Origin of the sequence: Streptomyces sp. SD31 (genome assembly GCF_052068475.1) — a bacterium.
In the GTDB taxonomy this organism is placed as follows: Bacteria; Actinomycetota; Actinomycetes; order Streptomycetales; family Streptomycetaceae; genus Streptomyces.
The window spans coordinates 172349-282291 of the sequence record NZ_JBQHCX010000015.1 but is presented as its reverse complement, the minus strand read 5'-3'; the positions used below and the strand labels follow the sequence as shown (position 1 = coordinate 282291).

The 109943-nt window shown below is 69.8% G+C and carries 85 protein-coding genes, 1 tRNA gene and 1 rRNA gene (1 of these 87 cut by a window edge); 52 read left to right on the top strand and 35 right to left on the bottom strand.

The window, feature by feature from the left end; all coding sequences use genetic code 11:
- Positions 1-144 precede the first annotated feature (144 nt).
- The 3 genes from rrf (at position 145) to ACTMVF_RS30210 (ending at position 1189) form a co-directional block, all read left to right on the top strand.
- A 5S ribosomal RNA gene (rrf, locus tag ACTMVF_RS30220) occupies positions 145-261 on the top strand.
- A gap of 113 nt (positions 262-374) precedes the next feature.
- Positions 375-1037 (top strand): DegT/DnrJ/EryC1/StrS family aminotransferase, encoded by a 663-nt coding sequence (locus ACTMVF_RS30215; protein ID WP_441274271.1) that lies wholly within the window; start codon positions 375-377, stop codon positions 1035-1037.
- 76 nt (positions 1038-1113) lie between these two features.
- A tRNA-Thr gene (locus tag ACTMVF_RS30210) sits at positions 1114-1189 on the top strand.
- Positions 1190-1246: 57 nt separating this feature from the next.
- Here the strand turns inward: ACTMVF_RS30210 and ACTMVF_RS30205 are convergent.
- Positions 1247-3997, bottom strand: a complete 2751-nt coding sequence (locus tag ACTMVF_RS30205) for a SpoIIE family protein phosphatase (RefSeq protein WP_441274256.1) — start codon at positions 3995-3997, stop codon at positions 1247-1249.
- Positions 3998-4374: 377 nt separating this feature from the next.
- Here ACTMVF_RS30205 and ACTMVF_RS30200 point away from each other — a divergent pair, with 377 nt between their 5' ends.
- From ACTMVF_RS30200 to ACTMVF_RS30160, 9 genes are all read left to right on the top strand, one after another.
- Positions 4375-9849, top strand: coding sequence for a HAMP domain-containing protein (locus tag ACTMVF_RS30200; RefSeq protein ID WP_441274255.1), 5475 nt, complete (start codon positions 4375-4377; stop codon positions 9847-9849).
- Positions 9850-10093: 244 nt separating this feature from the next.
- Entirely contained in the window at positions 10094-10774 is a 681-nt protein-coding gene (locus ACTMVF_RS30195) for a response regulator (RefSeq protein ID WP_062700248.1), read from the top strand.
- Positions 10775-10935: 161 nt separating this feature from the next.
- A complete protein-coding gene (locus ACTMVF_RS30190) occupies positions 10936-13677 on the top strand; it encodes a DNA translocase FtsK (protein ID WP_441274254.1) in 2742 nt (913 codons plus the stop codon).
- A gap of 281 nt (positions 13678-13958) precedes the next feature.
- Positions 13959-14786: a helix-turn-helix domain-containing protein gene (locus ACTMVF_RS30185; protein ID WP_441274253.1), complete on the top strand. Its 828-nt coding sequence runs from the start codon at positions 13959-13961 to the stop codon at positions 14784-14786.
- A 94-nt stretch (positions 14787-14880) separates the two neighbouring features.
- Entirely contained in the window at positions 14881-16362 is a 1482-nt protein-coding gene (gene rimO / locus ACTMVF_RS30180) for a 30S ribosomal protein S12 methylthiotransferase RimO (RefSeq protein ID WP_441274252.1), read from the top strand.
- Positions 16359-17141 (top strand): CDP-diacylglycerol--glycerol-3-phosphate 3-phosphatidyltransferase, encoded by a 783-nt coding sequence (gene pgsA / locus ACTMVF_RS30175; protein ID WP_441274251.1) that lies wholly within the window; start codon positions 16359-16361, stop codon positions 17139-17141. Before rimO ends, pgsA begins: the two co-directional genes overlap by 4 nt.
- Positions 17138-17683 carry a CinA family protein gene (locus ACTMVF_RS30170; protein ID WP_441274250.1) on the top strand — a complete coding sequence of 182 codons (546 nt, stop codon included), beginning with the start codon at positions 17138-17140 and terminating at the stop codon, positions 17681-17683. The genes pgsA and ACTMVF_RS30170 overlap by 4 nt, the downstream gene beginning before the upstream one ends.
- 109 nt (positions 17684-17792) lie before the next feature.
- Positions 17793-18173 carry a helix-turn-helix domain-containing protein gene (locus ACTMVF_RS30165; RefSeq protein ID WP_441274249.1) on the top strand — a complete coding sequence of 127 codons (381 nt, stop codon included), beginning with the start codon at positions 17793-17795 and terminating at the stop codon, positions 18171-18173.
- Between the two features lie 278 nt (positions 18174-18451).
- Positions 18452-18730 carry a hypothetical protein gene (locus ACTMVF_RS30160; protein ID WP_441274248.1) on the top strand — a complete coding sequence of 93 codons (279 nt, stop codon included), beginning with the start codon at positions 18452-18454 and terminating at the stop codon, positions 18728-18730.
- Here the strand turns inward: ACTMVF_RS30160 and ACTMVF_RS30155 are convergent.
- The 4 genes from ACTMVF_RS30155 to ACTMVF_RS30140 form a co-directional block, all read right to left on the bottom strand.
- Complete coding sequence (locus tag ACTMVF_RS30155) at positions 18678-19442, bottom strand: SDR family NAD(P)-dependent oxidoreductase (RefSeq protein ID WP_441274247.1); 765 nt, start codon at positions 19440-19442, stop codon at positions 18678-18680. The two genes, ACTMVF_RS30160 and ACTMVF_RS30155, sit on opposite strands and share 53 nt — an antisense overlap.
- Positions 19443-19474: 32 nt before the next feature.
- Entirely contained in the window at positions 19475-20371 is an 897-nt protein-coding gene (locus tag ACTMVF_RS30150) for an Fpg/Nei family DNA glycosylase (protein ID WP_441274246.1), read from the bottom strand.
- Positions 20372-20468: 97 nt separating this feature from the next.
- Positions 20469-25394, bottom strand: a complete 4926-nt coding sequence (locus ACTMVF_RS30145) for an ATP-dependent helicase (protein WP_441274245.1) — start codon at positions 25392-25394, stop codon at positions 20469-20471.
- Positions 25395-25934: 540 nt separating this feature from the next.
- Positions 25935-26879, bottom strand: a complete 945-nt coding sequence (locus ACTMVF_RS30140) for a hypothetical protein (protein WP_441274244.1) — start codon at positions 26877-26879, stop codon at positions 25935-25937.
- 80 nt (positions 26880-26959) lie between these two features.
- On the opposite strand from ACTMVF_RS30140, the gene ACTMVF_RS30135 reads away from it, so the two are divergent.
- From ACTMVF_RS30135 to recX, 4 genes are all read left to right on the top strand, one after another.
- Complete coding sequence (locus ACTMVF_RS30135; protein WP_441274243.1) at positions 26960-27154, top strand: DUF3046 domain-containing protein; 195 nt, start codon at positions 26960-26962, stop codon at positions 27152-27154.
- 60 nt (positions 27155-27214) lie between these two features.
- Positions 27215-28489, top strand: a complete 1275-nt coding sequence (locus ACTMVF_RS30130) for an AI-2E family transporter (RefSeq protein ID WP_441274242.1) — start codon at positions 27215-27217, stop codon at positions 28487-28489.
- Positions 28490-28922: 433 nt separating this feature from the next.
- Positions 28923-30050, top strand: a complete 1128-nt coding sequence (recA, locus tag ACTMVF_RS30125) for a recombinase RecA (protein WP_441274241.1) — start codon at positions 28923-28925, stop codon at positions 30048-30050.
- 153 nt (positions 30051-30203) lie between these two features.
- On the top strand, positions 30204-31091 hold the full coding sequence (gene recX, locus ACTMVF_RS30120; RefSeq protein WP_441274270.1) for a recombination regulator RecX: 888 nt from the start codon (positions 30204-30206) through the stop codon (positions 31089-31091).
- 253 nt (positions 31092-31344) lie between these two features.
- Here the strand turns inward: recX and ACTMVF_RS30115 are convergent, their stop codons facing one another.
- The 8 genes from ACTMVF_RS30115 to ACTMVF_RS30080 form a co-directional block, all read right to left on the bottom strand.
- On the bottom strand, positions 31345-31833 hold the full coding sequence (locus ACTMVF_RS30115) for a rhodanese-like domain-containing protein (protein WP_441274269.1): 489 nt from the start codon (positions 31831-31833) through the stop codon (positions 31345-31347).
- Positions 31834-31970: 137 nt separating this feature from the next.
- Complete coding sequence (locus ACTMVF_RS30110; protein WP_441274240.1) at positions 31971-32537, bottom strand: cysteine dioxygenase; 567 nt, start codon at positions 32535-32537, stop codon at positions 31971-31973.
- Positions 32538-32631: 94 nt separating this feature from the next.
- Positions 32632-32718, bottom strand: a complete 87-nt coding sequence (locus ACTMVF_RS30105; protein ID WP_313960178.1) for a putative leader peptide — start codon at positions 32716-32718, stop codon at positions 32632-32634.
- Between the two features lie 170 nt (positions 32719-32888).
- The gene (locus tag ACTMVF_RS30100; protein ID WP_441274239.1) at positions 32889-34568 is read right to left on the bottom strand and encodes an FAD-dependent monooxygenase; all 1680 of its coding nucleotides are present in this window, start codon (positions 34566-34568) and stop codon (positions 32889-32891) included.
- A 177-nt stretch (positions 34569-34745) separates the two neighbouring features.
- The gene (locus ACTMVF_RS30095) at positions 34746-35678 is read right to left on the bottom strand and encodes an amino acid ABC transporter permease (protein WP_441274238.1); all 933 of its coding nucleotides are present in this window, start codon (positions 35676-35678) and stop codon (positions 34746-34748) included.
- Positions 35675-36349, bottom strand: coding sequence for an amino acid ABC transporter permease (locus ACTMVF_RS30090; RefSeq protein ID WP_441274237.1), 675 nt, complete (start codon positions 36347-36349; stop codon positions 35675-35677). Before ACTMVF_RS30090 ends, ACTMVF_RS30095 begins: the two co-directional genes overlap by 4 nt.
- A 96-nt stretch (positions 36350-36445) precedes the next feature.
- On the bottom strand, positions 36446-37291 hold the full coding sequence (locus ACTMVF_RS30085) for a glutamate ABC transporter substrate-binding protein (protein ID WP_441274236.1): 846 nt from the start codon (positions 37289-37291) through the stop codon (positions 36446-36448).
- A 132-nt stretch (positions 37292-37423) separates the two neighbouring features.
- Positions 37424-38200, bottom strand: a complete 777-nt coding sequence (locus ACTMVF_RS30080; RefSeq protein WP_441274235.1) for an amino acid ABC transporter ATP-binding protein — start codon at positions 38198-38200, stop codon at positions 37424-37426.
- Between the two features lie 288 nt (positions 38201-38488).
- Between ACTMVF_RS30080 and ACTMVF_RS30075 the strand changes: the two genes are divergently transcribed.
- Positions 38489-39175, top strand: coding sequence for a response regulator transcription factor (locus ACTMVF_RS30075; RefSeq protein ID WP_441274234.1), 687 nt, complete (start codon positions 38489-38491; stop codon positions 39173-39175).
- 9 nt (positions 39176-39184) lie between these two features.
- A complete protein-coding gene (locus ACTMVF_RS30070; protein ID WP_441274233.1) occupies positions 39185-40576 on the top strand; it encodes a sensor histidine kinase in 1392 nt (463 codons plus the stop codon).
- Positions 40577-40764: 188 nt separating this feature from the next.
- Here the strand turns inward: ACTMVF_RS30070 and ACTMVF_RS30065 are convergent, their stop codons facing one another.
- On the bottom strand, positions 40765-41760 hold the full coding sequence (locus ACTMVF_RS30065; protein ID WP_441274232.1) for a TAXI family TRAP transporter solute-binding subunit: 996 nt from the start codon (positions 41758-41760) through the stop codon (positions 40765-40767).
- Between the two features lie 155 nt (positions 41761-41915).
- Here ACTMVF_RS30065 and ACTMVF_RS30060 point away from each other — a divergent pair, with 155 nt between their 5' ends.
- Entirely contained in the window at positions 41916-42320 is a 405-nt protein-coding gene (locus ACTMVF_RS30060; protein WP_441274231.1) for a MazG nucleotide pyrophosphohydrolase domain-containing protein, read from the top strand.
- A gap of 53 nt (positions 42321-42373) precedes the next feature.
- Here ACTMVF_RS30060 and ACTMVF_RS30055 read toward each other — a convergent pair whose 3' ends face one another.
- From ACTMVF_RS30055 to ACTMVF_RS30045, 3 genes are all read right to left on the bottom strand, one after another.
- Positions 42374-43321, bottom strand: a complete 948-nt coding sequence (locus ACTMVF_RS30055; protein ID WP_441274230.1) for an NADP-dependent oxidoreductase — start codon at positions 43319-43321, stop codon at positions 42374-42376.
- A gap of 62 nt (positions 43322-43383) precedes the next feature.
- The gene (locus ACTMVF_RS30050; protein ID WP_441274229.1) at positions 43384-43680 is read right to left on the bottom strand and encodes a DUF2218 domain-containing protein; all 297 of its coding nucleotides are present in this window, start codon (positions 43678-43680) and stop codon (positions 43384-43386) included.
- Between the two features lie 45 nt (positions 43681-43725).
- Positions 43726-44397, bottom strand: a complete 672-nt coding sequence (locus tag ACTMVF_RS30045; RefSeq protein WP_441274228.1) for a GTP cyclohydrolase II — start codon at positions 44395-44397, stop codon at positions 43726-43728.
- Between the two features lie 183 nt (positions 44398-44580).
- On the opposite strand from ACTMVF_RS30045, the gene ACTMVF_RS30040 reads away from it, so the two are divergent.
- The 4 genes from ACTMVF_RS30040 (at position 44581) to ACTMVF_RS30025 (ending at position 47705) form a co-directional block, all read left to right on the top strand.
- On the top strand, positions 44581-45057 hold the full coding sequence (locus tag ACTMVF_RS30040; RefSeq protein WP_441274227.1) for a MarR family winged helix-turn-helix transcriptional regulator: 477 nt from the start codon (positions 44581-44583) through the stop codon (positions 45055-45057).
- 68 nt (positions 45058-45125) lie between these two features.
- Entirely contained in the window at positions 45126-46640 is a 1515-nt protein-coding gene (miaB, locus tag ACTMVF_RS30035; protein ID WP_441274226.1) for a tRNA (N6-isopentenyl adenosine(37)-C2)-methylthiotransferase MiaB, read from the top strand.
- Between the two features lie 23 nt (positions 46641-46663).
- Positions 46664-46924: a hypothetical protein gene (locus tag ACTMVF_RS30030; RefSeq protein WP_441274225.1), complete on the top strand. Its 261-nt coding sequence runs from the start codon at positions 46664-46666 to the stop codon at positions 46922-46924.
- 52 nt (positions 46925-46976) lie between these two features.
- Complete coding sequence (locus ACTMVF_RS30025; RefSeq protein ID WP_441274224.1) at positions 46977-47705, top strand: class III extradiol dioxygenase subunit B-like domain-containing protein; 729 nt, start codon at positions 46977-46979, stop codon at positions 47703-47705.
- A 69-nt stretch (positions 47706-47774) separates the two neighbouring features.
- On the opposite strand, the gene ACTMVF_RS30020 is transcribed toward ACTMVF_RS30025, so the two are convergent.
- Positions 47775-48044 (bottom strand): antitoxin, encoded by a 270-nt coding sequence (locus ACTMVF_RS30020; RefSeq protein WP_441274223.1) that lies wholly within the window; start codon positions 48042-48044, stop codon positions 47775-47777.
- A 24-nt stretch (positions 48045-48068) separates the two neighbouring features.
- Positions 48069-48350 carry a hypothetical protein gene (locus ACTMVF_RS30015; RefSeq protein WP_441274222.1) on the bottom strand — a complete coding sequence of 94 codons (282 nt, stop codon included), beginning with the start codon at positions 48348-48350 and terminating at the stop codon, positions 48069-48071.
- Between the two features lie 182 nt (positions 48351-48532).
- Here ACTMVF_RS30015 and miaA point away from each other — a divergent pair, with 182 nt between their 5' ends.
- From miaA to hflX, 6 genes are all read left to right on the top strand, one after another.
- Entirely contained in the window at positions 48533-49471 is a 939-nt protein-coding gene (gene miaA / locus ACTMVF_RS30010; protein ID WP_441274221.1) for a tRNA (adenosine(37)-N6)-dimethylallyltransferase MiaA, read from the top strand.
- A gap of 108 nt (positions 49472-49579) precedes the next feature.
- The gene (locus ACTMVF_RS30005; RefSeq protein ID WP_441274268.1) at positions 49580-50083 is read left to right on the top strand and encodes a hypothetical protein; all 504 of its coding nucleotides are present in this window, start codon (positions 49580-49582) and stop codon (positions 50081-50083) included.
- A gap of 111 nt (positions 50084-50194) precedes the next feature.
- Positions 50195-51064, top strand: coding sequence for a diaminopimelate epimerase (gene dapF / locus ACTMVF_RS30000; protein WP_441274220.1), 870 nt, complete (start codon positions 50195-50197; stop codon positions 51062-51064).
- Between the two features lie 300 nt (positions 51065-51364).
- On the top strand, positions 51365-53557 hold the full coding sequence (locus ACTMVF_RS29995; RefSeq protein ID WP_441274219.1) for a RelA/SpoT family protein: 2193 nt from the start codon (positions 51365-51367) through the stop codon (positions 53555-53557).
- Between the two features lie 146 nt (positions 53558-53703).
- On the top strand, positions 53704-55389 hold the full coding sequence (locus tag ACTMVF_RS29990; RefSeq protein WP_441274218.1) for a M1 family aminopeptidase: 1686 nt from the start codon (positions 53704-53706) through the stop codon (positions 55387-55389).
- 137 nt (positions 55390-55526) lie between these two features.
- Positions 55527-57020: a GTPase HflX gene (gene hflX / locus ACTMVF_RS29985; protein ID WP_441274217.1), complete on the top strand. Its 1494-nt coding sequence runs from the start codon at positions 55527-55529 to the stop codon at positions 57018-57020.
- Between the two features lie 128 nt (positions 57021-57148).
- Here hflX and ACTMVF_RS29980 read toward each other — a convergent pair whose 3' ends face one another.
- On the bottom strand, positions 57149-58357 hold the full coding sequence (locus ACTMVF_RS29980) for a trypsin-like serine peptidase (protein WP_441274216.1): 1209 nt from the start codon (positions 58355-58357) through the stop codon (positions 57149-57151).
- Positions 58358-58590: 233 nt separating this feature from the next.
- On the bottom strand, positions 58591-59811 hold the full coding sequence (locus tag ACTMVF_RS29975) for a trypsin-like serine peptidase (protein ID WP_441274215.1): 1221 nt from the start codon (positions 59809-59811) through the stop codon (positions 58591-58593).
- A 373-nt stretch (positions 59812-60184) separates the two neighbouring features.
- On the opposite strand from ACTMVF_RS29975, the gene ACTMVF_RS29970 reads away from it, so the two are divergent.
- Entirely contained in the window at positions 60185-60673 is a 489-nt protein-coding gene (locus tag ACTMVF_RS29970; RefSeq protein ID WP_441274267.1) for a flavin reductase family protein, read from the top strand.
- A gap of 140 nt (positions 60674-60813) precedes the next feature.
- Here the strand turns inward: ACTMVF_RS29970 and ACTMVF_RS29965 are convergent, their stop codons facing one another.
- The 3 genes from ACTMVF_RS29965 to ACTMVF_RS29955 form a co-directional block, all read right to left on the bottom strand.
- Entirely contained in the window at positions 60814-61500 is a 687-nt protein-coding gene (locus ACTMVF_RS29965; protein WP_441274214.1) for a response regulator transcription factor, read from the bottom strand.
- A 789-nt stretch (positions 61501-62289) separates the two neighbouring features.
- Positions 62290-63231 carry an ornithine carbamoyltransferase gene (locus ACTMVF_RS29960; protein ID WP_441274213.1) on the bottom strand — a complete coding sequence of 314 codons (942 nt, stop codon included), beginning with the start codon at positions 63229-63231 and terminating at the stop codon, positions 62290-62292.
- A 29-nt stretch (positions 63232-63260) separates the two neighbouring features.
- Positions 63261-63434, bottom strand: a complete 174-nt coding sequence (locus tag ACTMVF_RS29955) for a hypothetical protein (RefSeq protein WP_441274212.1) — start codon at positions 63432-63434, stop codon at positions 63261-63263.
- Between the two features lie 920 nt (positions 63435-64354).
- Between ACTMVF_RS29955 and ACTMVF_RS29950 the strand changes: the two genes are divergently transcribed.
- From ACTMVF_RS29950 to ACTMVF_RS29935, 4 genes are all read left to right on the top strand, one after another.
- Positions 64355-66094, top strand: a complete 1740-nt coding sequence (locus tag ACTMVF_RS29950) for a diaminobutyrate--2-oxoglutarate transaminase family protein (RefSeq protein ID WP_441274211.1) — start codon at positions 64355-64357, stop codon at positions 66092-66094.
- A 599-nt stretch (positions 66095-66693) separates the two neighbouring features.
- Positions 66694-68955 (top strand): IucA/IucC family protein, encoded by a 2262-nt coding sequence (locus tag ACTMVF_RS29945; RefSeq protein WP_441274210.1) that lies wholly within the window; start codon positions 66694-66696, stop codon positions 68953-68955.
- A 161-nt stretch (positions 68956-69116) separates the two neighbouring features.
- Complete coding sequence (locus tag ACTMVF_RS29940; protein ID WP_441274266.1) at positions 69117-69941, top strand: GNAT family N-acetyltransferase; 825 nt, start codon at positions 69117-69119, stop codon at positions 69939-69941.
- Positions 69942-70544: 603 nt separating this feature from the next.
- Positions 70545-72536 carry an ATP-dependent DNA helicase gene (locus tag ACTMVF_RS29935; protein WP_441274209.1) on the top strand — a complete coding sequence of 664 codons (1992 nt, stop codon included), beginning with the start codon at positions 70545-70547 and terminating at the stop codon, positions 72534-72536.
- A gap of 209 nt (positions 72537-72745) precedes the next feature.
- On the opposite strand, the gene lexA is transcribed toward ACTMVF_RS29935, so the two are convergent.
- Positions 72746-73522, bottom strand: a complete 777-nt coding sequence (gene lexA, locus ACTMVF_RS29930; protein WP_128430851.1) for a transcriptional repressor LexA — start codon at positions 73520-73522, stop codon at positions 72746-72748.
- Between the two features lie 562 nt (positions 73523-74084).
- On the opposite strand from lexA, the gene nrdR reads away from it, so the two are divergent.
- Both nrdR and ACTMVF_RS29920 read left to right on the top strand, forming a co-directional pair.
- On the top strand, positions 74085-74654 hold the full coding sequence (nrdR, locus tag ACTMVF_RS29925; protein WP_441274208.1) for a transcriptional regulator NrdR: 570 nt from the start codon (positions 74085-74087) through the stop codon (positions 74652-74654).
- A gap of 162 nt (positions 74655-74816) precedes the next feature.
- Positions 74817-77711, top strand: a complete 2895-nt coding sequence (locus tag ACTMVF_RS29920) for a vitamin B12-dependent ribonucleotide reductase (RefSeq protein WP_441274207.1) — start codon at positions 74817-74819, stop codon at positions 77709-77711.
- A gap of 132 nt (positions 77712-77843) precedes the next feature.
- Here ACTMVF_RS29920 and ACTMVF_RS29915 read toward each other — a convergent pair whose 3' ends face one another.
- A complete protein-coding gene (locus tag ACTMVF_RS29915) occupies positions 77844-78377 on the bottom strand; it encodes a TerD family protein (RefSeq protein ID WP_441274206.1) in 534 nt (177 codons plus the stop codon).
- A gap of 156 nt (positions 78378-78533) precedes the next feature.
- Between ACTMVF_RS29915 and ACTMVF_RS29910 the strand changes: the two genes are divergently transcribed.
- The 3 genes from ACTMVF_RS29910 (at position 78534) to ACTMVF_RS29900 (ending at position 80836) form a co-directional block, all read left to right on the top strand.
- The gene (locus ACTMVF_RS29910) at positions 78534-79139 is read left to right on the top strand and encodes a YdbC family protein (RefSeq protein ID WP_441274205.1); all 606 of its coding nucleotides are present in this window, start codon (positions 78534-78536) and stop codon (positions 79137-79139) included.
- A gap of 119 nt (positions 79140-79258) precedes the next feature.
- On the top strand, positions 79259-79918 hold the full coding sequence (locus ACTMVF_RS29905) for a histidine phosphatase family protein (protein WP_441274204.1): 660 nt from the start codon (positions 79259-79261) through the stop codon (positions 79916-79918).
- A gap of 12 nt (positions 79919-79930) precedes the next feature.
- The gene (locus ACTMVF_RS29900) at positions 79931-80836 is read left to right on the top strand and encodes an ADP-ribosylglycohydrolase family protein (protein WP_441274203.1); all 906 of its coding nucleotides are present in this window, start codon (positions 79931-79933) and stop codon (positions 80834-80836) included.
- A gap of 366 nt (positions 80837-81202) precedes the next feature.
- On the opposite strand, the gene ACTMVF_RS29895 is transcribed toward ACTMVF_RS29900, so the two are convergent.
- Complete coding sequence (locus ACTMVF_RS29895; protein ID WP_441274202.1) at positions 81203-82750, bottom strand: MFS transporter; 1548 nt, start codon at positions 82748-82750, stop codon at positions 81203-81205.
- Positions 82751-82935: 185 nt separating this feature from the next.
- Between ACTMVF_RS29895 and ACTMVF_RS29890 the strand changes: the two genes are divergently transcribed.
- From ACTMVF_RS29890 to ACTMVF_RS29880, 3 genes are all read left to right on the top strand, one after another.
- Entirely contained in the window at positions 82936-83559 is a 624-nt protein-coding gene (locus tag ACTMVF_RS29890) for a TetR/AcrR family transcriptional regulator (protein ID WP_441274201.1), read from the top strand.
- Positions 83560-83641: 82 nt separating this feature from the next.
- Positions 83642-84343, top strand: a complete 702-nt coding sequence (locus ACTMVF_RS29885; protein ID WP_441274200.1) for a ribonuclease HII — start codon at positions 83642-83644, stop codon at positions 84341-84343.
- A gap of 68 nt (positions 84344-84411) precedes the next feature.
- Entirely contained in the window at positions 84412-85053 is a 642-nt protein-coding gene (locus ACTMVF_RS29880) for a hypothetical protein (protein ID WP_441274199.1), read from the top strand.
- Positions 85054-85471: 418 nt separating this feature from the next.
- Here ACTMVF_RS29880 and ACTMVF_RS29875 read toward each other — a convergent pair whose 3' ends face one another.
- Together ACTMVF_RS29875 and ACTMVF_RS29870 are read right to left on the bottom strand one after the other, a co-directional pair.
- Positions 85472-86107, bottom strand: coding sequence for a hypothetical protein (locus ACTMVF_RS29875; protein ID WP_441274198.1), 636 nt, complete (start codon positions 86105-86107; stop codon positions 85472-85474).
- 427 nt (positions 86108-86534) lie between these two features.
- Positions 86535-88700 carry a RecQ family ATP-dependent DNA helicase gene (locus tag ACTMVF_RS29870; protein WP_441274197.1) on the bottom strand — a complete coding sequence of 722 codons (2166 nt, stop codon included), beginning with the start codon at positions 88698-88700 and terminating at the stop codon, positions 86535-86537.
- Between the two features lie 330 nt (positions 88701-89030).
- Between ACTMVF_RS29870 and ACTMVF_RS29865 the strand changes: the two genes are divergently transcribed.
- The 5 genes from ACTMVF_RS29865 (at position 89031) to ACTMVF_RS29845 (ending at position 97944) form a co-directional block, all read left to right on the top strand.
- Positions 89031-90827 carry a DUF4192 family protein gene (locus ACTMVF_RS29865; protein WP_441274196.1) on the top strand — a complete coding sequence of 599 codons (1797 nt, stop codon included), beginning with the start codon at positions 89031-89033 and terminating at the stop codon, positions 90825-90827.
- Positions 90828-91900: 1073 nt separating this feature from the next.
- On the top strand, positions 91901-93820 hold the full coding sequence (locus ACTMVF_RS29860) for a glycogen debranching N-terminal domain-containing protein (RefSeq protein WP_441274195.1): 1920 nt from the start codon (positions 91901-91903) through the stop codon (positions 93818-93820).
- Positions 93821-93951: 131 nt separating this feature from the next.
- The gene (locus tag ACTMVF_RS29855; protein WP_403343722.1) at positions 93952-94710 is read left to right on the top strand and encodes an NUDIX hydrolase; all 759 of its coding nucleotides are present in this window, start codon (positions 93952-93954) and stop codon (positions 94708-94710) included.
- A gap of 167 nt (positions 94711-94877) precedes the next feature.
- Positions 94878-96893, top strand: a complete 2016-nt coding sequence (locus tag ACTMVF_RS29850) for an ATP-binding cassette domain-containing protein (RefSeq protein ID WP_441274194.1) — start codon at positions 94878-94880, stop codon at positions 96891-96893.
- A 163-nt stretch (positions 96894-97056) separates the two neighbouring features.
- Positions 97057-97944, top strand: a complete 888-nt coding sequence (locus ACTMVF_RS29845; protein ID WP_441274193.1) for a FadR/GntR family transcriptional regulator — start codon at positions 97057-97059, stop codon at positions 97942-97944.
- A gap of 264 nt (positions 97945-98208) precedes the next feature.
- On the opposite strand, the gene ACTMVF_RS29840 is transcribed toward ACTMVF_RS29845, so the two are convergent.
- Entirely contained in the window at positions 98209-98430 is a 222-nt protein-coding gene (locus tag ACTMVF_RS29840; protein ID WP_441274274.1) for a hypothetical protein, read from the bottom strand.
- Here ACTMVF_RS29840 and ACTMVF_RS29835 point away from each other — a divergent pair.
- Both ACTMVF_RS29835 and ACTMVF_RS29830 read left to right on the top strand, forming a co-directional pair.
- Entirely contained in the window at positions 98372-99901 is a 1530-nt protein-coding gene (locus ACTMVF_RS29835; RefSeq protein ID WP_441274192.1) for an RNA polymerase sigma factor, read from the top strand. The genes ACTMVF_RS29840 and ACTMVF_RS29835 overlap by 59 nt on opposite strands.
- Before the next feature lie 132 nt (positions 99902-100033).
- Positions 100034-100894: a serine protease gene (locus ACTMVF_RS29830; RefSeq protein WP_441274191.1), complete on the top strand. Its 861-nt coding sequence runs from the start codon at positions 100034-100036 to the stop codon at positions 100892-100894.
- 129 nt (positions 100895-101023) lie between these two features.
- Here ACTMVF_RS29830 and ACTMVF_RS29825 read toward each other — a convergent pair whose 3' ends face one another.
- Positions 101024-101254, bottom strand: coding sequence for a DUF7455 domain-containing protein (locus ACTMVF_RS29825; protein WP_301996277.1), 231 nt, complete (start codon positions 101252-101254; stop codon positions 101024-101026).
- 446 nt (positions 101255-101700) lie between these two features.
- On the opposite strand from ACTMVF_RS29825, the gene ACTMVF_RS29820 reads away from it, so the two are divergent.
- The 3 genes from ACTMVF_RS29820 (at position 101701) to ACTMVF_RS29810 (ending at position 106121) form a co-directional block, all read left to right on the top strand.
- Positions 101701-103824 carry a DNA gyrase/topoisomerase IV subunit B gene (locus ACTMVF_RS29820; RefSeq protein ID WP_441274190.1) on the top strand — a complete coding sequence of 708 codons (2124 nt, stop codon included), beginning with the start codon at positions 101701-101703 and terminating at the stop codon, positions 103822-103824.
- A 246-nt stretch (positions 103825-104070) separates the two neighbouring features.
- Complete coding sequence (locus ACTMVF_RS29815; protein WP_441274189.1) at positions 104071-104532, top strand: DUF485 domain-containing protein; 462 nt, start codon at positions 104071-104073, stop codon at positions 104530-104532.
- Positions 104529-106121 carry a solute symporter family protein gene (locus ACTMVF_RS29810; protein WP_441274188.1) on the top strand — a complete coding sequence of 531 codons (1593 nt, stop codon included), beginning with the start codon at positions 104529-104531 and terminating at the stop codon, positions 106119-106121. Before ACTMVF_RS29815 ends, ACTMVF_RS29810 begins: the two co-directional genes overlap by 4 nt.
- 154 nt (positions 106122-106275) lie before the next feature.
- Here the strand turns inward: ACTMVF_RS29810 and ACTMVF_RS29805 are convergent, their stop codons facing one another.
- The 4 genes from ACTMVF_RS29805 to ACTMVF_RS29790 all read right to left on the bottom strand — a co-directional run.
- Positions 106276-106956 carry a response regulator gene (locus tag ACTMVF_RS29805; protein WP_441274187.1) on the bottom strand — a complete coding sequence of 227 codons (681 nt, stop codon included), beginning with the start codon at positions 106954-106956 and terminating at the stop codon, positions 106276-106278.
- On the bottom strand, positions 106953-108629 hold the full coding sequence (locus ACTMVF_RS29800) for an ATP-binding protein (RefSeq protein WP_441274186.1): 1677 nt from the start codon (positions 108627-108629) through the stop codon (positions 106953-106955). Before ACTMVF_RS29800 ends, ACTMVF_RS29805 begins: the two co-directional genes overlap by 4 nt.
- A gap of 251 nt (positions 108630-108880) precedes the next feature.
- Entirely contained in the window at positions 108881-109825 is a 945-nt protein-coding gene (locus ACTMVF_RS29795) for a sucrase ferredoxin (protein WP_441274185.1), read from the bottom strand.
- A 78-nt stretch (positions 109826-109903) separates the two neighbouring features.
- Positions 109904-109943 carry the 3' portion of a citrate synthase gene (locus ACTMVF_RS29790; RefSeq protein ID WP_441274184.1) on the bottom strand. Its footprint extends 1220 nt past the window's final position, so the window shows 40 of its 1260 coding nt (coding positions 1221-1260); the start codon falls outside the window, past its right edge — the gene reads right to left on this strand; its stop codon occupies positions 109904-109906.

The following is a 109943-nucleotide window of genomic DNA, read 5'->3' as shown; positions in this document are numbered from 1 at the left end:
GAAGCACCGCAAGGTGTGGAGGTGACCGGTACTAATAGGCCGAGGGCTTGTCCTCAGTTGCTCGCGTCCACTGTGTTGGTTCTGAAACCACGAACAGCCCCATGTCCGGTCACGGCATGGTGCGGCTGGACAGTTTCATAGTGTTTCGGTGGTTATAGCGTGAGGGAAACGCCCGGTTACATTCCGAACCCGGAAGCTAAGCCTTACAGCGCCGATGGTACTGCAGGGGGGACCCTGTGGGAGAGTAGGACGCCGCCGAACTCCTTTTAACGGGTTGGACCCGGAACTTCGGTTCCGGGTCCAACCCTTTTTTGTTGTGCGTCACCTGAAGTTCACGTACCGCAACCACCATCCCCCATATGGGTACTGCTGCAATGCTCAGGGCCGCCGGCATAGGAGTCGGCGACGAGGTTGTCGTACCGGCCTTCGGGAACGTCGAAGTCGCCGAGGCTGTGGTCCTGGCCGGGGCGCTGCCGGTGTTCGCCGACATAGATCCGGTGACGTACTGCCTGGACGCCATGGCTGTCGACGTGGTCGTCACCCCGCGGACGGCGGCTGTCGTCGCCGTTCATCGCTTCGGTCGGTCGGCCGATATCGCGCGGTTGCACGAGCTCGGGCAGCGGCATGGGCTGTTGGTGTTGGAGCAGGGTGAGTCCGAGGCTCCGTACGACGAGATCGCTCAGCGCAGGCAGCGGGCCTCGTATCTGGATGCGAAGTTGAAGGGTGTGCAGACGCCCGATGGTGGCGACGGGCACACCTACCAACAATATGTCGTGCGGGTGCCTGGGAACGGGCGTCCGGATCGCGATGCCTTCGCTCGAGCCGTGCGAGCCAGGGGAGTTGAGTGCCGGGTGCCGGTGAAGACCCCCGTGCATCGGCTGCCCGAGTTCCGCAGGTGTGTGTCTCTGCCGGAGACCGAGCGAGCCGCTGATGAAACGTTGGCTCTGCCTGTCGACGCCTCACTGACGAAGCGGGACATGCACCGGATCGTGTCGGCCTGCAATGCGCTCGGAGGACTCCTCCAGCCCGCCTTCTGACGAGTTTGGGAGCACGGGTGTGTTCGGGGTATGATCTATTCCGTTGCCGCGAGGGAAACTTCGCAAAAGGTGACAGGCCCCTATAGCTCAGTCGGCAGAGCGTCTCCATGGTAAGGAGAAGGTCAACGGTTCGATTCCGTTTGGGGGCTCCAGACAGAAGGCCCCGCCCACTGGGCGGGGCCTTTCTCATGCCCTCCGAGTGCCCTGGCTCAGTCCTTGTGGATGCCCGGCACGCGCATTGCCAGGATGGCCATGTCGTCGGACGGGGCGTCGGATGCGAAGCGTTCGACCGCGCGCATGATGCGGGCCGCCACCGCGCCCGCCGTCAGGCCGGTGCAGGTGGTGAGGACGTCGGTGAGGCCGTCGTCGCCCAGCATGCGGCTGCCTTCGCGGCGTTCGGTGACGCCGTCCGTGACGCATAGGAGGACGTCGCCCGGATCGAGGGTGACCGTCTGCTCGTAGAGCTCCAGGTCCTCCATGACGCCGAGGAGTGGCTGGGGTTCGGCAGCCGGCTCGACGGTGCCGTCCTGGCGCAGGCGGAGGGGAAGCGGGTGGCCTGCGCAGACCACCTTCAGTTCCGCGCTGCCGTCCTCCTGCGGCCTCAACTCGCCGTAGAGGAGGGTCAGGAAGCGGCTGCGGGCGCCCTCGTCGAGGATCGCGGAGTTCAGGCGCTCCAGGACCGCGGGGCCGCTGAGGCCCTCGCGTGCGAGGAGCCGGAGTGCGTGCCGGGCCAGGCCCGTCACCGCGGCGGCGTTCGGGCCCGTACCGCAGACGTCGCCGATGGCGAAGCCGTAGGCGCCGTCGCTGATCGGGAAGAGGTCGTAGAAGTCGCCGCCGACCTCGTTGCCCTCGCCGGCCGCGCGGTAGATGACCTCGACCTCGACGCCGTCGATCTCGGGGAGCTCGGGTGGCAGGAGGCTGCGCTGGAGGGACTGGCTGATGGCCGTGCGCTCGGAGTAGAGGCGGGCGTTGTCGAGGGCCAGGGCGGCTCGGCGGCTCAAGTCCTCGGCCAGTTCCAGGATTTCCTGGCGGAAGTGTTCGTCGGTCGGTTTGCCGAGGGTCAGCATGCCGATGACTCGGTTGCGGGCCACCAACGGGAGGACCACCGTCTCGCCGCCCACCGCGGACGCGGTGGCCAGGGTGGGGCCGATGCCCGCGCTGATGCGGCCGACCGGCTCTCCCAGGCCCAGGCTGCGCATGGAGGTGCGCAGGGCTGCCTGGTGGGCCGACTGGGCGGGAGCCGACCAGACGCGGGCGCCGGGGGTGGGGACCGGGTCCGGTGGGGCGATCTTCGACAGCAACGACTTAATGCCGTCGATGAGCTCCTCGTCCTCGTGCAGGACGTACGACAGGTACGGCTCCGAGGCCTGGTCGGCGATCGTGTAGACCGCGCACCAGGTGGCCAGGGTCGGGACCGTCATCTGGGCCATCAGGGCCAGGGTCTGGTCGCGGTCCAGGGTGCCGGCCAGGAGGTCGGAGGCCTCGACGAGGAAGCTGAGTGAGCCTCGGCGCAGGCGTTCCAGTTCGCCCAGGCGGGCCGACTCCACGGCCAACGCGATGCGGTCGGCGGCGAACTGCAGGCGCAGCGCCTCTTCGTTGGAGTATCTGGCAGGGGCCTCGGCGGCGACGCCGAGCGAGCCGGTGAGGCGGCCCTCGACCTTCAGGGGCACCGTGACGACCGAGCGCATGCCGGTGCCGTTCAGCAGTGGTACGGCGCCGGGGACCATGGTGAGGTCCTCGTGGACCGCCGGCATGCGGGCGGAGCCGTAGCGGCCGGGACCCGCTTCGACGGGCACGCGCGCGAAGCGCTGGCGTGCGGAGGGCAGGCCGGTCGAGGCGCGGACCTCCAGCTCCGTCTCGTCGTCGGTCGCCAGGAGCAGGAACGCGGAGTCGCCGTCGAGCATGTCGCGGGCGCGTTCCACCGTGCGCTGGAGGAGCCCGTCGAGGTCGTCCGGGGCCGGGGAACCGATGAACACCTCGAAGGGGTCGGTGCTCTGGCCCTCGGAGGTGGTGGACGTGTCGGAGGCCGGCACGCGCAACGGGGTCTGCAGGACGGCGCGTTCGTGGTCCCGGACCAGGAGGCAGACCGTGGAGGGTTCGCCGTCCGTGTCCCGGACGCGGAGGTGGGAGGCGTACACCGGTGTGACGCGGCCGTTGGCGCCCCTTATGCCGTAGCTGCCTTCCCAGCGGGAGAGTTGGAGCGCCTCCGCGATGCCGGTGCTGGTGCCCGGCGTGTGCGGCCAGGCCGCGAGGTCGGTCAACGGCTTGCCGGTGACCTGCTCGGCCGCATAGCCGAAGAGATCCTCCGCGTCCTCGTTCCAGGACGAGATGGCGCCCGTACGGTCGATCTGGACCACCGCGACGCGGACGCGGCCGTCGGCGAGGGGCAGGAGGTCGGAGGGGAGCGACGGGCCGGCCGCGCGGGTGCCCACCGGGCGTTCGGGGAGGTCGAGTTGGAACCAGACCTGCTTGTGCGTGGGCGTGTACTCGACGCCCCAGCAGGCGGCCAGGGCTGCGCACAGCTGGAGGCCGCGGCCGCCCTCGCGGTCGGGGCTGCCCATGTTGACGGGCGAGCCCTGGAGGGGGATCTCGCGCTCCGGGTACCGGTCGGCCACTTCGATCCGTACGCCATCGTCACTGCGCAGACACAGCACGTCCGCGGACGTGCCCGCGTGGACGACGGCGTTCGTCACCAGCTCGCTGGTGAGGACCACGGCGTCGTCGACGATGTCTGCGAAGCCCCAGCCCTGGAGTGTGTCGCGGACGAAGGAGCGGGCGCTCGCGACTGATCGCCCGACGGGATCGAAGGTTGCTGCCGCGCGCGCGGTGATCACAGAACTCCTCGTCCGGTTGTCGACGTGCAGGGCTCCGCGGCCGACCGGGTCGCGCCGCTGGTGCGGCATGTGCGCGCCCGTCGGCCGGTCCGGGGATGGTCCCCCCGGGATCAGTCCGGTGGTCATGTCCGGCTGCCCCTCCGATGCCCGCTCGTGATCCTCCTGCCACCGCCCAGGCCGGACGGACCGGCGCGGCTGGACAGCCGCATGCAAGGTTACTTACCTTCGACGGCCATGCGGATGCCGGTCTGCAGTGTTTCCGTCCGGACGGTGTGCGGACGATGTGCGAAGCTGCCGAACTGTTATGGCCGGGTTCAGGCAGGGTGAAACACTGGGCAAGCTTCTTGTGAAGGTCCGGGCAGGCTGAGTGTCATTCGCGTTCTGCGGGCAGCAGCACGTGGTGTGGCCTGGTATATCCGGCAGGAATGCCCAGCAGTAACGGGTACGCCGAGCGGTAGAACCCGAACACAGCAGTAACGGTCGACCCCTGCGGGAGGGACACAGTGGAGTCTGGCGCAGCGACGCGGGGCACTAAGACGCGCGCGAAAGGCGGACAGTCCCTGAAGAACGAGCGCAAGCCGCGCAACGGGACCACCGCGGTGGATACGGCTGCCCTGAACCGGCTGCTGGCGGCCCTGGTGTCGATGCGCGACGGGAACTTCCGGAAGCGGCTCACGGTGTCCGGGGACGGCGTGATGTCCGAGATTGCCGCGGTTTTCAATGAGGTGGCCGACCGCAATCTCCACTTGACGGGTGAGTTGGCGCGGGTGCGGCGCATGGTGGGCCGTGAGGGCAAGCTCACGGAACGGCTGGAGACGGGTGCCTGTGAGGGCTCGTGGGCGGCCGCCGTCGACAACTCCAACGCCCTGGTCGACGACCTCGTACGGCCCGTCTCCGAGGTCGGCCGGGTGCTGTCCGCGGTGGCCGAGGGCGATCTGTCGCCGCGCATGGAGCTGCGAACGCAGGCGCCGGACGGGGCCGGGCATCCGTTGCGGGGTGAGTTCCTCAAGGTCGGGCGGACTGTAAACAACCTTGTCGATCAGTTGTCGACGTTCACCGACGAGGTCACGCGGGTGGCCAGTGAAGTGGGCACCGAGGGCAAGCTCGGCGGGCAGGCACGCGTGCGTGGCATGTCGGGTTCGTGGAAGGACCTCACGGACTCCGTCAACACGATGGCGTACCGGCTGACTGCCCAGGTGAGGGATATCGCGCTGGTGACCACGGCGGTCGCCAAGGGCGATCTGTCCCGGAAGGTCACGGTTCATGTGGCCGGCGAGATGCTGGAGCTCAAGAACACCGTCAACACGATGGTGGACCAGCTGTCGTCCTTCTCCTCCGAGGTGACGCGAGTCGCGCGCGAGGTGGGCACCGAGGGTGAGCTCGGCGGGCAGGCGCAGGTGCCGGGTGTGGCCGGTGTGTGGAAGGACCTCACCGATTCGGTGAACCTCATGGCCGGCAACCTGACGGCGCAGGTGCGAGGGATCGCACAGGTGACCACCGCGGTCGCCAGCGGTGACCTGTCGCAGAAGGTGACCGTGTCGGCACGTGGCGAGGTCGCGCAGCTCGCGGACACGATCAACCAGATGACCGAGACGCTGCGGATCTTCGCGGACGAGGTCACTCGTGTGGCCAACGAGGTGGGTGCGGCCGGCCAGCTGGGCGGTCAGGCGAATGTGCCGGGCGCGGCCGGTACCTGGAAGGACCTGACGGACTCCGTCAACACGGTGTTCCGTAATCTCACCATTCAGGTGAGGGACATCGCCGCTGTGACCACGGCCGTGGCCAATGGTGATCTCTCCCAGAAGGTCACGGTGAACGTGGCCGGCGAGATGCTCGAGCTGAAGAACACCGTCAACGGCATGGTCGATCAGCTGTCGTCCTTCGGTTCCGAAGTCACCCGTGTCGCGCGTGAGGTGGGTGTCGAGGGTGAGCTCGGTGGGCAGGCGCAGGTGCCGGGGGCCGCGGGGACGTGGAAGGACCTGACGGACTCCGTCAACACCGCGTTCCGGAATCTCACCGGACAGGTGAGGAACATCGCCCAGGTCACGACTGCGGTGGCCAACGGTGATCTGTCGCAGAAGGTCACCGTCGACGTCTCCGGCGAGATGCTCCAGCTGAAGAACACCGTGAACACGATGGTGGACCAGCTGTCGAGCTTCGCCGACCAGGTGACGCGCATGGCCCGGGACGTGGGTACGGAGGGCCGGCTGGGCGGTCAGGCGGTCGTACCGGGGGTGGCCGGTACGTGGAAGGAGCTCACCGACTCCGTCAATGGAATGGCAGGAAACCTTACCGCCCAGGTGCGGAATATCGCGCAGGTCACCACTGCGGTGGCGCGCGGTGACCTGTCCCAGAAGATCGACGTCGACGCGCGCGGCGAGATCCTGGAGCTGAAGAACACCATCAACACGATGGTCGACCAGCTCTCCGGCTTCGCCGACCAGGTGACCCGGGTCGCGCGCGAGGTGGGTACCGAGGGCCGGCTGGGCGGTCAGGCGCAGGTGCCCGGCGTCGCCGGTGTGTGGCGGGACCTGACCGACTCCGTGAACGGAATGGCAGGAAACCTGACTGCCCAGGTGCGCAACATCGCCCAGGTCGCCACGGCGGTCGCCCGGGGTGACCTGTCGCAGAAGATCACCGTGGACGCGCGCGGCGAGATCCTGGAGCTCAAGAACACGCTGAACACGATGGTGGACCAGCTGTCGTCGTTCGCGGAGGAGGTCACCAGGGTCGCCCGTGAGGTGGGTACGGAGGGCCAGCTCGGCGGTCAGGCCGAGGTGCAGGGCGTCTCCGGAACCTGGAAGGACCTCACCCAGTCCGTGAACTTCATGGCGAACAACCTGACCATCCAGGTGCGTCAGATCGCCGAGGTCACGACCGCGGTCGCCAAGGGTGACCTGTCGAAGAAGATCACCGTTGATGCCAAGGGCGAGATCCTCGAGCTCGTCACGACCGTCAACACGATGGTCGACCAGCTCTCCAGCTTCGCCGAGCAGGTGACCCGGGTGGCCCGCGAGGTGGGTACCGAGGGCATCCTGGGCGGCCAGGCGCACGTGCCCGGTGTCACGGGCATCTGGAAGGACCTCAGCGGCAACGTCAACCTGATGGCCAAGAACCTGACCATGCAGGTGCGGAACATCTCCCAGGTCGCGGCGGCCGTCGCCAACGGTGACCTGACGAGGACGGTGACGATCGAGGCGCGCGGTGAGGTCGCGCAGCTCGCCGACACGTTCAACACGATGGTGAAGACGCTGAGTTCGTTCGCCGACCAGGTCACCAAGGTGGCCCGCGAGGTGGGCACGGACGGCATCCTCGGTGGTCAGGCGCATGTGCCGGGTGTGGCGGGCACGTGGAAGGACCTCACCGAGTCCGTGAACCAGATGGCGTCCAACCTGACCGGTCAGGTGCGCAACATCGCCCTGGTCACCACCGCCATCGCCAAGGGCGACCTGTCCAAGAAGATCGACATCGACGCTCGCGGCGAGATCCTCGAGCTCAAGACGACGATCAACACCATGGTCGACCAGCTGTCGTCCTTCGCCGAGGAGGTCACCCGAGTCGCCCGCGAGGTGGGCACGGAAGGACAGCTCGGCGGCCAGGCACGCGTGCGTGACGTCGACGGCACCTGGCGCGACCTCACCGAGTCCGTGAACGAAATGGCAGGAAACCTTACTCGGCAGGTGCGAGCCATCGCGCGCGTGGCGACCGCGGTGACCCGAGGCGATCTGAACCTGAAGATCGACGTCGACGCGTCCGGCGAGATCCAGGAGCTCCAGGACTACATCAACAAGATGATCGCCAACCTGCGTGACACCACGATCGCCAACAAGGAGCAGGACTGGCTCAAGGGCAACCTCGCCCGGATCTCCGCGCTGATGCAGGGCCGCCGCGACCTGGAGGACGTGGCCTCGCTGATCATGAGCGAGCTGACGCCGGTGGTGACCGCGCAGCACGGCGCGTTCTTCGTCGCGATGCCACTCCTCGACGGCAAGGACATGAGCGCCGAGGCCGAGGACCAGTACGAGCTGCGGATGCTCGGTTCGTACGGCTACTCGATGGGCTCCATGCCGACGTCCTTCCGGCCGGGTGAGGCGCTCATCGGGACGGCCGCCGAGGAGAAGCGCACGATCCTGGTCGAGAACGCGCCCAGCGGCTACCTGAAGATCTCCTCCGGGCTCGGCGAGGCCCCGCCCGCGCAGGTGATCGTCCTTCCGGTGCTGTTCGAGGGCAAGGTGCTCGGCGTGATCGAGCTGGCGTCCTTCACGCCGTTCACGCAGATCCAGAAGGACTTCCTCAACCAGATCGCCGAGATGATCGCGACCAGCGTCAACACCATCTCCGTCAACACCAAGACCGAGGTGCTGCTGAAGCAGTCGCAGGAGCTGACCGAGCAACTCCGGGAGCGGTCGGAAGAGTTGGAGAACCGGCAGAAGGCGCTCCAGGCGTCCAACGCCGAACTGGAGGAGAAGGCCGAGCTGCTGGCCCAGCAGAACCGTGACATCGAAGTGAAGAACACCGAGATCGAGGAGGCGCGGCAGGTCCTGGAGGAGCGCGCCGAGCAGCTCGCGGTCTCCATGCGCTACAAGAGCGAGTTCCTCGCCAACATGTCGCACGAGCTGCGCACGCCGCTCAACTCGCTGCTGATCCTGGCCAAGCTGCTCGCCGACAACGCCGAGGGCAACCTCTCGCCGAAGCAGGTCGAGTTCGCCGAGACCATCCACGGCGCCGGCTCCGACCTGCTCCAGCTGATCAACGACATCCTCGACCTGTCGAAGGTCGAGGCGGGCAAGATGGACGTCTCCCCGACGCGTATCGCGCTCGTCCAGCTCGTCGACTACGTGGAGGCCACCTTCCGGCCGCTGACCGCGGAGAAGGGCCTGGACCTGTCCGTACGGGTCTCGCCGGAGCTGCCCGCCACACTGCACACCGACGAGCAGCGGCTCCTGCAGGTGCTGCGCAATCTGCTGTCCAACGCGGTGAAGTTCACCGACTCCGGATCGGTCGAGCTGGTCATCCGGCCGGCCAGCGCGGACGTACCGATGAAGATCCGGGAGCAGTTGCTGGAGGCCGGTTCGCTGACCGAAGCGGACGCGCCGCTGATCGCGTTCTCCGTGACCGACACCGGTATCGGGATCGCGGCCAGCAAGATGCGGGTGATCTTCGAGGCGTTCAAGCAGGCGGACGGCACGACCAGCCGCAAGTACGGCGGTACGGGGCTGGGGCTGTCCATCTCGCGGGAGATCGCGCAGCTGCTCGGCGGGGAGATCCACGCGCAGAGCGAGCCGGGACGTGGTTCGACGTTCACGCTGTATTTGCCGCTGCACCCGAGCGAACTGCCGCCGCACGGCTACCAGCAGCAGCTGCCGGCCCTCGACGCCGGCGACCTGGTGGCATCGGCGGCCGAGCTGGCGGAGCTGTCCGACGTGGAGATCGAGACGCCGGCCGAGGTGAGGTCGTACCGGGAGACGCAGAACGGCGCCGCCGCGCTCTTCAGGCGTCGCCGCCGGGCCGCGACCGAGCTGGAACAGCGCCCGGCGCAGCAGGAGCAGTGGTCGGCAGCCGAGCAGGACGCGGCGCCGCAGTCGCGCCGGGGCATCCGGTTCGGCGGCGAGAAGGTGCTGATCGTCGATGACGACATCCGCAACGTCTTCGCGTTGACCAGCGTCCTCGAGCAGCACGGCCTGTCCGTGCTGTACGCCGAGAACGGCCGTGAGGGCATTGAGGTCCTGGAGCAGCACGACGACGTGGCGGTCGTCCTGATGGACATCATGATGCCTGAGATGGACGGGTACGCGACGACCACGGCGATCCGCAGGATGCCGCAGTTCGCCGGGCTCCCGATCATCGCGCTGACCGCCAAGGCGATGAAGGGCGACCGGGAGAAAGCGATCGAGTCGGGCGCTTCCGACTACGTGACGAAGCCGGTCGATCCCGATCATCTGCTGGCGGTGATGGATCAGTGGATGAGGGAACAGTGACAGGAACGAACAGTGTTCACACGGAGTTGCTGACTCAGTGTGCTCGAAGCCGTGTAGAAGTGCGGGATTGGGGGAACCTTCTGGTCTCCCGCTGCGTTTCTGCTACGTGCACAGTGACATCGCGGTGACAGGGTGTGGCGACAGGCGGGGTGCGGCTACCATGACCGGCACGAGGGCGGGCGGCGTAAGGGAGTCGTCCCCTGGGGCGGAGCCCGGTGCACTGCCGGGGCGAGGAGGGCGGGCCATGGTGCAGAAGGCCAAGATCCTCCTGGTCGATGACCGGCCGGAGAATCTGCTTGCGCTGGAGGCGATCCTCTCTGCGCTCGATCAGACCCTGGTGCGGGCATCGTCCGGGGAGGAAGCGCTCAAAGCACTGCTGACGGACGACTTCGCGGTCATTCTGCTGGACGTCCAGATGCCGGGAATGGACGGTTTCGAAACCGCGGCGCACATCAAGCGGCGGGAACGGACCCGGGACATCCCGATCATCTTCCTCACCGCGATCAACCACGGCCCGCATCACACCTTCCGCGGCTACGCGGCGGGCGCGGTGGACTACATCTCCAAGCCGTTCGACCCGTGGGTGCTGCGGGCGAAGGTCTCGGTGTTCGTCGAGCTGTACATGAAGAACTGCCAGCTGCGTGAGCAGGCGGCACTGCTGCGGCTCCAGTTGGAGGGCGGCGGCAAGGCCGCAGGCGGGGACGCGAAGGAGCCGGCGGGCCTGCTCGCCGAGCTGTCGGCGCGGCTCGCCGCGGTCGAGGAGCAGGCCGAGGCGTTGTCCAAGCAACTTGACGACGAGTCGGCGGACGCGGCGGCGGTGGCCACCGCGGCGCATCTCGAACGCAAACTCACGGGACTGCGGCGGGCACTCGACGCGCTGGAGCCCGGTACCGGGAGCGCGTCCTCGGTGCCCTCGCAGAACTGACGTCGGGGTGGCGTGCGTTGGCGGGCGAGCGGCGCCGAGTCGCCCTGGGCCTTACCGGTCGGTGAACCGGCGTCAGTTCACCGCCTCCACAAGCGCGACACGAACGGGTGAAGCAGTGGGCACACGTGTCCACTGTCTCCTCCACCGGTAACCTCACACCCATGGCCTCACGTCCCTCCGCAGCCAAGAAGCCGCCCGCGAAGAAGGCGGCCGCTTCCGCGAAGGCTCCGGCGAAGAAGGCCGCTGCCAAGAAAGCCCCCGCGAAGAAGGCGCCGGCCAAGAAGGCCGCGGCGAAGAAAGCCGTGCCCGCGCCCAAGCCGGCACCGAACCCCACCGGGGGCATCTACCGGCTCGTGCGCGCCGTCTGGCTCGGGCTGGCGCACGCGGTCGGCGCGGTGTTCCGGGGCATAGGGCAGGGTGCGAAGAACCTTGACCCCGCCCATCGCAAGGACGGCATCGCGCTGCTGCTCCTCGGGCTCGGCCTGATCGTCGCGGCCGGTACCTGGTCCAATCTGCGCGGCCCCGTCGGCGACCTCGTCGAGATCATCGTGACCGGCGCGTTCGGCCGGCTCGACCTGCTCGTGCCGATCCTGCTCGCGGTCATCGCCGTACGGTTCATCCGGCACCCCGAGAAGCCCGAGGCCAACGGCCGTATCGTCATCGGCCTGTCCGCGCTCGTCATCGGCGTGCTCGGCCAGGTCCATATCGCCGTCGGCTCGCCCGCCCGCAGCGACGGCATGCAGGCCATAAGGGACGCGGGCGGGCTCATCGGCTGGGGCGCGGCGACCCCGCTGACGTACACCATGGGCGAGGTCCTCGCCGTACCGCTGCTCGTGCTGCTCACGATCTTCGGGCTGCTGGTCGTCACGGCCACCCCGGTGAACGCCATCCCGCAGCGGCTGCGGCTGTTGGGCGTCAAGCTGGGGATCCTGCCCGACCCCGACGAGGACGACGAGTACCCCGAGGACGAGCAGCGCTACGACGACCAGTGGCGCGAGGCGCTGCCCGCGGCGCGCGGCCGCAGGCGTACTCCGGCCCCCGAGGCGTACGACCCCGACGGCGCCGAACAGGAGGCCCTCTCGCGGCGTCGCGGCCGTCCGAGGCGCTCCGCGGTGCCGCAGCCCGAGATGGACCGTCCCATGGACGCTGTGGACGTCGCGGCGGCAGCCGCTGCCGCGCTCGACGGCGCCGTCATGCACGGGATGCCGCCCTCGCCGATCGTCGCCGACCTCACCCAGGGCGTGAGCGTGGGCGACCGCGCGGAGACCACCCCGGTGCCGACGCCCGTCCCCGCTGCGCGGCCCAAGCAGGAGAAGCTCCCGAAGACCGAGGTTCCGGATCTCACCAAGTCCGAGGTCCCGGACCTCACCAAGGCGGCACCCGACGAGACGCGGGACCTGCCGCCGCGTGCCGAACAGCTCCAGCTGTCCGGCGACATCACCTACTCGCTCCCGTCGCTCGACCTCCTCGAGCGCGGCGGTCCCGGCAAGACGCGCAGTGCCGCCAACGACGCCATCGTCGAGTCGCTGACCACCGTCTTCACCGAGTTCAAGGTCGACGCCCGCGTCACCGGTTTCACGCGCGGGCCGACGGTCACGCGCTACGAGGTCGAGCTCGGGCCCGCCGTGAAGGTCGAGCGGATCACCGCGCTGACGAAGAACATCGCGTACGCGGTCGCCAGCCCGGACGTGCGGATCATCAGCCCGATCCCCGGCAAGTCCGCGGTCGGCATCGAGATCCCCAACACCGACCGCGAGATGGTCAATCTCGGTGACGTGCTGCGCCTCGCGGCCGCCGCCGAGGACGACCACCCGATGCTGGTCGCGCTCGGCAAGGACGTCGAGGGCGGCTACGTGATGGCCAACCTCGCGAAGATGCCGCATGTGCTGGTTGCCGGTGCGACCGGTTCCGGTAAGTCGTCGTGCATTAACTGCTTGATCACTTCGGTCATGGTGCGGGCGACCCCGGAGGACGTCCGCATGGTGCTGGTCGACCCCAAGCGCGTCGAGCTCACCGCGTACGAGGGCATCCCGCACCTGATCACGCCGATCATCACCAACCCGAAGCGGGCCGCCGAGGCGCTCCAGTGGGTCGTACGGGAGATGGACCTTCGCTACGACGACCTGGCGGCGTACGGCTACCGGCACATCGACGACTTCAACGAGGCCGTCCGCAACGGCAAGGTGAAGGCGCCGGAGGGCAGCGAGCGCGAGCTCCAGCCGTACCCGTACCTGCTGGTGATCGTCGACGAGCTCGCCGACCTGATGATGGTCGCCCCGCGCGACGTCGAGGACGCGATCGTGCGCATCACGCAGCTCGCGCGCGCGGCCGGCATCCACCTGGTGCTCGCCACGCAGCGGCCGTCGGTCGATGTCGTCACCGGTCTCATCAAGGCGAACGTCCCCTCACGGCTGGCGTTCGCCACCTCGTCGCTCGCGGACTCGCGCGTCATCCTCGACCAGCCCGGTGCCGAGAAGCTGATCGGCAAGGGCGACGGACTGTTCCTGCCGATGGGCGCCAACAAGCCCACACGTATGCAGGGCGCGTTCGTGACCGAAGAGGAGGTCGCGGCGGTCGTCCAGCACTGCAAGGACCAGATGGCGCCCGTCTTCCGGGACGACGTCACCGTGGGCACCAAGCAGAAGAAGGAGATCGACGAGGAGATCGGCGACGACCTCGATCTGTTGTGCCAGGCGGCCGAACTGGTGGTCTCCACGCAGTTCGGGTCGACGTCCATGCTGCAGCGCAAGCTGCGTGTCGGGTTCGCCAAGGCGGGGCGGCTGATGGACCTCATGGAGTCGCGGAACATCGTCGGACCGAGCGAGGGCTCCAAGGCTCGTGACGTTCTTGTGAAACCTGACGAGCTGGACGGCGTGCTCGCGGTGATCCGCGGGGAGGCTTAAAGGGAGTCCGGGGCGGAAACGGGACACAGCGGTCGCCTTGCGAACGGGTGGGTGATGGGTCGATGTTCGATTGTGACTCACCCGTAAGGGATCATTGAGCAACCGTTCCCCTTCGGCGTACGTCAAGTTGAGGGAAGCGCGACAATCTCGTACCTCGTCATCGGCGTGTCCGGCCATTCCGATGGCGTACAAAGTCCTACCGCCCGGTTGCCCCACCCTTTCGTACCCCCCATAGACTGAACCTCCAGCACAGGTGGCTTAAACGCTCGAAAGGCGCCCCCGTGTCCATCGGCAACTCCCCTGAAGACGAGCGTCCGTTCGAAGACGTGTCCGACGAAGCCCGCCCCTCGATCGGCCATGCCCTCCGGCAGGCACGCATCGACGCAGGGCTGACCGTCGACGACGTCAGTAGCGCCACCCGGGTCCGCATCGCCATCGTGCATGCCATCGAGGCGGACAACTTCGCTGCCTGCGGCGGCGACGTGTACGCCCGAGGCCACATCAGGACCCTGGCCAAGGCCGTTCACCTCGATCCGGCCCCGCTTCTCGCCCAGTACGACGCCTCGCACGGCGGGCGACCGGCGCCGACGCCGGCGGCCCCCCTGTTCGAGGCGGAGCGCATTCGCCCCGAGCGGCGCGGGCCCAACTGGACCGCCGCCATGGTCGCCGCGATCGTCGCCGTGATCGGGTTCGTCGGGTTCACGGCGTTCAAGGGCGGTGACGGCGGCAGGTCGTCGGTCGCCGAAGGCGGCTCGACCCCGACGGCCGACAAGATCACGCCCACTCCGAAGACCGACAAGCCCAAGGACCCGAAGCCGTCGGACAGCGCCATCGCCGCCGTCCCGCAGGACAAGGTGACCGTCCAGGTCAGCGCCCCCGACGGAAAGAGCTGGATCTCGGCCAAGGACCACAACGGCAAGCTGCTCTTCGACGGCCTCCTCAAGCAGGGCGACTCCAAGATCTTCCAGGACAGCGAGAAGATCAACCTGGTCCTCGGTGACGCGGGCGCGATCGACCTCTACGTCAACGGCAAGAAGATCGAGGACGACTGGCAGCCGGGCGCCGTGGAGCGCCTTGCCTACACGAAGGGCGACCCGCAGGCCGGATAAGTCAGGCCGAAGGGTTGAGCTGTGGACGGGGTTGGCCAAGATCGGCCAACCCCGTCGACGTGGGGTGTCAGTGAGACAAAGTAGTCTTGAGCCCATGCCTGAACGCCGTACCGTCGCACTCGTCACTCTTGGCTGCGCCCGTAACGAGGTGGACTCGGAGGAGCTCGCAGGCCGCTTGGAGGCGGACGGCTGGGACCTCGTGGAGGACGCCGGGGACGCGGATGTCGCCGTCGTCAACACGTGCGGCTTCGTCGACGCCGCCAAGAAGGACTCCGTGGATGCCCTCCTGGAGGCCAACGATCTCAAGGGCCATGGGAGAACCCAGGCCGTCGTGGCGGTGGGCTGCATGGCCGAGCGGTACGGCAAGGAACTCGCCGAGGCCCTCCCCGAGGCCGACGGCGTGCTCGGCTTCGACGACTACGCGAACATCTCGGACCGCCTGCAGACCATCCTGAACGGCGGCATCCACGCCTCCCACACCCCGCGCGACCGGCGCAAGCTGCTGCCGATCAGCCCGGCCGAGCGGCAGGAGTCCGCTGCAGACGTCGCGCTCCCGGGGCACGCGCCCGTCGACCTTCCGGAAGGGCTCGCTCCGGCCTCCGGCCCCCGTGCGCCCCTGCGCCGCCGCCTCGACGGTGCTCCGGTCGCCTCGGTGAAGCTCGCCTCCGGATGCGATCGGCGTTGCTCCTTCTGCGCCATCCCGTCCTTCCGCGGCTCCTTCATCTCGCGCCGCCCGAGCGATGTCCTGAACGAGACGCGCTGGCTCGCCGAGCAGGGCGTCAAGGAGATCATGCTGGTCTCCGAGAACAACACGTCCTACGGCAAGGACCTGGGCGACATCCGCCTGCTGGAGTCCCTCCTGCCGGAGCTGGCGGAGGTCGACGGCATCGAGCGTGTCCGCGTCAGCTACCTCCAGCCGGCCGAGATGCGGCCCGGCCTCATCGAGGTGCTGACCTCGACGCCGAAGATCGCCCCGTACTTCGACCTGTCCTTCCAGCACTCCGCGCCCGACGTGCTGCGCGCGATGCGCCGCTTCGGGGACACCGACCGGTTCCTGGAGCTGCTCGACACGATCCGCAGCAAGGCCCCCCAGGCCGGCGTGCGGTCCAACTTCATCGTCGGCTTCCCCGGCGAGACCGAGGCCGACCTGGCCGAGCTGGAGCGGTTCCTGAACGGCGCCCGCCTGGACGCCATCGGAGTCTTCGGCTACTCCGACGAGGAGGGCACGGAGGCGGCGACGTACGAGAACAAGCTCGACGAGGACGTCGTCGCCGAGCGGCTGGCCCGGGTCTCCCGGCTGGCCGAGGAGCTCGTCTCGCAGCGGGCCGAGGAGCGCGTCGGGGAGACGGTGCACGTGCTCGTCGAGTCGGTGGGCTCCGAGGACTCCGCGGAGGGCGCGTACGGCCGTGGAGCGCACCAGGCGCCGGAGACGGACGGCCAGGTGCTGCTCACGAGCGGCGAAGGGCTGAGCATCGGTCGTATGGTCGAGGCGAAGGTGGTCGGTACGGAAGGTGTCGACCTGGTGGCCGAGCCGCTGCAGGGCACGCTCGCGTGTAGTGAGGAGGCGGGCAGATGACCGGAGTTCCGGCGTCGGCCGCGGGTGGCTCCTCGCAGGCGGGCGCGGCGGGCAAGGCCAGTGCGGTGGGTTCGTCCAAGGCCGCCGGTTCGAACAGGGCCGCCGGCTCGAAGACCGGCGGCGCCGAAGCCGGTGTCCCGGGCGGTGCGAAGCCCGCACGCGGCGGGAAGATCGCGGCCGCGGCCGTCAACCAGGCCAGCGTCTGGAACATCGCCAACCTCCTGACCATGCTCCGGCTGGTCCTCGTGCCCGCGTTCGTCGCACTGATGCTGGCCGACGGCGGATACGACCCGGCGTGGCGCTCGCTCGCCTGGGCGGCCTTCGCCATCGCCATGATCACCGACCTGTTCGACGGTCATCTGGCCCGGGCGTACGACCTCGTCACCGACTTCGGGAAGATCGCCGATCCCATCGCCGACAAGGCGATCATGGGTGCGGCGCTGATCTGTCTGTCCGCACTGGGCGATCTGCCGTGGTGGGTGACGGGCGTCATCCTCGGCCGGGAACTCGGGATCACGCTGCTGCGTTTCATCGTTATCCGGTACGGCGTCATCCCCGCGAGCCGCGGCGGCAAGCTCAAGACCCTCACGCAGGGCGTGGCCGTCGGGATGTACATCCTGGCGCTGACGGGGTGGCTGGCCACCCTGCGGTGGTGGGTGATGGCTGCGGCGGTCGTTCTGACCGTGGTGACCGGGCTCGACTATGTGAGACAAGCCATTGTGCTGCGCAGGCGGGGAATCGCCGAGCGCAAGGCTGCGTTGGAGGAGACGGAAGCGTGAGTTCCCCGGCCGCCGACGTCGTGCGACTACTCACAGTGAAGGGTGAGACGCTCGCTGTCGCCGAGTCGCTGACCGGCGGACTGGTTGCGGCGGAGATCACAGCTGTCCCTGGAGCCTCCCAGGCATTCCGGGGGTCGGTGACCACCTACGCCACCGAGCTGAAGCATCGGCTGCTCGACGTCGACGTCACCTTGCTGGAGCAACACGGGGCGGTGAATCCGCAGGTCGCGGCCGAGATGGCGGCGGGCGTACGGAAGGCGCTGGGGTCCGACTGGGGCATCGCGACGACCGGCGTCGCGGGGCCCGAGGCGCAGGACGGACAGCCCGTAGGGACGGTTTTCGTGGCCGTGGACGGACCCGTCCGCCCTGCTTCCGGTTCCGCCGGTGGCGGAAAAGTGGAGGCCCTGCGGTTGAACGGCGACCGCGCGGAAATTCGTATGGAGAGTGTACGGAGCGTACTCGCACTGCTCCTGAAGGAGCTTGCGAGCGAACACACTGGGAATGAGCGGGCACAGGATACGGAACGGAACGGGGGGTTTTGATGTTTGCAGCCCTTAGTGAACACGACATCGCTCCCCGCACGGCCGCGGCGCAAGGCGGTACGGTGGGGCGTGAAGGATGCGGCTACGCGGTCCGAGGAGGGAGCCACCGATGATTCTGCTCCGTCGCCTGCTGGGTGACGTGCTGCGTCGGCAGCGCCAGCGCCAGGGCCGTACTCTGCGCGAAGTCTCCTCGTCCGCCCGAGTCTCACTCGGCTATCTCTCCGAGGTGGAGCGGGGGCAGAAGGAGGCTTCCTCCGAGCTGCTCGCCGCGATCTGCGACGCGCTGGACGTACGGATGTCCGAGCTCATGCGGGAAGTGAGCGACGAACTCGCCCTCGCCGAGCTGGCCCAGTCTGCAGCGGCCACCCCCAGCGAGCCTGTACCCACATCGGTGCGACCGATGCTGGGTTCCGTGTCGGTGACCGGTGTGCCACCGGAACGGGTGACCATCAAGGCGCCTGCCGAGGCAGTGAACGTGGTCGCCGCGTGACGGTGACGCCGGTGCGCGTGGGCTGACCACGCGTTGAGGAGTTGTGTGAGGCCCCGGCCAGGGCTTCTCCAGGGAGACCTGGGGGTGTGCGGTCGGGGTTTCGTGCTGTGCGGGCCCTTCCGGGTCCGTTTGCCGGTATGTGACCCGACGGTCATGGTGGAGGGTGTGACGGCGCCCGACGCGCTGTGACGACGTTGGCCCGCGCTGCATCCGTGTGCCGTTGGTGCGCCCTCCCGGCGGGTGAACGGGCGGCCTAGCCTCGGGCTGGAGGTGGGTGGATGGCACGGCCGATAGCGCGCTGGGGGGTGGCCCTCGGGTTCGGGGCGCTGTGGTGGTGGGCCGTGCTGCGGCTCGCGCTGGCGCCGGACGCAGGGGTGCTGGAGGGGGCCGTCGCCGCCGGAGGGTGGGGACTGAGCCTGTTGCCGGTGCATTGCGTGCCGAAGGCGCGGGCCGCGGGCGCCGTCGACCCGCGGCGGTGGGCGGAAGCCTGGCGAGCGGGGCGAGCTACCACGGCATCGCCACACCGCCGTTCGGACGCAGGATCTGCCCCGTCGTGAAAGCCGAGGCGTCGGACGCCAGGTACAGCACGGCGTGGGCTATGTCCTCCGGTTCGCCGACCCGGCCCAGCGGCGAGAGCCGGGCCATGAACGCCTCGGTCCGGGTCTGCGCCGCGGTGTCGTGGTGGTCGGTCATGGGGGTGCGGATCCAGCCCGGGGCGACCGCGTTGACGCGGATGCCGTGGGGGCCCATCTCCGTAGCCAGCGTCTTCGTCAGTTGCACGACCGCTGCCTTGGCCGCGCCGTAACAGAGCAGGCCGGGGCCACCGGTGTCGACGGCGCCGGAGGCCATGGTGATGATGCTGCCCTTCGTACGCTGCGCGATCATCGTGTGGGACGCCTCCTGGCAGGCGTACAGCACTCCCTTGAAATTGACGTTCAGTACCCGGTCGACGTCCTCGTCACGGGTCTCCAGGACCGGGCTGCTGTGCATGATCCCGGCCACCGCGGCCATCACGTCGAGCCGCTCGCAGGCGGCGACGGCTCGGCGGAGCTGTTCGCGGTCGGTGACGTCGAGGTGGTGAGTGCGTGCGGTGCCGCCGCTCGCCTTGATCAGGGTCGCCGTGTCGTGCAGGCCCTGTGCGTCGAGGTCGGCGCAGTGCACTGCGGCGCCGGCCTCGGCGAGCAGCAGGGCCGAGGCGCGGCCGATGCCGCTGGCGGCGCCGGTGACGAATGCGGTGCGTCCGGTGAGGTCGTACGCCTTCACGGCCATGAAGGGACGGTACGAGGGTTTCTGACGGAGCGTCAATTGGTGGGGCGAGTCTGAGTTCTGCGTGACGAGGTCGCACTGGGTGTCGTGCTCGGGGCAGGGCCCGCCTGACAGTTCGGGCACCAGTAGGTGGGGCGCTCGCGGGAGCCGTCGCCCTGGTCGGCCACGCGGATCGGGGTGTTGCAGCGCAGGCAGGGTCGGTTGGCGCGGCCGTACACGAAGAGGTCCTGGCCGCGGCGGCCCGTCGTGCTGCGGATCGGGCGGTCGCGGTTGGCTTCCAGGAGCTTCTTGGCGAGTACGGGGAGTTGGGCGGTGTGTGCGGCGGGGAGCGCGCCTACCGGGAGCCAGGGGGTGACGTTGATCAGGAAGCAGAGCTCGCTCTTGTAGACATTGCCGATGCCGGCGAGGTTGCGCTGGTCGAGCAGGGCCTCGCCGAGGGGACGGGCGGGGTCCGTGAGGAGGTTGGCGAGGGCGCGGTCGGGGTCCCAGTCCGGGCCCAGCAGGTCGGGGCCGAGGTGGCCGACGGCACGGTGCTCTTCGGCGGTGCGCAGGAGGTCCAGGACGGGGAGGCGGTAGCCGACGGCTGTGCGGGCCGGCTGGGCGTCGGTTGCGGGGGCGGTGCCGCCGGTGGCGAGTGCGGGGGCGGCGGAGAGGATCACGCGGATCTGGTGGGCGGGGCCGCCGGTCCAGCGCTGCTGGTCGGCGTAGACCTTCCAGGACCCTTCCATGCCCAGGTGCGAGTGCACGGTGATGCCGCCCTCGATGCGGGCGAGGAGATGTTTGCCGCGTGGGGTGACGTCCAGGACGGTGCGGCCCGTGAGGTCGACCGTGGCGTACTTCGGCACCCGGAAGTCGGTGCGGGTCAGCGTCTTGCCTGCGAGGGCCGTGTGCAGCCGTGTCGCGGTCTGCCAGACCGTGTCTCCTTCGGGCATGGGTCCAGGGTGGCATGGGGCGGGGAGACGCGGTGGGGGGCGTGGTGCGGGTCGTGTCGGGGCGGGTGGGGCTGAGGGTTCGGTCGGCGGGATGGGGTCAGGCGCGTAGGCGCAGGCCTCGGGGCGTTGCGATGAAGCCTGCTCCTTCCAAGAGGGTGCCTATGGGGGAGGTCAGGGCCGAGGTGCCGTTCACGCGCTCCACCGTGACTGTGCCGAGGGACCCCGCGCGGGCGGCTGTGGCGAGGGCCTCCGCTGCCGTGTGCAGGCGGGTGTCGTCGGTGGGTTCGGTGTCGGGGGCCGAGGGCCAGGCCAGCAGCGTCTTGCCGCCGCGCTCCATGTAGAGGGTCAGCTCGCCGTCGACGAGCACTACGAGGGAGCCTGCCTTGCGGCCTGGCTTGTGGCCGGCGCCGGTCGGGGGCTCCGGCCAGGGGAGGGCGGCGCCGTACGCGTTCGCCGGGTCGGCGGCGGCGAGGACGACGGCTCGGGTGTCGGCCGTGGGGCGGGTACGGCGGGAGGCGAAGCCGGGGCCGGAGCCGGGGCTGTACGGGGGGCCGCCGTTGTGCCAGGTGGGGCCTTGGGAGGTGCGTGGGCCGCGCTGGGGGGCCAGGTCGCGGGGGGAGGCGTAGTCGCCGGGGCCCAGGTGGGCGTCCAGGAAGTCGTGGTCCAGGTCCGGGATGTCGTAGGTGGGGGTGCCGTCGGGAGCGCCGTACGTGTCAGATGCGCCGAAGCCGTCGGGGGCGCCGCTGGTGGTGTCCGGGCCGGGCAGGCTGTCGCCTCGGTCGCGGGCGTTGGCCACCGCGCGGAGGCGGTCGACCGCGCCGTCCATCGCGAACTGGGCGGCGCCGAGCCCCTCGACCACGTAGCCACGGCGCGCCTGGCCGCTGTCCTCGAAAGCGGACAGGATGCGGTACGTCGCCGAGAAGCCGCCCTCAACGCCCTCCGCGGTGACCGCTCCCCGGGTCACCACGCCGTGCCGGTCGAGGAGGGTGCGGGCCAGGGCGTGGGCGCGGACGGTGGGGTCGGGCTCGTGCGCCGGGAGCAGGGACCAACGGCCGGCGACGGTCGGCGGGCCGGTGCGGGATGCGGGGCGCGCGGCGGCCGTGAGGGAGCCGTAGCGGCCGCGCGGGACCGTGCGCTTGGCGCGGTGGGCGGTGGAGCCCGCGGTGCGGCCGGAGCCCAGCAGGGAGCGCATGGGTGCGAGCGTGTCGTTCGTCAGGCGGCCCGACCAGGCCAGGTCCCAGAGGGCGTCGGCGAGTTGGGGATCGGTGACCTCGGGGTGGGTGGTGGCGCGGATCTGGTCGGCGATCTGGCGGAAGAACAGGCCGTAGCCGCCGGACAGCGCGTCGAGGACGGACTGGTGCAGTGCCGTCAGCTCCAGGGGATGGGGCTGCGGCAGGAGCAGGGGGGCCGCGTCCGCCATGTAGAGGGAGACCCAGCCGTCCTTGCCGGGGAGCGAGCCGGCTCCGGCCCAGACGACCTCGCCGGCCGCGGTGAGTTCGTCGAGCATCGCGGGGGTGTAGCTCGCGACACGGGACGGCAGGACGAGCTTCTCCAGGGCGGATGCGGGCACGGATGCGCCCTGCAACTGCTCGATGGCGCGGACCAGTCCGTCGATGCCGCGCAGCCCGTGGCCCTTGCCGATGTGCTGCCACTGGGGCAGGAACTGCGCGAGCGCCGCCGGTGGCACCGGTTCCAGTTCATGACGCAGGGCGGCGAGGGACCGGCGGCGCAGGCGGCGCAGGACTGCCGCGTCGCACCACTCCTGGCCGATGCCGGCCGGATGGAACTCGCCTTGTACGATCCGCCCGCTGGCCGCCAGCCGCTGGAGGGCGCCCTCTGTGATGGCCACGCCCAGGCCGAAGCGGGCCGCCGCCGTGGCCGAGGTGAACGGGCCGTGAGTGCGGGCATGGCGCGCGAGGAGGTCGCCCAGCGGGTCCTTGACCGGCTCGGTGAAGGCCTCGGGGACGCCGACCGGCAGGGCCGTGCCGAGGGCGTCGCGCAGGCGGCCCGCGTCCTCGATCGCCGCCCAGTGGTCGGTGCCGGCGATGCGGACCTTGATGGCGCGGCGGGCGGCGGCCAACTCCTGGGCCCAGTGCGGTTCGGCGCCCCGCTCGGCCAGCTCGGCGTCGGTGAGCGGGCCGAGGAGACGGAGGACGTCGGCGACGCCTTCGACGTCCTTGACGCGGCGGTCCTCGGTGAGCCACTGGAGTTCTTGTTCCAGCTCGGTCAGCACCTCGGCGTCGAGGAGTTCGCGCAGCTCCGCCTGGCCGAGCAGCTCGGCCAACAGGCGCGAGTCCAGCGACAGGGCGGCGGCGCGGCGCTCGGCGAGGGGGGAATCTCCCTCGTACAGGAACTGGGCGACGTACCCGAAGAGGAGGGAGCGGGCGAAGGGGGACGGCTCGGGGGTGGTGACCTCGACGAGGCGCACCTTGCGGGACTCGAGGTCGCCCATGAGCTCGGTCAGTCCCGGGACGTCGAAGACGTCCTGCAGGCATTCGCGGACCGCCTCCAGGACGATCGGGAAGGAGCCGAACTCGCTGGCCACCTGGAGCAGTTGGGCGGCGCGCTGGCGTTGCTGCCACAGCGGAGTGCGCTTGCCCGGGTTGCGGCGCGGCAGCAGCAGCGCGCGGGCGGCGCACTCGCGGAAGCGGGACGCGAACAGGGCCGAACTGCCGACCTGGTCGGTGACGATCTGGTCGACGTCGCCCTTGTCGAACACTACGTCCGCCGCGCCGACGGGCGCCTGGTCGGCGTCGTACTCCGTGCCGGCCTTCATCGGTTCCTGGTCCAGGAGGTCCAGACCCATGAGGTCGGCGTCGGGCAGGCGCAGCACGATGCCGTCGTCGGCGTGCATGACCTGCGCGTCCATGCCGTACCGCTCGGAGAGCTTCGCGCCGAGGGCGAGTGCCCAGGGGGCGTGGACCTGGGCGCCGAAGGGGGAGTGCACGACGACCCGCCAGTCGCCGAGTTCGTCGCGGAAGCGCTCCACGACGATCGTGCGGTCGTCCGGGACGTGGCCACAGGCCTCGCGCTGCTCGTCCAGGTAGGAGAGGACGTTGTCGGCCGCCCATGCGTCCAGGCCGGCGGTGAGGAGACGGAGGCGGGCGTCCTCCTTGGGCAGTGAGCCGACCTCGCGCAGGAACGCGCCCACCGCGCGGCCCAGTTCGAGCGGGCGGCCCAGCTGGTCGCCCTTCCAGAAGGGGAGGCGGCCCGGTACGCCCGGCGCGGGGGAGACCAGGACGCGGTCGCGGGTGATGTCCTCGATGCGCCAGGAGCTGGTGCCGAGCGTGAAGACGTCGCCCACTCGGGACTCGTACACCATCTCCTCGTCGAGCTCGCCGACCCTGCCGCCGCCCTTCTTGGGGTCGGCTCCGGCGAGGAAGACCCCGAAGAGGCCGCGGTCGGGGATCGTGCCCCCGGAGGTGACGGCCAGTCGCTGCGCGCCGGGGCGGCCGGTGATCGTGCCGGCGACGCGGTCCCAGACCACGCGCGGGCGAAGCTCCGCGAAGGCGTCGGACGGGTAGCGGCCGGCGAGCATGTCCAGGACCGCGGTGAAGGCGGATTCGGGGAGGGACGCGAAGGGGGCGGCGCGGCGGACGGCTGCGAGGAGATCGTCGAACTGCCAGGTGTCCATCGACGTCATGGCGACGAGCTGCTGGGCGAGGACGTCCAGGGGGTTGGCCGGGACCTTGAGGGACTCGATGGACCCGGTGCGCATCCGTTCGGTGACCACGGCTGCCTGGACGAGGTCGCCGCGGTACTTCGGGAAGACCACGCCGGTGGAGACCGCGCCGACCTGGTGGCCCGCGCGGCCCACGCGTTGTAGGCCGGAGGCGACGGAGGGGGGTGATTCGACCTGGACGACGAGGTCGACGGCGCCCATGTCGATGCCCAGTTCGAGGCTGGAGGTCGCTACGACCGCGGGGAGGCGGCCGGCCTTGAGGTCCTCTTCGACGAGGGCACGCTGTTCCTTGGAGACCGAGCCGTGGTGGGCGCGGGCGATGACGGGCGGTGCGCCCTGGGCGGCGCCCGAGCCGCCCATGAGCTCGGCCGGAGCGTGGTGCTCGTCCAGCGTTTCGCCGGTGGCCCGCTCGTAGGCGATCTCATTGAGGCGGTTGCAGAGGCGTTCCGCGAGGCGGCGGGAGTTGGCGAAGACGATCGTGGAACGGTGGGCCTGGACGAGGTCGGTGATGCGTTCTTCGACGTGGGGCCAGATCGAGGGGCGTTCTGCGCCTGCGCCGTCGGCGCCGTCGGCGACCGGGGAGCCGCCGAGTTCGGCGAGGTCTTCGACGGGGACCACGACCGAGAGGTCGAACTCCTTGCCCGACTTCGGCTGGACGATCTCCACCTTGCGGCGGGGGGAGAGGTAACGGGCCACCTCGTCGACCGGGCGGACGGTCGCAGAGAGGCCGATACGGCGGGCCGGCCTTGCGAGGAGCTCGTCCAGGCGCTCCAAGGACAGTGCGAGGTGGGCGCCGCGCTTGGTGCCCGCCACCGCGTGGACCTCGTCGAGGATCACCGTCTCGATGCCGGTCAGGGCGTCGCGTGTCGCTGACGTCAGCATCAGGAAGAGGGATTCCGGGGTGGTGATCAGGATGTCCGGGGGGCGGGTCGACAGGGATCGGCGCTCTGCGGCAGGGGTGTCACCCGAGCGGATGCCGACCTTTACTTCGGGCTCGGGCAGGCCCAGGCGTACGGATTCCTGGCGGATGCCTGTCAGGGGGCTGCGGAGGTTGCGCTCCACGTCGACGGCCAGGGCCTTGAGGGGGGAGACGTAGAGGACTCGGCAGCGCTTCTTGGGGTCGGCGGGTGGGGGTGTGGAGGCCAGCTGGTCCAGGGCGGCGAGGAACGCGGCGAGAGTCTTGCCGGAGCCGGTGGGGGCGACCACCAGCACGTCCGAGCCCTCGCGGATGGCCTGCCACGCGCCTGCCTGGGCTGCGGTGGGCGCGGAGAAGGCGCCCGTGAACCAGCCGCGGGTCGCGGGGGAGAAGCCGGTGAGGGCTCGGTGTGCGTTGCTGACCATGCGTCCATCCTGCACCCGGGGACTGACAATGGGGCTGAGCTGGGGAAATGCCTTTGGGCTGGGGGTGGGTGGGGGTGCGCCTCGATGCCTGCGGCGGCCTGTGCTGGTGGGGTGGGGGTTCGCGTAGCGCCTGCGGGTGGGTTGTGGGTCGGGGCCGTGCCGGGGGGTGTCCGTCCTCGGTCCGGTGGTGGGCCTTGGGCGAGAGGTGCCGTTTCTTGACACCGGACTCTGCGGGCGGACACCCCCCGGCACGTCCCCTTGCCGCCGTACGCGACTGCGGGCCCGTGGGGTGCGTGCTCAGCCGGCACGTTCCTTTTGGCCGTACGCAACGGGTGGCCAGCCGTTCGTCGTCGCGACGATGGAGACATACGGAAGACCTCGCTGCTCGCCCGGCGGCGTGCCTGGTGGACGCCCTCGCGGTGCCGGTCGCGCTGTGGGCGGAAGGGCGTCGCGGGGAGACGTATGGGAGGGGGAGCGGGGAGTATCTGGGCCGCCACCGGAGTCACCGCTCTGGGTTGTGGTGCTCGTCCTGCGCGTGGGTCAGCCGATGCGGCGGCCGTATGCCCTCAGCGTGTGCAGTGCTTCGATCGTCACCATGGGGCGTGCCTCCAGAGCGGTGCCCGGCGCCCATCGGCCCCAGTTGATCGGCCAGCCTCCGTCCTTTTGCTGTTCGCCGGCGAGGTGGTCGAGGGAGCGGCTCATCTCGTCGTCCGTGAACCACGCGCGCGCGAGGGAGCGCGGTGTCCGCGCGTAATCGTGCGGGAAGTGGTGCTCGTCGGGGGCGTAGCCGGGGGAGACCGGGTACGCGTCGAGGTTGTCCGGGTCCAGGGCCGCGAGGCGCTGTTCGCGCACCAGGCGGCCCAGTCGGTCGGCGGCTGCCTCCGCGCGTGTGCGGTCCGGAGCGGAGTCCAGGAAGGCCACGGCGGCCTCGATCTCGTACGGATGTGACTTCTCGAGGGATTCGACCGCCTGCCAGCAGAAGTCCGTGGCTCGGAACAGCCAGGCGTGCCACACCTCGTTGTGGTGCAGCAGACCGACCACCGGCCCGGTGGCCAGGAGTGAGCTGGGCGGGTCGTCCACGATTGGGATGAAGGGAGCCGCGGGGTAGCCGCGCTGGCTGGGGTGGATCGCCGGGAGGGCGCCGTCCGCGGTGGAGACCGACGTGAGGTAGCGGCATACGCGGTCCACGCGCTGCCCGCCACAGCGTTCGATGGCGTCCAGGACGCGCAGTGCGTGGCCGGTGTGCAGTGGCTGGCTGACCGGGCCGCGCAGATCGGGCTCCAGGGCGTGGCCGTACCCGCCGTCCTCGTTGCGGTAGGCGTCCAGCGCGGTCTCCACCGCGTCGGCGGCGCCGTTCAGGAAGTGATACGCGAAGAGGCGCTGTTCGAGCACGCGCGCGGTGAGCCAGACGAACTGCTCGGCGCGGAAGATGGGGGAGTGCGCAGGGGGCGTCGGGGGGAGTGGGGAAGCTCCTGTTTCGGCCATGCGTCAGACCGTAGGGCGGAAAGCGGTCTCGGCAAGCGGTCCCGGCGCAGGCCCACTCTCAGGGGCGGGATACTGGACGCATGCGGTTGACGGTCTTCTGGGAGCGGATGGCGGATCACTTCGGTCCGGGATACGCCGACACCTTCGCGCGCGACCATGTGATGGCGGATCTCGGCGGGCGGACGGTGCACGAGGCGCTGGACGCCGGCTGGGAGGCCAAGGACGTGTGGCGTGTGGTGTGCGCCGTCATGAATGTTCCGGGGGAGAAGCGCTGACCGGTCACGAAGATCACCGGACGGCAGCCGGTTGTCGGTGGTGTGGGCGACACTTGCTCCGTGGCACGCACTGACGAGACCGGGCAGCTCGCCCGGCATGGATCCCCGTTCGGCACGACGCCGCCCACCCAGCCTCCGGGCGAGGGCGCTGCCGGGTCGAGCAGCCGTATGCCGTCCTGGCTGCCGCGGGCCATGATGCTCGCGCTGGCGCTCGTCGGCGCGTTCCAGTTGGGCAGCTGGGCCTTTCACCAGCTCACCGGGCTGCTGATCAACATCCTCATCGCGTTCTTCCTGGCCCTGGCCATCGAGCCGGCGGTGAGCTGGATGGCCTCGCGCGGCATGCGTCGGGGACTGGCCACCGGCATCGTCTTCCTCGCCGTGATCACCGTGTCCGCCGGGTTCGTGACGCTGCTGGGGTCGATGCTCGCGGGCCAGATCATCAAGATCGTCGAGGACTTCCCGGCCTACCTCGACTCCGTCATCAACTGGATCAACACGCACTTCAACACCGAGCTGCGCCGCGTGGACGTCCAGGAGGGCCTGCTGCGCTCCGACTGGCTGCGCAACTACGTGCAGAACAGCGCCACCGGCGTCCTGGACGTGTCCGCCCAGGTCCTAGGTGGTCTCTTCCAGCTGCTGACGATCACGTTGTTCTCGTTCTACTTCGCCGCGGACGGCCCGCGACTGCGCCGCGCACTGTGCTCCGTACTGCCGCCGGCCAAGCAGGCCGAGGTGCTGCGCGCGTGGGAGATCGCCGTCATCAAGACCGGCGGCTACCTGTACTCGCGCGGACTGATGGCGCTGATCTCCGGCATAGCCCACTACATCCTGCTGGAGAGCCTGGACGTGCCGTACGCGCCCGCGCTCGCCGTGTGGGTCGGCCTGGTGTCGCAGTTCATCCCCACGATCGGCACGTATCTCGCGGGCGCTCTGCCCATGCTGATCGCCTTCACGGTCGATCCCTGGTACGCGCTGTGGGTGCTGATCTTCGTCGTGGTCTATCAGCAGTTCGAGAACTACGTGCTGCAGCCCAAGCTGACCGCGAAGACCGTTGACATCCACCCCGCGGTCGCCTTCGGATCGGTCATCGCGGGCACCGCCCTCCTCGGCGCGGTGGGCGCACTGGTCGCGATCCCGGCGATCGCCACGCTGCAGGCGTTCCTCGGGGCCTACGTGAAGCGGTATGCCGTCACGGACGACCCGCGCGTCCACGGGCACCGGGGACGGGGCACAGGCGGCAGGCTGTTCACACGCGCGCGTGACCTGTGGGCACGACGGCCGGAGAAGCAACCCCCGGCAGAGAAGGGGAGCTCCGGGGAGAGCTCCTCCGCCTGAGCCCGGCTGCGGGTGACGGAATCCGGGGTTCAGGGTGGATCCGGTGATGGATCCGGTGGTGGGTCGCCCTGTCTCAGCTCGGCGGTCGCAGCGCTTCTGCTCGTTCTGTTGCTGGGGCTCGGCACGAGTGTGCCCGCGGGCTGTCGGCGCTCCGAGCGCCGACGTCTCGTGCGTGAGCGCCGCGCTCGACCATCACCTTTGAGGACACGGGACACGTAGTCTCGAGGGTGTCGCGTGGTGTGCTTGACACAAAAATCGAACATCCATTCTCATGGAGGCGCCGGCGGGGCGCTCGGCGGGCAGTTCGCCACGGTTTCGATGGAGATGTGCCCGAGTTATCCACAGGCCGGACGGGCGTCGGGGCGCATTGTCAGTGGCAGGCGTTAGCGTCTTTGACGTGAAGCGATCGACTCAAGCAAACCGGGTGGAACCCATGGCAGGAACCGACCGCGAGAAGGCGCTCGACGCCGCGCTCGCACAGATTGAACGGCAATTCGGCAAGGGCGCGGTCATGCGCATGGGCGAGCGGCCGAACGAGCCCATCGAGGTCATCCCCACCGGGTCGACCGCACTCGACGTCGCCCTTGGCGTCGGCGGCCTGCCGCGAGGCCGTGTGGTGGAGGTGTACGGCCCCGAGTCCTCCGGTAAGACGACCCTGACCCTGCACGCGGTGGCGAACGCCCAGAAGGCCGGCGGCCAAGTCGCCTTCGTGGACGCGGAGCACGCCCTCGACCCCGAGTACGCGAAGAAGCTCGGCGTCGACATCGACAACCTGATCCTGTCTCAGCCGGACAACGGTGAGCAGGCGCTGGAGATCGTGGACATGCTGGTCCGCTCCGGCGCCCTCGACCTCATCGTCATCGACTCCGTCGCGGCGCTCGTCCCGCGCGCGGAGATCGAGGGCGAGATGGGCGACAGCCACGTCGGTCTGCAGGCGCGTCTGATGAGCCAGGCCCTGCGGAAGATCACCAGCGCACTCAACCAGTCCAAGACCACCGCGATCTTCATCAACCAGCTCCGCGAGAAGATCGGCGTGATGTTCGGCTCCCCCGAGACCACGACCGGTGGCCGGGCGCTGAAGTTCTACGCCTCGGTGCGTATCGACATCCGTCGCATCGAGACCCTGAAGGACGGCACGGAGGCGGTCGGTAACCGCACCCGCTGCAAGGTCGTCAAGAACAAGGTCGCGCCGCCCTTCAAGCAGGCCGAGTTCGACATCCTCTACGGCCAGGGCATCAGCCGCGAGGGCGGCCTGATCGACATGGGCGTGGAGCACGGCTTCGTCCGCAAGGCCGGCGCCTGGTACACGTACGAGGGCGACCAGCTCGGCCAGGGCAAGGAGAACGCGCGCAACTTCCTGAAGGACAACCCCGACCTGGCCAACGAGATCGAGAAGAAGATCAAGGAGAAGCTGGGCGTCGGCGTGCGTCCCCAGGAGCCGGCCGCCGAGCCGGGCGCGGACGCCGCGGTCTCCGCCACCCCGGACGACGCCGCGAAGACGGTGCCGGCTCCGGCGGCGGCCAAGGCGGCCAAGACCAAGGCCGTGGCAGCCAAGAGCTGACCCGTGACACGACGCACGGACTGGGCCGAGTACGCCGCCGACCCGGCCGCTCCGCGTGAGCGGGCGAGAGGCGGCGACAGGGCCTCCTCCGGGACGGGCGGTTACGTCTACGGAGGAGACGCGGCCTATGACACGGATGGGGGGAACGACGGCATGGCGCCGTACGGCACGAGTGGGTCGTACGGGAGCCACGGGAGCTACGGGAGCTACGGGGGGCGCGGCAATGAGTCGGACCCGAGGTATGGCGACGAGCCGAGCCCGGAGTATGACGATGAGTCGGGCTTGACGTACGGCGATGCTCCGGGCCTGGCGTACGGCGATGCTCCGGGCCGTCGTGCGGTGGACGGCGAAGCGTGGTCGGAGGGCGGCTCGGCGCCGGGCGCAGGAGCGTCCGGCGGCTCGCGCCGAAGCCGTGGTGGGGCCCGGGGCGCGGATGGTTCGGGCGGTTCACGCGGGCGTCGCCGGCGCGGCCGTACAGAGCAGCCCGGTGAGGACGGAGGCGCCTCTTCCTCGTCGAGGGCCGAGAAGGGGGCGCCCCCGGGGGACCCGGTGGAGCAGGCGCGGGCGATCTGTCTGCGTCTGCTCACCGGGACCCCGCGTACGCGCAAGCAACTCGCGGACGCCCTGCGCAAGCGGGAGATTCCGGACGACGCCGCCGAGGAGGTGCTGTCGCGGTTCGAGGAGGTCGGTCTCATCAACGACAGTGCGTTCGCGGACGCCTGGGTGGAGTCCCGGCACCACGGCCGGGGACTGGCTCGACGTGCGCTTGCCCAGGAACTGCGCACCAAGGGCGTCGACTCCACGCTGATCGATGCGGCCGTCGCCCAGCTCGATTCCGAGCAGGAGGAGACGACCGCACGCGAACTCGTCGCCCGCAAACTGCGCTTCACCCGTGGCCTCGACCGCGACAAACGCCTGCGCCGCCTCGCGGGCATGCTGGCCCGCAAGGGCTACCCCGAGGGCATGGCCCTGCGGGTGGTCCGGCAGGCCCTGGAGGAAGAGGGAGAGGACACGGAGTTCCTCGGGGACGAGGGGTTCTGATCGCCGCCCGTGGCCACGGCACCATATTGGCGCTGGGGTGGGCGAACAGACCCTGAGGTGGGGGATGGAGCAGGGAGTCGGGAGTAGGGAATGCAGGATTCCGGCCCCGGACACGGTGGACGCGCGGGGGCGCCCATCGCGTTCGGGGCCGGGTAGTGATCACGCGGGCCTGCTGGGCCGTCCGAGGTGGTCGACGAGGTCATGGGGTTGAAGGGCGTGGTCCCGTTCCACTGCCCGCGAGCAACCACTAGGGCTAAGTCTCTGTCCCCACCTCCGGCGACACCGGAAGCCCCTCTGCCCGCCAAGCCTGAAATCCCCCGACCAGATCGGTCGCCCGGTGCAGCCCCAGCCGCCGTAGTGACTCGGCCGCCAGGCTCGATGCGTACCCCTCGTTGCAGATGACCACGACCCGCAGGTCGTGACTCGTTGCCTCGGGGGCGCGATGGCTGCCCTGCGGATCGAGCCGCCACTCGAGTTCGTTGCGCTCGACGACGAGGGCGCCGGGGATCAGCCCGTCCCGCTCGCGCAGGGCCGCGTACCGGATATCGACCAGCAGGGCCTCACCGGCCTGGGCGGCCTCGTACGCCTCCCGCGGCCCGGTCCGCGTGTAGCCCGCGCGCACCCGCTCCAGGAGCTCGTCGATGCCGAGCGGCCGGTCGGCATCGCCCTCCACGCCCTCCACGTCGCCCACGCCCCCCTTCGACTCGCCCTCGCCGACCGGCGGCTCACTCACGCCGCTCATCTTCGACTCGCCCCCGCCGACCGACGGCTCCTCGGTCGACTGCTCCTTGCTCACGCCGTTCACACCGCTCGTCGTCAACTCACCCTCGCGGACCGGCCGTTGACTCAAGCCGTACGCCGAAGGGCCCTCCGCCCCGCTCACTGCCAGTCCTCCGGACGTTCCACCTGCTCCAGGCGCAGGATCGGCCCGCTGCGGCTGAAGCGGCGGATCCGCGGCAGGGGCGGGTAGTAGGCGTGAACGGAGATGGCATGCCGGTCGGCGGACTCGTTGAGGACCTCGTGGACATGGTGGCGGCCGAAGGAGCGGCCGTTTCCGGCCGGCAGTCGGCGTTCGCGGTCCACGTCGTCCGTCAGTTCCAATGTCTTCCAGCCGTCGGCGGGCAGCCGGACGGCGAGCGCGTTCTCCTTGAGCTCACCGGCCGCCGTAACGAAGGCACCGACCGAGTCGGCGTGGTCGTGCCAGCCGGTGCCCGTCCCGGGCGGCCAGCCGATCAGCCATGCCTCGCTGCCGCCGGGGCCCTCGAGCCGTACCCAGGTACGGCCCTCGGGGTCGAGCGGGAGCGAGGCGATCAAGTCGGCGTCGGCGGCAGCACGCCGTACGAAGTCGAGCAGGTCTGCCTGCGTCGGCGTGGAAACCGGTGGGGAGGTGGGGCTCGCCGCGGAAACCTGCTGAGAAGCGGCAACGGCGGCAGGGGATACAGACACGGGCACCGTCCTGAAGAGAGTTCGCCAAGAGCGCGCGTCAGCGGAGGCGGCGAGGCGGCAGGCGTGGCGCGCGCGGAAGAAAAGGGATGCGAGTTCAGCAGGACGGACGACACACGCAGCCTGCATAGCGGACGAGGTCCATATGGACCCTCCGCCACAGGCGCACACAGGTGTCGGTCATGGTCGGGAGTACACCATGACGGTGCGAACCGGTCAACTGACTGTCACTATGCGGACCGCAGAGTGACAGTGAGTGTTGCTCCAGGGTGAGTTCCCAGGTGAGTTCCCGACGAAGTCCCGGATGAATTCCCAGGTCAGGACGGCTGCCTCCGTGCGACGGCGTCAGCGCCGTCAGCGCGAGCCTGCCGCCGCCCCGGCCTCCTCCGTCGCCTCGGCCCGTGCCTTGACCGGACCGCCCAGTGCCGCCTCGGCCGCCGCGTACAGATCGGCCGGCCGGACCCCGCTCAACGCCGTCACCAGGTGCCCATCGGGGCGGATCAGCAGGACCGAATGCGCCGCCGCCCCCGGATAGCTCTCGGCGACCAGCAACTCGGCTGGATACGGCAGTGCCGTCACCGCGGCGGCCAGCCGGGGCATGATCCCGGCGGTGGCCCAGTGCTTGCGGTCCCACACGCCTGTGCCCGGCGCGATCAGTACGACCAGCAGCGCCCCGCGCCCAAGCCGGTCCCGCAGTTGAACGAAGGAGCCGTCCTCCGCGGTGACCCGCACGTCCATGACCGGCGCCCCGCGCGGTGTGTCCAAGGGGACCTCGCCCTCCAGGGGCGGGGGCGCGAGCGGGGAGTCGGCGTACGTCCGCGGCGCACCGATCGCTCCCTGCCCGAGGTGGCCGTCCATCAGCAGCGCGTCATGGCCCCGGGCGGAGCCGGGGACGACCGCGCGCAGCCCGCCGCCGCCGCGCAGCAGCGGCAGCGCCTGGTCGGCGGCGCGCAGCCGGGCGGCGACGGCCGCGCGCCGCTCCGCCTGGTAGCTGTCGAGCAGCGCCTCGTGCGGGCCGTGATGCCAGGCCGGCGCCAACTTCCAGGCGAGGTTGTCGGCGTCCCGCAGCCCCTCGTCCAGCCCGTGCGTGCCGAGCGTGCCGAGGCAGTGCGCCGCGTCCCCGGCGAGAAAGACGCGGCCCACGCGCCAGCGGCGGGCCAGGCGGTGGTGGACCGTGTGAACCCCGGTGTCGAGGAGTTCGTACGGCGGTGTCGTCCCGCCGGTCCACCCGGCGAGCGTCTCCCGGACGCGGGCCACCAGCATCTCGGGCGTGACCAGGTCCTTGCCCGGCGGCAGCAGCCAGTCGAGGCGCCACACCCCGTCCGGGAGCGGCCGTCCGGTGACCTCCCCGCCCGAGGGACCGGACGTCCGCCACGGCGGCATCCGATGGAGCAACGCCTTACCATCCCACGGAAGTTCCGCGCGCAGCGCGGCCACGGCGTGTCGCTCCACCGCTGTACGGCCGGGAAAGCGGATGTCCTCCAGTTTTCGTACGGTCGAGCGCTGGCCGTCGCAGCCCACCAGGTAACTGCCGCGCCACCAGGTGCCCTTGGGGCCGCGGGTGTGGGCGGTGACGCCCGAGGGCTCCTGCTCGATCGCGTCCAGGCGGCTGTCCACGACGATCTTGACGAGCCGTTCGCCCGCGAGGGCCGCGCGCAGGGCGTTGGTCAGCACGTGCTGGGGGATGTGCAGGGGGGCTGGGTTCCTGGCGACCCCGGAGTTCGTTGCGCCCCCAGGGCTCGTGACGCCCTCGCCCTCGTCCGTGGCGGCGTCGAACGTGACCTCGCGCATCACCTGCTTGCGCCGCATTGCCCGCCATCCGGCCCAGCGTGCCCCGGCCTCGGCGACCGGCACACCCGTGAGGCGCTCCATGAGGGCGGTGGTGTCCTCGCGCAGGACGGCGGTGCGGGCGAGGCGGGGTTCGTCCTTCCCTGGGCCCTCGTCGAGTACGACGGACGGCACCTCCTGACGGGCCAGCGCCAGGGCGAGCGTGAGCCCGACGGGCCCCGCTCCGACGATGATCACCGGGTCCACGGCGCGGCGCCCCCTGCCCGCAGCGGTGTCCCGAGGGACGCAAGTGAACAGAAAGTTGGAGCAGGGTGCACGATCACAGAACGTATGCAACCCATTGCCGGTGCTTGCGTCAAGTGACGGAGGGCAGTGGCGATCATGCCACTGCCCTCCGTGCCGTTCATACTATTTGGCTGTTCGTCAGGTATAGGTCCTGGAGCCCGGGAGGCCGCCGCCTTCACCGCCGGTCCCGAAGGAGCCGCCCACCGCAGCGGGGTTGAGCTCCTCCATGTCCTCGGCGCTGAGGACCGCGCCCGTGCTCTTCTTGCTGCGCCGCAGCCTCTGCTCCAGCCAGCTCGCGAAGCTGGTGAGGATGAAGTTGAGCACGATGTAGATGATCGACACCACGATGAAGCTGGGGATGACGGTGGCGTAGAAGGCTGCCATCGTCTGGCGCGCGTTGAGCAGTTCGGTGAACCCGATCATCACGCCGCCCAGCGCGGTGTCCTTCACGATGACCACGAGCTGGCTGACGATGGCCGGCAGCATGGCGGTGACGGCCTGCGGCAGCAGGATGCTCCTCATGGTCTGGCCTTTGCGCAGGCCGACCGCCATGGCAGCCTCCGACTGCCCCTTGGGCAGCGAGAGGATGCCCGCCCGCACGACCTCGGCAAGGACGGACGCGTTGTAGAGCACCAGGCCGGTGACGACCGCGTAGAGGGGCCGCTGTTCGCTGGAGACGCCCGTGTAGCTGTTGTAGAACTCGTTGGCGAACAGCATCAGCAGCAGGACCGGGATCGCCCGGAAGAACTCGACCACCCAGGCGGCCGGAAGCCGCACCCACCGGTGGTCGGAGAGCCGTGCGATACCGAAGATCGCGCCCAGCGGAAGGGCGATCACCATGGCCAGCGCCGCGGCCTTCAGCGTGTTGCCGAGACCCGGCAGCAGATAGGTCGTCCAGGCTTCCGACTGAGTGAACGGCTTCCACAGGGCCCACGTCCACTGGTTCTTTTCGTCCAGCTTGTACCAGATGAACCAGGCGAGCAGGGCAAGCAGGGCGAAGAAGACCACTGAGATGAGCACATTGCGCCGCTTGGCGCGGGGGCCCGGAGCGTCGTAGAGAACGGAGGTCATCGCTTCACCGCCAGTCGCTTGCTCAGCCAACCGAGGATCAGGCCGGTGGGCAGGGTCAGTACCACGAAACCGAAGGCGAAGATCCCGCCGATGAGCAGGACCGCGGCCTCGTTCTCGATCATTTCCTTCATCAGGTAGGCGGCCTCGGCCACGCCGATCGCGGCCGCCACGGTGGTGTTCTTGGTCAGCGCGATCAACACGTTGGCCAGCGGGCCGATGACCGAGCGGAAGGCCTGCGGCAGGATGATGAGCTGGAGCGTCTGGCTGAAGGTCAGCCCGATGGCACGGGCTGCCTCGGCCTGGCCGAGCGGCACGGTGTTGATGCCGGAACGAATCGCCTCGCAGACGAAGGCCGCGGTGTAGGTGACGAGACCGAGGATCGCCAGCCGGAAGCCCTGGACCTTGAAGTCGTCGCTGCCCATCGTCACGCGGAAGATGTCGGCAAGGCCGAGCGAGGTGAAGATGATGATGACCGTCAGGGGGATGTTCCGGATGATGTTCACATAGGCCGTGCCGAACCCGCGCATCAGCGGGACCGGGCTGACTCGCATCGCGGCCAGGAGGGTTCCCCAGATCAGGGAGCCGATGCCGGAGAAGAAGGTGAGTTTCACCGTCATCCAGAAGGCGCCCAACAGGGTCGGGTTGTCATAGTCAGAAAGAAAGTCGAACACGATCTCCCGCGCTTCCGGGTGGGTGGCGTATGTGGATAGCGCGGCGCGCCGCCGCCCTGATCGCGGTGGACGGCGGCGCGCCGGTGGATCTCTGCGCTACTTGACGACGACGCCGATCTTCGGCGCGGGCTCGTTCTTGTAGTTGGCCGGACCGAAGTTGTCGGTGACCGCCTTGTCCCAGGCCTTGTCGCTGACCATCTTCTCGAGGGCGGTGTTGATCTTGTTGACGGTCTCGGTGTCGCCCTTCTTCACACCGATGCCGTAGTTCTCGTTGCTCAGCTTGAGGCCGGCGAGCTTGAACTGACCCTTGTACTGTTCCTGCGCGGCGAAGCCCGCGAGGATCGAGTCGTCCGTGGTCACCGCGTCCACGGCGCCGCTCTGCAGGGCGGCGATGCACTCCGAGTAGCCGCCGTACTCCTTCAGTTGGGCCTTCGGGGCGATCTCGTCCTGGATGTTCTGCGCCGAGGTGGAGCCGACCACGGAACACAGCCTCTTGCCGTTGAGGTCGGTGGCCTCGGAGATGTCGGAGTCGGACTTGACCAGCAGGTCCTGGTGGGCCAGCAGGTACGGCCCGGCGAAGTCGACCTTCTCCTTGCGCTCGTCGGTGATCGAGTAGGTCGCCGCGATGAACTTCACGTCGCCACGGGCGAGCGCGTTCTCACGGTCGGCGCTCTTGGTCTCGACCCACGTGATCTGGTCGGGCTCGTAGCCGAGCTCCTTCGCCACGTACGTCGCCACGTCCACGTCGAAGCCGGAGAAGGAACCGTCGGGCTCCTTCAGGCCGAGACCCGGCTGGTCGTACTTGATGCCGATCTTGATCTTGTCGCCGCCACTGGAGCCGGCGGCGGAGTCGCTGTCGCCGTTGTCGCCGCCGCAGGCGGTAGCGGTGATCGAGAGCACGAGTGCAGCGGCGGCCGCGGCGGAGACCTTGCGGAGCTTCATGGTGAACATCCTTTGCGTGATGAAGAGATGCGTGCCGTCAGGAGCGGCGGTTGACGCAGGTCGTCGGGTGCGTGAAGCAGTCCGTCAGTGGTGCGGCATCGCACCCCGTCAGAGGTGCGAGATCGCACCCCGTCAGTGGTGCAGGATCTTGGACAGGAAGTCCTTGGCGCGATCGCTGCGCGGGTTGCTGAAGAACTGGTCGGGCACAGCTTCTTCGACGATCTTGCCGTCCGCCATGAACACCACCCGGTTGGCGGCCGAACGGGCGAAGCCCATCTCGTGGGTGACGACGATCATGGTCATGCCGTCGCGGGCGAGCTGCTGCATGACTTCGAGTACCTCGTTGATCATCTCCGGGTCGAGAGCCGATGTCGGCTCGTCGAAGAGCATGACCTTGGGGTCCATGGCCAGGGCACGGGCGATGGCCACACGCTGCTGCTGGCCGCCGGAGAGCTGTGCGGGGTACTTGTCCGCCTGGCTGGCCACTCCCACCCGGTCGAGCAGGGAGCGGGCCTTCTCCTCGGCCTTCTTCTTGTCGGTCTTGCGGACCTTGATCTGGCCCAGCATCACGTTCTCGAGCACGGTCTTGTGCGCGAAAAGGTTGAAGGACTGGAAGACCATTCCGACGTCGGCACGCAGCTTGGCCAGCGCCTTGCCCTCCGCGGGCAGGGGCTTGCCGTCGATCGCGATCGTGCCGGAGTCGATCGTCTCCAGGCGGTTGATGGTGCGGCACAGGGTGGACTTCCCGGACCCGGAGGGTCCGATGACCACGACGACCTCGCCGCGGGCGATCGTCAGGTCGATGTCCTGGAGCACGTGCAACGCGCCGAAGTGCTTGTTCACGTTCTTCAGGACGACCAGCTCGCCGGTCGCGGCCACATCTTCCTTGGCCACCGATACTTCGGTCATCGCTCTCAGGCTCCGTCCTCCTCGGTTTCGGAGGACAGTAGTAACCGTATCCGACCTGCGTCATTAGTTCTGAGGGGAATCTGAGCATCACGATCCGATAGCAATCGGACACGTGTCGTAGCACTTGAGACCTGGGCGCGTACCGGCTGGATAACGGAAGCTGTGCGCGACCGGAACCCACTTGACGGCGTCGTCGTCCATCAGCGTGACTGCCATGGTGCACGCGCGCGTGTGCACGCACTGTGTACCTACCTGCATCGTACGGCCGATGAACCGAAGGAGGCCGGGGTGAGACTGCTCCTCGTCGAGGACGACAACCATGTCGCCGCCGCGCTGTCCGCGGTGCTGGCGCGGCACGGTTTCGACGTCACGCACGCGCGCAGCGGCGAGGAAGCCCTCCAGGCGCTTGTCCCCGAGGGCAACGGCTTCGGCGTCGTCCTCCTCGACCTCGGCCTGCCCGACCAGGACGGATACGAGGTCTGCGGCAAGATCCGCAAGCGCACCAGCACCCCGGTGATCATGGTCACCGCACGCTCCGACGTCCGCTCCCGCATCCACGGCCTCAACCTCGGGGCCGACGACTATGTGGTGAAGCCGTACGACACCGGAGAGCTGCTCGCCCGGATCCATGCCGTCAGCCGGCGCAACGTGCAGGAGGACGCCGGGGCGGGGGGCGACGGTGTGCTGCGCCTGGGTGCCGTACGCATCGAACTGCCCACCCGCCAGGTCAGCGTCGACGGTTTGGTTGTCCAACTGACCCGCAAGGAGTTCGATCTCCTCGCCCTGCTCGCCCAGCGCCCCGGCGTGGTCTTCCGCCGGGAGCAGATCATCAGCGAGGTGTGGCGCACGAGTTGGGAGGGGACCGGGCGCACCCTCGAGGTGCATGTGGCGTCCCTGCGCGCCAAGCTGCGCATGCCGGCGCTGATCGAGACCGTACGGGGCGTCGGCTACCGACTCGTCTCCCCGGCCTCCTAGCGGGCAAGGGTGCGCACTCGTCTCCTGCCGCTGCTCATCGTCCTGATGGCGGCCGTGCTGCTCGCCCTGGGCGTCCCGCTCGCCGTCAGCCTGGCCGCGGCCCAGCAGCAGAAGGTCGTCGTCGACCGGATCGACGACACGGCGTACTTCGCGGCCATCGCACGGCCCGCCGCCGACACCACCTCCGGGTCCCGTGACGAGCGGCGCATCCTGAGCCGGGAACTCGAGAGCTACCACCACGTCTACGGCATCCAGGCCGGCGTGTTCCTGCCCAACGCCAGGTCCTTGGCCAAGGGGCCGAAGACCTGGCACCTCCCCGCGACCGGCGAAGTGCGCGACGCCTTCGAGGAGTCGCTGCTCAGCCGGCGCAGCCACGACCCCAAGCAGGTGTGGCCCTGGCAGCGGGGCCGCCTCGTCATCGCCTCGCCGGTCATCCGGGACGGTGACGTCGTCGCGGTCGTCGTCACCGACTCGCCCACCGGGCAGATGCGCTCGCGGATCCTGCACGGCTGGCTGATCATCGGCGGGGGCCTGACGGCCGCGATGCTGGTGGCCGTCGGCGCCGCGCTCCGGCTCACCGGCTGGGTGCTCAGGCCGGTTCGGGTGCTGGACGCCACCACGCACGCCATCGCCAGTGGTCGCCTGAAGTCACGAGTCGCGGTGGCCAGCGGTCCGCCGGAACTTCGGCGGCTGGCCCGGGCGTTCAACGAGATGGCGGACAACGTCGAGGACGTGCTGGAGCAGCAGCGCGCCTTCGTCGCCGACGCCTCGCACCAGCTGCGCAACCCGCTCGCGGCGCTGCTGCTGCGCATCGAGCTGCTCGCCTTCGAACTTCCCGAGGGCAATGCGGAGATCGCTTCGGTGCAGGCCGAGGGCAAGCGTCTCGCCCAGGTCCTGGACGACCTGCTCGACCTGGCCCTGGCCGAGCACACCGAGGCCGATCTCCGGCTCACCGACGTGGGCGCGCTGGCCGCCGAGCGCGTCGCGGCCTGGTCGCCGACGGCCGAGGCCAAGGGCGTACGGCTGGTGGGGGACTGCCCGCCCACCACCGCCTGGGCCGACCCGGTGGCCCTGTCCAGCGCCCTGGACGCGGTGATCGACAACGCGGTCAAGTTCACGCCGAAGGACGAGCGGGTCGAGGTGGCCGTCACCTCCAACGGCAGTACGTCGACGATCGTCGTGACCGACAACGGCCCCGGCCTCACCGACGAGGAACTCGCCCGCATCGGCGACCGCTTCTGGCGCAGCGGCCGGCACCAGAACATCAAGGGCTCCGGCCTGGGGCTGTCGATCTCGCGCGTGCTGCTCGCGGCGGGCGGGGGCTCCATCTCGTACGACCGTCATGAGCCGCACGGGTTGCGGGTGACGGTGACGGTGCCGAGGTCGGGGCCGACGTCCTAGCGCCGGTCGGCGGGATTCTTACGCCGACAGGATTCTTACGCCGGCAGGGTGCACACGGCGGCAGAGGTCGTACGGCGGCAGGGTGCACACGGCGGCAGAGGTCGTACGGCGGCAGGGTGCACACGGCGGGAGTGGTCGTACGGCGGCAGGGCGCACACGGCGGCAGTGGTCGTACGGCGGCAGGGTTCCTACGGCTTGACCGAGCGGTAGTAGTTCCGGGCGCCGTCGTGCAGGGGCAGGGGATCGGTGTAGATCGCCGTACGCAGGTCGACCAGTTGCGCGGAGTGGACGTGGGCGCCGATGCCGTCGCGGCTCTTGATCACCGTACGGGTGAGCCATTCGGTGAGGCGGGGGTCCATGTCCTTGCGGGTGATCAGCAGGTTGGAGACGGCGATCGTCGGCACCGTGTCGCCGTTCTGGACGGTGGGGTAGGCCGACTCCGGCATGTTCGTCGCGCGGTAGAACTGGGCCGCGTCGCCCTGCGCGTGCACCTTGGCGACGAGGTCGGCGTCGATCGGCACGAACCGGAAGGCGGAGGTCTCGGCGATGTCCTCCAGCCCGTCCGTCGGCACGCCGCTCGACCAGAAGAACGCGTCGAGCTCGCGCCCCAGCCGCTTGGGCCCGGTGTCGATGCCGTCCGAGCGGGGCGTGATGTCCTTCTCCGGGTCGATACCGGCGGCCTCGAGCACCCGCGTGGCGATCAGCCGCACACCGGAGTTGGGCAGCCCTATGGCCACCCGCTTGCCTTTGAGGTCCGCCACGGAGCGGATGTCCGAGTCCGGCGGGACGACGAGCTGTACGTAGTCGTCGTACAGACGTGCGACACCGCGCAGTCGGTCGGTGACGCGCTCATTGCCGATCTTGAACGTGTCCACCGCGTCGGCGGCGGCGATCGTGAAGTCGGCCTGCCCCGTCGCCACGCGCTCGACGTTCTCCTGTGACCCGTCGCTCGTCAGCAGCCGCACCTTCAGCTGTGGCATGTCCCTGGCCAGCTCGTTGCGCAGACGCGCACCGTACTCCTGATAGACCCCCGCCCGCGTGCCCGTACTGAAAGTGATGGTCCCGCTCGGTGGCTCCTCGCCCAGGGGCAGCAGCCACCACAGCAGCAACCCGAGGGCGACGAACCCGGCGGCCGCGCCCTCCAGGGCCCGGCGCCTGCTGATGCGGGAGAGTGCCTTGGACATGGCCGCGATCCTGCCAGCCGTCATGTGGTCCTGACCAGGGCAGGGGTCACAGGGCAGGGGGCACAGGGGAGTGGGAGGGTGGGGAGGGGCGGCGGCCGCCGGAGCCGGGCGCAGCCGTGAGGAGGACTGTCGGACCCGGTCGCTACAGTCGCCGTATGAGTTCGTCGCCCGCTGACCTGGTCCGTGCCTTCCACCTCGCCTTCGGGCTCGACGCCCGCAGTACACCGACCGAGGTCTCCCCGGAACTCGCCGCACACCGTGGCGAGCTGCTCGCCGAGGAGGCCGCGGAGGTCGCCGAGGTCTCCGTCACCGGCCCGCTCGACAGACTCGCGCACGAGCTGGCGGACGTCGTCTACGTCGCGTACGGCACGGCCCTGGTGCACGGCATTGACCTCGACGCCGTACTGGCCGAGATCCACCGCTCCAACATGACCAAGCTGGGCCCCGACGGCCAGGTCGCCCGACGGGCCGACGGCAAGGTGCTCAAGGGCGAGCACTACGAGGCGCCGGACGTGTCGGGCGTGCTGCGCCGCCAGGGGTGGGTAGCCGACGGGGCGTGACCGGCAGGGGGAGAGGGGGCTCGTTGGCGAGCCGGTCTCCTCGCCGGTGTCGGTCAGGGCAGGATGACCGTCTTGCCGCGGGAGCCGCCGGCGCGGGCGCGGGCCACAGCGGAGGGGGCGTCGGCCAGGGGGACCTCGGCGTCGATCGTGATCCGGAGCTTCCCGGCGTCGGCAAGGGCGGCGAGTGACTCCAGCTCTGCCCGGCTGGGGTCGTTGACGAGGTTGATGCCGTGGATCTCGCGGGCGGCCAGCGCGTCGGGATCGGCGGCCCGGTTGGTGCTGATGAGCCTGCCGCCGGGCCTGAGCAGTCCGGCCAGGGCGTCGATGTCGCCGCCGGGCTGGGTGACCAGGTCGAGGACGACGTCGATGCCGTCGGGATGGGCGGCCAGGACCTGCTCGGCGGTGGGTGCGGCGGCGAAGTCGATGATCCGGTCGGCGCCGAGTTCACGGAGGCGGCCCGCTATGTCGCCGGTGCCGGTGGCCAGCACGTGGGCCCCTTGGAGGGCGGCGAACTGGATCGCGGACTGGCCCACACCACCGGAGGCCCCGTTGATGAGGATCACGTGGCCGGTGTCGAGGCGGGCGGTCTCGATGGCCTGGTAGGCGGTGACACCGGCGGTGGGCAGCGCGGCCGCGACGGCGAACGGCAGGTCGTCCGGCATGCGGGCGATCGTGCCGTCCTCGGCGGCCAGCACGTACTCGGCGTAGGAGCCCCGGCCGTACGGGAGGTTCATGAACTGGCCGTAGACGGTGTCGCCGGGCCGGAAGCGGTTCACGCCGGGGCCGATGCGTTCGACCACGCCGGCGCCGTCCGAGCCCATGACGAGGGGAAAGTCGTGTGCGACCGTGTCCTTGAGGGCTCCGTCGGCGACCTTCCAGTCGAAGGGGTTGAGCGAGGCGGCGTGCAGACGGACCAGCAGCTCGCCGGGGCCCGGTTGCGGTACGGGCAGGTCGGTGACGAGCGGCTCGGCCCCGAAGTCGGTGATGATGACGGCCTTCATGGCGGTGCCTTTCTCCTGTCTCCTGGGCGTGTCGGCTGTCTCCTGGGCGTGTCGTCAGTTCGTCAGTCCTGAGCGGGTTCGTCCCATGTCACGGTCAGTCCGTTGCGCTGCCCGAAGCGTTCGAGGTGGCTGCCCACGACGTCCTGGATGGCGGAGAGCGTGGTCGCGTCGGGTGCGGTGACCCGGATGAGCAGGTGGTCGTCCAGGGCTTCGAGTACGACGTCGGTGTGCTGGAAAGTGAGGCGGTGCCCGCCCTCGGCTGTCTCTTCGACCGGGAGCTTCCGGCCGAAGTGTGAGGCGAGCTGCTTGGCGTAGCGCGGGGCGGCGTCGGTGGCGACGTGGGCGAGGGAAGAAGGCACGGGAGAACTCCGGGGATGGGCGCCGAGGGGTGCCGACGGGCTGGGTCAGCCGGCCAGCGCGGCGAGGCCGACCGGTTCGGGCAGGGCGATGGTGTGGTGGGTGTGCTGGGCCTTGGCGCGCAGGTAGCGGACGTTGCTACCGGTGGCGAAGACTCCGGTGGGCCGGACGAAGCGCACGGGGATGCCCAGGTCGCGCAACTGCCCCGCCTTGTCGGGGTTGTTGGTGAGCAGGTCCAGCTCGTCGATGCCGAGGGCGGTCAGCATCTGGGCGGCGGCGGTGTAGTCGCGGCCGTCCTCGGGCAGGCCGAGCGCGGTGTTGGCCTCGTAGGTGTCCAGGCCCGCGTCCTGCAGGGCGTAGGCGTCCAGCTTGTTGTAGAGGCCGATGCCGCGGCCCTCCTGGCGGAGGTAGAGCAGGACGCCGCCGGTGGTGGCGATGCGTTCCACGGCCTCGCGCAGCTGCGGACCGCAGTCGCAGCGTGCCGAGCCGAACACGTCCCCGGTCAGGCACTCGGAGTGCAGCCGCACCAGCGGTGCCGGCGCCGCCGTGGGATCACCGAGGACGAGTGCCACGTGCTCCTTGCCGTCGGCCAGGCCGTGGAATGTGACTGCCTCGGCGGTGACCGTGTAACCGTCGGCGAAGCGGAGCGGGATGGTCACACGGGTGCGGACCGAAGCGTCGGCGGGACGGGTGTGACCTGCGGAAGCGGCGACGTCCATGAGTGCTCCTTCGAGGGCTGAGCGAACCAGCGGGTTCAAATTTGAACCTCGATGCCTCGACGATAGCGTGAAGTTTCAAATTTTGAACAACCTCGCCGTGTTGCGCCGGTCACACCGCTGGTCCCGCAGGCCGCCGCACGCGGCCGCAGGTTCGAATTTGAACTGCCGCGATAACGTGGACGCATGGCCGCACCGCAGTGGTTGAACGAGGAAGAGCTGCGCGCCTGGTACGCCTTCGTGGCCGCCGGTGCGCTCATCAATCGCCGACTGGATCAACAGCTCAAGGAAGACGTGGGGATCACACACCTTCAGTACGAGATCCTCGTGCGCCTCAACGCGGCCCCGGACCGGGAGATGCGCATGAGCGCGCTCGCCGATGCGCTCCTCAACTCCAAGAGCGGTCTGACGTACCAGATCACCCAGCTGGAAAAGGCCGGGCTGGTGACCCGACGCTCCTGCCCCGGCGACCCGCGCGCGGTCTACGCCGTCCTCAGCGACGCGGGCAGGCGCATGCTGGAGCGGGCGGCCCCGGGCCATGTCGCACAGGTCCGCAAGCTGCTCATCGACGTCCTCACACCACAGCAGCTCGCGACCATCGCCGACGGCCTGACCGAGGTAACTCACCGCATACAGAACAGCGAAGCCGGCTCCGCGCGATAGCCCTCTCCTCCCGGTACCGCCACCGAACGCCGGGGCGGGCGGCTCCGGCGACCGCATACCCTTGTCCCATGAGCAGCAGCGACCGGAGCCAGGCAGTGGGCGTGAAGACATACGAGGTGCGCACCTACGGGTGCCAGATGAACGTCCACGATTCCGAGCGATTGTCCGGGCTGCTCGAAGACGCCGGTTACGTACGCGCCCCCGAGGGCTCGAACGGCGACGCGGACGTCGTCGTCTTCAACACCTGCGCGGTCCGCGAGAACGCCGACAACAAGCTGTACGGCAACCTCGGCCACCTCGCCCCGATGAAGACCAAGCGTCCCGGGATGCAGATCGCGGTCGGCGGCTGCCTCGCGCAGAAGGACCGCGACACCATCGTGAAGCGGGCGCCCTGGGTGGACGTCGTCTTCGGCACGCACAACATCGGCAAGCTGCCCGTCCTGCTGGAACGCGCGCGCGTGCAGGAGGAGGCACAGGTCGAGATCGCCGAGTCGCTGGAGGCGTTCCCGTCGACGCTGCCGACGCGCCGCGAGAGCGCCTACGCGGCCTGGGTGTCGATCTCCGTCGGCTGCAACAACACCTGCACCTTCTGCATCGTCCCGGCCCTGCGCGGCAAGGAGAAGGATCGCCGCACCGGCGACATCCTCGCCGAGATCGAGGCCCTGGTCGCCGAGGGCGTCAGCGAGATCACGCTGCTCGGCCAGAACGTCAACGCGTACGGCTCCGACATCGGCGACCGTGAGGCGTTCAGCAAGCTGCTGCGGGCCTGCGGGAGCATCGAGGGCCTGGAGCGCGTCCGCTTCACCTCCCCGCACCCGCGCGACTTCACCGACGACGTCATCGCCGCCATGGCCGAGACGCCGAATGTGATGCCGCAGCTGCACATGCCGCTCCAGTCCGGCTCGGACACGGTCCTGAAGGCGATGCGCCGCTCCTACCGCCAGGAGCGCTACCTGGGGATCATCGAGAAGGTCCGCGCCGCCATCCCGCACGCCGCGATCACGACCGACATCATCGTGGGCTTCCCCGGCGAGACCGAGGAGGACTTCGAGCAGACCCTGCACGTCGTCCGCGAGGCCCGCTTCGCCCAGGCCTTCACCTTCCAGTACTCCAAGCGGCCCGGCACGCCGGCGGCCACCATGGACAACCAGATCCCCAAGCAGGTCGTGCAGGCGCGCTACGAGCGTCTCGTCGCCCTCCAGGAGGAGATCTCCTGGGAGGAGAACAAGAAGCAGATCGGCCGCAAGCTGGAGCTGATGGTCGCCGAGGGCGAGGGCCGCAAGGACGGCACCACCCACCGCCTGTCCGGCCGCGCCCCCGACAACCGCCTGGTCCACTTCACCAAGCCGGAGCAGGAGGTCCGCCCCGGCGATGTGGTGACGGTCGAGATCACGTACGCCGCCCCGCACCACCTCCTCGCCGAGGGTGCCGTCCTCGACGTCCGCCGCACGCGCGCGGGCGACGCCTGGGAGAAGCGGAACGCCGCCGAGCAGCCCAAGCCGGCCGGTGTCCTGCTCGGCCTTCCCAAGGTGGGCGTGCCGGACCCGCTGCCGGTGGTCACCGGGGGCTGCGCCGTCGACTGACCGAACCGTGAGGGAGCGCAGGCATGGCTCATTGGGTGGTCGTCGAGGAGTTGCCGGACAGGTTCCGGCCGATCGCGCGTTTCGAAGGCACCCGTGAGGAGGCGCGGCGCAAGCTGTACGAGACGGCGTGCACGCACAAGTTCACCGAGGGGCTGCAACAGCGGCGTCGCGAGGTCTACCGCGTGGACGACGACACGTACTACGTGGAGGTCAAGGGCGGGCTGGGCACGTACCGCCTGCGGTACTCGCTCGCGGAGCGCGTGTGGAGTACGGACGCCCCATGACCCGCGGACGCCGTCCCGGGCCGTCCCGGGGCGCCGCAGTAGGCTGCCGATCATGCTTGTCGCCGCCGCCGTCTGCCCTTGCCCGCCGCTCCTCGTGCCCGAGCTCGCCGCGGGTGCCGCACCCGAGCTGGATGCCGCGCGGGCCGCGTGCACGGATGCGCTCGGCCTGCTCGCGGCCGCGCGGCCGGACCGGCTCGTGGTCGTAGGGCCCGCCGAGGAGGGCGGGCGCGGGGCGTACCCGCAAGGGGCGCGGGGTTCCTTCCGCGGCTTCGGTGTGGACATCGACGTACGGCTCGGCCGGGCCGAGGACCACGCGGCCGTCCCGGCACCGTCGGAACGCCTGCTTCCGGCTTCGCTGGCCGTCGCCGCGTGGCTGTTGCAGCGGACCGGGTGGGAGGGCGCCCCGATCGAGGGACTCGGTGTGGCGGAACCTCTGGAGGCCGAGCGGTGTATGGAAACCGGAAGGGACATCGCCGCCCGGGCCGAGCGGGTGGCCCTGCTGGTGATGGGCGACGCCAGCGCCTGCCGCACGCTCAAGGCTCCTGGCTACCTCGACGAGCGGGCGGCACCTTTCGACGCGTCCGTCGCGCGTGCACTCGGTAAGGCGGACGTGGCCGCCCTCAAGACGCTGGACACCGAGCTCGCGCGTGACCTGAAGGCCTCGGGCCGGGCCCCGTGGCAGGTCCTCGCGGGAGCCGCCGAGGAGGCGGACCTTTCGGGCGCCCTGCTGTACGAGGACGCGCCGTACGGGGTGGGGTACCTGGTCGCGACCTGGTCGTAGGGCACGCCGACCCCAAACGGCGACGGCCGGGGAGCCCTCGAGCTCCACGGCCGTCCGTCGATGTGCCGTTCAGGGGGTCGGCGGGGGTGCGTTCGGTGGCGGCGTGCTGGTGCCCGTCGCCGTGTCGTCGCCCTTGTGCGCGAGTCGGTCCACGGCGCCCTTGGCCTTGTCCGTGCCCGTGTGGATCTTGTCGCTGTACTTGCCCTTGGTCCTCTCGTCGACGACCTTCGCAGCCTTGTCGAGGCCGTGCTGGACCTTGTCCTCGTGCCGCTGCGCGAAGTCGGAGACCCTGTCCTTGGCCGGGGCGAGTTTGGCTTTCAAATTATCCATCAGACCCATGCTTCACCTTCCCGCGCGGGGCAGTTACGTGCGGGCGCCCTCGTCGGCCTCACGATCGGCCGCCTCGTCGGCGGACTGCTGCTTGGGGATCTCGACGCCCTCGTCGGTATCGGCCTCGACAGGCTCCGCCGCCGTCGACCGGGCCCCGTCCTCGGCCCCGTCCTCGGCCTGAACCTCGGCCGACCCCTTCGCCTCTGCCGCCTCCTCCGCCGCGGGTTCGGCCGTTGGTGTGTCGGCCTGCGCCTCGGCGGTTGACGCCTCCTCCGTAGCCTTTGACCTCCGGAGAAGTCGTGCGAAAACGCCCATATCCACTCCATACGTTACTCGTGCGGGCGAAATCCCGCGTCGTCCGGTGCGCCCGTTTGCGTCGCCCGGTCGCCGCCCCCGCGAAACCGGCGGCGAAAACCTCGCAACTGGCAACGACCCCGCGCGCGTGCCGTCACGTAACTCGTTCGAGGCCACCCCCTGAGGTTTGCGAGACTGGGTCGGTGAGCAGCGCATCCTCCACCCCCCGAGTCATCGCCGTCGTCGGACCGACCGCGGCCGGAAAGTCCGATCTGGGCGTGTTCCTGGCCCAGCGACTCGGCGGTGAGGTCGTCAACGCCGACTCCATGCAGCTCTACCGAGGGATGGACATCGGCACCGCCAAGCTGACGCCCGAGGAGCGCGCCGATGTTCCGCACCACCTGCTGGACATCTGGGACGTGACCGTCACGGCGTCCGTCGCCGAGTACCAGCGGCTGGCGCGCGAGCGGATCGACGCCCTGCTGGCCGAGGGGCGCTGGCCGATCCTGGTCGGCGGCTCGGGGCTGTACGTCCGTGGGGCCGTCGACAACCTGGAGTTCCCCGGCACCGACCCCGAGGTCAGGGCGCGGCTGGAGGAGGAGCTCGCGCTGCGCGGCTCCGGCGCGCTGCACGCCCGCCTGGCCGCCGCCGACCCCGAGGCCGCGCAGGCGATCCTGCCCAGCAACGGGCGCCGCATCGTCCGGGCCCTCGAGGTGATCGAAATCACCGGCCAACCCTTCACCGCCAACCTCCCCGGCCACGACTCGGTCTACGACACGGTCCAGATCGGCGTCGACGTGGGACGCCCCGAGCTCGACGAGCGCATCGCGCGCCGGGTCGACCGGATGTGGGAGGCCGGCCTCGTGGAGGAGGTCCGCGCGCTGGAAGCGCAAGGGTTGCGCGAGGGGCGTACGGCCTCGCGTGCACTCGGCTACCAGCAGGTACTCGCGGCGCTCGCCGGGGAGTGCACCCTCGAAGAGGCGCGCGCCGAGACCGTACGTGCCACCAAGCGCTTCGCGCGCCGCCAGGATTCATGGTTCAGGCGCGACCCACGGGTGCACTGGCTGAGTGGGGCTGCGGCGGATCTCACAGAACTTCCGCATCTCGCGCTGGCGTTGGTCGAACGACCGGTTACAGCCTGATCACGTGATGGCATCGGGACGCTCCGGCCGCCGTCCGGGCCTCCGGCGCCATGCCATCATCGAGCTTCGATCGACCAAGTGGAGTCCGAGTTGGGAGGGCGCGTGGCGATGGAGGCCGGCCCTCGCGACACCGCACAAAGCACCGAGAACGTCACCACCGACAGGGGCGACCCGGAGCAGGACGGCGACCGTCTGAGCCCCGACGGTCCCGACGAAGCGGAAGGTGGCGTCACCGACGACGGCCCCGAGCCCGAGGAGATGTACGCAAGCGGCCCGGAGGTCGAGGTCGAGCTGCGCCCGCAGCGCCGACTGCGCATCTGGCAGCTCGCGCCCATCGTGTCCCTCGCCGCGGTCGGCTCCCTGATGTTCGCGTTCCCGCTGGCCTTCGACTTCGGCGACAGCGGAGCCGTGATCGCCATGCTGGGCCTGCTGATCTGCTCCTGCGCGGCCGGCTGGGGCATGATGGCCGCCCGCCGGGTCGGCTACACCTGGCCGGGCCTGCCCCCGCGGGGCGCCGGACGCAGGCCGGACTGGCGGGTCGTCGGGGCCTACGTCCTGCTCGTGGCCGCGGTGGTCGTGCTCGCCGTGTGGCGCGTGGCCCGGCTGCGCTGACCTTCACGCGCGCGTGGCTCGGCGTACGACCACACGCGCGCGTGGGCCGACCAAGGATCCCGCGGCCCCGCCCACGCATGGCTTGTCGTACCGACCCCTTACGATCGAGGAATGAGCACGCGGATCGCCTTCCTCAAGGGGCACGGCACCGAGAACGACTTCGTGATCGTCCCGGACCCCGAGAACGCCATCGACCTGCCCCCGGCCGCCGTCGCCGCGCTGTGCGACCGCCGCGCGGGCATCGGCGGTGACGGACTGCTGCATGTGGTGCGGTCCGCGGCGCACCCCGAGGCCCAGGACATGGCGGCCGAGGCCGAGTGGTTCATGGACTACCGCAACGGCGACGGCTCGATCGCGGAGATGTGCGGCAACGGCGTGCGCGTGTTCGCGCGCTACCTCCAGCGCGCCGGACACGTCGCCGAGGGCGACCTCGCCATCGCCACGCGCGGGGGCGTGAAGACGGTGCACATCGCCAAGGACGGTGACGTCACGGTCGGCATGGGCAAGGCGCGGCTCCCCGAAGGGGACGTCACGGTCAGCGTCGGCGAGCGCAGCTGGCCCGCACGCAACGTGAACATGGGCAACCCGCACGCCGTCGCCTTCGTGGACGACCTCGCGCACGCCGGTGACCTGTACTCTCCGCCGCCGTTCAGCCCTGCCGCCGCCTACCCGGACGGCGTCAACGTCGAGTTCGTGGTCGACCGCGGGCCCGGGCATGTCGCCCTGCGCGTGCACGAGCGCGGTGCCGGCGAGACCCGTTCGTGCGGCACGGGCGCGTGTGCCGTCGCCGTGGCGGCCGCGCGGCGGGACGGCGCCGACCCGGTGGTCACCGGTACCCCCGCGACGTACACCGTCGATGTGCCGGGCGGCACCCTGGTGATCACCGAGCGGCCGGACGGCGAGATCGAGATGACCGGCCCCGCGGTGATCGTCGCCGAGGGTGAGATCGACGCGGACTGGCTGGAAAACGCGGCCCGTTGAGAGGGAGGGGCGGCTTGGTATCCCAGCCTCGACCGCTCCGGTGCCTGTCACCGGCCTCTTCCGGGGTGACGGGCACGTTCGAAATCATGGCCGGTCGTCTGCCAGGTGGCGGAAAATCGTAAACCTGTGAACCCTCGCTCGAATGGGTGATCCGTTTCACGCTCGGCGAGAGGCGGTCAGCCGCACGTGATGGGCTCGGTAGCATCAAGCACCGGCCCGGACGGGGGAGATGTCGCCATCCCCTGAGCCGTGTCCGCCATGGGGCACCCCGTCCGCCGGTCCACGCAGCCGGAGGTGCCCATGAGTGCGGAGGCAACGAACCCCGCGACGCCAGGCCCGGTAGCAGGCCCTGTGACGCCCGCGGTGTCCCGCAGGAAGGCCCGCGCCCGGATCGATCTGCGACGCCTCGGCCGGGCCGCGCTGCTCGGCCCCGCCGCACGCGGCCGGCTGCCCGACGCCATCAGCCATGTCGTCGACGCCCACCGCGCTCACCATCCCGATGCCGACCTCGAACCGCTGCGCCGCGCTTATGTGCTGGCCGAGTCCTCGCACCGCGGTCAGATGCGCAAGAGCGGCGAGCCGTACATCACGCACCCGCTCGCGGTGACCCTGATCCTCGCCGAACTGGGCGCCGAGACCACGACCTTGACGGCCTCTCTGCTCCACGACACGGTCGAGGACACCGATGTGACGCTTGATCAGGTGGGTGAGCAGTTCGGCGCGGAAGTCCGCTTCCTCGTCGACGGCGTGACGAAGCTGGAGAAAGTCGACTACGGCGCCGCCGCCGAGCCGGAGACCTTCCGCAAGATGCTCGTCGCCACCGGCAACGACGTCCGGGTGATGTCGATCAAACTCGCCGACCGGCTGCACAACATGCGCACCCTCGGTGTGATGCGCCCCGAGAAACAGGCCCGCATCGCCAAGGTGACCCGCGACGTCCTCATCCCGCTGGCCGAACGGCTCGGCGTCCAGGCGCTCAAGACCGAACTGGAAGACCTGGTCTTCGCGATCCTGCACCCGGACGAGTACGAGCACACCCGGGAGTTGATCGTCGAAAACGCCTCCCGCGCCGACGACCCGCTCGCCGAGACGGCCGTCGCGGTGCGCAAGGTCCTGCGCGAAGCCGGCATCCAGGCCGAAGTCCTCATCCGGCCCCGGCACTTCGTCTCGGTGCACCGGGTGTCCCGCAAGCGCGGCAGGCTGCGCGGCGCCGACTTCGGACGGCTGCTGGTGCTGGTGAACGAGGACGCGGACTGTTACGGCGTCCTCGGCGAACTGCACACCTGTATGACGCCCGTCGTCTCGGAGTTCAAGGACTTCATCGCCGTCCCCAAGTTCAACCTGTACCAGTCGCTGCACACCGCCGTCGCCCGCGAGGACGGCCAGGTCACCGAAGTCCTCATCCGCACCCACCAGATGCACAAGGTCGCCGAGGCCGGTGTCGTCGCGCTCGGCAATCCCTACGCTCCTCCTTCGGAGGAGCAGGTCGCCTCCAGTGACGGTGAGCGCGCCGACCCCACGCGTCCCGGCTGGCTGTCCCGGCTCCTCGACTGGCAGGAGGCCGCCCCCGACCCGGACACCTTCTGGTCGACGCTCCGCGAGGACCTCGCCCAGGACCGCGAGATCACCGTCTTCCGGCCCGACGGCGGCACCCTGGGCCTGCCCGAGGGCGCGACCTGTGTGGACGCCGCCTACGCGCAGTACGGCGAGGACGCGCACGCGTGCATCGGCGCCCGGGTCAACGGCCGCCTGGCGACGCTCAGCACGGTGCTGCGGGACGGTGACACCGTCCAGCTCCTCATGGGCCAGGACCCGGCTTCGGAGCCCTCCAGGGAGTGGCTGGAGCACGCCCATACGCCCGCCGCCCGGATCGCCATCCAGCGGTGGCTGGCCGCGCATCCCACGCAGGGCGATGCCGCCGGGGCGGAGGAGACCCGGGTGCTCTTCCGGCCCACGGCGGACGGATCGGCGGGCCAGGAGGCCGGCACGGAGGGGCAGGCCGTCCGCCCTGCCGTCGAGGGGCCGGCCGGCCGCTCCGCCACCGCCGACGTCCTCGTCGACCGGCCGGGCGCGACCGTACGCCTCGCCGGCTGCTGCACCCCCGTACCGCCCGACGAGGTCACCGGATTCTCCGTGCGCGGGGGAGTGGTGACCGTCCACCGCGTCGAGTGCGCCGCCGTGAGCCGTATGAAGGGCGCGGGGCGCGCGGAGGTCGACGTGCGTTGGGGTGACACCACCGAGTGCCGGGTCACCCTGGTCGCCGAATCGTTCGTCCGCCCCCACCTGCTGGCCGACCTCACGGAAGCGATGGCCCTGGAGGGCGCCGAAATCGTCTCGGCGACGGTCGAGCCACCGAGCCAGCAGCGCGTACGCCACACCTACACCGTCCAGCTCCCGGACGCGGCGCTGCTCCCGGGGCTCATGCGGGCGATGCGCAATGTGGCGGGCGTGTATGACGTGAGCAGGGCGCAGCCACAGACGCAGGGGGCGTGAGGCGGCGCGGGAGCGCGAGGGGCACTGCTGTGCGAGCCCCCACACCCACGCCTTCCAGCACGACTGCACCCACCCGACACCCCCGTTCGAGTGTGCCGGTCGCGCGTCGCCGCCGTCCCGCACGCGCGCGCTGATAGCCGTGGTGCATGCTGCTCACCCCCCGCACCGAGGCCCAGCGACCGGTCCCTGGCGCTCCTCGCCCCCGTCCCCGAACCCGTCGGCGTCTCAAGGCCCCCGCGCTGTTCGCCCTCGCCCTCTCCTCCTGCCTGCTCGCCGCGAGCGCCCCTGCCGAACCCCTGGGTGTCGGCGACCGACTCTTCCCGCACCTGGGCAACCCCGGTTACGACGTGGCGTCGTACGACCTCTCGTTCACCTATCCCGGCACCAACACCAAGCCCCTCAAGGCCGTCACCACGATCAACGCCTGGGCGACCACGGATCTGGAACGCTTCAATCTGGACTTCGCCCACGGCAAGGTCGAGTCCGTCCAGGTCGACGGGGAGCCCGCGTCGTTCAGCAGTGCCGGTGAGGACCTCGTGGTCACGCCCGAGGAGGCGTTGCCCGAGGGCAGCTGGATGCAGGTCACCGTGCGGCACACCAGCAACCCCAAGTACGGCAAGAGCCGGGACGGCGGCTGGGTGCGGACGGCCGACGGCCTCGCCATGGCCAACCAGGCCGACGCCGCCCACGTCGTGTTCCCGTGCAACGACCACCCCTCCGACAAGGCGATGTTCACCATCCGGGTCACCGCGCCCAACGGCTACACCGCCGTCGCCAACGGTCTGCGGACCGACGTGGACCGCGCGGGCAGGACGACGACCTGGACGTATCGCACGCGCCACCCCATGGCCACCGAGCTCGCCCAGGTGTCCATCGGCCGTTCCACGGTGCTGCACCGCACCGGCCCGCACGGACTGCCCGTACGGGACGTCGTACCCACCAAGGACCGCGAGCGACTCGAACCGTGGCTGAAGAAGACCCCCGGCCAGATCGCCTGGATGGAGCGGAAGGTCGGGCGGTATCCCTTCGAGACGTACGGCCTGCTCATGGCCGAGGCCGCCACCGGCTTCGAACTCGAGACCCAGACGCTCTCCCTCTTCGAGAAGGAGCTCTTCACCGAGTCGGCCTACCCGAAGTGGTACATCGAGTCGATCATGGTGCATGAGCTGGCGCACCAGTGGTTCGGCGACAGCGTCAGCCCGCGCACCTGGTCCGACCTGTGGCTCAGCGAGGGGCACGCCACCTGGTACGAGGCCCTGTACGCGGCGGAGAAGACCGGCCGGCCGCTGGAGGCACGGATGAAGGCCGCGTACGCCGCCTCCGACCGCTGGCGGGCGGCCGGCGGACCTCCGGCCGCCCCCAAGGCCGGCACTCCCGGCAAGAAGAACGGCATCTTCCGGCCGAACGTCTATGACGGCGCGGCACTGGTCCTGTACGCCCTCCGCCAGGAGATCGGCGCCTCGGCCTTCGATCGTCTCGAACGCGCCTGGGTGAGCCGCCACCAGGACGGTTCCGCCACGACGGCGGACTTCGTCGCGCTCGCGGAGGAGATCTCCGGACGCCAACTCGACGGGTTCCTGCATGCCTGGCTGTACGGGGAGAAGACCCCGCCGATGCCCGGTCAGCCGGAGTGGAAGTCCGTGGACCCCGACAAGGCGCCCGCGAAGAAGAGCACCGCGAAGACCGCGGCGAAGAAGCTCACCGCGAAGAAGCTCACCGCGAAGAAGGCCACTGCCAAGAAGCCGAGCCTCAAGAAGGCGACCGGCAACGAGGCGATCGTCAACAAGGCGGTCGTCAACGAGGTGATCGTCAACAAGGCGATCGCGAAATAAGGCAGTGACGAGACGGCCCGTGCCGTGCGACCATTTTCGGGTCGGCGCGGCACGGGTCGCGGGAATCTCCCGGGGCACTCGTGCGTTGTGAGCAGTGAAGGCGCCGCAATCGGATTCCCCATCGACGTAAGGACCCAATGACCTCCTCTTCTTCCTTTTCCCAGGACACGCAGCGCTTCGCGCACACCTATCCCGAAGGTCTTCGGGCCGATGCCCTGATGGAAGAGGACGTCGCCTGGAGCCACGAGATCGACGGAGAGCGGGACGGCGACCAGTTCGACCGCTCCGAGCGCGCGGCTCTGCGCCGCGTGGCGGGCCTCTCCACCGAGCTCGAGGACGTCACCGAGGTCGAGTACCGCCAGCTCCGTCTGGAGCGGGTCGTGCTCGTCGGTGTCTGGACCACGGGGACCGTGCAGGACTCGGAGAACTCCCTCGCGGAGCTCGCCGCCCTCGCGGAGACCGCGGGCGCGCTCGTGCTCGACGGCGTGATCCAGCGCCGCGACAAGCCCGACGCGGCCACCTACATCGGCTCCGGCAAGGCCGAGGAGCTGCGGGACATCGTGCTCGAAACGGGCGCCGACACTGTCATCTGCGACGGTGAGCTCAGCCCGGGCCAGCTCATCCACCTCGAAGACGTCGTCAAGGTCAAGGTCATCGACCGTACGGCCCTGATCCTCGACATCTTCGCCCAGCACGCCAAGTCCCGAGAGGGCAAGGCGCAGGTCGCGCTCGCGCAGATGCAGTACATGCTGCCGAGGCTGCGCGGCTGGGGTCAGTCGCTGTCCCGGCAGATGGGCGGCGGCAAGGGCGGCGGCCTCGCCACCCGTGGTCCCGGTGAGACCAAGATCGAGACGGACCGGCGACGGATCCGCGAGAAGATGGCGAAGATGCGCCGGGAGATCGCGGAGATGAAGACCGGCCGCGAGATCAAGCGCCAGGAGCGCAAGCGCCACAAGGTGCCGTCGGTCGCCATCGCGGGCTACACCAACGCCGGCAAGTCCTCCCTGCTCAACCGCCTCACCGGCGCGGGCGTGCTGGTCGAGAACGCCCTGTTCGCGACCCTCGACCCGACCGTACGCCGGGCCGAGACCCCGGGCGGACGGCTGTACACGCTGGCCGACACCGTCGGCTTCGTACGACACCTGCCGCACCACCTGGTCGAGGCGTTCCGCTCCACCATGGAGGAGGTCGGCGAGTCCGACCTGATCCTGCACGTGGTGGACGGCTCGCACCCGAACCCGGAGGAGCAGCTGGCCGCCGTGCGCGAGGTGATCAGGGATGTCGGCGCGACCGACGTACCGGAGATCGTCGTGATCAACAAGGCGGACGCGGCCGACCCGCTGACGCTGCAGCGGCTCATGCGGATCGAGAAGCGTTCCATCGCCGTGTCGGCCCGCACCGGCAAGGGCATCGACGAGCTGCTCGCGCTGATCGACGACGAGCTGCCCCGCCCGTCCGTCGCGATCGAGGCGCTCGTGCCGTACACCCACGGCAAGCTGGTCGCCCGGGCCCACACCGAGGGCGAGGTGATCTCCGAGGAGCACACCCCGGAGGGCACGCTGCTCAAGGCGCTGGTGCACGAGGAGCTGGCGGCGGATCTCACGCCGTACGTTCCGGCGGCGACCTCCTGAGCTGTCGTAGGCCGGCCGCCTGAGCCGTCGTTCGTGACGGAAACGGCGGCCCGAGTTGCCGTAGAAACGCCGAAGGCCCGCCCCCTCTCGCAGGTGGGCGGGCCTTCCGTATGGGTCAGTGGGCGTGGTCAGCGGCCGCCGTATGTCTTGCTCATGTGCTGGTACACCGACTCGGCGCCCGCGCCCAGCTGTGGGCCCGCGAGCCAGGTGTTGTCCTGCGGGCCGATCGACGTGTTCGAGACGAGCGTGCTCTCGCCGTTCACCACGCGGAACCAGCCGCCGCCCGACGAACCGCCGGTCATGGTGCAGCCGATGCGGTACATCGTCGGCAGGGCGGGGCTCAGCGACAAGCGGCCCGGACGGTCGAGGCACTTGAACATCTGCAGGCCGCTGTACGGCGGTGCCGCCGGGTAGCCCCAGGCGCCCATCGTGGCGACCTCGCTCGCGGACGGAGCGGAGAAGTCGACGTCGAGGGCGCCGGTGGTCTCCTCCAGGGACTTCGCGCCGGCCTCCGGCTTCACATGCAGCACGGCGTAGTCGTACGCGGCACCCGCGCCGCCCGTGTCCGAGCCGCCCTGGATCCACTCGTTCGACGTCGAGGCCCAGTCGGCCCACCAGTTGCCGTAGGGAGCGATCTCGGTGTCCGTCGCGTTGCGCAGCTGCGCCTCGGACTTGCCGAGGTCGTTGTAGGCCGGGACGAAGACGAGGTTGCGGTACCAGCCGCCGCTCTTGCCGGCGTGCACACAGTGTCCGGCCGTCCAGACGAGGTTGGACTTGCCGGGGTGGTTGACGTCCTTGACGACCGTGCCGGAGCAGACGGCCGGGCCGTCCGGGGTGTCGAAGAAGACCTTGCCGACGGGTGCCGCGTTCTCGTGGTACGGCGTCTTCTCGGCCGTGGCCTGCACGGGCGCCGGCTCGGGGTCGCTCACGCCCTGGTCGGCCGAAGCGTCCTGCGTGGTGACCGTCTTGTTGGCCTCCTTCGCGGACTGCATCCGGTCAGGCTTCCACAGGCCCTCGATCACCGGGTTGACGAAGTCCTTGGCCTCGCTGAGCCACTTGTCCTTGTCCCAGTTCTTCCAGGCCCCGCCCTTCCATTTGTCGAGGTCGATCCCGCGTTCCTTGAGCTTGTCCGCGAGCTCGGCCGGGATCTGGATCTTGCCGTCACCGGCGGAGTCGGCGGCTTGCGAGGCGGCCGCCTCGGCCTGGTCGCTCGCCGAGTCCGCGGTCGAGCCGGCACAGGCGGTCGCGCTCAGCGCCAGCGCGGCGACGAGCCCGGTGGTGGCGAGGGCGGAGCGCCGCCCGCGGCGTGGCGCTGCGGGCGTAGGTGTGGAACGCATGGTGTGCGGTGACCCCCGTTGAAGCGTGGTACTGCCGTGGCGCCTTGATGGCGGGCGCGTGTCGCGGAAGGGCCGTGCGCTCATGGGCGCGAACCCCTCGGACTCGACACCCCACTATGCCCGGGGAGTTGAGGTCGAACGGCGGTGGGGCGGTGAAGGTTTCTCCCCACCGCCCCACCGCCCTGACGCAGTCGGTGCCTACGCTGCCGTCACCGACCGGCGTCCGGCGAACGTCACCGACCGGCGAACTTCTGGCTCACGTCGTCGTACACGCCCTTGGCTCCCTCATCCAGCCGCGGACCCGCCAGCCAGCCCGAATCCACCGGGCCGATCGAGGTGTTGGACACCAGCGCGGGCTTGCCGTCCGAGCCCGTCGCGACCCAGCCACCACCGGACGAACCGCCGGTCATGGTGCAGCCGATGCGGTACATCGTCGGGGTCGACTCGTTGAGCGACAGCCGACCCGGCTTGTCCTGGCACTGGAACAGCTTCTGGCCGTCGAACGGCGCGGCGGCCGGATAGCCGATCGCCTTGAGGGTGTCCATCTGAGGGACCGCGGGGGCGTCGAAGTCCACCGGGAGAGCCGAACCGACCGTCTCCTCCAGGGACTTGCCGCTGCCGCCCTCCTCCGGCTTCACATGGAGCACGGCGAAGTCGTACGGGGCGCCGTCCCCGCCCGTCGGGCCGCCCTGCGCGATCCACTGGTCCGAGGTCTGCGCCCAGTCGGCCCACCACACGCCGTACGGAGCGACCTCCTCCTTGGTCGCGCTCTGCGGCTCCGCCGTCGCCTTGCCCGCGTTGTTGTACGACGGCACGAACGCGATGTTGCGGTACCAGCCGCCGCTCTTGCCCGCGTGCACACAGTGGCCCGCCGTCCACACCATGTTGGACTTGCCGGGGTTGGCCGGGTCCTGCACGACCGTCGCCGAGCAGACCATCGTGCCTTCGGGGGAGTCGAAGAACACCTTGCCCGCCTCGGGGGCGTTGGCGTGGTACGCAGGCGGCACGGCCCGCGCGTCCACCGGCTCCGGCGTCGGGTCGGTCACCCCCTGGTCACCGGAGAGGTCGCTGTCGTCGACACTCCGGTCCGGGTCCTCGGCCTCCCGCATGCGGTCCGGGTCCCACAGGCCCTCGATGATCGGGTTGATGTAGTCCTTGGCCTCGCGGAGCCAGTCGTCCCTGTCCCAGTTCTTCCAGGCTCCGTCCTTCCACTTGTCGATGTCGATCCCGTGCTCTTTGAGCTTGTCCTTGATGTCGTCCGGGATCGTGATCTTGCCTTCACCTCCGGCCGCCGCGGACGCGGTGGCCTCCCCGCCCGCCTCGGCGTCGCCCGACTCACAGGCCGTGACGGTGAGGGCCAGCGCCGCGGCGAGCGCGACCACGGGCAGCGGGGCGGTACGGCGGCGCGCGCTCCCTCCTCGGCGAGCGGTGAACGACGGCCGTATCGATCGCATGAGCTGACTCCCCCTGAGGTGACGGTACTTGGTGCTGCGGCCGTGAACTTCCGCTGATCGCTTGCCGATCGCTTGCTGACGCTTGCGAACGTCGGCGAACGCTTGCTGATCGGGCGTGATGTCACGGCGCGTTGGGACGGCATCACACACTATGCGGTCGCTGTGGGGGAGTGCCGACGGGTCGGCAACGGTTTCGCTACGGGCTGTCTGATCTGGCAATTCATCCGGGGAGGTGCCTGCCGCTGAGTGCGCCTTCCCACCAGGGCCTGGGCGGGCTGCTGGATGGCGTGGGCCCGCGCTCCGTGGTGAGGTGATGCCGAGAGGTGGAGTCACGGGTGACGGGAGCGGCTTGGGCATGGCGGGCATGGCGGGCATGGAGGGCATGGACAAGTTCATCGGACGGCTGAACCCCGACATGTGTGTGGTCACGGCGGCGGCGGGCGGCGAGCGGGCCGGCTGTCTGGTCGGATTCGCCTCGCAGTGCTCCATCCGGCCGGTGCGGTTCGTGGTGTGGCTCTCGGAGGTCAACCACACCTTCCGGGTGGCACGGTCCGCGCAGGTCCTGGCCGTGCACCTGTTGGCTCGCGATCAGCGCGCCCTGGCGGAGCTGTTCGGCGGGCGCACCGGCGACCGGGAGGACAAGTTCCGGCACGTCCGCTGGCGGGAGGGGCACGGCGGGGCCGTCGTCCTCCAGGACGCGCCTGCCTGGTTCGTCGGCCGGATCGTCACGCGCGTCGGCGGGGGTGATCACATCGGCTTCGTCCTCGACCCGGTCGAGTGGGGCGAGCGTGAGGCGTACGGTGGGCCGCTGCTGCGCCTTGACGACGCCCGTACCATCTCGCCCGGTCATCCCGTGGACTGACCGAGTCGGTGGGATTCGAACGCCGGGCAGCGCACTGGGAAAGGCTCGTCGGCTGGGAAGCCGTCCAGCCCCATCCCCGACGACAAGCCGGCCCCACTGGTCGCACTCTGCCGCGGGTCCCCGGGGCGAGGGCCGGCGAACTACTCGGCAGGAGCGACGACTCGGTAGCCGACCCCGTGCACGGTCTCGATGAGCGCAGGCACGCGAAGCTTGGCGCGCAGGGACGCGATGTGCGTTCCCAGGGTGTTTCCGCCCCCCTCCCCGCCGGTGCGCCACACTTCGCCCATGATCTGCTCTCGGGTGATGACCACACCCGGGCGCCGCGCGAGCAGGGCGAGGAGATCGAATTCCTTGGGGGTCAGATGGATGAACGAGTTGTCCACGCTGACCTGACGCGTCGGCAGATCGATGATCATCGGGCCGAGATACAGCACGGTCCTGACCCGTTCCGCGGCGTCCTTGGCGACGGTGCGTCGGCTGACGGCATGGATGCGTGCGAGTAGCTCTCCTGTGTCGTACGGCTTCACCACGTAGTCGGCGGCGCCGAGGTCGAGGCCATGGATGAGGGAACGTACGTCTCCGCGCGCGGTGACCATGATGATCGGGGTGTCGGTGCGCTTGCGGATCTCGCCGCAGACCTCGTAGCCGTCCATGTCGGGTAACTCCAGGTCGAGCAGGACGAGGTCGAAGCCGGCGTCATTCGAGGCGAGCGCATCCAGGGCCGCCCCGCCACTTCGGGCGTTCGTGACCCTGAAACCGTGCCGTGCAAGGACCGCGGACAGAATGGCGACGTGGTGGCTGTCGTCATCGACGAGCAGCAGTCTCAAACCAGCCTCCGGTTCATGGGCCATAGGGCCTCGGTGCGCCCGAACCCCGTCCTCGCGTGTGCGCGTGCGTGCGCCAGGGGCAGTCACGCCGATGAAGTGGTGCGCCGTCAAGTGGGTTCTGGCAGCGCATACTCTCCGTCACCCGGCACCAGCCCCGGCCCACACCAGCCCTGGGCCACACCAGCCCCGGGCCGCTACTGCTACGACCTGTGTCCGACGGCTATCGGATCGTGATGCTCGGTTTCCCTTCGGATGCAATGACGCCGCCGGTACGGCGCGGTGCCCTGTAATCAAGTCAGCGTCACGAGGGCGAGGGATCTGGACGTACCGCGAGCATCGTCATGCCGATCAAACCGCTGTTCAAGGCCGGTGAACTGAAGCGCTACCTCTCCCACTCAGGCGCCCACCACGTGTTCACGGTGGACAACGCCATGGAGGAGGCCGAACCCGCAGCCGGTGACGGTCTTCGAACGCGCGCCTCCCGCCGGCCGGGCAACGACCCGACGCACTCCGTCCGTCGACGTTCCCCCGCTGACGCTGCGGCGCTCTCCGAGCGCACCGCTGACCCGGCCGACCACCGCGCCGCGAAGCTCGCCCTCACCCGGGCCGGGCAGCGCGTGGTGCACCAGGTGCCCCAGCGCCGCCAGGAGGAGATCACCCGCATCGTGGAGGCCATGCCCGCCGAGCGCCGCAGCGCGGCCCGCGACTCAATCGTGCACACGACACGAGGACGGAACCGCCCCATCATCCATGAACGGGCGACACCAGATCATCAGGAACGGGACTTTTTCAGGTGTCGGGCAAGCCCACTCGGCACCACTCAAGTATCGCCATGGCGGTGTGCATCTTGTTCTCCGCCTGGCGGAACGCCACGCTTGCCGGGCCGTCGAGCACCTCCGCTGTCACTTCTTCGCCACGATGGGCCGGCAGATCGTGGAGAAACAGGGCCTTCGGGCTCGTCTCCCACAGCGCGGCAGTCACCTGGAACGGTGCGAAGACGTCTCGCCACGCGGGATCCGGCTTGGTGGTGCCGGTCGTCTGCCAGCGTGTGGTGTAGATAGCGTCGAAGTCTCTGGACAGAGTTGCCATGTCGTGGCGCTCGACGATCCGGGCTCCGTTGCGTTCGGCATGTTCGGTGGCCCGTGCCAGGACATCATCAGCGAGTCCGTAGCCAGGGGGCGTGCGCAGTTCCAGCGTGACGCCCGGGCACCGGGTGAGTGCGAGCGCGAGCGCAGCCGCTGAATTGTTTCCCTCGCCCACGTAAAGCAGGGCGAAATCCTGGGTGCGGCCTAAAGACTGCTGAAGGGTGACCAAATCCGTAAGGGCCTGGGTGGGGTGCTCGTCCGCGGTCATCGCGTTCACGACCGCCATCGTGCCGTGTGCAGCCATGGCCCTGAGATCTCCCGGATCCTCGGCTGTCCGCGCGACGAGTACATCGAGCATGCCTGCCAGCACCCGGCCGGTGTCGGCAATCGTCTCCCCCGTGTTCACCTGAAGGTCGCCAGGGCCGTAAGCGATGATCCGCGCCCCGAGTCGGAGAGCGCCGGAGGAGAATGCGGTGCGGGTGCGGGTGGACGTCTTCTGGAAATAGATCCCCACGACGTCACCGTCCAGCGGCGTGTCACGCACACTGCCGACGGCGTACTCCGTTCCTCTGCGGACGATGTGCCTCAGGTCCGCGTCACTGAGATCGTCAAGGGAAATCAGACTGCGCACACGACCGTTCTGCATGAGTGTCCTCCTTGAGGAGAGCGTGGAGTTCAACGGACGGCCGGAGTCGGCGAAAAGTCGTCGATGTCGATGCCCAGGCCGCTCTCGGCGGCCCTGCGCCGGACGTACTCCGCCACGGCGAGGTCGAGGATACCCAGCCCGAACGGCGAGAACAGCAGGGGCTTTTCCGGCCGACGTCGCAATTGCTCCGGCTCGCGCAGCACCTGGCCAAGCGTCGCGTCGATGAACTCTCTACCCCGGACAGCTGTTGGGCGAGGTCGAGGGAGGTGCGCTCGCGGCAGACGTGGTCGATGTCGTCGACGACGTTCTGGGACGTCAGCACGGCCTTGGGGGTGAAGTCGCGCAGGGACACCCACTCGTCCGCGAGTTCGCCGGCCAGCTTCGCGCAGGTGAAGCGTGCCGGATCGAACATCAAGTGTCTGGAGAACCTTCGATCCTCGGCACGTGCACCCGGCGCTCCGGGGCAGGTCGTGACCGAGCAACCCGTCCACGCGTCCCCGACCGTCCGGCCCTGGCCGGCGGCGGAGAGTCGGTCCGACGAGCTTTGGACCGCTTCGGCACCCGTCGTGATCGATGCTTCGAACGGCTGGCTCCAGAAGGGAAAGGGGCTGCCGGTTTCCTGCCGGCCCGGATGCCAGGAAACCCACCCTGACCTGGAACTGGACGTGTTCATCCCACAGCGGGCCTGTGACCGGTTGTGGGACACGAGTGGCCCGTCGGTGTGCCCGGCCGTCAAGGTTCCCTGGACTGCGGGTTTCAGCCCGGGGGTGTTCCTGCTCCAACCGCTGCCGCCTCGTTCGTCCCCGCTCGGGCGAAGCTCAGTGCGTGGAGCCGTGGCCGGCATGGGCATCGGCCTGTCGGTTCGGCCTGTCCTGTGCACAGTCTGCTTCCACCACGACGGAGGTCCGCCGGCCATGATTCGGTCACCGCAAGGATCTTGAGGCAACCCGTAACCCGGTGAACGGTCCGAGGTTGGTAGCGGTGGGGAGCCCGCTGCCCGTGGGCGGTCCCCAGTGCCCAGTTCCCCGGAGCTTCGAGTCGACGCTCGCGGGGCTTCGTATGTCGGGTGGGGCGAGGGTGCGAGTGACCTGCCCGCCCCTGGACAGCGGGAGGACAGGGAGCCATGGCCGTGACCGATTCTTTGCGCGGGGGCACATCCGAGTTGTCGGGGGCGCGTGCCGTGCACGACGGCATCCTGCGGCGGCAGGCGGCGCGCGAGTCGGCGGCGCGCACCTACGCGCGTGCCCTGCCGATCGTGCCCGTACGTGCACGTGGGTTGACCATCGAGGGCGCGGACGGCCGCCGCTACCTGGACTGCCTCTCCGGCGCCGGGACGCTGGCGCTCGGACACAACCACCCCGTGGTCCTGGAGGCCATCCGCAAGGTTCTCGACTCGGGCGCGCCACTGCACGTCCTCGACCTGGCGACCCCCGTCAAGGACGCCTTCATCACCGAGCTCTTCCACACTCTGCCGCCCGGTCTCGCCGACCGCGCGCGCGTGCAGTTCTGCGGACCGGCCGGCACCGACGCGGTGGAGGCCGCCTTCAAACTCGTCCGCGCCGCGACCGGACGCACCGGCATCCTCGCTTTCAGCGGCGCCTACCACGGCATGACAGCCGGAGCACTCGAAGCATCCGGGGGCGCCTTCGACGTACGGGTCGCGCGCCTGCCCTATCCGCAGGACTACCGCTGCCCCTTCGGCATCGGCGGCGAACGCGGCGCCGAACTCGCCGCCCGCTGGACCGAGTCCGTCCTCGACGACCCCAAGTCGGGCGTGCCGCACCCCGCCGGGATGATCCTCGAACCAGTCCAGGGCGAGGGCGGAGTGATCCCCGCGCCGGAGGGGTGGATGCGGCGCATGCGGCAGATCACGGCCGACCGCGCCATCCCACTGATCGCCGACGAGGTCCAGACGGGGGTCGGGCGCACCGGCTCCTTCTGGGCGGTGGAGCACAGCGGCGTCACCCCCGACGTGATGGTCCTCTCCAAGGCCATCGGGGGCAGCCTGCCTCTGGCGGTCATCGTCTACCGCGACGACCTCGACGCCTGGCAACCCGGCGCCCACGCCGGCACCTTCCGCGGCAACCAGCTCGCCATGGCCGCCGGCACGGCGACGCTCGCCTACGTCCGCGAGAACCGTCTCCCCGAGCGCGCGGCCGAACTGGGTTCGCGCATGCTGCAGCAACTCCAGCAACTCGCAGGTGAGTTCGCGTGCATCGGGGATGTGCGGGGGAGGGGCTTGATGATCGGGGTCGAGGTGGTGGAGCCCGAGGCCGATTCCGAGTACGGCGAGGGGCGAGGTCAGTCGGTGCCCTTGGCGGTGATGGAGGGGGTTGGAGGCGAGCCGAGCCTGGCGACCGCTCTGGATGGGAACAGGGGTGCTCCTAGTGAGGCGGAGTCGGATGCTTCGGCTGCCGACATTCGCCGACCGGGAGGCGGAGAGGGCCTTCTGGTAGGTCTCGACCCCACCCGGAGCGTGGGTGGCTCCTCGGCGGACGCCAACACCTCTGGTAGCGGAGTCGCTGTGGCGGCAGTGCAGAACTCGGATCGCTACCCTCGCCCCGCCGCTCCCGAACTCGCGGCCGCCATCCAGCGGGAATGCTTGCGACGTGGCCTGATCGTCGAACTCGGCGGCCGCCATGCCAGCGTCGTACGCCTGCTTCCGCCCCTGACCATCAGCGACGAGCAAGCGGCCGCAGTACTGGACCGACTGGCCGACGCGGTGGCCGAGGTCTCGCGCAGCCACACCCATGACGACGCGTTCGGTGCGGACCGGATGCGCCAGCGGCCCCCGGGCCCCCGGCGGCGCGGTGACAGTGCCGACCGGGCGGGTTGGCGCGACAGCCGATGGGGCGCGCCGTAACGCACTCCGGCCGGCGCCGTCGCGTCGGCGTTCGTCGACCGACCCACTCCCGAGCAACGGCTCACCTTCGAACGACACATCGCTTGCCATCGGAACCTCGCCTCCAACCGAGATCGCCTCCAACCGAGGCCGGTTCCCACCGGACCGCCCCAACTGACACTGCTTGCAACCGCCTTACTCCAGCCGCACCGAGCCGCACGTTCCAAGTGCGGATCCCTCACCCCCCCCACACCCGCCCTCACCGCAGCACGGCGGCCGTCGCCGCATGCGTCAGAACCAGTTCAAGAGGACCAGCCTTGACCACGACCCCCGCACCTGACGGCCGCCCCGACACTCGCGCGCGACGCGACGCCGACCCACACCTGTTCCAGCAGGAGCCGCTTACGTCTCCGACTGCGTTGGCTCCTCAGGAGCGGGGGCTTGTTCCCGCCCAGGCAGGCTCTTCCCCGGAGGGGGTAGGCATGCAGCGGGGAGGGGGTGCACTAGGGGACGCACTTGACGCACTTCAGGGGAGGGGCGCACCGCAGGGAGGAGACACGTCGCAGGAATCGGCTTCGGCGCAGGAGGGAGCCTGTGCACAGACCCCGGTGCGTGCGCCGATGCAGGGAGGCGCCCCGGACCTCGAGCGGCTGCCCGGTGCCGTCTCCGACCTCCTGGAGCACCCCGACCCGCACACCGCAGCCCAGGCCGCCGCCGTGGAGAACCTGCTCCGCTGCTGGGTTCGCGAGACCAACGTCCCGGCCCCCGACAACGGGACCATCCGCATCCCCTTGCCCGCCACAGGCACGGCACTGCTGATCCCGGTCCACTACTGGTCCCCGACGGGCTGGCACCGTTTCGGCTTCCCACACCTGGCCGACGCCCCGACCCAGTCCCCACCGATTGACGCGGTCACCCTGGCTGCCCTGCTCACCAGGGAGGCGCTGGGGGGAAGCAACCCTGTCGCTTCGGTCGCTGACCCGTCGGCTGGGAGCAGCGGCCCCTCGACTAGCCCTGGGACCGTAGAAGCTCGCCCGATTTCCACAAGCGTCCGCCCTTCGCCGGCGCCTGATACGTCGGCTCCTTCGACTGCCTCGACAGACGCGACGCGGCCCTCCCGAACCGCGACTGCTCCTCGCCCCGGGTCGTCCCCAGATGCCGTGTCCGCTACCTCGGACTCCGTAGCCTCTGCCTCCTCGGCCTCCTCCGCTTCAGGGTCTGCCTGCTCCGGCGTTTCCTCCGCCCGTTCTGACCCCACGACCTCCACGGCCTCGGACGCCGCTGCCGTCCCCTTCCTCTCTGACACCCCTTCCCCTTGCGTCCCTGGACGCTCCGTCTGCGCGCCCGCTGCCGTTTCCCCGTCCTCCGCGGCTCCGAGGCCCGCCGCCCTGACCGCCTCCGGAATCTCTGCGGCCACTGATCTGGTTGCCCGCGTCGCCGACTCCGTCCGACGAACCGTCACCTTCATCAGCGAGCGACGTGCTCGCCCGGACGACGGCCCTGACATCTTCCTAGCGGCCGAGCAGGCGCTCACGCTCGGACACCCGCTCCACCCGACGCCGAAGAGCCGCGAGGGTCTCTCCGAGGCCGAAGCGCAGCTGTATTCGCCCGAGTTGCGAGGCTCCTTCCCGTTGCACTGGATGGCTGTTGCCCCCTCCCTGCTCGCCACTGACTCGGCATGGACCGAGCGCGGCCGCATCGTCCCCGCGCCCCAGCTCATGATCCGCCTCGCCGGGCCCGAGTTGCCGTTGCCAGACGGATACACGGCCCTGCCCGTGCATCCTTGGCAGCTGCGAGAGATCCAGCACCGCCCCGAGACCGAGTCCCTGCTCGATGCCGGACTTCTCCGGGACCTCGGCGCCCACGGCGCCCCTTGGCACCCCACCTCCTCCGTGCGGACCCTCCACAGAACTGATGCCGCCGCCATGCTCAAACTCTCGCTGGGCCTGCGCATCACCAACTCCCGTCGTGAGAACCTCCGGAAGGAACTGCACCGGGGCGTCGAGATCCACCGACTCCTGCGCAGCGGACTCTCGACGCAATGGCAGACCGCTCACCCGGGATTCGACATCGTTCGCGATCCGGCGTGGCTCGCCGTCGACGGCCCGGACGGCGTCCCTGTGGCCGGCTTCGACGTGATGATCCGGCACAACCCGTTCAGGCCCTCCGATGAGGTGTCCTGCGTAGCCGGACTCGTTTCGCCCCGACCTCTCGTCCAACCCGGCACCGCCACCGGCCATCACCCGTGGGACACGACGCCGCCTCGGTCCCGCCTGGCCGAGCTCGTCACGCGTCTCGCCGACCGAACAGGCCGCCCTCTCGGAGCCGTTGCCGCCGAGTGGTTCCTGCGCTACCTCGAACAGGTTGTCCGCCCCGTGCTGTGGCTCGATGCCGAAGCAGGAATCGCTCTGGAAGCACACCAGCAGAACATGCTGCTCCTGCTGGATGGTGACGGCTGGCCTTCGGGCGGCCGTTACCGCGACAACCAGGGCTATTACTTCCGTGAGTCCCGGCGCGCGGCACTCGATGCCCGGCTGCCCGGCATCGGCGAGTACAGCGACACCTTCGTCTCGGACGAGGTCGCCGACGAACGCTTCGCCTACTACCTCGCGATCAACAACGTGCTCGGTCTCATCGGAGCGTTCGGCTCGCAGCGTCTCGCGGATGAACAGCTGCTGCTCGCCGCCTTCCGCCGCTTCCTCGGCGAGGTGGCCTCCGGCGCAGCCCGACTGCGTACGTCATTGCCCGCCCACCTGCTCGACTCACCTGTCCTGCGCTGCAAGGCCAACTTGCTGACCCGGCTGCACGGTCTCGACGAACTCGTCGGCCCGGTCGACACCCAGTCCGTGTACGTCACCATTGCCAACCCCCTGCATTCCTGACCATCACGGTTCGCCCATCGTCACGCCGTGCCGCGCTTCTCACTGTGGTCGACCACCACCGGTCGCCTCCGGCGCTCCCGACCATCGTCTCCGGCTTCCGCCCAACTCCCTTCATCCCTGAGGAACATGACCCACGCCCGCCTCTTGAGAGGAGCGTCGCCGTGCCTCCCACCGATGCGAGTGCCCACGCCGGTACCGCCTCCGTAACCGATATCGGTGCCGCCGCGAGCCCGGGTGCTCGTGAGCGCCGTACCGACTCGGCGGCCGGTTCGGACGCAGACAGTGAGGACACGCTGGACCTGCACCTCCCCGATGAGCTCGTCCGGCTCTTCGCGGAAGGCACTGCAGCCGATGAGAAGCGGAGCCCGGGCGCCGTAAGCACGGGCGTACCTCCCTCTCTCCTCGCGGTCAGCGAGGATCTACTCGACCGTGTTGCCGACTGGGGACCGATCAGTACACCCGCAGGAACCCTTCACCTTGTCTCGGTGCGGATCGAACGGGACCTTCCGATCATCAGCCGGTGGATGAACGACCCCGCCGTCGCAGCGTTCTGGGGGCTCGCCGGACCCCAGAACGCGATTGAAGAGCATCTGCGGTCCCAACTTTCCGGGGACGGACGCAGCGTCCCCTGTCTGGGCATGCTGGACGGCACGCCGATGAGCTATTGGGAGATCTACCGAGGCGACCTCGACCCGCTGGCCCGGTACTACGCGGCTCGGCCGCATGACACCGGAGTCCATCTCCTCATGGGTGCCGTCGGTGATCGTGGCCGAGGACTCGGAGGGACCCTGCTCCGAGCCGTCGCCGACCTCGTGCTCGACAAGCGGCCCGCCTGCGCTCGCATCGTTGCCGAACCCGACATTCGCAACATCCCTTCCGTCGCTGCTTTCCTGAGCGCGGGTTTCCGCTTCTCCGCCGAGATCGACCTGCCCGCCAAGCGGGCCGCCCTCATGGTCAGAGACCGGAGCCTGCGCCATCTGCTGTGACGCAGTGTCGCGACGTCATCACATTTGGTACACCGCTCGGGCCGATCCGGTTCCCACTCCCAACGAACTCAATTCAGGCCGAGTCGATCTCTCCCATGACCCCGTTCATTCCTTGCGGCGAGTGGTGCCAAGGCCGACCCGCTCCGCACCATGACAGCCGACCCCGACCCCGACCCCGACCCCGACCCCGACCCCGGTGCCGCTGGCAGCCGACCCGGGCCCGGCCCCACCCGCCACCGGTCCGGATCCCCATCGCAACCGATCCCCATCCCGATCCCCGCTCGTAGCCCGAACCACCGCAGTCGACAAGCCGATCAGCCCCACGGGGGTTCCTGGCCCCGACATCAGGACCAGCCGAACTCGACCACTCACGAATCGCCCCAGCCGAATCTGCGCTGACCTCGACCACCCGCGAACCGCCCCCGACCTCAATCGAACCGATCTCACTCACACCCGAACCGATCCCGCACACACCCGAACCGAACTCGTGCACACACCCGAACCGATCCGATTCCCACCTGAGGAACCCCCGGTCTTGATCCCGCCCCCCGTCCCCACCGCGATCGCCCGTTTGTCAGTGCTGGGCCGTAGGGTGGTCGCGCTATGACGAAGCCCTCACTCCCCGAACTCCTGCATGCTGCCGTCACTGCCGTCGGCGGTACGGAGCGCCCTGGCCAGGTGACCATGGCCGAATCCGTCGCGGAGGCGATCGACGACGGCTCCCATCTGCTGGTCCAGGCCGGCACCGGCACCGGAAAGTCGCTGGGCTACCTCGTGCCCGCGCTCGCGCACGGCGAGCGCGTCGTCATCGCGACCGCCACGCTGGCCCTGCAGCGCCAGCTCGTGGAGCGGGACCTGCCGCGCACCGTCGAGGCACTGCACCCCCTGCTGCGCCGTCGGCCCGAGTTCGCGATGCTCAAGGGCAGGTCGAACTACCTCTGCCTGCACCGCCTGCACGAGGGTGTCCCGCAGGACGAGGAGGAGGGCCTCTTCGACCAGTTCGAGGCGGCCGCACCCACCAGCAAGTTGGGGCAGGACCTGCTGCGGCTGCGTGACTGGGCGGACGAGACGGAGACGGGCGATCGTGACAACCTGACTCCCGGCGTGTCCGACCGCGCCTGGGCGCAGGTCTCGGTGTCGTCCCGGGAATGCCTGGGCGCATCGAAGTGCGCGTATGGCGCCGAATGCTTCGCCGAGATGGCCCGTGAGCGCGCCAAGCTCTCAGAGGTCGTCGTCACCAACCACGCGCTGCTCGCGATCGACGCCATCGAAGGCGCTCCGGTCCTCCCACAGCACGAGGTCCTGATCGTCGACGAGGCGCACGAACTGGTCTCCAGGGTCACCGGTGTCGCCACCGGCGAACTCACTCCCGGCCAGGTGAACCGTGCGGTGCGCCGCGCCGCGAAACTCGTCAACGAGAAGGCCGCCGACCAGCTCCAGACCGCCGCCGAGGGCTTCGAACGGCTGATGGAGCTGGCCCTGCCGGGACGCCTGGAGGAGATTCCCGAGGACCTCGCCTACGCGCTCATGGCGCTGCGTGACGCCTGCCGCACTGTCATCTCCGCGATCGGTGCCACCCGCGACAAGTCCGTGCAGGATGAGGATGCGGTCCGCAAACAGGCGCTGGCCTCGGTCGAGACCGTGCACGACGTGGCGGAGCGGATCACCAATGGCTCCGAGTGGGACGTCGTCTGGTACGAGCGTCATGACCGCTTCGGAGCATCCCTGCGCGTGGCCCCGATGTCCGTGTCGGGTCTCCTGCGGGAGAAGCTCTTCGCCGACCGCTCAGTAGTCCTGACCTCCGCGACCTTGAAGCTGGGCGGCGACTTCAACGGCGTGGGCGCATCCCTTGGCCTTGCCCCGGAGGGCACGGAGGGCGACGACCTCCCGCAGTGGAAGGGGGTGGATGTGGGCTCGCCCTTCGAATACCGCAAGCAGGGCATCCTGTATGTCGCCAAGCACCTGTCACGCCCCGCACGCGACGGCGATCGCGTGGACATGCTCGACGAGCTGACCGAACTGATCCAGGCGGCGGGCGGCCGCACGCTCGGCCTGTTCTCCTCGATGCGGGCCGCCCAACTGGCCGCCGAGGAACTTCGCTCCCGCATCCCCGAGTTCCCGATTCTCCTTCAGGGCGAGGAAACGCTCGGCGAGCTGATCAAGAACTTCGCGGCCGACCCGAAGACCTGTCTCTTCGGCACGTTGTCCCTGTGGCAGGGCGTCGACGTGCCCGGCCCCAGCTGTCAGCTGGTCGTCATGGACAAGATCCCCTTCCCGCGCCCGGACGACCCCCTGATGAGCGCCCGCCAGAAGGCGGTGGAGGACGCCGGCGGCAACGGCTTCATGGCGGTCGCCGCCACGCACGCCGCGCTGCTCATGGCCCAGGGCGCCGGCCGCCTCGTACGGGCGTCTGGGGACCGCGGCGTGGTCGCCGTCCTGGACCAGCGGCTGGCCACTGCCCGGTACGGAAGCTATCTGAAGGCGTCACTGCCCGACTACTGGTACACGACGGACCGTAATCAGGTCCGGAAGTCCCTGGCCGCGATCGATGCGGCAGCGCAGAAGGCGGAGGCGGAGGCGGAAAAGCCTCAGTAATCGGGTGTTGGCCTGTCGCAGCGCCGCGACAGGCCAACACCCGAGCCGGAAATTTCGCGACGCGGGGCCCGCGCAGCGTCGGCCGGGCCGCACAGCTCAGGGCCGCACGCAGCCTCAGGGCCACGCACAGCACAGGGCCCCGGAACCGGCGCAGGGGTCCCGGGGCCCGGTCAGGGGGCGACGCCCTTCGGCTTCGCCCGCCGCAGCCGTCACACGCGCCGCAGCACTGCCACCACCTTGCCCAGGATGGTCGCGTCGTCACCGGGGATCGGCTCGTACGCGGAGTTGTGCGGGAGCAGCCAGACGTGGCCGTCCTCGCGCTTGAAACGCTTGACCGTGGCCTCGCCGTCGAGCATCGCGGCCACGATGTCTCCGTTCTCGGCGACCGGCTGGCGCCGGACCGTCACCCAGTCGCCGTCGCAGATCGCGGCCTCGATCATCGAGTCACCGACGACCTTCAGGACGAACAGCTCGCCGTCGCCGACCAGCTGCCGGGGAAGAGGAAAGACGTCCTCGACCGACTCCTCCGCGAGGATCGGGCCACCGGCGGCGATGCGGCCGACCAGCGGGACGTACGACGCTGCGGGCTTGCCGGTGGTGTCCGTGGGCTGCACGGCGGCCTGGTCGGAGCCGCGTACCTCGTATGCGCGCGGGCGGTGCGGGTCGCGGCGGAGGAAGCCCTTTCGCTCCAGCGCCATCAGCTGGTGCGCGACCGAGGATGTGCTGGACAGGCCGACCGCCTGGCCGATCTCCCGCATCGACGGCGGGTAGCCACGCCGCTGCACCGAATCCCTGATGACCTCGATCACACGGCGCTGTCGGTCGGTGAGCCCCGAGCTGTCCGCCCGGATGCCCGGAGGTCGGCCCGGGAGGGACCGCTTGTGTCCCTCGGGATTCATGGCTTCGTTCATCGCATGCACCGGCTCGAGTCGGCCCTGGGAGCGGTCCTGGGCAGTGATGGTGGCGCTGTCTGCGGTGGTGGTCACGTCGGCCCCTCTCGATGGTCTCCCTGCTGCACAACGGTAGTTGCTTTCGAAAGGTTGCGCCAAACACACGTTCGAGTGAAAAATCGCGAATCCCCAGACGTGATCATGGGTCTGGGTGTATGGCTAACGCGCTGCCCGGCGGGCAAAAGTGCTCATTGTTGTACTCTTCACCGCCAGGGTGACCACCTCGTGGGTGTCGCCCCAGTCTGCCATCCGGCATCAGTCCAGGCGGTGACCGACCCCCATCTGTGCGGGAGTCCCACGTCCCCTCCGTGTGGCGCTCACCGTATCTCCGTATGTGTCGCGGCGATACGGCTGTGCGCTCAGGTGTGCGGCGCGCCGGTCCGGCCGTACGGCACGTGGTCATCCAGGCGCGACACGCGCGTGCCGCGTGGGTGTATGAGCCAATCCCCACATGTAGTGGTTGGATTGCGGCAGCGGCCCAGAAGTTGTGGTCCCCCGGGTCTTCGGACGCTCGGAGATCGCCTATGCTTGGGGCTGCTTCGAGGGGCCCATGGGGCCCAGCGAGGCTATTGAGTCTGCTGTGAGGAGGGTTGGAAGAATGCACTGCCCCTTCTGCAGGCACCCCGACAGCCGCGTCGTCGACAGTCGTACGACCGACGACGGCACGTCGATCCGCAGGCGCCGCCAGTGTCCTGATTGCTCCCGTCGTTTCACGACCGTGGAGACATGCTCACTGATGGTGATCAAGCGGTCCGGAGTCACCGAGCCATTCAGCCGTACCAAGGTCATCAACGGCGTGCGCAAGGCATGCCAGGGACGACCTGTCACCGAGGACGCGCTCGCGCAGCTCGGCCAGCGGGTCGAGGAGGCGGTGCGGGCCACCGGAAGTGCCGAGCTGACCACCCACGACGTGGGGCTGGCCATACTCGGCCCGTTGCAGGAGCTCGACCTCGTCGCCTATCTGCGATTCGCCTCCGTCTACCGGGCGTTCGACTCGCTCGAGGACTTCGAGGCCGCGATCGCGGAGCTCAGGGAGGCGACGGGACACCCCGCCGCGGACGACGACGACCGCGAAGACGGCGCAGGCGCGGTTGCGGGGAGCCAGGAAGACGACCGCGGGTCCGGAGGGGCTGCACAGGTCCCCGTGCCCGCCAACGCCGCCGACTGAGGGCGGGCCGGATCCGGTTCGAACTCCGGATCCGGTCGAGCGGCGGCGACCAAAGACCAGTTGCGGGCGGCAATCAGAGGGTGCCCGCGACACAGACAGAACACCGTGCCACGGGGAACATCGGGGCACTTCAGGGCGTTTTAGCCCGTACAGGGAGGCGGCATGACAGAGACGGCGAGCGGTCCGGCACGGAGTTCCCGCGCCAAGGGCACCAAGGCGGCCAAGGGACTGCGTATCGAGCGCATCCACACCACCCCCGGCGTGCACCCGTACGACGAGGTGGCCTGGGAGCGCCGTGACGTCGTCATGACCAACTGGCGCGACGGCTCGGTCAACTTCGAGCAGCGCGGCGTCGAGTTCCCCGACTTCTGGTCGGTGAACGCGGTCAACATCGTCACCAGCAAGTACTTCCGCGGTGCCGTGGGCACCCCGCAGCGCGAGGTGAGCCTGAAGCAGCTCATCGACCGCATCGTGAAGACGTATCGGAAGGCCGGCGAGGACTACAAGTACTTCGCTTCGCCCGCCGACGCCGAGATCTTCGAGCACGAGCTGGCGTACGCCCTCCTGCACCAGATCTTCAGCTTCAACAGCCCTGTGTGGTTCAACGTCGGTACGCCCCAGCCGCAGCAGGTCTCCGCCTGCTTCATCCTGGCCGTCGACGACTCCATGGAGTCGATCCTCGACTGGTACAAGGAAGAGGGCATGATCTTCAAGGGCGGCTCCGGTGCCGGCCTGAACCTCTCCCGCATCCGCTCCTCCAAGGAGCTGCTGTCCTCCGGCGGCAACGCCTCCGGTCCCGTCTCCTTCATGCGCGGCGCCGACGCCTCCGCAGGAACGATCAAGTCGGGTGGCGCCACCCGCCGCGCGGCCAAGATGGTCATCCTCGACGTCGACCACCCCGACATCGAGGACTTCATCGAGACCAAGGTGAAGGAAGAGGAGAAGATCCGCGCCCTGCGTGACGCGGGCTTCGACATGGACCTGGGCGGCGACGACATCACGTCCGTCCAGTACCAGAACGCCAACAACTCGGTCCGTGTGAACGACGAGTTCATGAAGGCGGTCGAGCAGGGCGGCAAGTTCGGCCTCCGCGCGCGGATGACCGGCGAGGTCATCGAAGAGGTCGACGCCAAGGCCCTGTTCCGCAAGATGGCCGAGGCCGCCTGGGCCTGTGCCGACCCGGGCATCCAGTACGACGACACCATCAACCACTGGCACACGTGCCCGGAGTCCGGCCGTATCAACGGTTCGAACCCCTGCAGCGAGTACATGCACCTGGACAACACGTCCTGCAACCTGGCCTCGCTGAACCTGATGAAGTTCCTGAAGGACGACGGCAAGGGCAACCAGTCCTTCGAGGTCGAGCGCTTCGCGAAGGTCGTCGAGCTGGTCATCACCGCGATGGACATCTCCATCTGCTTCGCGGACTTCCCGACGCAGAAGATCGGTGAGAACACGCGCGCGTTCCGCCAGCTCGGCATCGGCTACGCCAACCTCGGCGCCCTGCTGATGGCGACCGGCCACGCGTACGACTCGGACGGCGGCCGCGCCCTCGCCGGTGCCATCACCTCCCTGATGACCGGCACGTCGTACAAGCGTTCCGCCGAACTCGCCGCGGTCGTCGGCCCGTACGACGGCTACGCCCGCAACGCCCAGCCGCACCTGCGCGTCATGAAGCAGCACTCCGACGCCAACGGCGTGGCCGTCCGCATGGACGACCTGGACACGCCGATCTGGGCCGCCGCCACGGAGGCCTGGCAGGACGTGCTGCGCCTCGGTGAGAAGAACGGTTTCCGTAACTCCCAGGCGTCCGTCATCGCCCCGACCGGCACCATCGGTCTCGCGATGTCCTGCGACACCACCGGCCTCGAGCCCGACCTCGCCCTGGTCAAGTTCAAGAAGCTGGTCGGCGGCGGCTCGATGCAGATCGTCAACGGCACCGTCCCGCAGGCCCTGCGCCGCCTGGGCTACCAGGAGGAGCAGATCGAGGCGATCGTCGCCCACATCGCCGACCACGGCAATGTCGTCGACGCCCCGGGCCTCAAGCACGAGCACTACGAGGTGTTCGACTGCGCCATGGGTGAGCGCTCCATCTCCGCGATGGGCCACGTCCGCATGATGGCCGCGATCCAGCCCTGGATCTCCGGTGCTCTCTCCAAGACGGTCAACATGCCGGAGTCGGCGACCGTCGAGGAGGTCGAGGAGATCTACTTCGAGGCCTGGAAGCTCGGCGTCAAGGCGCTGGCCATCTACCGCGACAACTGCAAGGTCGGCCAGCCGCTCTCCGCCAAGACCAAGGAGAAGGAGAAGACCGAGATCACGGAGAAGGCCGAGGCCACCATCCGTGAGACGGTCGAGAAGGTCGTCGAGTACCGCCCGGTCCGCAAGCGCCTCCCGAAGGGCCGCCCCGGCATCACGACGTCCTTCACGGTAGGCGGCGCCGAGGGCTACATGACCGCCAACTCCTACCCGGACGACGGTCTCGGCGAGGTCTTCCTGAAGATGTCCAAGCAGGGCTCGACCCTCGCGGGCATGATGGACGCCTTCTCCATCGCGGTCTCCGTCGGCCTCCAGTACGGCGTGCCGCTGGAGACGTACGTCTCGAAGTTCACGAACATGCGCTTCGAGCCGGCCGGCATGACGGACGACCCGGACGTGCGGATGGCCCAGTCGATCGTCGACTACATCTTCCGCCGCCTGGCGCTGGACTTCCTGCCCTTCGAGACGCGTTCCGCGCTCGGCATCCACTCCGCCGAGGAGCGTCAGCGCCACCTGGAGACCGGTTCGTACGAGCCGTCCGAGGACGAGGTCGACGTCGAGGGCCTTGCCCAGTCGGCGCCGCGCGCCCAGGAGCTGAAGGCCGTCGCCACGCCGAAGGCCGAGGTCGAGGCGGCCAAGCCCGCTCCGCAGCAGGCCCACACCAGTGCCGAGCTGGTGGAGATGCAGCTGGGCATCCAGGCCGACGCTCCGCTGTGCTTCTCCTGCGGTACGAAGATGCAGCGGGCCGGTTCCTGCTACATCTGCGAGGGCTGCGGCTCGACCAGCGGCTGCAGCTGACGCTGCGGGGCTCGTCCCCGAACGTCGGGTAGCCCTTGACGAGAGGCCCTGACGAAAGTCACGCGAGAGGGGCGCCGACCACATGTCGGCGCCCTTCTTCGTCGTACTGTCCCCGCGGCTGCGAAGCGATTGTCAGGGCTGGCGGGGCCTGCCCATGGTCGCCGTGAACGTCACCGGGTCGTCCTCGAAACCGTGGATGCCGGGATGGAAGTCCCAGGTGCTCGACCCTTCGCGCACGAACTCCGCGACCGTGGCAGCCGTCGACCCGAGGACGCCGCCGAAGTCGTCCTCGGCCATGACGGTGTAGCCCTCGCGGATGCGCAGGGCCGGCTTGATGACGCTGACGAAGGTGCGCGTCGAGGGGCGCTGCTGGATCACGACTCCGACCAGCACGCGCGCGTACCGGCTGTCGAGCCGGTCGAGCTCCACGGTCAGGACCTCGTCCCAGCCGAAGCCCTTGCCGTCCTTGCTGTCCCGGTTGAGATAGATGGTGCCGTCGGGAGAGCGGCTGTCGAAGTGCACCACATAGGCGGGATCGCCGTATGGATCGCTCGCCAGGTAGGTCGCGGCGACAAGGTCCAGGTCGGTGGGCGGCTGCCCAGCCGGACTCGGGTCCCACTTGACTGAGATCTCGACCTTCCGGATCCCCTTGTTGATGGCGTTCACCAGGCTTCCCCTTCCCCGTTCCGCGTATGCCCTCTGCCCGAACTGCCCAGCAGGCAAGGCCGGTTGTCCATCCTGCCACGGGCGCGGCAGCGGGCGCCGGGGAGCTCTCCTGTCGAGCGTGACCGACGCCACGCTCCGTGGCCTTACCATGGCGCGGTGCTGGTCAAGTGGATTCGCTGCACCGTGGTGGACCGCCGCGGTTTCGAGCGGGGGCAGCGAAAATGGGCGGGGCTTCTGGGGGAGCCGGGGTTTCGGGGGCAGGGTGGTGGCTGGAGTCGGGGGCGGCAGGGCGTGGTGCACATATTCTCGTTCTGGGAGAGCCGTTCCTTCTACGACTCCTTCATGGCCCGCTCCCACGACAGGCTGGCGGCGGCCCAGTCGGGCACCTACAAGGACATACAGGTCAAGCTCTTCGACTACCGCTTCGACGTGAAGACCGGGTTCGAGCCGCGCTTCACCGACGCGGACCTCGTCCGAGTGGCTCACTGCCGTGTCCACGAGGAGCGCGCCGAGCACTTCACGCTCATGCAGGAGAAGGTCTGGAACCCCGCGATGGCCGGCTCCCCGGGCATGATCCGCGGACTGTTCGGCGAGGCGCCGGGCCATGAGTTCCTGGTGCTGTCGATGTGGCGGTCGGCCGCGGAGCACGGCAAGTACCGCACCGAGCGCGTGGAGCGACTGGCGTTGCGAGCCCAGACGGAGGCGGACGTCGCGGCGCTTACAGGCGACATCGTGGAACTCGAACCGACCTGGACAGTTTGAATTCCGGACCCGTTAGTCGTGCGCCTTAATGTGGCTCGTGGTGCAGGAAATGTGTGACGTACGCCGTATGGGGCCCGTACGAGTCCTCGATCAGCCGTCACCCGATCTAGGGTTTTGGCATGGCACGACCACGGCGCATCGTCCTTGTCCGGCACGGCGAGTCAACGGGCAATGTTGATGACACCGTGTACGAGCGTGAACCCGACCACGCCCTGGCCCTGACCGAGCGGGGCTGGCGGCAGGCCGAGGAGACGGGAAAACGGCTGCGGGAGGTGTTCGGGCGCGAGCGCGTCAGCGTCTACGTCTCGCCCTACCGTCGTACGCACGAGACACTGCGGGCCTTCCACCTGGATCCCGAACTCATACGGGTGCGTGAGGAGCCCCGGCTGCGTGAGCAGGACTGGGGAAACTGGCAGGACCGCGACGACGTACGCCTCCAGAAGTCCTACCGGGACGCCTACGGTCACTTCTTCTACCGCTTCGCCCAGGGCGAGTCCGGCGCCGACGTGTACGACCGGGTCGGCAACTTCCTGGAGAGCCTGTACCGCAGCTTCGAGGCCCCCGACCATCCACCGAACGTGCTGCTCGTGACCCACGGCCTGGCGATGCGGCTGTTCTGCATGCGCTGGTTCCACTGGACGGTCGCGGAATTCGAGTCGCTGGCGAACCCGGGGAACGCGGAGATGCGGATGCTCGTTCTCGGGGACGACGGCAAGTACACGCTTGACCGGCCTTTCGAACGCTGGCGTGAGCCGGAACCGTACGGGATCACCGGATAGAGTGGCAGGGCGATGACCGCTGACTCCTCTCCCGAAGGGCGCCTGGACCGCGCCCTCGCCAGCCTGCGCGGGCTCGCGGTGGGGGACGCACTGGGCTCGCAGTTCTTCGTGCCGGCGAACTATCCGCTGCTGAAGCGTCGCGAGCTGCCGTCCGGCCCCTGGCAGTGGACGGACGACACGGAGATGGCCTGCTCCGTGGTCGCAGTCCTGGCCACCCATCACCGCATCGACCAGGACGCTCTGGCTCGCTCCTTCGCCGAGCACCACGACTTCGACCGGGGCTACGGCCCTGCGGTCAACCGGTTGCTGCGTCTGATCCGGGAAGGCGGGGACTGGCGCGAGCTCTCGGCCGCCCTCTTCAAGGGACAGGGCTCCTGGGGCAACGGTGCCGCGATGCGGATCGCGCCCTTGGGTGCCTGGTACGCGGACGATCCCGAGCAGGCGACCCACCAGGCCGAGATCTCGGCCTACCCCACCCATCAGCATCGCGAGGCCGTCGTCGGCGCCATGGCTGTCGCTGCGGCTGCCGCGCTGGCCGCCGCCCCCGGTGGCCCGCCGAGCCCTGAATCACTCATCGACGATGTCGTCGCTCTCGTCCCGAAGAGTGCGGTCGGCGCGGGCCTGCGGCGCGCGAGAGACATGCTCGACTACGGTGACGCGGCCACTGTCGCGGCCGTTCTGGGCTGTGGGCGGCGTACCACCGCCCACGACACGGTGCCCTTCGCTCTCTGGTCGGCCGCGCGGGCTCTCGGCGACTACGAGCAGGCCTTCTGGACGACCGCGCAGGTCGGCGGTGACGTGGACACCACATGCGCCATCGTTGGCGGAGTGATCGGCTCCGGAAAGGCCGGGTCGGTGCCGCCCGAGTGGATCGAGCGTGTCGAGGCACTCCCACCGTGGATGCCGACCTCGGCGTAGCGCAGATTTCTTTGCCCTGACGGAGTCCCCTCCTCGCCGCACTTTCACATAACTTTCTGTGCCTGCCGGGAACTGTGCGTAATCGCAAGTGCGTTGTCATGGCAGTTGGTGTGCGACCGCTGGGGCCGCACGCGCAAGTGACGTACGACGGGCGCAGGGGGTGGGGCTGTGGAGCTCATGTGGGTGTCGGCCCTGCTGTTCATCGGGGTCGCTGCCGCGGCGGGCGGACTTCGGCTTTCCTGTGTCACCGGAGCCGGCCCGACGTCGCCCTCTGTGGCAGTGGTGCGGGTGGCCGGCTCGTCGTCCTCCCCGTCGGTCCCCCGGAGACGATCCGGCCACCCGCGGCCTTTCGCGGGTCCAGCCGGTTCAGCCGGCCATCGGACCCGAGGTTCCGGCGAGGGCATCCAGATCGCTCTTGCGGACCCGGATCACCAACCACGCGGTGGCGAGGGCGAGTACGGCCATCGCGGCGGCCGCCACAAATCCTGTCGAGATGCCTTGCGTGAGCACCTCGTGCCCCCACGGTCCGGGCAGTTGCCGGGTCTTGGCGAACTCCGCCTTCTGCTCGGCGGATCCCTCCGCCATGAACTTCGGCAGCTGCTTCTCCGCCTCGTCCTTGCTGGCCGATCCGAACACGGTCGTCAGGATGGACAGGCCGAGCGAACCACCCACCTGCTGCGTGGCGTTGAGCAGCCCGGACGCGGCACCGGCCTCGTGCTGGGCGACGCCGGAGACCGCCGTGACCGTCAGCGTCACGAAGTTCAGGCCCATGCCGAAGCCGAACAGCAGCATCGGTCCGAGTACTCCGCCGGCGTACGAGCTGTCGGCACTGATCAGGGTCTGCCAGGCCAGCCCGATCGCCGTGAGCGCCGAGCCAACGAGCATGAACGGCTTCGGGCCGAGCGTCGGCAGGAAGCGCTGCGACAGGCCCGCCCCGAGCGCGATCACGACCGTCACTGGCAGGAAGGCGAGACCGGCCTCGATCGGGCTGTACTGCAGCACGTTCTGCACGAAGAGCACGATGTAGAAGAACATCCCGAACATCGCCGCAGCCAGGCTCAGCATGATCACATACGTGCCGGAGCGGTTGCGGTCGGCGAACATCCTGAGCGGGGTTATGGGCTCCTTGGCCCGCGACTCGATGAACGCGAAGGACAGCAGCAGGACCACCGCGGCGCCGAAGGACCCGATGGTCAGGTTGTCCCGCCAGCCTTCGTCCGCCGCGCGGATGAAGCCGTAGACCAGGGACGCCATGCCTGCCGTGGAGGTCAAAGCGCCCGCTATGTCGAAGCGGCCGCTGTGCCGTTCGGACTCGCTGATGTACAGCGGCGCGAGCACAGCGATCACGATGCCGATCGGTACGTTGACGAAGAGCACCCACCGCCAGTCGAGCCACTCGGTGAGCATGCCGCCCGCGAGCAGACCGATGGCGCCACCGCCTGCGGAGACGGCGGCGAAGACGCCGAACGCGCGGTTGCGCTCCGGGCCTTCGGGAAACGTGGTGGTGATGAGCGCCAGGGAAGTGGGCGAGGCGATCGCGCCACCCACGCCTTGGAGTACGCGCGCGGCCAGCAACTGCCAGGGTTCCTGGGCGAGTCCGCCGAGCAGCGAGGCGAGGGTGAACAGCAGGATGCCGGCCATGAATACCCGGCGTCGGCCCAGGATGTCACCGGCGCGGCCGCCAAGAAGCAGCAGACCGCCGAAGGTGAGTGTGTAGGCGCTGACGACCCAGGTGAGGTCGGTGGTGCTGAACTTGAGCGCGTCTTGAATGTGCGGGAGTGCAATGTTCACAATCGTCGCGTCGAGTACCACCATGAGTTGGCAGGCCGCGATGACGGTGAGCGCGATGCCGGGATGCCCCTCCCGGCGGGCCGCACCTGGTTTCTGGTCCTTGATCAACTGAGAGGTTGTCACTATGGGTCCCCCACAAGTGCCTTAGTGAACGCCCGCGTTCACTGTCGCGTCAACCGTAGTGAGTCCCCAGTAGTGAACGCAAGCGTTCACTGATGTCGTCATCGCGCGCTGAATCCCCCGCAGTTGGCGCGCGATGCGCCCGTGTCCCCGGATCCCCGCTTCCCTTGTTCGTTGGAGACGCTCAGATGGTTACCTCGCGCTGGACGGCCGCCCCCGCTCGGACGGCCTCCCTCCGTCGGCGCGGCGCCGTGCTCGAACGCGCGATCCTCGATGCCGCGCTGGAACAGCTCAGTACCGTCGGCTGGAACGGCCTCACCATGGAGGGCGTCGCCGCCGGCGCCCAGACCGGCAAGGCCGCCGTCTATCGCCGCTGGCCGTCCAAGGAGGACCTCGTCGCCGATGCGCTGCGTGCCGGACTGCCGAGCTTCGAGTCTGCTCCCGACCTGGGGAGCGTGCGCGAGGATCTGCTCGAGCTGTGCCGACAGGCGCGAGAGGCGATGTTCTCGCGCCCCGGCTCCGCCCTGCGATCGGTCATTCACGAATGCGACAGTCTCCAGGCCGAACGCTTCCACGGGGTGATCTTCGAAGGCGTCGTGGAGCCGACCATCAGGTTGCTCCGTGAGGTCATCACCCGTGGGATTGAGCGGGAAGAAGTGCGGGCCGACGCGGCGAACAGCTACGTCTTCGATGCCATTCCGGCGATGATGATGTACCGATCAAAGATGTGCGCGAGCGAATGGAATGATCGGGATCTGGAGGAGATGATCGACCAGTTGATGGTTCCTCTGCTCCGTCCGACAGGTCTCTGAACCATCGCTGCATCGGCCTGGAGGTTGCTTTGGTGAACCAGGGTGTCGAAGCAGGTTCCGGGCGGCGTACGCTAAGGGCGCCATGCCGTACGAACCGCCTACTCACACCGTCGAGCGCTCCCTTCGAGCCACGACCGGAGCGAAGATCATTGCCGGTGTCGACGAGGTCGGGCGCGGTGCCTGGGCCGGCCCCGTCACCGTCTGCGCGGCGGTCACCGGACTGCGCCGGCCCCCCACAGGTCTCACCGACTCCAAGCTGCTCACCGTCAAACGGCGCACCGTGCTCGCCGAGGAACTGCGGACGTGGGTGACATCGTTCGCCCTCGGGCACGCCTCGCCGGAGGAGATCGACGATCTGGGGATGACGGCCGCGCTGCGGCTCGCGGCGGTGCGCGCCCTGGAGACCTTGCCGGTTCGCCCTGACGCCGTGATCCTCGACGGGAAGCACGACTATCTCGGGGCTCCCTGGAAGGTCCGTACGGTGATCAAGGGCGACCGGTCGTGCGTGGCCGTCGCGGCGGCCTCGGTGATCGCCAAGGTTCAGCGCGACAAAATGATGGCCGAACTGGGTATCGACCATGCAGACTTCGGTTTTGCGGACAACGCCGGGTATCCGTCGCCCGTGCACAAGGCCGCACTGGCGGAGCGGGGGCCCACCCCGTACCACCGGTTGTCGTGGGCGTATCTTGATGCGCTGCCCCAGTGGCGGCACCTCAAGAAGGTCCGCAGCTGGGTGGAAGGAAGCGTTCCGGAGATCGAGGGGCAGCTCGGCTTCGATTTCTGACGATTCCGCTCGCACTTGTGTGCCACCCGCCGATGCGAGCCGTACCAGCGTTTGATAAACATCAGCTCATGCCTCTCATTCCCGAGGAGCCTCAGATTCACGAGAGTGCCCAGGGTCCCCGCGCCACTCCGGCCAGCGGCCGCACTGCGCCGACCCCCCGCCCCGTACCCGGCCCCCGCCCCGCGGCTCCGTCGCGTCCCGGCCGACCCGGGCCCCCGCGGCCCGCGCCGCCGGCGCAACGTGCGCCACGTGACGTGGCCGTGGCCAAGCCCGGACCGTCGGGCCCTAGCGCCCCTGCCGCCTCAGCCCCGGCCGTGGCGACCCCGCAGCTCCAGCTGATCCCGGCCTCGCCGGAGGGAGCGCTCGACGCTGCCGAAGAGGCCGTCGACCTGCTCCTGGAGTCGGGTCGCGCCCCCGGCGACGTGCTGGTGATCACCACGGGTGAACAGCACCCATGGGCCGCCCACGAGCTGTCCTTCGGCGAAAGCTCCTACTGGGCGCAGCACGACGCGGGTGACGACGTCTTCTACGCCGATGCCTCCGTTGCGGGCCGTGCCGCGGCTCGTCCCGTGGTCGTGGTCGCCGTCAACGGCGGTCCCGACACCGCTGCCGCCACCGCCCTGCCCCTGGCCCTCGGCCAGGCAGGTGACCTGCTGATCGTCTGCGGCGACCCGCAGCGCATCAACTCGGTGCTGGGCGCGGGCGTCTGAGCCGGTTCCGGCTCGTGTGGGGACACTCCGCAGGACACCGGGGGAGAGGGCGCCGCTGAGGTGGCGTCTGCACGGCGGGTCTTTCGGCGTGCGCGGACACGTGGAGTGCTCGCCGTGCGCAGGCTCCGTTGGTTCGGGGTGTAGGTCCACGTCGTACCGATGCGTGGTCGTGGGACGTCAGTACGCGCGGGCAGCGAGACTTGCATGGCGCACGGCGCTGCGAAGGTGCCTTGAGGGAGCAGTCGGACCGGTTCATCTAGTGAGCTGTCCCGGTCCACGTTCCCGTCCCCATCGGCGGTTGCTCGGCGGTGCTGGGGACGGGCTTGGGCGCGGCGGACTTGCCGTCGTACCCGGGCCGTCGTATCGCGCACGCAGTAAGGCGCCAGTGTGCCGTCGGCCGAGAACTCTGTCAGTGTCCTCAGCGAGCCGCCGCGCGCCGCAGGACCTCCGAGGCCGCGCCGCCGGTGCGTGGCAGCGGCGGCGGGGCCTCGGAGGTGGCGAAGGGCTCCGGCGACGATTCGGCGTTGGGTCGGCGGCCACCGCGACCCTCGCCGAGGACCTGCCAGCCATCACGGGTCAGCGTGATGTACGCCCCGCAGCGCAGGCCGTGCAGGGTGCAGGCGTCACGCAGCCCCCACATCCACGCGCCGTCCTCCTCCGTCCAACGGGCGTCGCCTTCGCGGCAGTAGAGCAGTACCGCGGTGCGTACCGGAGTACGGCGCCGCAGGTCGTGCGGAATGACGCGGCGCAACTGGGCGAGCAGCGCGTTGCGGAACATCCAGCCGTCGGCCGGAGCCGGGCGGCGGGTGAAGGAGGCGCTCGCCCGCAGCCGCTCGTCCGCGTCGAGCACGGCCACGATCGCGGTCGCCGGCCCGGGGCGGTGCCGTGAGTGCAGACCGCTGACGACCTCGCGGGGGTTGCGCAGCAGCGGGATTCCCGCGGCAGCCCACTCCGCGGGTTCGAGCATGCGGGCCAGGGGGTTGGCGGATGCGGCGGACAGGTCGGCTGACGTCGACATGGATGCCGCGGAGGACGGAGCGAATCCGAAGGTCACGGTCCTCCCTTCGGCTACGCGCCCACACTGCGGGCGAGGTCGGATTCGGGGGAGCGCACACCGCAGCAGAGCCCTACCGGATCACGGACGAGCCGTGCGGGGAGCGGACTTCAATTCTTCCTGTCGAACCTGAATGCGGCAACGAGCAATTGGGGCCACCGACCGATATCTGGTGGTGCGCGGGTTATATCCCTACCCACTGCGTCACCGCGCGACGCACGGCACGACCGTGCACCACCAGGTCGCACGGCGTTGATGCATGGGGGCCCGAGCGCGACCCGGTACGGCTGGGAGTCGTGCCGCACGGATGCCTCGGCCGGGTACCTCGTGCGCCATGTGCGCGACGGGCATGCGATCAACCGTGCACGGCCACCGGCCATCACTCCGGCGCCTGTTCCGCACCATCACTCCGGCATGGCCAGGCTAATCAACCCTGCACGGCCAGGACCAGCGGCATAACCCCCTGTGCACCGGCCCGTCGGAGCATGCGGGCCGCGACCGCCAGGGTCCAGCCGGTCTCGGTGAAGTCATCCACCAGCAGCACTGGGCCCCGGGTCTCGGTCAGGGCCGATGCCAGGGCGGGTGGCACGGTCAGCGCACCGTCTAGTGCCTTGAGGCGTTGGGCGCTGTTGCTCCGCGAGGCCTGTGGTGCCTCGCCGGTGTATTGGAGGGAGCCCAGGAGTGGGAGCCTGCCGACCTCTGCGATGCGTGCGCCCAGTGAGTTGATCAGTTGCGGACGCGTGCGTGAGGCGACCATGACGACGCCGACCGGGCGCGGTGGGGCGTCCTGATCCCCGGAGGCCCAACCGCCCGGCCCCTTCGCCCAGTCGACCAGTACACCCACGACCGCCTTGGCCACGTCGTCGGGCACGGGCCCGTCCGGGGCGTGGGATGCGAGCATCGGTCGCAGCCGGTTGCCCCAGCCGATGTCCGACAGTCGTCCCAACGCCCGCCCCGTTGCAGCCTGTTCACCGGCCGGGATGCGTCCCTTGAGGTCGACGCCGATCGCCGGCAGACCGGTCGGCCACATGCGGCGCGGCTCGACCTCGACTCCCGCCCGGCCGAGGTCCACGCGCGCGGCGTCCAACGCCACCGTGGAAGTATCGGCAGTGAAGCGCGGTCCCGCACAGTTGTCGCAGCGACCGCAGGCCATGGCCCCCTCGTCGTCGAGCTGACGCTGCAAAAACTCCATCCGGCAGCCCGTAGTCGAGGCGTATTCGCGCATCGCCTCTTGCTCGGCCTTGCGCTGCTGGGCGACCCAGTCGTACCGCTCGGCCTCATACGTCCATGGCTGTCCGGTTGCGATCCATCCACCCTTGACCCGCCGGACCGCTCCGTCCACGTCGAGGACCTTGAGCATGGTCTCCAGGCGGGAGCGGCGAAGCTCCACCAGGGGCTCCAGGGCGGGCAGCGACAGTGGCCTTTCCGCCCGCGCGAGGACGTCGAGAGTACGGCGCACCAGATCCTCCGAGGGGAAGGCGAGCGAGGCGAAGTACTGCCAGATCGCCTCGTCCTCCTGGCCTGGAAGGAGGAGCACCTCGGCGTGCTCCACGCCGCGGCCCGCGCGGCCGACCTGCTGGTAGTAGGCGATGGGGGAGGAGGGCGAGCCGAGGTGCACCACGAAGCCGAGGTCGGGCTTGTCGAAGCCCATGCCGAGCGCGGAGGTCGCGACCAGGGCCTTGACCTTGTTGCCGAGCAGGTCGTCCTCGGCCTGCTGACGATCGGCGTTCTCCGTCTTGCCGGTGTAGGAGGCGACCGTGTGACCGCGATGCCGCAGGAAGGCCGTGACCTCCTCGGCGGCGGCCACCGTGAGCGTGTAGATGATCCCCGAGCCCGGCAGGTCGTCGAGGTGGTCGGCGAGCCATGCCATACGGTGCGCGGAGTCCGGCAGTCGCAGCACACTCAGACTCAGACTGTCCCGGTCCAGTGGACCGCGTAGCACCAGGGCGTCCGAGGTGCCCCCGGTACCGAGTTGCTCGGCGACATCGGCGGTCACGCGCGCGTTGGCGGTGGCGGTCGTCGCGAGTACGGGCACTCCGGGCGGGAGATCGGAGAGCATGGTGCGCAGTCGCCGGTAGTCGGGCCGGAAGTCGTGGCCCCAGTCCGAGATGCAGTGCGCCTCGTCCACCACGAGAAGACCGGTCGCAGCGGCCAGCCTGGGCAGGACCTGATCACGGAAGTCCGGGTTGTTGAGGCGTTCCGGGGAGACCAGCAGTACATCGACGTCGCCCGCGGCGATCTCGTCCTGAATGGTGTCCCATTCCTCGGTGTTGGAGGAGTTGATGGTCCGTGCGTGGATGCCGGCGCGGGCCGCGGCCTCGACCTGGTTGCGCATCAGCGCGAGCAACGGGGAGACGATCACGGTAGGTCCGCTGCCCCTGGCCCGCAGCAGCGACGTGGCCACGAAGTAGACCGCGGACTTGCCCCACCCCGTGCGCTGCACGACCAGGGCCCGGCGTCTGTCGGCGACCAGTGCCTCGATCGCCCGCCACTGGTCCTCACGCAGCCGGGCCGCGCCGGTGGCGTCCCCGACGAGGCGTGCGAGGACCGCGTCGGCGGCCGCCCGGAGATCCGCGTTGCTCGTGTGCTCCATGCCTCCCATACAACAGGACGCCACTGACAGAGGGGGCCGGGCGGGGGGCGATGTGGATTTCGGGCCCGGTGGTGTGCGGCGGGTCCGAGGTTGCGGAGCCGGGGTTGGCGGGCGGGGCGAGGGCCCAGCCATCGCAGTATTGCGGCTGACCCTTGTTGGGCCAGGGCCAGGGCCAGGGCCAGGGCCAGGGCCGGTGCCGGTGCCGGGGCCGGCGCCGGGTGGGGGAGCGGGGAGCGGGTCGGCCCTCGCCGTACGCCGTGCTGTCGTGTCCCTGATCGGACTTATCCACAGGGCAAAGCGGAAGCTCGCGATCCGCGAGATCGTCTGCGCATGACGAACCACAGCGAAGCGACTGGATCTCCCGAAAACGACGGCAATGGGGGCAGTGAGCAGCACCTCGCCCCACGGGCGGCCGGACCGAACGATGTACCCGCCGTGCCTGGAGTGCCTGGCGTCCACGACGTGCCTGACACGCACGACATGCACGACACGCAAGATATGCAGGAGGCTCACGAGGCGCAGCGAAGGCGTCAGGTGCAGGCTGGACATGACAAGCGCCCGGGGCTCGCGGCACAAGCAGACCAATCCGACTGCACCCCCTACGAAGGGCACCTGGCCGGGCCCCAGGTAACCCTGCGCACCCCGGCCGAGTTGGCCGACGCATTGCCGTATCTCCTCGGATACCGCCCCGAGGACAGCATCGTGCTCGTCGCTCTGCACGACAGGGATGGCCGCGGCCGGTTCGGTGGCAGGGCCCGGCTCGGCATTCCCGCGAGTACGGACGACTGGGACGCGGCGGTCAGGCAGCTGGCCCACGGGCTGGTGAGCGGGAGCGAGCGCAGGGGAGCCCGCGCCGAGCAGATGGTCGCCTTCCTCTGCCAGGAACCGGCAAAGGGCGAGACAGGCCGACAGGTCATGGAACGGTTGCGGCCACTGGCTCAGAAGATGCGTGTCGCCTGCGGCAACCTGGACGTCCCGGTGATCGAGGCCCTGTGCATCTCCGACGGTCGCTTCTGGTCGTACTGCTGCGACAAGGAGGAGTGTTGCTCGCCCGAGGGCCAGGCGATGGGCTTGCCGGGCACGTCCGTGTTGGCCGCCGCGGCCACCTATGCCGGACTTCAGGTGCGCGGCACGCTGCGCGAGTTGCAGGCCAGGCTGTTGCCCTGGGAGACCGCCGCGGCTCTTGAACAGGAGATCGCCCTGGACACCGTCGGTATGGCGCTGGTCCCCAGGATCCTCGACGACGTGACACGCGCGGGCGTGGCGGAGGAGACTCTGGAACTCGCCGAGCGACTCCTGGACCGGTTCGCCGCGGCCCCGCCCGTGTCAGGAACGCTCACCGCGGATCTCCGTGACGACGAACTCCTCGGCCACGACGAAGCCGCGAGGCTCATTCTGGGCCTGCAGGACCGCTCGACCCGCGACCGTGCGGCCGAGTGGATGGAGGGCGACGAGGCCGGCCCCGCCCTCCGGCTCTGGCGAGCGCTGGCCCGCCGCTGCGTCGGACCGTACCGCGAGTACGCCGCGCCGCCCCTCACCCTCGCCGGGTGGGTCGCCTGGTCCACCGGCGACGATCTGGAGGCCCGAGAAGCCCTTGCCATGGCACTCGGCGCCGACACCGACTACCTCTTCGCGCGCCTCCTGCACCAGGCCTGCAACGAGGGTCTGGACCCCGAGTCGATTCGCCGTTGCCTGCGCGCCGAACGCGTGGGCCGTGAGCGGACATGTGCCGGGCGGCTCGACCGGCCGGCAGTCGCCGAAGAACCGGGGCAGGGCGCGGCAGTTGAGTCCGAGCCGATGCCTGATCCGGGTGATCGCCGCCGGTCTCGGCACGTTGCGGGTTCGGCCGGCCGTTTCCCGCGCTCCGCACGGGGCGCCGGGCGAGAGCGAGCTGCAAGCGTCTCGCGCCCACGTACTCCGGCAGGCACGCATCCCGGTGCCCCGCGGCCGGGTGGCACGGCCGCGGGTGCCTCGAAGCGCACGGCTGCGCGTACGCCGAAGAGTGCGGCTCCGCCCACCTCGAAGTGCACGGCTCCGCACACCCCAAGGAAGGGAACGGCGCGTCGGAGCGGGCCCCGTCCGGACGGTGTACGTCCCGGGAACGCCGCCGCCGAGGGGGAGGCGTGAGCCGTTACGGGCAGAGCACTCACCGATGGTGTCGAGGCGGCGGCCCTAGCGGCCGGCGTGTTGATCGATGCCGTGGAGGTGACGGCAGTCGCGGCGCGTGGCGCGGGCACCAACAGGGGAGCGGAGTCCGTTGTCCTGGTGTCCACGAGTTGCTCCATGCTCCGGGTATCCGCGAGTCGCTCCGTGCCCCGGGTATCCGCGAGTCGCTCCGTGCTCCAGGTATCCATGAGCAGCTCAATGAGTCGGCTCCACACGAGCAACGCCGTGATCCCAGTCGCCACAACCAGCAGAGGCCGCCCGAAGGCTCGTGCCGAGAACGGCACCGCCCTCGTGGGCGCTTCCGCGCCCCAAAGGACCTCAGCCCGCCTGGCGACCTCGGTGAACTCGGTGCCCACTCAGCGCGGTTACCCCATCACGGGCGTGACCCCGAGGAGCCCCTCCCCGTTCACCTGAGTGGCGGAACGCCTGGACTGGATGTGCCGCCGCACCCCTGTCTCCCCAGGTCCCCCAGCCGGCGCCGCACACGCCCGAGGCGCACCGAGCGCAGAGGAAGCCGCCCCATGCCACAGCCGCCCCCCGCCTCCCCGGGGCCCGCCTCTCCGGCCCCCGCCTTCCCGGCCGCCGACGATCGCTCGACAGCCGGTGGGCCCGTACCGTCACCCAGGCTGGATACGGAGCTGTCCCCCGTGGGGACCGGAGCGGAGCGGCACAGGTCCGGGTTGCCGAGTGAGGCCACCGGCAGTTCCCCGCAGGTCGGCGACGGCTGGTCCCCGACGACCTCGGTGGTCCAAGGGCGGGTCTCCGCCCGATCGGCGGATCGGAGCCTTCCCCCTGTCCGGCGGCCGACGGGAGGCCAGGACAGCCGCCCCTACCGGTGGGAAGGACAGGCCGGGCTGCCCGTTCAGCCGACGAGGCCGACAAGGCGGAGTCCCTCACCGTCGTGGCCCGCGAGTCCGGGCCCGACACCGCCACCCGCGGACCACGCACGGCGCTCCCGCCCGCCTCAAGACACCCCGTCCGCTCAGCCATCGACCGCTGGCCGGTCGGCCGACCTGCCTCCCACTCACGACGCCATGATCTGCGTGGCCCTCCCAGGCCTCGCCATCTCCACGGATCAAGGACAGTTGACGGGCCGGGGGCTCGAGGGGTTCTACCGCGCGGGCCGGCGCGTGCTCTCGCGCTGTCAGATCCGTGTGGCTGGACGCGAACCGCTCCCGATGCAAGCCCGGCTGACGGCGGCCGACCGTGCCCGCTTCGTGGGGACGCTGCGTAGTTCCCCGCAGGCGGGCCCGGACCCGGACGTCGTCGTCGAGCGAACCCGTCATGCGGACGGTACCGAGCGGATCACGCTGCACAGTGCGGCCGTCCGCCCGCTGCGGGTGCCCGTCGAGGTTGCTCTGGGGACGGACTTGGCCGACTTCGGTGCGATCGCGTGCGGCAAGTCGGGACCGGAACTGCCGGCCACGGTCCACGATTCCGGCCTGCGCTGGTCGTCCGCCCATGGGAACTCGACCGTGACGGCCGACCCGTCGCCCGCCGACGCGCTGGCCTCCGCGGGGCTGCTGCGCTGGGAGTTCGTACTGCCTCCGGGTGGCAGCGCGAGCATCGAACTGCGGGTGCGTCCGGACGGGGCGGGACCCGTGCGGGCCGTGGGCCGGGCGGCGACGAGCCCGTTGGCTCCCGCGCGGGCGGCCGGTGACGATCCCAGGGTGGAGGCCCTGCTGCGGACGAGCGTCGAGGACCTCCAGGCCCTCCTGCTGCGGGATCCCGCGCACCCCGCCGACACACACCTGGCCGCCGGAGTGCCCTGGCGCTGCGGCCTGGCCCCGGCCGAGGCCCTCGCCGCGGCCCGGATGACCCTGCCCCTGGGCACCCGGCTCGCCGTGGGCACGCTGCGCACCCTCGCCCGCACCCAACTCCGGGGCCAGGAACTGCAGTCCGGCATGATCCCCGGGCCGATACGGGACGCGGGCCCGCATCTGCCACCGGGTTGCACAGGCACGGAGGCCACGCTGCTCTTCCCCGTGCTGCTCGCGGAGGCCCGGCGCTGGGGGCTGCCCGAACCCGAGACCGAGGAACTCCTCCCGGCGGCCGAGCGCTGTCTGACCTGGCTGCGGATGGCCACAGGCGACGGCACATATCTGAGCGACCCGCACCCCGGCGGACCCGTCCGTTGCGAGACCCAGGCGCATGCCCACCGTGCCGCACTGCTCGGCGCCGATCTCCTCGACGCCTGCGGCAGACCGGGCGGCGGCGAACTGCGGCAGTGGGCCCGGGACCTGCGGACGACGTTCCGTGCGGACTTCTGGATCGACGACGTCGGCGGCGGCCGTCCCGCGGCTGCCCGATCCCCGGACGGACGCCACGTGCCGCATCTAGGCGCCGCCGCCGTCCACCTCCTCGACACGGGCCTGCTGGGCGGGGGAGAACAGGCCCCCGGTCTGCTCGACAAGGTGCAGACCGAACAACTGGCCCGGCTGCTCGGCGGGCCCGCCATGGACTCAGGGTGGGGGCTTCGCGGGCTGAGCATGAAGGAGGCGGGGCACAACCCCTTCGGTCACCGCAGTGGTGCCGTGAGAGTCCACGAGACAGCGCTCGCCGTCGCGGGCCTGGCCGCAGCCGACTACGAGAAGGAGGCGAGCATGCTGCTGCGGGGTCTGCTGGGCGCGGCAGAGGCATTCGGTCACCGGCTGCCCGAGATGTACGCGGGGGAGCGACGCACCGACCAAGGCGCTCCCCTCCCGCATCCGGCGGCCTGCCGCCCCGCAGCCACGGCAGCGGCGGCCGGGGTGCTGCTGTTGACCACGCTCGCGGGCATCCGCCCGGACGCCCCCGCGGGGACGGTCAGTCTGCGGCCCGTGCGCAGTGCGCCGCTGGGCGAGATCGTCCTGACGGGCCTTCGCGTCGCCGGCGAGCCCTTCTCCGTCCGCGTCAGCCGACTGGGCCTCGCCATGGTCGAGGAGGCGGCCGACGGCCTGCAATTGCGAGCTTGACCTCGTACGACGCCACACGGCACGACAAGTGACCGGGGTGGGCGGGCTGATTTCGGGCCGAATTGGATCAGCCACCGATGGGGCTGACGAAGTGGAGTGTTTATCGTCAAGCAGACGACTATGATCGCCGCATGCCCTACGACCCGTCAGCCTTTCCGCCCTTTGCCGTCACCGTGGATCTGGTCGTGCTGACCGTGCGCCGCCACGCCCTGTGCGCGCTGGCGGTGCGCAGGGGCGAACCGCCGTTCCAGGGGCGCTGGGCACTGCCCGGCGGGTTCGTGCGGGCCGACGAGGACCTGGCGCAGGCCGCCGCGAGGGAGCTGGCCGAGGAGACCGGGCTGCGCGCCCACGACCCCTCCGTTCCCGCGCAGGACAACGGCGCGCACCTGGAGCAGCTCGCGACATACGGCGACCCCAAGCGCGACCCGCGGATGCGGGTGGTCAGCGTCGCTCACCTGGCGCTGGCCCCCGATCTGCCCGCACCCCGCGCGGGGGGCGATGCCAGCAACGCCCGCTGGGCGCCGGTCGACGAGTTGCTGCAGCAGGGCGGTTACGGCCGTGACGGCGAACCGGTCGCGCCGCTCGCCTTCGATCACGCGCAGATCCTGGCCGACGGGGTGGAACGCGCCCGATCCAAGATCGAGTACTCGTCACTGGCCACGGCGTTCTGCCCCACCGAGTTCACCGTCGGCGAGCTTCGCCGTGTCTACGAGGCGGTGTGGGGCGTGGCGCTCGACCCCCGCAACTTCCACCGCAAGGTGACGGGCACGCCGGGCTTCCTCGTGCCCACTGGAGGGACCACCACACGCCAGGGCGGCCGCCCCGCCCAGCTCTTCCGGGCCGGCGGAGCCACGCTGCTCAACCCCCCGATGCTGCGCCCGGAGGTCTGACGCGAAAGTCCCCGCCGGGATGCCGAGCCGGGGTGCCGGGTCGGACCGGACGACACCGACCGTACTCGCGGACGAAGGGCGAACAGGGGGCCGAGCGAGCCGATCTGCGCCCGTAGCGGGCCGTGCGCTGCCCGAAAAAACGGACATAGCGCGCTATCTTGCTTTGAGTGATCCAGGCCATCGGACTGACCAGCAACCCTCGCAAGGAGCTTCCCCCCGCCGTCGACGACGTTTCCTTCGAGGCGCACGCGGGACGTGTCACCGCGCTGCTCGGGGCGCCGGGAGCAGGCAAGACGACGGCGCTCAGACTCATGCTCGAACTCCAACAGGGCCGTGGGATCACCTACTTCAGAGGCCGTCCCCTGCATCGCATCGCCCACCCGTCGCGCGAGGTCGGTGTGCTCCTCGGCGATGTTCCCGGGCACCCGGCCCGCACTGTCCGCGGTCATCTGCGCATGCTGTGCGCCGCCGCCGGCGTTCCGGCACGGCGCGCCGACGAGGTCCTGGAGGTCGTCGGCCTCGTCAGCCTGCGCGACGAACGCCTGGACACCCTCTCGCGCGGCATGGACCGCCGCCTCGGGCTGGCCTGTGTGCTGCTGGCCGACCCGCACACACTCGTGCTCGACGATCCCGCGGAAGGGCTCTCGGCCCGCGAGTGCCGCTGGCTGTACGGCATGCTGCGCGCGCACGCGACCCAGGGCGGCACGGTCCTGCTGACCACGGCTGATCCCAAGGCGGCCGCACGCACCGCCGACCGGGTCGTCACCCTGGAGCAGGGCAGACTCGTGGCCGACCTGGACGCCGCCGACTTCTCCCGCACCCGGCTGCGCCCGCGGGTCGCCGTCCGCACTCCGCACGCCTCCCGCCTGGCCGCGCTGCTCACCAAGGAGGCACGCACGGCACAGCGCTCCATCGAGGTCGTACGCGAGAGCGGCAACTGTCTCTCGGTGTACGGCAGCACATGTGCGGACATCGGCGAGACCGCGTTCCGCCACGGCATCCTCGTGCACCAACTCGCCGACGAAATCGGGGACATGGGGCCCGGCGCCGAGCCGGACCCCTCAATCGAGCTGCGATCGGACCAGGTGCGGCAGACGCCGAACGGCGAGTCGGTCACAGCCCGCGATGGTCGTGGGCACGCAGGCACCACGCCGTCGGTGCCGGACGACGTGGTGACCCCGGCCGGCGATCGCCCGGCAGGCCCCGAGGCGCCGCTGTCGCCGGACGGAGAGCCGGTCACGGGCGCTGGGCAGGAGGCCTCAGCCGAGGCTCCACAGGCGCCCATGGGTGAGCAGCGACCCGCCGACGCACTCCCAGACGATCGCCCTTCGTCCCAGGCCGCCGGTTCGCGCGCGGCAACCCCGGCTGTCGACGTCCTCCCCGATCTCCCGCCCCCCATCTCCGTCCGCCCCGCCCCCAGCCCCCTCCGCCCCCTCCGTTACGAACTCCGTCGCGCCGCCGGCGTCGGCACGGGGTTCCTCACGGGCGCCGTCGTGCTGGCTGTGTCCGCCCTCACCGCCGTACTGCTGGCCCGTATCGGACACACTCCGCAGCCGCGCCTGCTGGTCGCGTGGCCGCAGGAGCTGCCGCTGCCGCCCGCGGCGCTCGGTGCCGGGCTGCTCGGCGCGATCGCGTTCGGCGACGAGTTCCGCCACCCCGCCCTGGCCGCGGATCGCGGCACCGTCCCCCGTCGGCTGGGGCTGCTGGCCGCGAAGCTCCTCGTCGCCTCTGCCACCGCGCTGGTTCTGGCCTTCCTCACCGTGGGCTGCAATGCCGAAGTGCTCTATCTCGTCTACGGACGGGAGCTCGCGGAAGTTCCCGCCGACTGGCTTTCGCTGAGCGCGAGTTGGATCGGCCTCGTGGTCGGGTGTGCCTGGGCCGGCGTGCTGGCCGCGGGCCTGTTCCGGTCGACCACGGCCGGGCTCGCGGCGGTGGTCGCCGTACCCATCGTCGTCGTACCCCTCGTACAAAAGGCGCTGGAGGGTCCGTCTGTGCGGACGGCGGCCGGTTTTCCCCTGCGGCTGCGTGAGGTCCTCCTGTCGCAATGGCCGTTCGGGGGAGAGCGTTATCTGGCCGCCGTCGCGCGCGTGATCGCCCAACCCGTCGGCGGCGCACTGACGTTGTCGCTGGCCGCGCTGCTCTGCGCCTATCTGCTCACGACCCTGCGAAGCAGGGTCCGATGACGACCGCCCCTGTACTTCCCGGTCCCGTCGTGTGCACAACTCCCCGGGGAGAGCCCATTTCTTTCCGATAAGGCGTCAATTGCGACGGGGTGAGCGATCACCCTTTCGTGTGCTTTTCACCAAAGACCTCAAGGGAGTTGGGGACGGCGCCGACAAAGGATCCGTGAGTACCCTTGCGCACACCATGATGACCGCCGCCCGCGCCGCCGACTCCGGTCTCGCCGGCCCGGGCGATCTCGACCGCTACCCCTACGCCGAGGCCCCCGTCGCCGACCGCGTCGGAGCCTCCCCCTGGGAGACCGCGGACCCGGAGCTGGGCCGTGTCGGCCGACGCGCCGCGGGCAGCCGCGGACGCGGGCTGCACGGCCAACTCGTCCAACAGCTCGGCCAGATGATCGTCTCCGGCGACCTCGGCGCCGACCGTCCGCTCGTGCCCGAGGAGATCGGCCAGCGCTTCGAGGTCTCCCGCACCGTCGTCCGCGAGTCGCTCCGCGTCCTGGAGGCCAAGGGCCTGGTCAGCGCCCGCCCGAACGTCGGCACGCGCGTGCGCCCCGTCAGTGACTGGAATCTCCTCGACCCGGACATCATCGAGTGGCGGGCATTCGGACCGCAGCGCGACGATCAACGACGGGAGCTGAGCGAGCTGCGCTGGACGATCGAGCCGCTCGCCGCCCGCCTCGCCGCCGGGCACGGGCGCGACGACGTCCAGCAGCGGCTCGCCGACATGGTCGAGATCATGAGTCACGCGATGGGTCAGGGCGACGTCCTCACCTTCTCCCGTGCCGACACCGAGTTCCACAGCTTGCTCATCCAGGTCGCGGGCAACCGCATGCTGGAGCACCTGTCGGGGATCGTCTCGGCAGCCCTCCAGGTCTCCGGCGGCCCCGTCACGGGCTGTGACCGGCCGAACGAGACGTCGCTGGCGCAGCACAGCAGGATCGTCGACGCCCTGGCCACCGGCGACGGCGCGGCCGCCGAAACGGCCATGCGTCACCTGCTCACCGTCCACCCCGAGGTGGAGCGCGTGGTGCCCGCACCCCGCGAACACTGACCGCGCCCCTGGGTCGCGCGGCTGAGGATGCCTCCCCCTCCTGGGGTATCTCCCGGTCTGCGCACCCCCTCCCGTCGGGCCCGCAGGATCCAGCACGGATCCTGCGGGTCCGACGGTGCAATGGGGCGGCGGAATCGCCGTACAGTGCATCATCGAAGCCGCAGGTGACCGCTTCTGTTGTCATATGCCCGCTTTTGATCGGTTACGAGATGTGACTCGGGCCACGCAGATTGGGCGTAACGCTCGGGGAAACAACGCGATGACCTAAGAGGTGACAGCCGAGGAGGGAATACGGACGCCGCTCAAGGCGCTGTGCATCTTCCCGGCCCCCGCCCGCACCGTCGGCCCAATCCCCAGGTCGGTGGTCGGCTCCTGTCCGTCATGGACGGGGCCGGAAGCCGTTTTCCAACGTTCCGAGAGGTTGTTCGTGTCGGCCAGCACATCCCGTACGCTCCCGCCGGAGATCGCCGAGTCCGTCTCTGTCATGGCTCTCATTGAGCGGGGAAAGGCTGAGGGGCAGATCGCCGGCGACGATGTGCGTCGGGCCTTCGAAGCTGACCAGATCCCGGCCACTCAGTGGAAGAACGTACTGCGCAGCCTCAACCAGATCCTCGAGGAAGAGGGTGTGACGCTGATGGTCAGTGCCGCGGAGCCCAAGCGCACCCGAAAGAGCGTCGCAGCGAAGAGTCCGGCCAAGCGCACCGCCACCAAGACGGTCGCGGCGAAGACGGTGACCGCCAAGAAGGCCACCGCCACCGCCACGCCGGCGGCGCCCGCCGCCGACTCCGCCGTCGAGGACGAGGCCCCCGCGAAGAAGGTCGCTGCCAAGAAGACGACCGCCAAGAAGGCGGCCGCGAAGAAGACCGTCGCCAAGAAGACGGCGGCCAAGAAGACCACTGCGAAGAAGGACGACGCCGAGCTGGTCGAGGACGAGGTCCTCGAGGACACCAAGCCCGGCGACGAGCCCGAGGGCGCCGAGAGCGCCGGCTTCGTTCTCTCCGACGAGGATGAGGACGACGCGCCCGCGCAGCAGGTCGCCGCGGCCGGTGCCACCGCAGACCCGGTCAAGGACTACCTGAAGCAGATCGGCAAGGTCCCCCTGCTCAACGCCGAGCAGGAGGTAGAGCTCGCCAAGCGCATCGAGGCCGGTCTCTTCGCCGAGGACAAGCTGGCCAACGCCGACAAGCTCGCCCCCAAGCTCAAGCGTGAGCTGGAGATCATCGCCGAGGACGGCCGCCGCGCCAAGAACCACCTCCTGGAGGCCAACCTCCGTCTGGTGGTCTCCCTGGCCAAGCGCTACACCGGCCGCGGCATGCTCTTCCTGGACCTCATCCAGGAGGGCAACCTCGGTCTGATCCGCGCGGTCGAGAAGTTCGACTACACCAAGGGCTACAAGTTCTCCACGTACGCCACCTGGTGGATCCGTCAGGCGATCACCCGCGCCATGGCCGACCAGGCCCGCACCATCCGTATCCCGGTGCACATGGTCGAGGTCATCAACAAGCTCGCGCGCGTGCAGCGCCAGATGCTCCAGGACCTGGGCCGCGAGCCCACCCCGGAGGAGCTGGCCAAGGAACTCGACATGACCCCCGAGAAGGTCATCGAGGTCCAGAAGTACGGCCGCGAGCCCATCTCCCTGCACACTCCGCTGGGCGAGGACGGCGACAGCGAGTTCGGTGACCTCATCGAGGACTCCGAGGCAGTCGTCCCGGCCGACGCGGTCAGCTTCACGCTGCTGCAGGAGCAGCTGCACTCGGTCCTCGACACCCTGTCCGAGCGCGAGGCGGGCGTCGTCTCCATGCGCTTCGGTCTCACCGACGGTCAGCCGAAGACCCTCGACGAGATCGGCAAGGTGTACGGCGTCACGCGCGAGCGCATCCGCCAGATCGAGTCCAAGACGATGTCGAAGCTGCGCCACCCGTCTCGGTCCCAGGTGCTGCGCGACTACCTCGACTAGGTCGCGTCCGTACGACACGCAAGGCCCGGTCTCCCGAGTGGGGACCGGGCCTTCGTGCTGTCGCGCAGGTGCGGGGTTCGGCGAGCTGAATCACTCTGGGTTTCCCATGACCACCCGAGAGTGAGGAGCGTCATGCGCCGTCCCTTTACCCGGGCGCTGACCCGGCCGCTTGCTCTGGCGGCTGTGGCAGCCGCCATACCGTTGGTGTCCGCTGCCCCCGTGGCCGCCGACAGTGTCGTCGTCGGCGGGTTTCCGGTCGATGTTTCCCAGAGTCCGTGGACCGTGGCGCTGGCCAGTCGTGACCGGTTCGGGGGTACGCGGGCGGGTCAGTTCTGTGTCGGTGTGGCGGTCGGACGGTCCACCGTGCTCACGGCGGCCCACTGCATGAGGGAGGAGGTCCTGGGCTCGCCGTCGAACCGGGTGCGCGACCTCACGGTCATCGCCGGCCGTACGGATCTGTTGTCGAACCGGGGCCAGGAGATCCGCGTCCGCGACATCTGGGTGAACCCTGCTTACGACGGTGTGACCAACGCGGGGGACTTCGCCGTGGTCACCCTCGCCCAGCCGCTTCCCGCGAGCTCGGTCATCAGGATGGCGCGGGCTGGCGATCCCGCCTATGTGCCGGGCACGGCGGCTCTGGTCTACGGGTGGGGGGACATCACCGGTGCGGGTGACTATGCGCGCAGTCTGCGCGCCGCGCGCGTGCATGTGCTGCCCGATGCTCTGTGCAGGGCGGCGTATCCGGGCGGGGGCAGCGGAAGGTACCTGGCCGACAGCATGGTCTGTGCCGGGGAACAGGGAGGAGGCCGGGACGCCTGCCAGGGAGACAGCGGAGGGCCGCTGATCGCCCAGGGGAAGCTGATCGGGCTCGTTTCCTGGGGGAGCGGCTGTGGTCGTGCGGGGACTCCTGGCGTCTACACGCGTGTGTCCGAAGCCGTGCGGACGCTGGGGTGGCGCGCCGCAGGGACACGCGATCACCAAGCGGGCGCCTGAGGGCCCTGGGACCCGCGGCGCATGAGGAGGGCCCGAAGGCTATGAGCGCGGGCGGCCGCCCCTGCTGTCAGGGGCGGCCGCCCGTCGACCGGCCTGTGCCGGAAGCTGGCTCGTCGTGAATGCGAGGTGTCAGCGCTCTTCTTCGGACGTCGATGCGGGAACGGACGTCAGCCGCTCCGTCTCGTCCTGTATCTCCGCGGCGATCTTCTTGAGTTCCGGCTCGAACTTGCGGCCGTGGTGGGCGCAGAAGAGCAGTTCTCCGCCGCTGAGCAGGACAACGCGCACGTACGCCTGTGCTCCGCAGCGGTCGCAGCGGTCAGCGGCCGTCAGCGGGCTCGCGGGGGTCAGAACAGTAGTCACGTCGCCTCTTCTCTAGCTCGACGAGCTGTCGTACCAGGGTCAACATCCAACCAGCCCCAAAACGTTCCCGCTCGCGGCTTCTCCCAGAGAGAAATTTTTTCCGGGGCGGCTGGCCTGCTGCCGGTTTGGCGGCGAATGTGCCGTATTGCGTATCTGTCGTGCTTACGGTTTCGCGCTGTCGGTCAAGGTCGGTCCTGCCGGCTGGCTTGCCGGTTTGTTCATGAGGACGTGCCCGGAGCCTAAATGGTTCATGCCTGGAAGGGAACGTGATATGTACTTCACCCCATCGAGGGATCGAACACGCATACGACTCTGGACTAGTCTGTGTTCCACACGAGGGTGGCGTTACAACGGCTCTACCAGGCCTCGGTACCCTCTTGACGGCGACCGAAGCCGCGCCCTTACCCACTGGGGCCCCATATGAAATTCAGCGAGGAGCGAACCGCGTGACCGCCGAGACGTCCGTGCCGTCCACAGCGCTGCTGGCAGGAGCAGACCGGGACGGGTCCAACTACACCGCGCGGCACCTGCTCGTCCTCGAGGGGCTCGAGGCCGTACGCAAGCGCCCGGGCATGTACATCGGGTCGACCGACAGCCGCGGCCTGATGCACTGCCTGTGGGAGATCATCGACAACTCCGTCGACGAGGCCCTCGGCGGGTACTGCGACCACATCGAGGTGATCCTCCACGACGACGGGTCCGTGGAGGTCCGGGACAACGGCCGGGGCATCCCGGTCGACGTCGAGCCCAAGACCGGCCTGTCCGGCGTCGAGGTCGTCATGACCAAGCTGCACGCCGGCGGAAAGTTCGGCGGCGGTTCGTACGCCGCGTCCGGCGGTCTGCACGGCGTGGGCGCCTCCGTGGTCAACGCCCTGTCCGCGCGGCTGGACGTCGAGGTGGACCGCAGCGGTCACACCCACGCCATCAGCTTCCGGCGTGGCGTTCCCGGAGCCTTCGCCGCAGACGGCGCGAACGCCAAGTTCGAGGCCAAGGGCGGTCTGCGCAAGACCAAGAAGATCCCGAAGACGCGCAACGGCACGCGCGTGCGTTACTGGGCCGACCGCCAGATCTTCCTCAAGGACGCCAAGCTCTCCCTGGAGAATCTGCACCAGCGCGCCCGCCAGACCGCGTTCCTGGTGCCCGGTCTCACCATCGTCGTCCGTGACGAGCTCGGCCTCGGCGAGGGCGGCAGCAAGGGCGAGGAGTCCTTCCGCTTCGACGGCGGCATCAGCGAGTTCTGCGAGTACCTCGCCGCCGACAAGCCGGTCTGCGACGTCCTCCGCTTCGGCGGCCAGGGCACCTTCAAGGAGACGGTCCCGGTCCTGGACGAGCACGGCCAGATGACCCCCACCCAGGTCACCCGCGAACTCGACGTCGACGTCGCGATGCGGTGGGGCACCGGGTACGACACGACCCTGAAGTCGTTCGTGAACATCATCGCCACCCCCAAGGGCGGCACGCACGTCGCGGGCTTCGAGACGGCCGTGACCAGCACGATGAACGAGGTGCTGCGCGCCAAGAAGCTGCTGCGTGTCGCCGAGGACGACATCGTCAAGGACGACGCCCTGGAGGGCCTCACCGCGGTCGTCACGGTCCGTCTCGCCGAGCCGCAGTTCGAGGGCCAGACCAAGGAGGTCCTGGGCACGTCGGCGGCCCGACGCATCGTGAACACCGTGATCTCCAGGGAGCTCAAGGCGTTCCTGACGTCCACGAAGCGGGATGCCGCGGCCCAGGCCAGGGTCGTCATGGAGAAGGCCGTCGCCGCCGCACGCACGCGTATCGCGGCCCGCCAGCACAAGGACGCGCAGCGCCGGAAGACGGCGCTGGAGTCCTCGTCGCTGCCCGCCAAGCTCGCGGACTGCCGCAGCGACGACGTCGACCGCAGCGAGCTGTTCATCGTCGAGGGAGACTCCGCGCTCGGCACCGCCAAGCTGGCCCGGAACTCCGAGTTCCAGGCGCTGCTGCCGATCCGAGGCAAGATCCTCAACGTCCAGAAGTCGTCCGTGACCGACATGCTCAAGAACGCCGAGTGCGGGGCGATCATTCAGGTCATAGGAGCAGGTTCCGGCCGGACCTTCGACATCGACGCGGCGCGCTACGGCAAGATCATCATGATGACCGACGCCGATGTGGACGGCTCCCACATCCGGACGCTGCTGCTGACGCTGTTCCAGCGCTACATGCGTCCGATGATCGAGGCCGGCCGGGTGTTCGCGGCGGTGCCGCCGCTGCACCGGATCGAGCTCATCCAGCCCAAGAAGGGGCAGGACAAGTACGTCTACACGTACTCGGACCGTGAACTGCGCGACAAGCTCATGGAGTTCCAGAGCAAGGGCATCCGCTACAAGGACTCCATCCAGCGGTACAAGGGTCTCGGTGAGATGGACGCCGACCAGCTGGCCGAGACGACGATGGACCCGCGCCATCGCACCCTGCGCCGGATCAGCCTCACCGACCTGGAGGCCGCCGAGCGTGTCTTTGATCTGCTGATGGGCAATGACGTGGCGCCGCGCAAGGAGTTCATCTCCAGCTCGGCGGCGACGCTGGATCGGTCGCGTATCGACGCGTAGCCGCTGCGCTGGGCTTGGGCCGGCTGTTCGGCCTCGGCTTCGCCTTCGGCACCTCATTGGGGTTCCCACCGGCACCGCCCGGGCGGCTTTCGTCGTCCGGTGCGGGTGGCCCCCGTGGGACGCACTCGCCGTTGGCGGCTTGCGGGCGGGTACGCCATATGCGGCTTCGGCGGGCGAATCACCTGATGGGGTGAAGCGCGCGGAGAAGAAGAGCCGGGGATCTTTCCGTTCTGTCCATGCTTGGGCATGTACTCAAGCGACGGTCGTCCCCGCGACGCCAGAAGTGCGCGGTACGACGATCCCTGGTACGACGCGCTCGCCTCCGGGTGGGGGGAGTCGGACGTCTCGGATGCTCCGGACGCCGCTCCGCCGGCAGCGGCCGACGTGTACCTCGAGGTACAGCGCAGCGCGGCCTTCCAGGAAGTCCGCAGCCGCTACCGCGGGTTCGTGGTGCCGGCGGTCGCTGTGTTCCTCTCCTGGTACGTGGCGTATGTCGTCGCCGCCACGACCGCGCCGGAACTGATGGCCCGGCCCGTGGCGGGCGCTGTGAACGTGGCGATGCTCGCCGGGCTCGGACAGTTCCTCAGCACCTTCCTGCTCACCTGGGCCTACGCCCGCCATGCGCGGCTGCGCCGGGATCGGGCCGCGCTCGAACTGCGCTGGGACACCCAGGAGTTGACGCGCGTCGCAAGGGACGGTGCCGTGTGACGGGTGACCATCAGACTCTGGCGCTGCTCCTGTTCAGCGTGTTCGTCGCGATCACATTGGCGATCACGACATGGGTGAGCCGCAACCGGCGTGGTTCGGCGGAGGAGTTCTACGCGGGCGGCCGGCTCTTCTCGCCCATGGAGAATGGTTTTGCCATCGCCGGTGACTACATGTCGGCCGCCTCCTTCCTCGGCATCTCCGGGCTCATCGCTCTCTTCGGCTACGACGGGATGCTGTACTCGGTGGGCTTCCTCGTGGCCTGGCTGGTGGTGCTGTTCCTCGTCGCCGAACTGGTCCGCAACTGCGGGCGGTTCACGCTCGCCGACGTGGTCGCCGCGCGGATGAGCGAGCGCCCCGTGCGGATCGCGCTGGGAACTTCCTCGGTCACCGTGTCCGTTCTGTATCTGGTGGCGCAGATGGTGGGCGCGGGCACCCTGGTCGCGCTGCTGCTCGGGGGCGGGGGCGAGGCGGCGCGGGCCTGGACCGTCATCGGCGTCGGTGCGCTCATGGTGATCTATGTGTCGTGGGGAGGGATGCGGGCCACCACCTGGATCCAGATCGTCAAGTCGGTCCTGCTGCTTGGCGGCACCGTCGCGTTGACCGCGCTCGTCCTGGTGCGCTTCCACGGCGACTTCGACCGGCTGCTACTCACGGCGGCCGAGCGCAGTGGTCACGGCGAGGCGTTCCTGGCACCCGGGCTGAAGTACGGCGGGGACTGGACGGCCCGGTTCGACTTCATCAGCCTGGGGCTCGCGCTCGTGCTGGGGACCGCCGGGCTGCCGCACATCCTGTCCCGCTTCTACACGGTGCCCACCGCCCGCGCGGCCCGGCGCTCGGTTGTCTGGGCGATCGGTCTTATCGGCGGCTTCTACCTGATGACGATCGTCCTGGGCTTCGGCGCCGCCGCGATCGTCGGGCCCGAGGCCGTGCGCGGGTCGAACGCGGCCGGGAACACCGCGGTTCCGCTGCTCGCGCTCGATCTCGGCGGCGGCGCGCATTCCACGGGAGGAACGGTTCTCTTCGCCGTGGTCGCCGCCATCGCCTTCGCCACGATCCTCGCGGTGGTCGCCGGCATCACGCTGTCCTCCTCGGCCTCCGCGGCCCACGACCTGTATGCGTCGCTACGCCGTCGGCGCTCCAAGCCCCGCAGAGAGGTGGCCGTGGCGCGGGTCGCCGCGGTCGGCATCGGCGTGGTCGCGATCGCCCTCGGGCTGCTGGCCCGCGACCTGAACGTCGCCTTCCTGGTCGGGCTCGCCTTCGCCGTCGCCGCGTCCGCCAATCTGCCGGTGCTGCTCTACACGCTGTTCTGGCGGGACTTCACCACGCGCGGCGCCGTATGGGCGGTGTACGGGGGCCTGATCCCGGCCGTGGTTCTCGTGCTGCTGTCGCCGGTGGTGTCGGGCAGCCCCGAATCGCTGTTCCCCGGCGTCGACTTCCAGTACTTCCCCCTGCAGAACCCCGGCCTCGTCTCGATCCCGCTGGGCTTCGTCGCGGGCTGGCTCGGCACGGTCACCTCGGCCGAGATGCCGGACGAGGCCAAGCACGCGGAGACCGAGGTGCGGTCGCTGACGGGGGCGGGAGCGGTTTAGGCGGGGGAGGGGGCGGTTCGGGGCGGCGCCGCTTTCACCGCCGTACGACGTTCGCGATGCGGCTGTCCTTCCGGGCGGTCGGCTGATATTTGCGCGGCCGGCATCCGTATGAAGGAGTGGCACGGTTCCTTCCCCCGCCCCCACGGGCCGTGCCTCAGGCGCGGGTCGCCCACACGTAACGGTGTTCCGGGCGGCCCGCGTCGCCGTACTTGAGGGTGAGGCGGGCCCGTCCCGTGCGTTCCAGGAGCTTGAGATAGCGCTGGGCGGTCTGGCGGCTCACCCCCGTCCGCTCGGCGATCTCCTGGGCCGACAGAGGGCCTTCGGCGTTCATCAGGGACTGGCGCACGAGTTCCGCCGTGGTGGGGGAGTGGCCCTTGGGCAGATCGGGCTCCGACGACGCGGACAGGGCGCCGAAGATACGGTCCACCTCGGCCTGTTCCGCCTCGCCGCCGCCGTCCAGGGTGCGGCGCAGCTCCGCGTACGCCTCCAGCTTGGCGCGCAGGCCCGCGAAGGCGAACGGCTTCACCAGGTACTGCAGCGCCCCGTGCCGCATCGCCGCCTGCACCGTCGACACGTCCCGGGCCGCCGTCACCATGATCACGTCGGTCTGGAGGCCACGTCGGCGCATCTCTTGGACGACCGACAGGCCCGTCCCGTCGGGCAGATAGTGATCCATGAGGACCAGGTCCAGGCGGGGCAGCTCCTCCACCTGGCGAAGCGCCTCGGCCGCGCTGTGCGCCTCGCCTGCGACATGGAAGCCCGGCACCTTCTCGACGTAAGCGGCGTTGACCCGCGCCACGCGCGTGTCGTCGTCCACGACCAGGACCTCGATCATCGCGACTCCTCCTCGGCGCTGCGCTGCGCGGCTGACGGCACGGTGAGGGCGGTCGGTTCCAGGTCCGGCTCGGCCAGCGCCTCGGGCAGGACCACGGTGAACTCCGCGCCACCGCCCGCCGCTTCGCCCACCGTCGCGGTGCCGCCCTGCCGTTCGGCGAGCCTACGCACCAGGGAGAGCCCTATGCCGCGTTCGCGGTGGGCCGGCGGCTTCTTGGTGGACCACCCCTCGGTGAAGATCAACTCTCGTTGCTCCTCGGGGATTCCCGGCCCTGTGTCATGCACCCTGAGGATCGCGGTGCGTCCCTCGGCGCGTGCTTCGACCTCCACGCGCGCGTGCGGCGTGCCCGCGACGGCGTCCAGCGCGTTGTCCACCAGGTTGCCGACGATCGTGACGAGCCCCCGGGGGTCGACCAGCCGGTCCGGCAGCCGGGTACGGTCCGACAGGTGCAGCGCGACGCCGCGCTCGGCCGCCACGGTCGCCTTGCCGACCAGGAGGGCGGCGAGCAGGGGGTCCTGGATCTTCTCGGCGACCTGCTCCGCGGTGGCCCGGTGATCGCCGACCACCTCACCGACGAACTCCACGGCGTCGTCGTACATCTCCAGTTCGAGCAGCCCGAGAAGCGTGTGCATACGGTTGGCGTGCTCGTGGTCCTGGGCGCGCAGGGCGTCGATCAGGCCGCGCGTGGAGTCCAGCTCCCGGCCGAGCTGCTCCAGCTCGGTGCGGTCGCGCAGGGTCGCGACGGCGCCGTCGTCGGTGGGCATGCGGTTGGCGACCAGGACGCGCTGGCCGCGGACCGTGAGCAGATCGGTGCCCGTCACCCGGCCGGCCAGCACGTCGGTCGTACGGCCCTCGCCGAGTGCCTCGTCGAGGGACCGGCCGACGGCCTCGTCACCGATGCCCAGCAGGCGCTGAGCCTCGTCGTTGAGGAGACGGATACGGCCGCCGCGGTCCAGGGCGACGACGCCCTCCCGGATGCCGTGCAGCATCGCCTCGCGCTCCGCGAGCAGCGCCGAGATGTCCGAGAAGGCCAGGTCCCGCGTCTGCCGCTGCAGCCTGCGGGAGATGAGCCAGGCGGCCAGCGCGCCGACCGCGAGGGCACCGCCCGCGTACGCGAGCAGCCCGGGGATCGCGTGCAGCAGCCGGGCCCGCACGCTGTCGTACGCGATACCGACCGAGACCGCCCCGACGATCGTGCCGTCGCCGTCGCGCAGTGGCACCTTGCCGCGGGCGCTGCGGCCCAGCGTGCCGTCGTCGATCTGCATGACCTCGTGGCCGGCGAGGGCCTGACCCGGGTCCGTCGACACGATCCTGCCGATCTCCCCCGGGGTGGGGTGGGACCAGCGCACGCCGCGCCGGTTCATCACGACGACATACTCGGCCTTGGTGGCCTTGCGAATCCGCTCCGCCTCCCGCTGGACCGGCCCGTCGGCCGTCGCGCGCGTGCTCACCAGATCCTCGGCGATCTGCGGCTGGGCTGCGGTGGTCTGCGCGATCGACAGCGCACGGCGCATCGCCTGATCGTCCAGCTGGTCACTGAGCGGAGCGAGGAACAGCCCGGTCGCGAGCACCGCGACTCCCGCGGCGATCGCCACCTGCATCAGCAGCACCTGCGCGAACATCCGCCGGGGCAGACCGAGGCGCAGGCGACGTGCGGGGGGAGTGGGGCTCATACCCATGACGGTACGTGGGCGAACTGAGGGTTCCGTAGTGGGGTGTGACGTGGATCTCTTGATCGATGTCGGGGGCTCGGAGCATGTGGGGTGGCTCCGTGCATCTGATCAACTCAAGCCCCACCCCGTCCACCTGATCAACTCACGAGCGGCCCTGTGCACCCGATCAAGACGAGAACCACTCAGGCACCTGATCAACTCACGAGCGGCCCTGTGCACCCGATCAAGACGAGAACCACTCAGGCACCTGATCAACTCGCGAGTGCCGTCGCCACCGTGAGCTCGCGCACCGCCACCACGTCCATACGCGCGGGCGAGCCGAGAACCGACGTACCGCAGCTCTCGGGGCGAGGTGGCACGGACGCGCCCTGCGCCACGACGACCCGCCAGTGGCGGCCGTCCACGTGGGCGACCGTCACTTCCCAACGCGGGGCCGCGCCGTCCGTCCGTACGACGCGCAGCGCTTCCGCGGCGTACTCGCCCGCAGCCGAGCGCACGGCCAGCTCGGCCGCTTGGCCCGGTCGCTCCCAGGCGGAGTTCCCGCGGCACCCCTCGACGGTGATCCGTCCGTTCTGGACGCTGTGCAGGACCTGCTTGACGGCGTGGGCCTGCGCCCGGCCGTACGCGTAGCCGTACGGCAGCACCAGCAACGTCGGTGAGAACCGATGTCCACCCAGATGGGTGACCTCCCAGACGCCCTCCACTCCGGAGGCGGCGAGCTCGGCCGCGAGAGGTCGGCCGAGGAGTGCGCAGCAGCGGTCCCGCTTGCCGTTGGTGCAGACGAGCGCGAGCGGGTCGCCTGTGTGGGGCCGCCCCTGGAGTGCCGAGTCGAAGGTGTGGTGATCACCCATGCCGAGGGCGGCGAAGTCCAGGTCGAGCAACTGCTCCGGGTCGTGCGTCGTGGCGGCGTGCAGCCAGACGTTTCCGGGCACGGTGTGGGCCGCGTAAACCTGGCGTTCGGCGGGGGCCCCGCAGTCGGCGTGCCGGCCCGGGCGGCGAATCAGTGCCACGCGTACGCCCGTGCCCTTCGCGGCAGCCTCCAGGGCGCGGCCCAGCGCGGGATCCAGGTGGCTCTGCGTGAGCGCCTTGGCACCCCACGGGCCGGGCTGCTCCAGCAGCAGCCAGGTCGTCGCGGTCGCCGCGGTCCCCGCGATGGGCTCGTCGAGGTCCTGCGAGACGGTTGAGCACGTACTCACAGAGGTGAGCCTAACCTGACTTGAGTCGGGTGACTCCTCGAGGGCTGTGTCCTGCTCGGGCAAGGGCCGAGCGCCTGCTCAGGAGTCAGGCAGCGGCTGAGGCGGCTTGGGACCTGTG

What these genes read in the sequence shown, in the direction of transcription:
- ACTMVF_RS30215 (WP_441274271.1), top strand. Translation starts at nt 375, where the DNA reads ATGCTCAGGGCCGCCGGCATAGGAGTCGGCGACGAGGTTGTCGTACCG.
- ACTMVF_RS30205 (WP_441274256.1), bottom strand. Translation starts at nt 3,997, where the DNA reads ATGACCACCGGACTGATCCCGGGGGGACCATCCCCGGACCGGCCGACG.
- ACTMVF_RS30195 (WP_062700248.1), top strand. Translation starts at nt 10,094, where the DNA reads ATGGTGCAGAAGGCCAAGATCCTCCTGGTCGATGACCGGCCGGAGAAT.
- ACTMVF_RS30190 (WP_441274254.1), top strand. Translation starts at nt 10,936, where the DNA reads ATGGCCTCACGTCCCTCCGCAGCCAAGAAGCCGCCCGCGAAGAAGGCG.
- rimO (WP_441274252.1), top strand. Translation starts at nt 14,881, where the DNA reads ATGCCTGAACGCCGTACCGTCGCACTCGTCACTCTTGGCTGCGCCCGT.
- pgsA (WP_441274251.1), top strand. Translation starts at nt 16,359, where the DNA reads ATGACCGGAGTTCCGGCGTCGGCCGCGGGTGGCTCCTCGCAGGCGGGC.
- ACTMVF_RS30165 (WP_441274249.1), top strand. Translation starts at nt 17,793, where the DNA reads ATGATTCTGCTCCGTCGCCTGCTGGGTGACGTGCTGCGTCGGCAGCGC.
- ACTMVF_RS30160 (WP_441274248.1), top strand. Translation starts at nt 18,452, where the DNA reads ATGGCACGGCCGATAGCGCGCTGGGGGGTGGCCCTCGGGTTCGGGGCG.
- ACTMVF_RS30155 (WP_441274247.1), bottom strand. Translation starts at nt 19,442, where the DNA reads ATGGCCGTGAAGGCGTACGACCTCACCGGACGCACCGCATTCGTCACC.
- ACTMVF_RS30150 (WP_441274246.1), bottom strand. Translation starts at nt 20,371, where the DNA reads ATGCCCGAAGGAGACACGGTCTGGCAGACCGCGACACGGCTGCACACG.
- ACTMVF_RS30145 (WP_441274245.1), bottom strand. Translation starts at nt 25,394, where the DNA reads ATGGTCAGCAACGCACACCGAGCCCTCACCGGCTTCTCCCCCGCGACC.
- ACTMVF_RS30140 (WP_441274244.1), bottom strand. Translation starts at nt 26,879, where the DNA reads ATGGCCGAAACAGGAGCTTCCCCACTCCCCCCGACGCCCCCTGCGCAC.
- ACTMVF_RS30135 (WP_441274243.1), top strand. Translation starts at nt 26,960, where the DNA reads ATGCGGTTGACGGTCTTCTGGGAGCGGATGGCGGATCACTTCGGTCCG.
- recA (WP_441274241.1), top strand. Translation starts at nt 28,923, where the DNA reads ATGGCAGGAACCGACCGCGAGAAGGCGCTCGACGCCGCGCTCGCACAG.
- recX (WP_441274270.1), top strand. Translation starts at nt 30,204, where the DNA reads ATGGCGCCGTACGGCACGAGTGGGTCGTACGGGAGCCACGGGAGCTAC.
- ACTMVF_RS30115 (WP_441274269.1), bottom strand. Translation starts at nt 31,833, where the DNA reads ATGAGCGGCGTGAGTGAGCCGCCGGTCGGCGAGGGCGAGTCGAAGGGG.
- ACTMVF_RS30105 (WP_313960178.1), bottom strand. Translation starts at nt 32,718, where the DNA reads ATGACCGACACCTGTGTGCGCCTGTGGCGGAGGGTCCATATGGACCTC.
- ACTMVF_RS30095 (WP_441274238.1), bottom strand. Translation starts at nt 35,678, where the DNA reads ATGACCTCCGTTCTCTACGACGCTCCGGGCCCCCGCGCCAAGCGGCGC.
- ACTMVF_RS30085 (WP_441274236.1), bottom strand. Translation starts at nt 37,291, where the DNA reads ATGAAGCTCCGCAAGGTCTCCGCCGCGGCCGCCGCTGCACTCGTGCTC.
- ACTMVF_RS30080 (WP_441274235.1), bottom strand. Translation starts at nt 38,200, where the DNA reads ATGACCGAAGTATCGGTGGCCAAGGAAGATGTGGCCGCGACCGGCGAG.
- ACTMVF_RS30065 (WP_441274232.1), bottom strand. Translation starts at nt 41,760, where the DNA reads ATGTCCAAGGCACTCTCCCGCATCAGCAGGCGCCGGGCCCTGGAGGGC.
- ACTMVF_RS30060 (WP_441274231.1), top strand. Translation starts at nt 41,916, where the DNA reads ATGAGTTCGTCGCCCGCTGACCTGGTCCGTGCCTTCCACCTCGCCTTC.
- ACTMVF_RS30055 (WP_441274230.1), bottom strand. Translation starts at nt 43,321, where the DNA reads ATGAAGGCCGTCATCATCACCGACTTCGGGGCCGAGCCGCTCGTCACC.
- ACTMVF_RS30045 (WP_441274228.1), bottom strand. Translation starts at nt 44,397, where the DNA reads ATGGACGTCGCCGCTTCCGCAGGTCACACCCGTCCCGCCGACGCTTCG.
- ACTMVF_RS30040 (WP_441274227.1), top strand. Translation starts at nt 44,581, where the DNA reads ATGGCCGCACCGCAGTGGTTGAACGAGGAAGAGCTGCGCGCCTGGTAC.
- miaB (WP_441274226.1), top strand. Translation starts at nt 45,126, where the DNA reads ATGAGCAGCAGCGACCGGAGCCAGGCAGTGGGCGTGAAGACATACGAG.
- ACTMVF_RS30030 (WP_441274225.1), top strand. Translation starts at nt 46,664, where the DNA reads ATGGCTCATTGGGTGGTCGTCGAGGAGTTGCCGGACAGGTTCCGGCCG.
- ACTMVF_RS30025 (WP_441274224.1), top strand. Translation starts at nt 46,977, where the DNA reads ATGCTTGTCGCCGCCGCCGTCTGCCCTTGCCCGCCGCTCCTCGTGCCC.
- ACTMVF_RS30020 (WP_441274223.1), bottom strand. Translation starts at nt 48,044, where the DNA reads ATGGGTCTGATGGATAATTTGAAAGCCAAACTCGCCCCGGCCAAGGAC.
- ACTMVF_RS30015 (WP_441274222.1), bottom strand. Translation starts at nt 48,350, where the DNA reads ATGGGCGTTTTCGCACGACTTCTCCGGAGGTCAAAGGCTACGGAGGAG.
- ACTMVF_RS30005 (WP_441274268.1), top strand. Translation starts at nt 49,580, where the DNA reads ATGGAGGCCGGCCCTCGCGACACCGCACAAAGCACCGAGAACGTCACC.
- dapF (WP_441274220.1), top strand. Translation starts at nt 50,195, where the DNA reads ATGAGCACGCGGATCGCCTTCCTCAAGGGGCACGGCACCGAGAACGAC.
- ACTMVF_RS29995 (WP_441274219.1), top strand. Translation starts at nt 51,365, where the DNA reads ATGAGTGCGGAGGCAACGAACCCCGCGACGCCAGGCCCGGTAGCAGGC.
- ACTMVF_RS29990 (WP_441274218.1), top strand. Translation starts at nt 53,704, where the DNA reads ATGCTGCTCACCCCCCGCACCGAGGCCCAGCGACCGGTCCCTGGCGCT.
- hflX (WP_441274217.1), top strand. Translation starts at nt 55,527, where the DNA reads ATGACCTCCTCTTCTTCCTTTTCCCAGGACACGCAGCGCTTCGCGCAC.
- ACTMVF_RS29980 (WP_441274216.1), bottom strand. Translation starts at nt 58,357, where the DNA reads ATGCGTTCCACACCTACGCCCGCAGCGCCACGCCGCGGGCGGCGCTCC.
- ACTMVF_RS29975 (WP_441274215.1), bottom strand. Translation starts at nt 59,811, where the DNA reads ATGCGATCGATACGGCCGTCGTTCACCGCTCGCCGAGGAGGGAGCGCG.
- ACTMVF_RS29970 (WP_441274267.1), top strand. Translation starts at nt 60,185, where the DNA reads ATGGAGGGCATGGACAAGTTCATCGGACGGCTGAACCCCGACATGTGT.
- ACTMVF_RS29960 (WP_441274213.1), bottom strand. Translation starts at nt 63,231, where the DNA reads ATGCAGAACGGTCGTGTGCGCAGTCTGATTTCCCTTGACGATCTCAGT.
- ACTMVF_RS29950 (WP_441274211.1), top strand. Translation starts at nt 64,355, where the DNA reads ATGGCCGTGACCGATTCTTTGCGCGGGGGCACATCCGAGTTGTCGGGG.
- ACTMVF_RS29945 (WP_441274210.1), top strand. Translation starts at nt 66,694, where the DNA reads ATGCAGGGAGGCGCCCCGGACCTCGAGCGGCTGCCCGGTGCCGTCTCC.
- ACTMVF_RS29935 (WP_441274209.1), top strand. Translation starts at nt 70,545, where the DNA reads ATGACGAAGCCCTCACTCCCCGAACTCCTGCATGCTGCCGTCACTGCC.
- nrdR (WP_441274208.1), top strand. Translation starts at nt 74,085, where the DNA reads ATGCACTGCCCCTTCTGCAGGCACCCCGACAGCCGCGTCGTCGACAGT.
- ACTMVF_RS29920 (WP_441274207.1), top strand. Translation starts at nt 74,817, where the DNA reads ATGACAGAGACGGCGAGCGGTCCGGCACGGAGTTCCCGCGCCAAGGGC.
- ACTMVF_RS29905 (WP_441274204.1), top strand. Translation starts at nt 79,259, where the DNA reads ATGGCACGACCACGGCGCATCGTCCTTGTCCGGCACGGCGAGTCAACG.
- ACTMVF_RS29900 (WP_441274203.1), top strand. Translation starts at nt 79,931, where the DNA reads ATGACCGCTGACTCCTCTCCCGAAGGGCGCCTGGACCGCGCCCTCGCC.
- ACTMVF_RS29890 (WP_441274201.1), top strand. Translation starts at nt 82,936, where the DNA reads ATGGTTACCTCGCGCTGGACGGCCGCCCCCGCTCGGACGGCCTCCCTC.
- ACTMVF_RS29885 (WP_441274200.1), top strand. Translation starts at nt 83,642, where the DNA reads ATGCCGTACGAACCGCCTACTCACACCGTCGAGCGCTCCCTTCGAGCC.
- ACTMVF_RS29880 (WP_441274199.1), top strand. Translation starts at nt 84,412, where the DNA reads ATGCCTCTCATTCCCGAGGAGCCTCAGATTCACGAGAGTGCCCAGGGT.
- ACTMVF_RS29870 (WP_441274197.1), bottom strand. Translation starts at nt 88,700, where the DNA reads ATGGAGCACACGAGCAACGCGGATCTCCGGGCGGCCGCCGACGCGGTC.
- ACTMVF_RS29865 (WP_441274196.1), top strand. Translation starts at nt 89,031, where the DNA reads ATGACGAACCACAGCGAAGCGACTGGATCTCCCGAAAACGACGGCAAT.
- ACTMVF_RS29860 (WP_441274195.1), top strand. Translation starts at nt 91,901, where the DNA reads ATGATCTGCGTGGCCCTCCCAGGCCTCGCCATCTCCACGGATCAAGGA.
- ACTMVF_RS29855 (WP_403343722.1), top strand. Translation starts at nt 93,952, where the DNA reads ATGCCCTACGACCCGTCAGCCTTTCCGCCCTTTGCCGTCACCGTGGAT.
- ACTMVF_RS29840 (WP_441274274.1), bottom strand. Translation starts at nt 98,430, where the DNA reads ATGACAGAGACGGACTCGGCGATCTCCGGCGGGAGCGTACGGGATGTG.
- ACTMVF_RS29830 (WP_441274191.1), top strand. Translation starts at nt 100,034, where the DNA reads ATGCGCCGTCCCTTTACCCGGGCGCTGACCCGGCCGCTTGCTCTGGCG.
- ACTMVF_RS29815 (WP_441274189.1), top strand. Translation starts at nt 104,071, where the DNA reads ATGTACTCAAGCGACGGTCGTCCCCGCGACGCCAGAAGTGCGCGGTAC.
- ACTMVF_RS29805 (WP_441274187.1), bottom strand. Translation starts at nt 106,956, where the DNA reads ATGATCGAGGTCCTGGTCGTGGACGACGACACGCGCGTGGCGCGGGTC.
- ACTMVF_RS29800 (WP_441274186.1), bottom strand. Translation starts at nt 108,629, where the DNA reads ATGAGCCCCACTCCCCCCGCACGTCGCCTGCGCCTCGGTCTGCCCCGG.